This window comes from Aminobacter aganoensis, assembly GCF_014206975.1.
Lineage (GTDB): Bacteria > Pseudomonadota > Alphaproteobacteria > Rhizobiales > Rhizobiaceae > Aminobacter > Aminobacter aganoensis.
Map to the genome: position 1 here is coordinate 110,430 of NZ_JACHOU010000004.1, position 111,279 is coordinate 221,708.

At 64.5% G+C, this 111,279-nt stretch carries 113 protein-coding genes, 3 tRNA genes and 1 pseudogene (2 of these 117 running past the window's edge); 61 read left to right on the forward strand and 56 right to left on the reverse strand.

Annotation, left to right across the window (positions count from 1 at the left end; translation table 11 throughout):
* The 3 genes and pseudogenes from recA to GGR00_RS11360 form a co-directional block, all read left to right on the forward strand.
* A protein-coding gene (recA, locus tag GGR00_RS11350) for a recombinase RecA (protein ID WP_055971237.1) crosses the window boundary here: on the forward strand, positions 1–272 show its 3' portion. It extends 817 nt beyond the left edge of the window; 272 of the gene's 1,089 nt are visible here — the last part of the coding sequence; the start codon falls outside the window, past its left edge; it ends in the stop codon at positions 270–272.
* Between the two features lie 251 nt (positions 273–523).
* Positions 524–3,190 carry an alanine--tRNA ligase gene (gene alaS, locus GGR00_RS11355; protein WP_184699504.1) on the forward strand — a complete coding sequence of 889 codons (2,667 nt, stop codon included), beginning with the start codon at positions 524–526 and terminating at the stop codon, positions 3,188–3,190.
* 139 nt (positions 3,191–3,329) lie between these two features.
* Positions 3,330–4,167, forward strand: a pseudogene (locus GGR00_RS11360) (AraC family transcriptional regulator).
* A 158-nt stretch (positions 4,168–4,325) separates the two neighbouring features.
* Here the strand turns inward: GGR00_RS11360 and GGR00_RS11365 are convergent.
* Positions 4,326–5,537, reverse strand: a complete 1,212-nt coding sequence (locus GGR00_RS11365) for an NADP-dependent isocitrate dehydrogenase (protein WP_055971228.1) — start codon at positions 5,535–5,537, stop codon at positions 4,326–4,328.
* 328 nt (positions 5,538–5,865) lie between these two features.
* Between GGR00_RS11365 and GGR00_RS11370 the strand changes: the two genes are divergently transcribed.
* Genes GGR00_RS11370 through GGR00_RS11380 form a run of 3 tightly spaced genes read left to right on the forward strand, consistent with a single transcriptional unit; the run spans position 5,866 to position 7,766 of the window.
* On the forward strand, positions 5,866–6,741 hold the full coding sequence (locus tag GGR00_RS11370) for an RNA methyltransferase (RefSeq protein ID WP_184699505.1): 876 nt from the start codon (positions 5,866–5,868) through the stop codon (positions 6,739–6,741).
* A complete protein-coding gene (murI, locus tag GGR00_RS11375; protein ID WP_055971672.1) occupies positions 6,734–7,519 on the forward strand; it encodes a glutamate racemase in 786 nt (261 codons plus the stop codon). Before GGR00_RS11370 ends, murI begins: the two co-directional genes overlap by 8 nt.
* 58 nt (positions 7,520–7,577) lie before the next feature.
* The gene (locus GGR00_RS11380) at positions 7,578–7,766 is read left to right on the forward strand and encodes a DUF3008 family protein (RefSeq protein ID WP_055971669.1); all 189 of its coding nucleotides are present in this window, start codon (positions 7,578–7,580) and stop codon (positions 7,764–7,766) included.
* Positions 7,767–7,786: 20 nt separating this feature from the next.
* Here GGR00_RS11380 and GGR00_RS11385 read toward each other — a convergent pair whose 3' ends face one another.
* The gene (locus GGR00_RS11385) at positions 7,787–8,422 is read right to left on the reverse strand and encodes an NAD(P)-dependent oxidoreductase (RefSeq protein WP_184699506.1); all 636 of its coding nucleotides are present in this window, start codon (positions 8,420–8,422) and stop codon (positions 7,787–7,789) included.
* Positions 8,423–8,571: 149 nt separating this feature from the next.
* On the opposite strand from GGR00_RS11385, the gene GGR00_RS11390 reads away from it, so the two are divergent.
* From GGR00_RS11390 to rpsD, 3 genes are all read left to right on the forward strand, one after another.
* A complete protein-coding gene (locus tag GGR00_RS11390) occupies positions 8,572–8,982 on the forward strand; it encodes a winged helix-turn-helix transcriptional regulator (RefSeq protein ID WP_055971219.1) in 411 nt (136 codons plus the stop codon).
* Between the two features lie 75 nt (positions 8,983–9,057).
* Positions 9,058–9,765, forward strand: coding sequence for a 2OG-Fe(II) oxygenase (locus GGR00_RS11395; protein ID WP_184699507.1), 708 nt, complete (start codon positions 9,058–9,060; stop codon positions 9,763–9,765).
* Between the two features lie 214 nt (positions 9,766–9,979).
* Entirely contained in the window at positions 9,980–10,597 is a 618-nt protein-coding gene (gene rpsD, locus GGR00_RS11400; RefSeq protein ID WP_055971213.1) for a 30S ribosomal protein S4, read from the forward strand.
* 198 nt (positions 10,598–10,795) lie between these two features.
* On the opposite strand, the gene purB is transcribed toward rpsD, so the two are convergent.
* The 5 genes from purB to GGR00_RS11425 form a co-directional block, all read right to left on the reverse strand.
* Positions 10,796–12,094: an adenylosuccinate lyase gene (gene purB, locus GGR00_RS11405; RefSeq protein WP_055971210.1), complete on the reverse strand. Its 1,299-nt coding sequence runs from the start codon at positions 12,092–12,094 to the stop codon at positions 10,796–10,798.
* 60 nt (positions 12,095–12,154) lie between these two features.
* A complete protein-coding gene (locus GGR00_RS11410; RefSeq protein WP_055971207.1) occupies positions 12,155–12,649 on the reverse strand; it encodes a hypothetical protein in 495 nt (164 codons plus the stop codon).
* A gap of 53 nt (positions 12,650–12,702) precedes the next feature.
* On the reverse strand, positions 12,703–13,425 hold the full coding sequence (locus GGR00_RS11415; protein ID WP_055971204.1) for a DUF2259 domain-containing protein: 723 nt from the start codon (positions 13,423–13,425) through the stop codon (positions 12,703–12,705).
* Between the two features lie 75 nt (positions 13,426–13,500).
* Positions 13,501–14,511 carry a P1 family peptidase gene (locus GGR00_RS11420; protein WP_184699578.1) on the reverse strand — a complete coding sequence of 337 codons (1,011 nt, stop codon included), beginning with the start codon at positions 14,509–14,511 and terminating at the stop codon, positions 13,501–13,503.
* Positions 14,511–15,584 carry a branched-chain amino acid ABC transporter substrate-binding protein gene (locus tag GGR00_RS11425; protein WP_055971201.1) on the reverse strand — a complete coding sequence of 358 codons (1,074 nt, stop codon included), beginning with the start codon at positions 15,582–15,584 and terminating at the stop codon, positions 14,511–14,513. The genes GGR00_RS11420 and GGR00_RS11425 overlap by 1 nt, the downstream gene beginning before the upstream one ends.
* Before the next feature lie 153 nt (positions 15,585–15,737).
* Between GGR00_RS11425 and GGR00_RS11430 the strand changes: the two genes are divergently transcribed.
* Positions 15,738–16,232 (forward strand): flavin reductase family protein, encoded by a 495-nt coding sequence (locus GGR00_RS11430; protein ID WP_055971198.1) that lies wholly within the window; start codon positions 15,738–15,740, stop codon positions 16,230–16,232.
* A gap of 20 nt (positions 16,233–16,252) precedes the next feature.
* Positions 16,253–17,182: an AAA family ATPase gene (locus tag GGR00_RS11435; protein WP_055971196.1), complete on the forward strand. Its 930-nt coding sequence runs from the start codon at positions 16,253–16,255 to the stop codon at positions 17,180–17,182.
* Positions 17,183–17,278: 96 nt separating this feature from the next.
* Here GGR00_RS11435 and GGR00_RS11440 read toward each other — a convergent pair whose 3' ends face one another.
* Positions 17,279–17,422, reverse strand: coding sequence for a hypothetical protein (locus GGR00_RS11440; RefSeq protein WP_156381111.1), 144 nt, complete (start codon positions 17,420–17,422; stop codon positions 17,279–17,281).
* Between the two features lie 186 nt (positions 17,423–17,608).
* On the opposite strand from GGR00_RS11440, the gene GGR00_RS11445 reads away from it, so the two are divergent.
* From GGR00_RS11445 to GGR00_RS11465, 5 genes are all read left to right on the forward strand, one after another.
* The gene (locus GGR00_RS11445; RefSeq protein WP_055971193.1) at positions 17,609–18,844 is read left to right on the forward strand and encodes a vWA domain-containing protein; all 1,236 of its coding nucleotides are present in this window, start codon (positions 17,609–17,611) and stop codon (positions 18,842–18,844) included.
* An 18-nt stretch (positions 18,845–18,862) separates the two neighbouring features.
* Positions 18,863–19,198: an XdhC family protein gene (locus GGR00_RS11450; protein ID WP_055971191.1), complete on the forward strand. Its 336-nt coding sequence runs from the start codon at positions 18,863–18,865 to the stop codon at positions 19,196–19,198.
* Between the two features lie 4 nt (positions 19,199–19,202).
* On the forward strand, positions 19,203–19,913 hold the full coding sequence (locus GGR00_RS11455; RefSeq protein WP_055971188.1) for an XdhC family protein: 711 nt from the start codon (positions 19,203–19,205) through the stop codon (positions 19,911–19,913).
* Entirely contained in the window at positions 19,910–21,520 is a 1,611-nt protein-coding gene (locus GGR00_RS11460; protein WP_055971184.1) for an NTP transferase domain-containing protein, read from the forward strand. The genes GGR00_RS11455 and GGR00_RS11460 overlap by 4 nt, the downstream gene beginning before the upstream one ends.
* A 269-nt stretch (positions 21,521–21,789) precedes the next feature.
* A complete protein-coding gene (locus tag GGR00_RS11465) occupies positions 21,790–22,632 on the forward strand; it encodes an alpha/beta hydrolase family protein (protein WP_055971180.1) in 843 nt (280 codons plus the stop codon).
* A gap of 1 nt (position 22,633) precedes the next feature.
* On the opposite strand, the gene GGR00_RS11470 is transcribed toward GGR00_RS11465, so the two are convergent.
* Both GGR00_RS11470 and GGR00_RS11475 read right to left on the reverse strand, forming a co-directional pair.
* On the reverse strand, positions 22,634–23,674 hold the full coding sequence (locus GGR00_RS11470; RefSeq protein ID WP_055971177.1) for a DUF1176 domain-containing protein: 1,041 nt from the start codon (positions 23,672–23,674) through the stop codon (positions 22,634–22,636).
* Between the two features lie 66 nt (positions 23,675–23,740).
* Entirely contained in the window at positions 23,741–23,911 is a 171-nt protein-coding gene (locus GGR00_RS11475; RefSeq protein ID WP_156381110.1) for a hypothetical protein, read from the reverse strand.
* A gap of 331 nt (positions 23,912–24,242) precedes the next feature.
* Here GGR00_RS11475 and GGR00_RS11480 point away from each other — a divergent pair, with 331 nt between their 5' ends.
* From GGR00_RS11480 to GGR00_RS11505, 6 genes are all read left to right on the forward strand, one after another.
* Positions 24,243–24,722, forward strand: a complete 480-nt coding sequence (locus GGR00_RS11480; protein ID WP_055971175.1) for a hypothetical protein — start codon at positions 24,243–24,245, stop codon at positions 24,720–24,722.
* 100 nt (positions 24,723–24,822) lie between these two features.
* Positions 24,823–25,071, forward strand: a complete 249-nt coding sequence (locus GGR00_RS11485) for a ParB N-terminal domain-containing protein (protein WP_055971171.1) — start codon at positions 24,823–24,825, stop codon at positions 25,069–25,071.
* Positions 25,072–25,158: 87 nt separating this feature from the next.
* On the forward strand, positions 25,159–25,626 hold the full coding sequence (locus tag GGR00_RS11490) for an SRPBCC family protein (RefSeq protein WP_055971168.1): 468 nt from the start codon (positions 25,159–25,161) through the stop codon (positions 25,624–25,626).
* 1,149 nt (positions 25,627–26,775) lie between these two features.
* Positions 26,776–27,708 carry an alpha/beta fold hydrolase gene (locus GGR00_RS11495; protein WP_184699508.1) on the forward strand — a complete coding sequence of 311 codons (933 nt, stop codon included), beginning with the start codon at positions 26,776–26,778 and terminating at the stop codon, positions 27,706–27,708.
* A gap of 275 nt (positions 27,709–27,983) precedes the next feature.
* On the forward strand, positions 27,984–28,448 hold the full coding sequence (locus GGR00_RS11500; protein WP_055970666.1) for an aminoacyl-tRNA deacylase: 465 nt from the start codon (positions 27,984–27,986) through the stop codon (positions 28,446–28,448).
* Positions 28,449–28,597: 149 nt separating this feature from the next.
* Positions 28,598–28,828 carry a phosphoheptose isomerase family protein gene (locus GGR00_RS11505; RefSeq protein WP_055970667.1) on the forward strand — a complete coding sequence of 77 codons (231 nt, stop codon included), beginning with the start codon at positions 28,598–28,600 and terminating at the stop codon, positions 28,826–28,828.
* A gap of 54 nt (positions 28,829–28,882) precedes the next feature.
* On the opposite strand, the gene GGR00_RS11510 is transcribed toward GGR00_RS11505, so the two are convergent.
* Positions 28,883–29,674: a DeoR/GlpR family DNA-binding transcription regulator gene (locus GGR00_RS11510; RefSeq protein WP_244487748.1), complete on the reverse strand. Its 792-nt coding sequence runs from the start codon at positions 29,672–29,674 to the stop codon at positions 28,883–28,885.
* A 230-nt stretch (positions 29,675–29,904) separates the two neighbouring features.
* Here GGR00_RS11510 and GGR00_RS11515 point away from each other — a divergent pair, with 230 nt between their 5' ends.
* Positions 29,905–33,198: an autotransporter domain-containing protein gene (locus GGR00_RS11515; protein ID WP_184699509.1), complete on the forward strand. Its 3,294-nt coding sequence runs from the start codon at positions 29,905–29,907 to the stop codon at positions 33,196–33,198.
* A 42-nt stretch (positions 33,199–33,240) separates the two neighbouring features.
* Here GGR00_RS11515 and GGR00_RS11520 read toward each other — a convergent pair whose 3' ends face one another.
* The gene (locus GGR00_RS11520; RefSeq protein ID WP_184699510.1) at positions 33,241–34,245 is read right to left on the reverse strand and encodes a L,D-transpeptidase family protein; all 1,005 of its coding nucleotides are present in this window, start codon (positions 34,243–34,245) and stop codon (positions 33,241–33,243) included.
* A gap of 225 nt (positions 34,246–34,470) precedes the next feature.
* Here GGR00_RS11520 and GGR00_RS11525 point away from each other — a divergent pair, with 225 nt between their 5' ends.
* Positions 34,471–34,611 carry a hypothetical protein gene (locus tag GGR00_RS11525; RefSeq protein WP_184699511.1) on the forward strand — a complete coding sequence of 47 codons (141 nt, stop codon included), beginning with the start codon at positions 34,471–34,473 and terminating at the stop codon, positions 34,609–34,611.
* A gap of 27 nt (positions 34,612–34,638) precedes the next feature.
* On the opposite strand, the gene GGR00_RS11530 is transcribed toward GGR00_RS11525, so the two are convergent.
* Positions 34,639–35,532, reverse strand: coding sequence for a LysR family transcriptional regulator (locus tag GGR00_RS11530; protein WP_055970671.1), 894 nt, complete (start codon positions 35,530–35,532; stop codon positions 34,639–34,641).
* Positions 35,533–35,549: 17 nt separating this feature from the next.
* Positions 35,550–36,524: a YeiH family protein gene (locus tag GGR00_RS11535; protein ID WP_055970946.1), complete on the reverse strand. Its 975-nt coding sequence runs from the start codon at positions 36,522–36,524 to the stop codon at positions 35,550–35,552.
* A 296-nt stretch (positions 36,525–36,820) separates the two neighbouring features.
* Between GGR00_RS11535 and GGR00_RS11540 the strand changes: the two genes are divergently transcribed.
* The 4 genes from GGR00_RS11540 (at position 36,821) to GGR00_RS11555 (ending at position 40,019) form a co-directional block, all read left to right on the forward strand.
* Complete coding sequence (locus tag GGR00_RS11540) at positions 36,821–37,714, forward strand: DMT family transporter (protein WP_055970672.1); 894 nt, start codon at positions 36,821–36,823, stop codon at positions 37,712–37,714.
* A 189-nt stretch (positions 37,715–37,903) separates the two neighbouring features.
* Complete coding sequence (locus GGR00_RS11545) at positions 37,904–38,365, forward strand: acyl-CoA thioesterase (RefSeq protein WP_082496392.1); 462 nt, start codon at positions 37,904–37,906, stop codon at positions 38,363–38,365.
* A 110-nt stretch (positions 38,366–38,475) separates the two neighbouring features.
* Entirely contained in the window at positions 38,476–39,222 is a 747-nt protein-coding gene (locus tag GGR00_RS11550; protein WP_156381096.1) for a hypothetical protein, read from the forward strand.
* Between the two features lie 2 nt (positions 39,223–39,224).
* Positions 39,225–40,019 (forward strand): hypothetical protein, encoded by a 795-nt coding sequence (locus GGR00_RS11555; protein ID WP_055970675.1) that lies wholly within the window; start codon positions 39,225–39,227, stop codon positions 40,017–40,019.
* Positions 40,020–40,070: 51 nt separating this feature from the next.
* Here GGR00_RS11555 and GGR00_RS11560 read toward each other — a convergent pair whose 3' ends face one another.
* Complete coding sequence (locus GGR00_RS11560; RefSeq protein WP_055970676.1) at positions 40,071–40,979, reverse strand: LysR family transcriptional regulator; 909 nt, start codon at positions 40,977–40,979, stop codon at positions 40,071–40,073.
* Between the two features lie 134 nt (positions 40,980–41,113).
* On the opposite strand from GGR00_RS11560, the gene GGR00_RS11565 reads away from it, so the two are divergent.
* The 6 genes from GGR00_RS11565 (at position 41,114) to GGR00_RS11590 (ending at position 47,629) form a co-directional block, all read left to right on the forward strand.
* Positions 41,114–42,070, forward strand: coding sequence for an ABC transporter permease (locus GGR00_RS11565; protein ID WP_055970677.1), 957 nt, complete (start codon positions 41,114–41,116; stop codon positions 42,068–42,070).
* Positions 42,067–43,053, forward strand: coding sequence for an ABC transporter permease (locus GGR00_RS11570; protein WP_082496379.1), 987 nt, complete (start codon positions 42,067–42,069; stop codon positions 43,051–43,053). Before GGR00_RS11565 ends, GGR00_RS11570 begins: the two co-directional genes overlap by 4 nt.
* A 32-nt stretch (positions 43,054–43,085) precedes the next feature.
* Positions 43,086–44,078 carry a sugar ABC transporter substrate-binding protein gene (locus tag GGR00_RS11575; protein ID WP_055970678.1) on the forward strand — a complete coding sequence of 331 codons (993 nt, stop codon included), beginning with the start codon at positions 43,086–43,088 and terminating at the stop codon, positions 44,076–44,078.
* Positions 44,079–44,106: 28 nt separating this feature from the next.
* Complete coding sequence (locus GGR00_RS11580) at positions 44,107–45,678, forward strand: sugar ABC transporter ATP-binding protein (protein ID WP_055970679.1); 1,572 nt, start codon at positions 44,107–44,109, stop codon at positions 45,676–45,678.
* Between the two features lie 76 nt (positions 45,679–45,754).
* Complete coding sequence (locus GGR00_RS11585; protein WP_055970950.1) at positions 45,755–46,699, forward strand: ribokinase; 945 nt, start codon at positions 45,755–45,757, stop codon at positions 46,697–46,699.
* A gap of 90 nt (positions 46,700–46,789) precedes the next feature.
* On the forward strand, positions 46,790–47,629 hold the full coding sequence (locus GGR00_RS11590) for a class I fructose-bisphosphate aldolase (RefSeq protein WP_082496382.1): 840 nt from the start codon (positions 46,790–46,792) through the stop codon (positions 47,627–47,629).
* A gap of 84 nt (positions 47,630–47,713) precedes the next feature.
* On the opposite strand, the gene GGR00_RS11595 is transcribed toward GGR00_RS11590, so the two are convergent.
* The gene (locus GGR00_RS11595; RefSeq protein ID WP_055970681.1) at positions 47,714–48,649 is read right to left on the reverse strand and encodes a LysR family transcriptional regulator; all 936 of its coding nucleotides are present in this window, start codon (positions 48,647–48,649) and stop codon (positions 47,714–47,716) included.
* 118 nt (positions 48,650–48,767) lie between these two features.
* On the opposite strand from GGR00_RS11595, the gene GGR00_RS11600 reads away from it, so the two are divergent.
* Positions 48,768–49,688, forward strand: a complete 921-nt coding sequence (locus GGR00_RS11600) for an NAD(P)-dependent oxidoreductase (RefSeq protein ID WP_082496383.1) — start codon at positions 48,768–48,770, stop codon at positions 49,686–49,688.
* Positions 49,689–49,730: 42 nt separating this feature from the next.
* The gene (locus tag GGR00_RS11605; RefSeq protein WP_055970683.1) at positions 49,731–50,738 is read left to right on the forward strand and encodes an NAD(P)-dependent oxidoreductase; all 1,008 of its coding nucleotides are present in this window, start codon (positions 49,731–49,733) and stop codon (positions 50,736–50,738) included.
* 212 nt (positions 50,739–50,950) lie between these two features.
* Here GGR00_RS11605 and GGR00_RS11610 read toward each other — a convergent pair whose 3' ends face one another.
* From GGR00_RS11610 to GGR00_RS11630, 5 genes are all read right to left on the reverse strand, one after another.
* Positions 50,951–54,727: a vitamin B12-dependent ribonucleotide reductase gene (locus GGR00_RS11610; RefSeq protein ID WP_055970684.1), complete on the reverse strand. Its 3,777-nt coding sequence runs from the start codon at positions 54,725–54,727 to the stop codon at positions 50,951–50,953.
* Positions 54,728–55,367: 640 nt separating this feature from the next.
* Positions 55,368–55,862 carry an NUDIX hydrolase gene (locus GGR00_RS11615; RefSeq protein ID WP_184699512.1) on the reverse strand — a complete coding sequence of 165 codons (495 nt, stop codon included), beginning with the start codon at positions 55,860–55,862 and terminating at the stop codon, positions 55,368–55,370.
* Positions 55,863–56,007: 145 nt separating this feature from the next.
* Positions 56,008–56,505 carry a xanthine phosphoribosyltransferase gene (gpt, locus tag GGR00_RS11620; protein ID WP_055970685.1) on the reverse strand — a complete coding sequence of 166 codons (498 nt, stop codon included), beginning with the start codon at positions 56,503–56,505 and terminating at the stop codon, positions 56,008–56,010.
* A gap of 116 nt (positions 56,506–56,621) precedes the next feature.
* Positions 56,622–57,461: a universal stress protein gene (locus tag GGR00_RS11625; RefSeq protein WP_184699513.1), complete on the reverse strand. Its 840-nt coding sequence runs from the start codon at positions 57,459–57,461 to the stop codon at positions 56,622–56,624.
* A gap of 103 nt (positions 57,462–57,564) precedes the next feature.
* Positions 57,565–58,305: a competence/damage-inducible protein A gene (locus tag GGR00_RS11630; protein WP_184699514.1), complete on the reverse strand. Its 741-nt coding sequence runs from the start codon at positions 58,303–58,305 to the stop codon at positions 57,565–57,567.
* Between the two features lie 185 nt (positions 58,306–58,490).
* Here GGR00_RS11630 and wrbA point away from each other — a divergent pair, with 185 nt between their 5' ends.
* Positions 58,491–59,120, forward strand: coding sequence for an NAD(P)H:quinone oxidoreductase type IV (gene wrbA / locus GGR00_RS11635; protein ID WP_055970688.1), 630 nt, complete (start codon positions 58,491–58,493; stop codon positions 59,118–59,120).
* A gap of 121 nt (positions 59,121–59,241) precedes the next feature.
* Positions 59,242–60,234 carry an alpha/beta fold hydrolase gene (locus GGR00_RS11640; protein ID WP_184699515.1) on the forward strand — a complete coding sequence of 331 codons (993 nt, stop codon included), beginning with the start codon at positions 59,242–59,244 and terminating at the stop codon, positions 60,232–60,234.
* A gap of 39 nt (positions 60,235–60,273) precedes the next feature.
* Here the strand turns inward: GGR00_RS11640 and GGR00_RS11645 are convergent, their stop codons facing one another.
* The 3 genes from GGR00_RS11645 to GGR00_RS11655 form a co-directional block, all read right to left on the reverse strand.
* Positions 60,274–60,513: a DUF2188 domain-containing protein gene (locus GGR00_RS11645; protein WP_055970690.1), complete on the reverse strand. Its 240-nt coding sequence runs from the start codon at positions 60,511–60,513 to the stop codon at positions 60,274–60,276.
* Positions 60,513–60,785 (reverse strand): DUF982 domain-containing protein, encoded by a 273-nt coding sequence (locus GGR00_RS11650; RefSeq protein ID WP_184699516.1) that lies wholly within the window; start codon positions 60,783–60,785, stop codon positions 60,513–60,515. Before GGR00_RS11650 ends, GGR00_RS11645 begins: the two co-directional genes overlap by 1 nt.
* 380 nt (positions 60,786–61,165) lie before the next feature.
* Positions 61,166–61,250: transfer RNA gene (locus GGR00_RS11655), tRNA-Leu, on the reverse strand.
* Positions 61,251–61,506: 256 nt separating this feature from the next.
* Here GGR00_RS11655 and GGR00_RS11660 point away from each other — a divergent pair.
* Positions 61,507–61,863, forward strand: coding sequence for a cupin domain-containing protein (locus GGR00_RS11660; protein ID WP_055970692.1), 357 nt, complete (start codon positions 61,507–61,509; stop codon positions 61,861–61,863).
* 52 nt (positions 61,864–61,915) lie between these two features.
* Here the strand turns inward: GGR00_RS11660 and GGR00_RS11665 are convergent, their stop codons facing one another.
* The 7 genes from GGR00_RS11665 to GGR00_RS11695 form a co-directional block, all read right to left on the reverse strand.
* Positions 61,916–62,116, reverse strand: a complete 201-nt coding sequence (locus tag GGR00_RS11665; RefSeq protein WP_156381097.1) for a hypothetical protein — start codon at positions 62,114–62,116, stop codon at positions 61,916–61,918.
* 161 nt (positions 62,117–62,277) lie between these two features.
* The gene (locus GGR00_RS11670) at positions 62,278–63,126 is read right to left on the reverse strand and encodes an alpha/beta fold hydrolase (protein WP_055970693.1); all 849 of its coding nucleotides are present in this window, start codon (positions 63,124–63,126) and stop codon (positions 62,278–62,280) included.
* Between the two features lie 106 nt (positions 63,127–63,232).
* The gene (locus GGR00_RS11675; protein ID WP_055970694.1) at positions 63,233–64,741 is read right to left on the reverse strand and encodes a tripartite tricarboxylate transporter permease; all 1,509 of its coding nucleotides are present in this window, start codon (positions 64,739–64,741) and stop codon (positions 63,233–63,235) included.
* 10 nt (positions 64,742–64,751) lie between these two features.
* A complete protein-coding gene (locus GGR00_RS11680) occupies positions 64,752–65,213 on the reverse strand; it encodes a tripartite tricarboxylate transporter TctB family protein (protein ID WP_055970695.1) in 462 nt (153 codons plus the stop codon).
* Positions 65,214–65,407: 194 nt separating this feature from the next.
* Positions 65,408–66,385 carry a tripartite tricarboxylate transporter substrate-binding protein gene (locus GGR00_RS11685; protein ID WP_055970696.1) on the reverse strand — a complete coding sequence of 326 codons (978 nt, stop codon included), beginning with the start codon at positions 66,383–66,385 and terminating at the stop codon, positions 65,408–65,410.
* A 218-nt stretch (positions 66,386–66,603) separates the two neighbouring features.
* Entirely contained in the window at positions 66,604–67,965 is a 1,362-nt protein-coding gene (locus GGR00_RS11690; RefSeq protein ID WP_055970697.1) for a sigma-54-dependent transcriptional regulator, read from the reverse strand.
* On the reverse strand, positions 67,962–69,806 hold the full coding sequence (locus GGR00_RS11695; RefSeq protein ID WP_082496384.1) for a sensor histidine kinase: 1,845 nt from the start codon (positions 69,804–69,806) through the stop codon (positions 67,962–67,964). Before GGR00_RS11695 ends, GGR00_RS11690 begins: the two co-directional genes overlap by 4 nt.
* 122 nt (positions 69,807–69,928) lie before the next feature.
* On the opposite strand from GGR00_RS11695, the gene ade reads away from it, so the two are divergent.
* On the forward strand, positions 69,929–71,740 hold the full coding sequence (ade, locus tag GGR00_RS11700; protein WP_055970698.1) for an adenine deaminase: 1,812 nt from the start codon (positions 69,929–69,931) through the stop codon (positions 71,738–71,740).
* A gap of 144 nt (positions 71,741–71,884) precedes the next feature.
* On the opposite strand, the gene GGR00_RS11705 is transcribed toward ade, so the two are convergent.
* Together GGR00_RS11705 and GGR00_RS11710 are read right to left on the reverse strand one after the other, a co-directional pair.
* The gene (locus GGR00_RS11705; protein ID WP_055970699.1) at positions 71,885–72,967 is read right to left on the reverse strand and encodes an alpha/beta hydrolase; all 1,083 of its coding nucleotides are present in this window, start codon (positions 72,965–72,967) and stop codon (positions 71,885–71,887) included.
* A gap of 181 nt (positions 72,968–73,148) precedes the next feature.
* Positions 73,149–74,606, reverse strand: a complete 1,458-nt coding sequence (locus GGR00_RS11710) for a TrkH family potassium uptake protein (RefSeq protein WP_055970700.1) — start codon at positions 74,604–74,606, stop codon at positions 73,149–73,151.
* Positions 74,607–74,759: 153 nt separating this feature from the next.
* Between GGR00_RS11710 and ilvA the strand changes: the two genes are divergently transcribed.
* Both ilvA and GGR00_RS11720 read left to right on the forward strand, forming a co-directional pair.
* Entirely contained in the window at positions 74,760–76,016 is a 1,257-nt protein-coding gene (gene ilvA / locus GGR00_RS11715) for a threonine ammonia-lyase IlvA (RefSeq protein ID WP_055970701.1), read from the forward strand.
* Positions 76,013–76,552 carry a DUF1697 domain-containing protein gene (locus GGR00_RS11720; protein ID WP_055970702.1) on the forward strand — a complete coding sequence of 180 codons (540 nt, stop codon included), beginning with the start codon at positions 76,013–76,015 and terminating at the stop codon, positions 76,550–76,552. The genes ilvA and GGR00_RS11720 overlap by 4 nt, the downstream gene beginning before the upstream one ends.
* A gap of 4 nt (positions 76,553–76,556) precedes the next feature.
* Here the strand turns inward: GGR00_RS11720 and gloA are convergent, their stop codons facing one another.
* Positions 76,557–76,997, reverse strand: a complete 441-nt coding sequence (gloA, locus tag GGR00_RS11725) for a lactoylglutathione lyase (protein WP_184699517.1) — start codon at positions 76,995–76,997, stop codon at positions 76,557–76,559.
* Positions 76,998–77,222: 225 nt separating this feature from the next.
* Between gloA and GGR00_RS11730 the strand changes: the two genes are divergently transcribed.
* The 4 genes from GGR00_RS11730 to GGR00_RS11745 all read left to right on the forward strand — a co-directional run bounded on the left by GGR00_RS11730 (position 77,223) and on the right by GGR00_RS11745 (position 79,819).
* Positions 77,223–77,819 (forward strand): cold-shock protein, encoded by a 597-nt coding sequence (locus tag GGR00_RS11730; RefSeq protein WP_055970704.1) that lies wholly within the window; start codon positions 77,223–77,225, stop codon positions 77,817–77,819.
* A 24-nt stretch (positions 77,820–77,843) separates the two neighbouring features.
* A complete protein-coding gene (locus tag GGR00_RS11735) occupies positions 77,844–78,362 on the forward strand; it encodes a DUF192 domain-containing protein (RefSeq protein ID WP_055970705.1) in 519 nt (172 codons plus the stop codon).
* Positions 78,363–78,397: 35 nt separating this feature from the next.
* Positions 78,398–79,171, forward strand: coding sequence for an alpha/beta fold hydrolase (locus tag GGR00_RS11740; protein ID WP_055970706.1), 774 nt, complete (start codon positions 78,398–78,400; stop codon positions 79,169–79,171).
* Between the two features lie 84 nt (positions 79,172–79,255).
* On the forward strand, positions 79,256–79,819 hold the full coding sequence (locus GGR00_RS11745; RefSeq protein WP_184699518.1) for a hypothetical protein: 564 nt from the start codon (positions 79,256–79,258) through the stop codon (positions 79,817–79,819).
* A gap of 27 nt (positions 79,820–79,846) precedes the next feature.
* Here the strand turns inward: GGR00_RS11745 and GGR00_RS11750 are convergent, their stop codons facing one another.
* Positions 79,847–80,434, reverse strand: coding sequence for an HD domain-containing protein (locus GGR00_RS11750; protein ID WP_184699519.1), 588 nt, complete (start codon positions 80,432–80,434; stop codon positions 79,847–79,849).
* A gap of 1 nt (position 80,435) precedes the next feature.
* Positions 80,436–81,218: an enoyl-CoA hydratase-related protein gene (locus GGR00_RS11755; RefSeq protein ID WP_184699520.1), complete on the reverse strand. Its 783-nt coding sequence runs from the start codon at positions 81,216–81,218 to the stop codon at positions 80,436–80,438.
* Positions 81,219–81,347: 129 nt separating this feature from the next.
* Here GGR00_RS11755 and cysE point away from each other — a divergent pair, with 129 nt between their 5' ends.
* Complete coding sequence (cysE, locus tag GGR00_RS11760; protein ID WP_184699521.1) at positions 81,348–82,196, forward strand: serine O-acetyltransferase; 849 nt, start codon at positions 81,348–81,350, stop codon at positions 82,194–82,196.
* A 128-nt stretch (positions 82,197–82,324) separates the two neighbouring features.
* Complete coding sequence (locus tag GGR00_RS11765) at positions 82,325–82,528, forward strand: DUF3126 family protein (protein ID WP_055970710.1); 204 nt, start codon at positions 82,325–82,327, stop codon at positions 82,526–82,528.
* Between the two features lie 40 nt (positions 82,529–82,568).
* Here the strand turns inward: GGR00_RS11765 and GGR00_RS11770 are convergent, their stop codons facing one another.
* Positions 82,569–83,294, reverse strand: a complete 726-nt coding sequence (locus tag GGR00_RS11770; protein WP_184699522.1) for a hypothetical protein — start codon at positions 83,292–83,294, stop codon at positions 82,569–82,571.
* Between the two features lie 204 nt (positions 83,295–83,498).
* Here GGR00_RS11770 and GGR00_RS11775 point away from each other — a divergent pair, with 204 nt between their 5' ends.
* Positions 83,499–84,032, forward strand: coding sequence for a gamma carbonic anhydrase family protein (locus GGR00_RS11775; protein WP_184699523.1), 534 nt, complete (start codon positions 83,499–83,501; stop codon positions 84,030–84,032).
* Between the two features lie 364 nt (positions 84,033–84,396).
* Here the strand turns inward: GGR00_RS11775 and GGR00_RS11780 are convergent, their stop codons facing one another.
* The 3 genes from GGR00_RS11780 to GGR00_RS11790 form a co-directional block, all read right to left on the reverse strand.
* Complete coding sequence (locus GGR00_RS11780; RefSeq protein WP_055970713.1) at positions 84,397–85,002, reverse strand: transglutaminase-like cysteine peptidase; 606 nt, start codon at positions 85,000–85,002, stop codon at positions 84,397–84,399.
* Positions 85,003–85,478: 476 nt separating this feature from the next.
* Positions 85,479–86,096 carry a PilZ domain-containing protein gene (locus tag GGR00_RS11785; protein ID WP_055970715.1) on the reverse strand — a complete coding sequence of 206 codons (618 nt, stop codon included), beginning with the start codon at positions 86,094–86,096 and terminating at the stop codon, positions 85,479–85,481.
* Positions 86,097–86,213: 117 nt separating this feature from the next.
* Positions 86,214–86,852 carry a PAS domain-containing protein gene (locus GGR00_RS11790; protein WP_055970717.1) on the reverse strand — a complete coding sequence of 213 codons (639 nt, stop codon included), beginning with the start codon at positions 86,850–86,852 and terminating at the stop codon, positions 86,214–86,216.
* Positions 86,853–87,230: 378 nt separating this feature from the next.
* Here GGR00_RS11790 and GGR00_RS11795 point away from each other — a divergent pair, with 378 nt between their 5' ends.
* Together GGR00_RS11795 and GGR00_RS11800 are read left to right on the forward strand one after the other, a co-directional pair.
* Positions 87,231–87,965, forward strand: a complete 735-nt coding sequence (locus GGR00_RS11795; RefSeq protein WP_184699524.1) for a rhomboid family intramembrane serine protease — start codon at positions 87,231–87,233, stop codon at positions 87,963–87,965.
* A 101-nt stretch (positions 87,966–88,066) separates the two neighbouring features.
* A complete protein-coding gene (locus GGR00_RS11800) occupies positions 88,067–88,498 on the forward strand; it encodes a CBS domain-containing protein (RefSeq protein WP_055970721.1) in 432 nt (143 codons plus the stop codon).
* A 54-nt stretch (positions 88,499–88,552) separates the two neighbouring features.
* On the opposite strand, the gene GGR00_RS11805 is transcribed toward GGR00_RS11800, so the two are convergent.
* Entirely contained in the window at positions 88,553–88,810 is a 258-nt protein-coding gene (locus GGR00_RS11805; RefSeq protein ID WP_055970724.1) for a YjhX family toxin, read from the reverse strand.
* A 344-nt stretch (positions 88,811–89,154) separates the two neighbouring features.
* Here GGR00_RS11805 and gatB point away from each other — a divergent pair, with 344 nt between their 5' ends.
* Positions 89,155–90,657 carry an Asp-tRNA(Asn)/Glu-tRNA(Gln) amidotransferase subunit GatB gene (gene gatB / locus GGR00_RS11810; protein WP_055970726.1) on the forward strand — a complete coding sequence of 501 codons (1,503 nt, stop codon included), beginning with the start codon at positions 89,155–89,157 and terminating at the stop codon, positions 90,655–90,657.
* 2 nt (positions 90,658–90,659) lie between these two features.
* Complete coding sequence (locus GGR00_RS11815; RefSeq protein ID WP_184699525.1) at positions 90,660–91,151, forward strand: GNAT family N-acetyltransferase; 492 nt, start codon at positions 90,660–90,662, stop codon at positions 91,149–91,151.
* A 169-nt stretch (positions 91,152–91,320) separates the two neighbouring features.
* Here the strand turns inward: GGR00_RS11815 and panC are convergent, their stop codons facing one another.
* From panC to GGR00_RS11830, 3 genes are all read right to left on the reverse strand, one after another.
* Positions 91,321–92,166, reverse strand: a complete 846-nt coding sequence (gene panC / locus GGR00_RS11820; RefSeq protein ID WP_184699526.1) for a pantoate--beta-alanine ligase — start codon at positions 92,164–92,166, stop codon at positions 91,321–91,323.
* Entirely contained in the window at positions 92,163–92,999 is an 837-nt protein-coding gene (gene panB / locus GGR00_RS11825) for a 3-methyl-2-oxobutanoate hydroxymethyltransferase (RefSeq protein ID WP_055970731.1), read from the reverse strand. The genes panC and panB overlap by 4 nt, the downstream gene beginning before the upstream one ends.
* A gap of 134 nt (positions 93,000–93,133) precedes the next feature.
* Complete coding sequence (locus GGR00_RS11830) at positions 93,134–93,616, reverse strand: hypothetical protein (RefSeq protein ID WP_184699527.1); 483 nt, start codon at positions 93,614–93,616, stop codon at positions 93,134–93,136.
* A gap of 157 nt (positions 93,617–93,773) precedes the next feature.
* Here GGR00_RS11830 and GGR00_RS11835 point away from each other — a divergent pair, with 157 nt between their 5' ends.
* The 3 genes from GGR00_RS11835 (at position 93,774) to GGR00_RS11845 (ending at position 95,345) form a co-directional block, all read left to right on the forward strand.
* On the forward strand, positions 93,774–94,172 hold the full coding sequence (locus tag GGR00_RS11835) for an NADH:ubiquinone oxidoreductase subunit NDUFA12 (RefSeq protein WP_055970734.1): 399 nt from the start codon (positions 93,774–93,776) through the stop codon (positions 94,170–94,172).
* A 292-nt stretch (positions 94,173–94,464) separates the two neighbouring features.
* Positions 94,465–94,899 carry a DUF2155 domain-containing protein gene (locus GGR00_RS11840; RefSeq protein ID WP_055970956.1) on the forward strand — a complete coding sequence of 145 codons (435 nt, stop codon included), beginning with the start codon at positions 94,465–94,467 and terminating at the stop codon, positions 94,897–94,899.
* 68 nt (positions 94,900–94,967) lie between these two features.
* On the forward strand, positions 94,968–95,345 hold the full coding sequence (locus GGR00_RS11845) for a hypothetical protein (RefSeq protein WP_184699528.1): 378 nt from the start codon (positions 94,968–94,970) through the stop codon (positions 95,343–95,345).
* 6 nt (positions 95,346–95,351) lie between these two features.
* Here GGR00_RS11845 and aat read toward each other — a convergent pair whose 3' ends face one another.
* From aat to GGR00_RS11875, 6 genes are all read right to left on the reverse strand, one after another.
* On the reverse strand, positions 95,352–95,969 hold the full coding sequence (gene aat / locus GGR00_RS11850; RefSeq protein WP_055970738.1) for a leucyl/phenylalanyl-tRNA--protein transferase: 618 nt from the start codon (positions 95,967–95,969) through the stop codon (positions 95,352–95,354).
* A 12-nt stretch (positions 95,970–95,981) separates the two neighbouring features.
* Positions 95,982–97,325, reverse strand: a complete 1,344-nt coding sequence (accC, locus tag GGR00_RS11855) for an acetyl-CoA carboxylase biotin carboxylase subunit (protein WP_055970741.1) — start codon at positions 97,323–97,325, stop codon at positions 95,982–95,984.
* Positions 97,326–97,342: 17 nt separating this feature from the next.
* Entirely contained in the window at positions 97,343–97,813 is a 471-nt protein-coding gene (gene accB / locus GGR00_RS11860; RefSeq protein ID WP_055970742.1) for an acetyl-CoA carboxylase biotin carboxyl carrier protein, read from the reverse strand.
* Positions 97,814–97,840: 27 nt separating this feature from the next.
* Positions 97,841–98,275 carry a type II 3-dehydroquinate dehydratase gene (gene aroQ / locus GGR00_RS11865; RefSeq protein ID WP_184699529.1) on the reverse strand — a complete coding sequence of 145 codons (435 nt, stop codon included), beginning with the start codon at positions 98,273–98,275 and terminating at the stop codon, positions 97,841–97,843.
* Positions 98,276–98,405: 130 nt separating this feature from the next.
* Positions 98,406–99,218 carry a DsbA family protein gene (locus tag GGR00_RS11870; protein WP_184699530.1) on the reverse strand — a complete coding sequence of 271 codons (813 nt, stop codon included), beginning with the start codon at positions 99,216–99,218 and terminating at the stop codon, positions 98,406–98,408.
* A 53-nt stretch (positions 99,219–99,271) separates the two neighbouring features.
* On the reverse strand, positions 99,272–100,675 hold the full coding sequence (locus GGR00_RS11875; protein ID WP_055970958.1) for a M48 family metalloprotease: 1,404 nt from the start codon (positions 100,673–100,675) through the stop codon (positions 99,272–99,274).
* Between the two features lie 136 nt (positions 100,676–100,811).
* Here GGR00_RS11875 and GGR00_RS11880 point away from each other — a divergent pair, with 136 nt between their 5' ends.
* The gene (locus tag GGR00_RS11880) at positions 100,812–101,960 is read left to right on the forward strand and encodes a pyridoxal phosphate-dependent aminotransferase (RefSeq protein ID WP_184699531.1); all 1,149 of its coding nucleotides are present in this window, start codon (positions 100,812–100,814) and stop codon (positions 101,958–101,960) included.
* A gap of 223 nt (positions 101,961–102,183) precedes the next feature.
* On the opposite strand, the gene GGR00_RS11885 is transcribed toward GGR00_RS11880, so the two are convergent.
* From GGR00_RS11885 to GGR00_RS11910, 6 genes are all read right to left on the reverse strand, one after another.
* Complete coding sequence (locus GGR00_RS11885) at positions 102,184–103,857, reverse strand: S8 family serine peptidase (RefSeq protein ID WP_184699532.1); 1,674 nt, start codon at positions 103,855–103,857, stop codon at positions 102,184–102,186.
* An 11-nt stretch (positions 103,858–103,868) separates the two neighbouring features.
* Complete coding sequence (locus GGR00_RS11890) at positions 103,869–104,840, reverse strand: phosphatase PAP2 family protein (protein ID WP_377865120.1); 972 nt, start codon at positions 104,838–104,840, stop codon at positions 103,869–103,871.
* Between the two features lie 55 nt (positions 104,841–104,895).
* Positions 104,896–106,680, reverse strand: a complete 1,785-nt coding sequence (locus tag GGR00_RS11895; protein ID WP_210314995.1) for an AfsR/SARP family transcriptional regulator — start codon at positions 106,678–106,680, stop codon at positions 104,896–104,898.
* A gap of 435 nt (positions 106,681–107,115) precedes the next feature.
* The gene (locus GGR00_RS11900) at positions 107,116–107,256 is read right to left on the reverse strand and encodes a hypothetical protein (protein WP_244487749.1); all 141 of its coding nucleotides are present in this window, start codon (positions 107,254–107,256) and stop codon (positions 107,116–107,118) included.
* A gap of 270 nt (positions 107,257–107,526) precedes the next feature.
* Positions 107,527–109,131 (reverse strand): amidohydrolase, encoded by a 1,605-nt coding sequence (locus GGR00_RS11905; protein ID WP_246441346.1) that lies wholly within the window; start codon positions 109,129–109,131, stop codon positions 107,527–107,529.
* A 461-nt stretch (positions 109,132–109,592) separates the two neighbouring features.
* A tRNA-Asn gene (locus GGR00_RS11910) sits at positions 109,593–109,667 on the reverse strand.
* 198 nt (positions 109,668–109,865) lie between these two features.
* On the opposite strand from GGR00_RS11910, the gene GGR00_RS11915 reads away from it, so the two are divergent.
* The 4 genes from GGR00_RS11915 to GGR00_RS11930 all read left to right on the forward strand — a co-directional run.
* Positions 109,866–110,129: a hypothetical protein gene (locus GGR00_RS11915; RefSeq protein WP_055970755.1), complete on the forward strand. Its 264-nt coding sequence runs from the start codon at positions 109,866–109,868 to the stop codon at positions 110,127–110,129.
* Positions 110,130–110,276: 147 nt separating this feature from the next.
* Positions 110,277–110,350, forward strand: a tRNA-Cys gene (locus tag GGR00_RS11920).
* Positions 110,351–110,429: 79 nt separating this feature from the next.
* The gene (locus GGR00_RS11925; protein WP_184699533.1) at positions 110,430–111,104 is read left to right on the forward strand and encodes a protein-L-isoaspartate O-methyltransferase family protein; all 675 of its coding nucleotides are present in this window, start codon (positions 110,430–110,432) and stop codon (positions 111,102–111,104) included.
* A 167-nt stretch (positions 111,105–111,271) separates the two neighbouring features.
* On the forward strand, positions 111,272–111,279 hold the beginning of the coding sequence (locus GGR00_RS11930) for a TolC family outer membrane protein (RefSeq protein ID WP_184699534.1). The gene runs 1,375 nt beyond the window's last position; the window shows 8 of its 1,383 coding nt (coding positions 1–8); the start codon lies at positions 111,272–111,274; the stop codon falls past the right edge of the window.

Consider the following 111,279-nt stretch of genomic DNA (forward strand, 5'->3'; position numbering starts at 1 on the left):
TCATGTATGGCGAAGGCGTGTCCAAGACCGGCGAGCTCGTCGACCTCGGCGTCAAGGCCGGCGTGGTCGAGAAGTCCGGTGCCTGGTTCTCCTACAATTCCCAGCGCCTCGGCCAGGGCCGCGAGAACGCAAAGCTGTTCCTGCGCAACAATCCGGACGCGGCGCGTGAGATCGAGACCCTGCTCAGGCAGAATGCCGGCCTGATCGCCGAGAAGTTCCTCGAGAACGGCTCGCGCGAGGAAGACGACGGCGACGAAGCCGGCGCGATGTAAAAGTGCCGGCGGCTGGCCTGCCGGTGTGGCGTGGCCAGCTTTGGGAATGACGATCTGGGCGACCGCCGGCCATTGTGCCGGCGGTTTGCGTTTGCGCTGCCGGCGCCTTTCATCGGAGCGGCGGATTTCCGGGTTTTCGCGCGTCCAGTGTTTCTGGACAGGGGTGGGGCGGACCGCTAAAAGGCCAGTTCCATTCCCGCCCGCATGCGGCGGCGAAACATCTGTTCAGGGCGGCGATCAAAGGCGGCAATATGAGTGGCGTGAACGAGATCCGGTCGACATTTCTCGACTACTTCAAGAAGAACGGACACGAGGTCGTGGCCTCCAGTCCGCTCGTCCCGCGCAATGATCCGACCTTGATGTTCACCAATGCCGGCATGGTGCAATTCAAGAACGTCTTCACCGGCCTTGAGACCCGCCCCTATTCGCGCGCCGCGACCGCGCAGAAGAGCGTGCGCGCCGGCGGCAAGCACAACGACCTCGACAATGTCGGCTACACCGCGCGCCATCTCACCTTTTTCGAGATGCTCGGCAACTTCTCCTTCGGCGACTATTTCAAGGAGCAGGCGATCGAGCTCGCCTGGAACCTGATCACCAAGGAATATGGGCTCAAGAAGGACAAGCTGCTCGTCACCGTCTACCACACCGACGACGAGGCGGCCGAACACTGGAAGAAGATCGCCGGCTTCTCAGACGACCGCATCATCCGCATCGCCACCTCCGATAATTTCTGGGCGATGGGCGACACCGGCCCCTGCGGCCCGTGCTCGGAGATCTTCATCGACCGCGGCGAGCACATCTGGGGCGGCCCTCCCGGCAGCCCGGAGGAGGATGGCGACCGCTTCCTCGAGTTCTGGAATCTCGTCTTCATGCAATACGAGCAGGTGACGAAAGAGGAGCGCATCGACCTGCCGCGCCCGTCCATCGACACCGGCATGGGCCTCGAGCGCATGGCCTCGATCCTGCAAGGCGTCGAGACCGTGTTCGAGACCGACCTGTTCCGCACCTTGATCGACGCGGCGTCATCGGCGATCGGCCGCGGCCCGGATGAGAGCAATGTCGCGTCCTACCGCGTCATGGCTGATCACCTGCGTTCGTCCTGCTTCCTCGTCGCCGATGGCGTGCTGCCCTCCAACGAAGGCCGTGGCTATGTGCTGCGCCGCATCATGCGCCGTGCCATGCGCCACGCGCAGCTTCTCGGCGCGCAGGAGCCGATGATGTGGAAGCTGGTGCCCGCGCTCATCCGCGAGATGGGACAGGCCTATCCCGAGCTCGTCCGTGGCGAAGCGCTCATCACCGAGACGCTCAAGCTGGAAGAGACCCGTTTCCGCAAGACGCTCGCCCGCGGCCTCGGCCTGCTGGCCGATGCGACCGAGACGCTGGGTGCCGGCGACATGCTCGACGGCGAAACCGCCTTCAAGCTCTACGACACCTATGGCTTCCCGCTCGACCTGACGCAGGATGCGCTGCGCCAGCGCAACATTTCGGTCAATCTTGCCGGCTTCACCGAGGCGATGGAGCGCCAGAAGGCCGAGGCGCGCGCCAATTGGGCCGGCTCTGGCGAGGCAGCGACCGAGGTCGTCTGGTTCTCCGTTCGTGAGAAGGCCGGCGCCACCGAGTTCCTTGGTTACGAGACAGAGCAGGCCGAGGGTGTGATCCTTTCCCTGATCAAGGACGGAGCTGTCGTCGATGCTGTGGACGAGGGCGAAACCGTCGCCATCGTCGTCAACCAGACCCCGTTCTACGGCGAGTCGGGCGGCCAGATGGGCGACACCGGCACCATCTCGGGCGAGGGCTTTGCCGTCGAGGTGACCGACACCCAGAAAAAGGCCGACGGCCTGTTCGTCCATTATGGCAAGGTCACCAGGGGCAAGCTCAAGACTGGCGCGGCCGTCGAGCTCAAGGTCGACCACCACAGGCGCACGCGCCTGCGCTCGAACCACTCGGCCACCCACCTGATCCACGAGGCGCTGCGCGAGGTGCTCGGCACCCACGTCGCCCAGAAGGGGTCGCTGGTCGCGCCCGAGCGCCTGCGCTTCGACATCTCGCACAACAAGCCGATCTCTTCGGAAGAGCTTGAGGAAGTCGAGCGCATGTCGAACGAGATCGTGGTGCAGAACAGCCCGGTCTCCACGCGCCTGATGAGCGTCGATGATGCCATTGCCGAGGGTGCGATGGCGCTGTTCGGCGAAAAATACGGCGATGAGGTCCGCGTCGTCTCCATGGGAACCGGCGTTCATGGCGCCAAGGCCAACCGGCCCTATTCGGTCGAGCTTTGCGGCGGTACGCATGTCCGCTCCACCGGCGACATCGGCCTGATCCGCATCGTCTCCGATGGCGCGGTCGCTGCCGGTGTCCGCCGTATCGAGGCGCTGACGGGCGATGCCGCCCGTCGCTATCTCGACGAGCAGGAGCGCCGCCTCAAGTCGGTCGCGGCCACGCTCAAGGTAGCACCCGGCGATGTCCTGGCCCGCGTCGAAGCGCTGGTCGAGGAGCGCAAGAAGCTGGAGCGCGAACTCACTGAGGCGCGCAAGAAGCTCGCGCTTGGCAGCTCCGGCAGTGGCGCCGCCGCCGATGAAGGCGAGACTGTCGCCGGTGTCAGCTTCCTCGGCAAGGTGGTGTCGGGCGTGTCGCCGAAAGATCTCAAGCCGCTCGCCGATTCCGGCAAGGCCTCGCTCGGTTCGGGCGTGGTGGTGTTCGTCGGTGCGGGCGATGATGGCAAGGCGAGCGTCGTCGTCGCGGTCACCGATGACCTGACCAAGCGCTTCAGCGCGGTCGATCTGGTGCGCGTGGCTTCCGCGGCCCTTGGCGGCCAGGGCGGTGGCGGCCGTGCCGACATGGCCCAGGCCGGCGGACCAGATGCCACCAAGGCAGCCGAGGCGGTTGCCGCGGTCAAGGCGGCGATGGCTGCGGCCTGACCGGTACTGTCGAAAGTTGACATGAAAAAGGCCCGCTCCGGCGGGCCTTTTTTGTTGCAGCCACGCGGTCGCAAGTCAGCAGGATTTGTCAAATCCATCTATGGTTCCGTCCAGCCGATCGAATTGCATGAGGCTAGGCATGAACGGTGAAACGGCATGGGCGGTCTATGAAGACCGCCTGAAAAGGGTATCGAACCCTCGACGAGGGGCTGGACATGGAGCGCCTTGCCGAGATCGCCTGCCTGTCGAGCTATCACTGGCATCGGATCTATCGCGCCATCTACGGCGAAACGGCTGCCGCCACGGTCAAGCGCCTCCGGCTGCACCGCGCCGCAGGCGATATCGTGGCGACGGATCTGAGTGTCGGCGAGATTGCAAAGCGATCTGGCTATCCCAACGTCCAGTCGTTCAACCGCATCTTCAAGGCAGCCTATGGCATGCCGCCGGCGCGCTACCGGAAACAGGGAAGCCACACGCACTTTGACCTGCAATCAAACGGAAAGGCTTCCCACATGTTCGACGTGGCAATTCGCAAGATACCTGAGGTTCACCTGGTCGGCGTCGCGCACACCGGCTCCTACATGCAGATCGGCAAGGCGTTCGAGGAGCTGTTCGGCACGCTCTATGCGCGGGGCCGCGCCCGGCCCGAAATGCGCATGATCGGTGTTTATCTCGACGACCCCGACATCGTCGCAGCCGACGAGCTGCGTTCCTATGCCTGCGTCACCGCCGATGCCACCACCCCGGTGGAGACGCCGCTCGAACGCCGGACCGTCGACGGCGGCGACTATGTCGTGCTGCGCCACAAGGGTCCCTATGCCGAGATGCACAAGGCCTACCAGTGGCTCTATGCCGAATGGCTGCCGAAGTCGGGCCGCGAACTGCGCGATGCGGTGATGTTCGAGGAATACGTCAACAACCCGCGCGACGTGGCGCCGGCCGAACTGCTCACCGACATCCATTTGCCGCTGGTCTGAGGGGGCTGGGCCGCCTCTGTCTTCGAAGCAGACGCGCCAGCCTCCCTTACCAGAGGATCTGCGCAACACGCCTCGACGGACGCACCGCAAAGCGCGCGCCCGCAAGAAAAAAGCCCCGGGATCGCTCCGGGGCTTTTTTGGTGGGCCTGGAGTGGGGCTCAGCCCACGGCCTTCTGCAGGTTCTCGTCGATCTTGTCGAGGAAGCCGGTGGTCGACAGCCATGGCTGGTCCGGGCCGATCAGCAGCGAAAGGTCCTTGGTCATGAAGCCGCTCTCCACGGTCTGGATGCAGACGCGCTCCAGCGTCTCGGCGAACTTCTTGAGCTCGGCGTTGTCGTCGAGCTTGGCGCGGTGCGCGAGACCGCGGGTCCAGGCGAAGATCGAGGCGATCGAGTTGGTCGAGGTTTCCTCGCCCTTCTGGTGCTGGCGATAGTGGCGCGTCACGGTGCCGTGGGCGGCTTCCGCTTCCACCGTCTTGCCATCCGGCGTCATCAGCACGGAGGTCATCAGGCCGAGCGAGCCGAAGCCCTGGGCGACCGTATCCGACTGCACGTCGCCGTCATAGTTCTTGCATGCCCAGACATAGCCACCCGACCACTTCAGGCTCGAGGCCACCATGTCGTCGATCAGGCGGTGTTCGTACCACAGCTTGCGTGCCTTGAACTCGGCCTCGAATTCCTTCTCGTAGACGTCCTGGAAGATGTCCTTGAAGCGGCCGTCATAGGCCTTGAGGATGGTGTTTTTGGTCGACAGGTAGACCGGATAGTTGCGCAGCAGGCCGTAGTTCAGCGAGGCGCGGGCAAATTCGCGGATCGACTCGTCGAGGTTGTACATGGCCATCGCCACGCCGGCGCCCGGCGCGTCGAACACGTCGTGCTCGATCACCTGGCCGTCGTCGCCGACGAACTTGATCGACAGCTTGCCCTTGCCGGGGAACTTGAAATCGGTCGCCTTGTACTGGTCGCCGAAGGCGTGGCGGCCGACGATGATCGGCTTGGTCCAGCCCGGCACCAGGCGCGGCACGTTCTTCATGATGATCGGTTCGCGGAAGATAGTGCCGCCCAGGATGTTGCGGATGGTGCCGTTGGGCGACTTCCACATCTTCTTGAGCTTGAATTCCTCGACGCGCTGCTCGTCGGGCGTGATGGTGGCGCACTTCACGCCGACGCCGTGCTTGTTGATGGCGTTGGCGGCGTCGATCGTCACCTGGTCGTTGGTGGCGTCGCGGTGCTCGATGCCGAGGTCGTAATATTCCAGGTCGAGATCGAGATAGGGGTGGATCAGCTTGTCCTTGATGAACTGCCAGATGATGCGGGTCATCTCGTCGCCGTCGAGTTCGACGACGGGCTTGGCCACCTTGATCTTCGCCATTTGGAAAAAGCCTCTTCTTGCCTGGAACCAGCCGGTCCCGGAGGTTCACGATTGGGAGTGCGGCCCCTATACCAAAGCGAATCGGACCGCGCAAATGATTGCGATTGCGACCTTGGGTCTGTCTGCTGACATTGTATGAACTGCACCGCATGCGACCTCCGCGGTCGCAGACGCCATGGTTATTTTCTTGGTGGCGTCAGGCGTCTTCGGCGGCCGCCTCCGGCTGGGCGAAGTCGCCTGCCATGGCCGGCACTTACCGGAACTTCATTTTCACGCGCAAATATGTCAGGGACGCGCAAAAGGCGCAATTCTCGGTTCAATCGCAGCAATGTCAGAAACTCCCATCCAGACCCAGGCACCCGTCATCGTCCTCGTCGAGCCCCAGCTCGGCGAGAACATCGGCATGGTAGCGCGCGCCATGGCCAATTTCGGTCTCGCCGAATTGCGCCTGGTCAATCCGCGCGACGGCTGGCCGAGCGAAAAGGCGAGGGCGGCCGCCAGCAATGCCGATCACGTCATCGACGGCGTCGTGGTCTATCCCGACCTCGCATCGGCCATTGCCGATCTCAATTTCGTCTTCGCCACCACGGCGCGGGAACGCGACGGCTTCAAGCGTGTCGCCGGCCCGGTCGAAGCCGGGCGCACCTTGCGCGGGCACGCCCTGTCGGGGCTTCGCACCGGCATCCTGTTCGGGCGCGAGCGTTTTGGCCTCTACAACGAGGAAGTGAGCCTTGCCGACGAGATCGTCACCTTTCCGGTCGACCCCAAATTCGCCTCGCTCAACATCGCCCAGGCCGTGCTGTTGATGTCTTACGAATGGATGAAATCCGGCCTGGAGGACGAGACCCAGACCAATTTCACCGGCCCCGAAATGGCGCCGGCGACCAAGGACCAGTTGCACGGGCTGCTCAACCACCTGGAAGCTGCCCTCGATGCGCGCGGCTATTTTCGTCCCGCCGCCAAGAAGCCCAAGATGGTCGACAACCTGCGCTCGGTGCTGACGCGGCCCGGCTTCTTCGCCCCCGAGCTCAAGGTTCTGCGTGGCGTCGTCGCATCGCTTGACTATTTCTCGCCGAAGGAACCGCGTGGCGCTGGCTACCCCGATCGCAAGGCCAAGGTCGATCACGCCGCCCACTCAGGCAGAGTGAGCACCGATGAAGACGACACGCCGCCGCTTGGCGGCCGAGGGCTCGACAATGACTGACCGTCCGGTCCTTATGTTCGATTCGGGCATCGGCGGACTGACCGTGCTGCGCGAGGCACGCGTGCTGATGCCCGAGCGCCGCTTCGTCTATGTCGCCGACGACGCCGCCTTTCCCTATGGCGCCTGGGAAGAGCCGGCGCTCAAGGCCCGCATCCTCGATCTGTTCGGCGGCCTGCTGCAGCGCTTCGATCCCGAGATCTCGGTTATCCCGTGCAACACCGCCTCGACGCTGGTCATCGATGCGCTCAGGGAGGCGTTTCCTGGCCATCCGTTCGTCGGCACCGTGCCGGCGATCAAGCCGGCGGCCGAACGCACGCGTTCTGGTCTTGTGTCGGTGCTGGCGACGCCGGGCACGGTCAAGCGGCAATACACCCGCGACCTGATCACCCAGTGGGCGACGAAGTGCCATGTCCGCCTCGTCGGCAGCGACAGGCTGGCGCAGATGGCCGAAACCTACATGCGCGACGGCTTCGTCGACGAGCAGGCGGTGAAGGACGAGATCGCGCCCTGCTTCATCGAGCAGGATGGCCGGCGTACCGACATCGTCGTGCTCGCCTGCACGCATTATCCGTTCCTGGTTAACCGCATGCGCAAGACCGCACCCTGGCCGGTCGACTGGATCGATCCGGCCGAGGCCATCGCGCGCCGGGCGCAGTCACTGCTCGAAGGCTCGCGTGGCAACCGCGACATGGCCGGCCCCGATCTTGCCGTGTTCACCTCGCAGCGGTCGGATTTCGCCACGCGCCGGCTGATGCAGGGCTTCGGGTTGACGGTCTGATTGGAACATCGCCGGGCAGCAGGCGTTTCCCAAACCCGCAATGGTCAGGAGAAACGACATGCCAGCCACATCGAGAGCCCAGCAAAAGGCCGCCGGCGCGGCCCTTGCCGCCAAGCGCGGCGAAATCAAGAAGAGCGAACTCGTCGGCGCATCGAAGGAAATGTACGAATCGATGACCGAGAAGGAACTCGAGGAGTTCGCCGAGACCAAGCACAAGGGCCTGCCGGAGCACAAGACGAAGCACTGAGCCCCGGCAGGGATGCTTGATCAGTATCCGGCGGTAAAGCGTTTGCCGCTATGCTTGGGCGTTGCCGCCTCATCCAGGATGGCCACAGCCAGGTCCTCGACCGATATGCGGCTTTCGCCCTTGGCATCGAACACCGGCTGGTCCGTGCCGAGCCGGAACTTGCCGGTGCGCTCGCCCGGTGCGAGGAGGATCGCAGGCGAGACGAATGACCAGTCGAGCCCGCTTTCCTTGCGCAGCGCGGCAAGTGCGTCCCGCGCCGCCAGCGCCCCGTCCTTGTAGGCCGCCGGGAAGTCGGGAGCATCGACGAGCTGCTTGCCGTCAATTTCCAGGCTGCCGGCGCCGCCGACGATGATCACCCGCTTGCCCGCTGCCTTGGCGGCCGCCGCGATGGCCTTCGAGCCGGCGAGGTGCTTGGCGTAGATGTCGGGGTCGCCCCAGCCGCCGTTGAAGGCAGAGATGACGATGTCGCTGTCCGCGATCGCCGCTTTCAGCGCGCCTGCGTCGGTGACGTCGGCCTTGACCGCTGTGACGCCGTCGAGCGGAGCCACCTTCTCGGGCGAGCGCGCGATGGCCGAAACGGCGTGGCCGCGTGAGGTTGCTTCCTTGAGCACGGCGCCGCCGACGAAGCCCGATGCACCGATGAGAGCGATTTTCATGACTGTTCTCCTTGTTCGGCCTGTTTTGCCAATTCGGGCAAAAGCAGGTATGATCTGTAATCAGGTTACCAACGATAACCATATAGCTCGGCCGGCCGGACGCGAAAAGAACGCATGATTTCGTGCCCAGGTTACTTCAGGAGAACCGCATGAACGCGTCAGCGAAGGCAGCGGCAGTGGCGCCGCTGCTGCACACCACCCCGGGCTTCGAGACCGACGGCCGCGACACCTGTCCCATCCGCGAGGTGCTCGACCGTGTCGGCGATACCTGGAGCATCCTCGTCATCATCAACCTCCAGGAGCAGCCGGTGCGCTTCAACGCGCTGAAGCGGTCGATCGAGGGCATTTCGCAGCGCATGCTGACGGTCACCTTGCGTTCGCTCGAGCGTGACGGGCTGGTCACGCGCACGGTGCGGCCGACCACGCCGCCGGAGGTCGAGTACGGGCTGACCGAACTCGGCCAGTCGATTGCCGTGCCGATCGCCGCTCTCGGCGACTGGGCGGCGGCCAATCGCGATCAGATGCGCTGCGCCCGAGGCACGTTCGACGCCGGATCGTGACCCGCGCAGGAATCGGAATGCGGCACGCCTGGTGACAGCCTAGATTCGGCGCCGAACCCGACACGGAGCGCCGCTATGAATGTCCAGGATGTTGTTTCGAAAGTGAACTGGGAGGCCGTTCTCGGCGAACTCGACGAGTTCGGCATGGCGCCGACCGGCCGGTTACTCGATGGCCAGGCCTGTCTCGAACTGCGCAAGCTCTACGATCAGGAAGCGCATTTCCGCAGCCGCATCGTCATGCAGCGCCACGGCTTCGGAGCGGGTGAGTACAAGTACTTCGCCAACCCGCTTCCCCACATCATTGCCGGCCTTCGCCAGGGCTTCTACCAACGTCTCGCTCCCTTCGCCAATGGCTGGAACGAGCGCATGGGGCTCGACCGGCGCTATCCGCCCGATCTTGATGCCTTCCTTGCCGAGTGCCATGCGGACGGGCAGGCGAAGCCGACGCCGCTTCTGTTGAAGTACGGCCCGGGCGACTACAACTGCCTGCACCAGGACGTCTACGGCGCCCATCTCTTTCCGGTGCAATTGGTGATTCTGCTCAGCGAGCCGGCAAAGGAGTTCGAGGGTGGCGAGTTCGTCATGACCGAGCAGCGGCCGCGCATGCAGTCCCGCGCCGAAGTCGTGCCGTTGGCAATGGGCGAGGGCGCGCTGTTTGCCGTCAGCGACCGGCCAAGGGCGGGAACGCGGGGTGACTACCGGGTCAAGATGCGCCATGGTGTCAGCCGTATCCGCCATGGCGAGCGTTTCACCCTCGGCATCATCTTCCACGATGCCAAATGAGCCGGCCTTGCGTTGACATTCCCCGATGTTTCGCCTAGTTAGCCGCCAACGCCGGGCCGAAACGCCCGGTGTTTCATTTGACGTGTCCCGTGGGTCTTTCCGCAAAGCGTGCGTGGAAGATCCTGTCAGGTCTCGATAACGGAGGCCAGAGGAGGGCGCGTTTCCTTCACTCGAAACGTGAGGTTTCGGGTGTATTGTTTTGAAAGGGAATGCGATGAGCAAGCGCGAATCCGCGAAATACAAGATCGACCGCCGTCTTGGCGAGAACATCTGGGGCCGCCCGAAGTCCCCGGTCAACAAGCGTGAATACGGCCCCGGCCAGCACGGCCAGCGTCGCAAGGGCAAGCTCTCGGACTTCGGTCTGCAGCTGCGCGCCAAGCAGAAGCTGAAGGGTCACTACGGTGACATCTCGGAAAAGCAGTTCCGCAAGACCTACGAAGAGGCCAACCGCCGCAGGGGCGATACGCCGGAGAACCTGATCGGTCTGCTCGAGTCGCGTCTCGACGCGGTCGTCTACCGCGCCAAGTTCGTGCCGACCATTTTCGCGGCCCGTCAGTTCGTCAACCACGGCCACGTCAACGTCAACGGCAAGCGTACCAACATCAGCTCGTACCGCTGCAAGGCCGGCGACGTGATCGAGGTCCGCGAGAAGTCGAAGCAGCTGGTCATCGTGCTTGAGGCCGTTGCCCTCGCCGAGCGCGACGTGCCGGACTACATCGAAGTCGACCACAACAAGATGGTTGCGACCTTCGCTCGCGTTCCCGGCCTGTCGGACGTTCCGTTCGCCGTCCAGATGGAACCGAACCTCGTCGTCGAATTCTACTCGCGCTAATCCCTTCGGATCGGCGCCAGCCGGCTACGGCCGCCAAGCATTGCAAGGACCCCGTCGATTTTCGGCGGGGTTTTTTGTTGTTTGGGTGATGCCGGCCACGAAGCACAAGGGCCTGCACAGCACGGCCCATGAAAAAACCCCGGCTTGCACCGGGGTTCTGCAATCTCAAGGCCCGCGATCCAGCGGGCCTTTATCGTTTCAGAACACGCGCTTGAAGATCGTGTCGACATGCTTGGTGTGATAGCCGAGGTCGAACTTCTCGCGGATCTCGTTCTCGGGCAGGGCGGCCGTCACTTCCTTGTCGGCCAGCAGTTCCTCGAGGAAGTCCTTGCCCTCTTCCCACACCTTCATGGCGTTGCGCTGCACCAGCCGGTAGGCGTCCTCGCGGGAAACGCCTGCCTGCGTCAGCGCCAGCAGCACGCGCTGCGAGTGCACCAGACCGCGGAACTTGTTCATGTTCTTGAGCATGTTGTCGGGATAGACGACCAGCTTGTCGATGACGCCGGTGAGGCGTGCCAGCGCGAAATCGAGCGTCACGGTCGCGTCTGGGCCGATCATGCGCTCGACCGACGAGTGCGAGATGTCGCGCTCGTGCCACAGCGCCACGTTCTCCATTGCCGGCGCCGCATAGGAGCGGACCATGCGGGCGAGGCCGGTCAGGTTTTCGGTCAGCACCGGGTTGCGCTTGTGCGGCATTGCCGACGAGCCTTTCTGGCCCGGCGAGAAATACTCTTCCGCTTCCAGCACCTCGGTGCGTTGCAGATGGCGGATTTCGGTCGCCAGGCGCTCGATCGACGAGGCGATGACGCCGAGCGTCGCGAAGAACATGGCGTGGCGGTCGCGCGGGATGACCTGCGTCGACACCGGCTCCGGCTTGAGGCCGAGCTTGGCTGCGACATGCTCCTCGACGCGCGGGTCGATGTTGGCGAAGGTGCCGACGGCGCCCGAGATGGCGCAGGTGGCGATGTCCTCGCGGGCATGCACCAGACGCTCGCGGCAGCGCGAGAACTCGGCATAGGCCAGCGCCAGCTTGACGCCGAACGTCGTCGGCTCGGCATGGATGCCGTGGCTGCGGCCGATGGTGACGGTGTCCTTGTGCTCGAAGGCGCGGCGCTTCAGCGCCTCGAGCAGGCCGTCGAGATCGGCAAGCAGGATGTCGGTGGCGCGAACGAGCTGCACCGACAGGCAGGTGTCGAGCACGTCCGACGAGGTCATGCCCTGGTGGATGAAGCGCGAATCCGGGCCGACGAACTCGGCCAGATGCGTCAGGAAGGCGATGACGTCATGCTTGGTCACGCGTTCGATCTCGTCGATGCGCTCGACGTCGAATTGTGCGGCGCCGCCCTTTTCCCAGATCGTCCTTGCCGCTTCCTTGGGGATGACGCCGATTTCGGCCAGCGCGTCGCAGGCATGGGCTTCGATCTCGAACCAGATGCGGAAGCGCGTTTCGGGCGACCAGATGGCGACCATCTCGGGCCGCGAATAACGAGGGATCATGGCGGGGCTCTTCCAGCTGAGGTTTCGTCGCCGCTCCCCTAACAGAGGTAGGCCCAATGCTCAACGCGAACGGTAGGCAAACCACGATGCTGTGGCGAAAAGGGCAACAAAACCGCCGGGAAAATAGAGCCTGACGCCCAGGACGGCAAACTGGTAGAGCGCGACCAGCCCCGTGAAGACGACCTGGAACGCCCACGTCAGGGTGAATGGCTCGGCATGCCATTCGGCATAGTAGCTGCGATATTGCAGTGCATAGAACAGCGTCGTCAGGCCGACCGTCGTCGCAGCGAGCGCAACGAAGGCGGCGGCGAACGCCGTCTCGGCGCGACGGCCGTGTGACAGCAATCCTGCCAGCGTCCAGCCGATGGGAAAGGCAACGGCCCCGCCGAGCGCGAAAAGCACCACGACCGCGCGGACCCGGAGCGGCGTCTCCCAATGGTCGAGAAGCAGCGAGAAGAACGCCGTCGCGCCCATCGCAAAGCCCCACAGCGCCGAACCGGCCAGCGCAAGGCGCAGCGACGGCAGGGACTGGCGCAATCTTTGACGTGCGCGCATCGCACCCGGCCCTTCGGTGGGGCTTGGGTCGCCGGCGATAGCGGGGCTGTCGCTCACATCCGTCCCGTCACCGCAAGCCAGCGGTGGTCCGGCCCCTCGAAACCATGGCGGACGACGGTGATCAGCACCGCGTAGGACATCGCGCCGCCTTCGCCGAAAAAGGTCTGCACGCCGCCGATTCGATAGCCCGTCGGGCACCCGCGGCTGAGCGGCACGTCCTTGTCTTCCTGCATGACCGTGGTCTTGCCGCCTTCGCCGACCTGCACCAGCTTGAAGCCCTTGACCGGACCGATGCCGGGGCAGCGTTCGATCTCGCCGAGCGAAATCTCTTCGAGGCGGAATTCGAGCGGCGCATCGATGGGCGGAAACACCGGCCGTGGATTGACCACCATGCGCTGCGCGTCGGCGCTGGTCTCGGTCACGGCATTGAACCCGGCGAGGCGGCCGCGATTGGCGGACAGCACCGCTTCGGCAATGATCTTGTCGCCGCGTTTGCGGGCCTCGTCGCGCGCCACCTGCAGGCCGACGCTCTCGTCCTCCATCTGCACCCGCACCGGCGTGTTGGGCAGGAACTTGTCGGTGGTGGTGTCGATGTAGAAACGGTGGGCATAGGCAAAACCCGAGCCATCCTGGATGCCGTATTCCTCGAACGCGAACACCTTGCCGTCGGCGCTGAAGCCGAGCACGTTGAGTTCGGCGGCGTCGCCGGCCTGGGCAACTTGCGAAACGGCCAGCAGCGACAGGCCTGCGAGGCAAAGAAGCTTCATCATTTTCATGGCAGTGGCCCCCTTTGCGATTGAATCAGTTTTTCAGGCGAATGCGCTAAGATACCGTCAACAAAGGATTTTGGGTCAGCCTTTGCGTGCCGACCACACAGGCATTATGTCGCCGGGCGCAGCCGATGCGGCCTGCACCCCCCGCGCGATCGCCCGGGCCATTGTCGAGGCCGCGGCGGCGTAGAAATCGACGACATCGGCCTGTCCGACCTCGATCCCGCTCGCCCCCGTCGCCAGCGCAAACACCAGGTCGCCGTCGAACGGCGTGTGCACCGGCCAGATGGCGCGGGTGAAGCCGTCATGCGCCGCGATCGCCAGCCGCTTGGCGGCGGCCTTGGTCAACACCGCGTCGGTGGCGACGATAGCGATGGTGGTGTTGGCCATGGCACTGTTTTCTTCCTCGTACTTCTTGAACACGCGGGAAGCGTCGGCAGGCATCGGCGAGGGGTAGCCGAGGCCGCCGAACTCGGCGTCCAGTTCGAAGGGAGCGGCCCAGAAGTGCCTGGAGCGCCCCACCGTCACCGAACCGGTGGCATTGACGGCGACCAGCGCGCCGACCGTCACGCCATTCGGCAGCACGGTCGAGGCCGAACCCAGCCCGCCCTTGAGCCCGGCCGTCAGCGCGCCCGTGCCGGCGCCTATGGTGCCAAGGGCGAATTCGCGGCCGGCAGCCTGCGCGGCGTCATATCCCAGCTCGCGATAGGGCGGGTAACGGCCCCAGTCCTTGTCGCCGCCGTTGAGCATGTCGAACAGGATCGCCGCCGGCACGATCGGGATGATCTGGTCCCGAACGGCAAAGCCGATGCCTCTCTCGCGCAGTGCCGCCTGCACGCCCGAAGCGGCATCGAGGCCGAAGGCCGAGCCGCCGGCAAGCGCTATCGCATTGACGGTCTCGACCGTGTTGTGCGCGTCGAGCAGGTCGGTCTCGCGTGTTCCCGGCGCGCCGCCCAGCACTTGCACGGCGGCCGTCGCCGGTGTGTCGCACAGGACCACCGTCACGCCCGATTTCGCCTTTCCGTCGGCGGCATTGCCGACCCGCAGGCCGGCCACGTCGGTGATCAGGCTGAGCGGCCCGGCTTTCAGCATCATTCGGCCTCTGCGGGCTGGTAGGTTGCGCCGTCGAAGCGGAACAGGCGCAACGGGGTCTCGGCGAGGTCCCCCCTGGCGTCGAAGCGGATTTTTCCGATGGCCGTATCGAATTCGGTACCGGCCAGCACGTCCGCGACTGGCTTGCCGCCCGTTATTGCGAGATCGGCTGCGGCGCGCGCGACTTCCACCGCCGCATAGGCGGGCAGGGCGTAGCCGTCCGTCACCGCCTTTGCCGTCTCGAACGCCGCCAGCACATCGGGGCTCGCCAGGCTCGACCACTCCGGAGCCGCGATCATCAGCGTGCCCTCGGCGGGCGGGACGGTCCGGTCGGCCACGCGAAGCGTATCGCCGCCGGCAAACACGATGCCGACGCCCAGCGATGCCGCGTCGCGGCCCATCACCGCGACATCCTCGCCGTCACCGCCGACGAACACATGCGTGGCGCCGGCCTTGCGCAGCCGGCCGATTAGCGCCACCTGGTTGTCGAGCTGCGGCCTGAACGTGTCCAGGAACACCGGCTTCAACCCGGCTTGTTCCGCGCTCGCCCGGACGCTCTCGGCGAGTTCGCGGCCATAGATCGTGCCGTCGTCGACGATGGCGAACAGCTTGTCGGCCCACAGCCGCGTCAGGATCGAAGCTGCCGCCTCGCGCTCGCCGTCGCCGCGCGGTCCAAGCCTGAACACCTGCCAGCCGGTCTTGTCGCGCCGGTCGGTCAGGCTGTCGGTGCGCACGCCGACCGTGATGACGGGTATTCGTGCATCCTTGAGCACGGGCAGTGCGGCCTCGATCGCTTCGGTGCAGAGAAAGCCGGTGACGACGGCGACCTTGGCATCGACGAAGCGCTTCGCGGCATCGGCCCCGCCCTCGGCCGTGCACTGGTCGTCGGCAATCTCGAGTGCTACGCCGTCACGCGCGGCAGCCAGCGCCGCGCCGGTCCTGATCTGCTCGCCGAGAATGGCCGACGGGCCGGAAAGCGGCGCAGCAACGCCGATCTTCAACGGTTCGGCCTGGGCGGCCAGCGCCACGAGCGATGCGGCCAGGGCAGTGGCGATGGCAGTTGCGGATCGCATTCGGTCCAACAAAATCCTCTGCGCGCACAAGTTTACGCGATGTCTTTGACCTACTGCCTGGCCCATGCAAGCGCAATGTGCTTGTGCCCACTTGCTTGTGAGCCCAATGATGCGGGCATATATAGCGCTCAGGGTTCATTGCAGGAAAATCCGTTGCTGAAGAAGTTTGAAGTCGGGCCGCAGGCCTATCGCGACGCCATGAGCCACTTTGCCGGCGCCGTTCATCTGGTGACGACCGACGGTGCAGCCGGCAGGCGCGGCGCAACCATCATCGCCGCCTGCTCGGTCTCCGACACCCCGCCGATGGTCCTGGTCTGCGTCAATCGCGAGAATCCCAAGAACGACGCCTTCGTCGAAAACGGCAATTTTGCCCTCAACACGCTGGCCGCCAGACACGAGCCGCTCGCCGTCGCCTTTTCCGGCGTCACCGGCCTGCCGCCGGAGGAGCGCTTCGCCCTTGGCGATTGGGAGGTCCTGGCCTCCGGCGCGCCGGCGCTGATCGGCGCGGTCGCGGTGTTCGACTGCGAACTGGTCGACAGCAAGGAACTGGCCACCCATCGCGTCATGTTTGGCAAGGTGACAGGCCTGCGCATCGGCGATAACCTCCGCCCGCTGATCTATCACGGCCGCAGCTACCACGTGCTGTAGGCCGTTTTCCCGGAATCGCCATGACCGACCGCACGCCTCGTCCCATCCCGCAAACGATCGACGAGACGCTCGATCTGCTGACCGGAGCCGACTACGTCGCCGACCGGGCCCTGGCGACGGTGCTGTTTCTGTCCCTGTGCATGAACCGGCCGCTGTTTCTCGAAGGCGAGGCCGGCGTCGGCAAGACCGAGATCGCCAAGGTTCTGGCCAGCGCGCTCGGGCGCCGGCTGATCCGGCTGCAATGCTACGAGGGCCTCGACGTCTCGTCCGCCGTCTACGAATGGAACTATGCGGCGCAGATGATCGAGATCCGCATGGAGGAGGCGACAGGCAAGGTCGACCGCTCCGACATGGAAAAGAACGTCTTCTCCGAGAAATACCTGATCCGACGTCCGGTGCTCGACGCGCTCACCGGCACGCAGGGTGCGGCCCCCGTCTTCCTCATCGACGAACTCGACCGCACCGACGAGGCCTTCGAAGCCTTCCTGCTCGAAATCCTTTCCGACTACCAGGTCACGGTGCCCGAGCTCGGCACGATCAAGGCCGAGGAGCCGCCGATCGTCATCATCACGACCAACCGCACCCGCGAGATCCATGACGCCCTCAAGCGCCGCTGCCTCTATCATTGGGTCGACTATCCCAATGCCGAGCGTGAGCTCGAGATCGTCCGCCGCAAGGTGCCGCAGGCCAACCAGCGTCTTTCCCATGAGGTCGTGCGTTTCATCCAGAGGCTGCGCGAGATCGAATTGTTCAAGGTGCCCGGCGTCGCCGAAACCATCGACTGGGCCAGCGCGCTCACCGAACTCGACAAGGTGGCGCTCGATCCCGAGACGATTTCCGACACGATCGGCGTGCTGCTCAAATACCAGGACGACATTGCGCGCATCGAACAGGGCGAAGGCCGCCGCATCCTCAACGAGGTGAAGGCGGAGCTGGCGGCGGCGGAGTAGGTCTGATGGTGCTCCACTCGCCCGCTTCATCCGGCCGTCAGCTGGTTGAACGCGTTGGCGTGAGCCCCGTCTCGGTTCGCATTCGGTTTGGAAAAGTCAGTCCTGGGCCGGATTCGATGTCTTCGCCGTCACGGCATGGATTCCCGACACTCTCCGCTCGCTTTGCTCGCTCACGAGGTCGGGAATGACGACCTTCATGACCGTCACCGCCATTCGCCGGCGCATGCCCTTGGCAGCCAATCGCAGGCGTCTGCGATTTGCGAAAACGCTTCCTCTCGCTTGTCATTCCCGACCTCGTGAGCGAGCAAAGCGAGCGGAGAGTGTCGGGAATCCATGCCGTGATCTGAATGAAGTCCAGTCGGGTCCAATGATGATCCCATTCAGTGGCTTCGACCAGGCGGCAGCTGCAACCGGGGGCATCGCGACATGACGCCCCGTAGTGCCACCCCCGACGGCCGCATCGCCGACAATATCGTCTATTTCGCCCGCGCCTTGCGCAAGGCCGGCATGCGCGTCGGCCCGGCTTCGGTCAAGGATGCCATCGAGGCGGTGCTGGCGGCAGGCATCGGGTCGCGCGACGATTTTTACTGGACGCTGCATGCCGTTCTGGTCACCCGGCACGAGGATCACCCGACCTTCGACGAGGCCTTCCGCCTGTTCTGGAAATCGCGTGAGCTGATCGAAAAGCTGCTGGCGATGTTTTCGCCTGTCGCGCCCGACCATCGCGAAAGGCAAAAGCCGCGCGCTGCCGAAAACCGCGTTAGCCAGGCAATGTTCGAGGGTCACCAGAAAAACCAGCCGCCACGCGAAATCCCCGAGATCGAGGTCGACGCCCGCTTCACCGTCTCCGGCAACGAAATGTTGCGCGCCAAGGACTTCGCCCAGATGAGCGCCGACGAGATCACGCAGGCGCGGCGCGAGATCGCAGCGCTTCGGCTGCCTTTCGACACCGTGCGCACCCGCCGCTTCAAGCCCGACCCGCATGGCGGCAAGGTCGATCCGCGCGCCATGATGCGTGCCGCCGCCCGCACCGGCGGCCAGTTGATCCTGCCAAGATTCCGGTCGGTGCGCGAAGTGCACCCGCCTCTGGTAGTGCTGGCCGACATCTCCGGTTCGATGAGCCAGTACACACGCATCTTCCTGCATTTCCTGCACGCCCTGACCGAGAAGCGGCGGCGCGTCCACACCTTCGTCTTCGGCACCAGGCTGACCAACCTGACCCGCCAGATGCGCCACCGCGACCCCGATGCGGCGCTTGCCGACTGTTCCGCCGCGGTCAAGGACTGGTCGGGCGGCACCCGCATCGGCGACACGCTCGGCGAGTTCAACCGGCTGTGGTCGCGCCGCGTGCTCGGGCAGGGTGCCGTCGTGCTGCTGATCACCGACGGGCTCGAGCGAGACGATGTGGCCGGCCTTTCCGAGGAGATGGAGCGGCTGAAGAAATCCTGCCGCCGGCTGATCTGGCTCAATCCGCTATTGCGTTTCGACGGCTTCGAGGCGCGCGCCCGCGGCGTTCGCGCCATGCTGCCCTATGTCGACGAGTTCCGCCCGGTGCACAATCTCAATGCGCTCGGCGACCTTTGCGCGTCGCTCGGCGCGCCCGCATCGCGCCAAAGCGACCCCAGATTGTGGATGATCGACGGCCAGCGCCGGGCGGCGTAAGGTCATGAGGGAGGTTCCATGCCAAGCAAGTTTCTCGACGAAGCCCGCGATCCGCTGATCATCGCCGAAGGCTGGATGAAGGACGGCAAGGATGTCGCCATTGCCACCGTGGTCGAGACCTGGGGCTCGGCGCCGCGTCCGGTGGGCAGCCATCTCGTCATCGATGCCGAGGGCACCTTTCACGGCTCCGTTTCCGGCGGCTGTGTCGAGGGCGCGGTCATCTCCGAAGCGCTCGAAGTGATCGGCAGCGGCCAGGCGAAGATGCTTGAGTTCGGCGTTGCCGACGAGACGGCCTGGCAGGTCGGCCTGTCGTGCGGCGGCCGCATCCGCGTTTATGTCGAGCGGTTGGGCTAGAGCGATGGATCCGTTTGCACTGAAGACGCTGAACGCCGAGCGCCGCGCGCGCCGTGCCGCCATCCTGGTCACCGACATCGGGGATGGCCGCGATCGTGTCGTCAAGGAGGGCGATGTTGTCGCCGGCGATCTCGGCGAGGCGATCTCCAGGGCCTTCCGCACCGGCCTTTCCGGCACCGCCGAGGCCGAAGGCCGCCAGTTCTTCCTCAACGTTCACCTGCCGCAGCCCCGGCTGGTGGTGGTCGGCGCCGTCCATATCAGCCAGGCGCTGGCGCCCATGGCCAGGATCGCCGGCTTCCCGCTCCAGATCATCGATCCGCGCACCGCGTTTGCCAGCGACGAGCGCTTTCCCGATGTCGAACTTCGCGCCGAATGGCCCGAGGATGTGCTGACGCACTGCCCGCTCGACCGCTATGCGGCGCTGGCGGCCGTCACCCATGATCCCAAGATCGACGATTTCGCGCTCAAGGCGGCACTCGACGCCGACTGTTTCTATGTCGGCGCGCTCGGCAGCCGCAAGACCCACGCCAAGCGTGTCGAGCGGCTCCTCAGCATGGGCGCGACGGCGGCGCAGATCGAGCGTATCAATGCGCCCATCGGCCTCGACATCGGTGCCGCCAACCCGGCCGAGATCGCGGTCGCGGTCCTGGCTCAGGTCATCGCGGCTTTCCGTTCGCGCGGCCTGGGTGCCAAAACGACAAGCGAGGCGGCGTGAAATTCGGCACGATACCTGTCGGACAGGCAGTCGGCGCGGTGCTGGCGCATTCCACCAGCGCCGACGACCGCCGCTACCGCAAGGCCCATGTCCTTGCTGCCGAAGACATCGCCATCCTTGAGGCCGCCGGCCTGACGGAGATCGTCGTTGCGGTGCTGGACCCGGGCGACCTCGGCGAGGACGAGGCCGCAGAGGCGATCGCGGCGAGCATGCGCCATCGCCACATCGAGGTGAAGCCGGCGGCGACGGGCCGGGTCAATCTGCACGCGCTTGAAGCCGGCGTTTTCACCGTCGATGCCGGCTTGGTCGACGCCATCAACGCCATCGATCCGTCGATCACAATTGCCACGCTTGCCCGGCATGCCACCGTTGAAAAGGGCCAGATGATCGCGACCGTGAAGATCATTCCTTTCGCCGTGTCCGGCGACCTCGTGCGCCAGGCAACGGATATTTGCGCGCGCAGCGAGATCTTCGCCGTCAATCCGTTCGTGCCCAGACGCGTCGGCGTCATCCAGACGGTGCTGCCAAGCGTCAAGCCAAGCGTGCTCGACAAGACGGCGCGGCAGACCGAGCACCGGTTGGCCCGCTCGGGCAGCCGCCTGACGGCCGAGCGCCGTACCCCCCACGAAGCTTCGGCTGTCGCCGAGGCGGCGAGGGCGCTGGCCCGCGAGCACGACATGGTCGTTATCTTCGGCGCCTCGGCCCTTGCCGATTTCGACGATGTGATTCCCGCTGCCATCCGGGCGGCCGGCGGCACGGTTGTCCGTTCGGGCATGCCGGTCGATCCCGGCAATCTGCTGGTGCTCGGTCATATCGGCAACACGGCGGTCATCGGCGCGCCCGGCTGCGCCCGCAGCCCCAGGGAGAACGGCTTCGACTGGGTGCTCGACCGGCTGATTGCCGGGCTGGAGGTCACCGCTGCCGACATTGGCGGCATGGGCGTCGGCGGGCTCTTGATGGAAATCCCGACGCGTCCGCAGCCGCGCGAGGCACCGGCCGTGCCGGTCGCGCCGAAAGTCCATGCCGTGCTGCTCGCCGCCGGCCGCTCCAGCCGCATGGGAGGGCCCAACAAGCTGCTGGCGCTGTTCCAGGGCAAGCCGCTGGTGCGTCGCACTGCCGAGCGGGTGCTTGCCTCCAGGGCCGAAGGCACTGTCGTTGTGACCGGCCACCAGGCCGCTCGCATCCGTGAGGCCATCGCCGGGCTCGACATTCCCATAGCGCACAATGCCGACTTCGCTTCCGGCCTCGCCGGTTCGCTCAAGGCGGGCGTGTCGGCACTTCCCGAGGATGCCGCCGGCGCGCTGGTCGTGCTTGGCGACATGCCCGAAGTGCTGGCGACCGACCTCGACCGGCTGATCGAGGCGTTCGAGCGGGCAGGCGGCCGTGCCGTCGTCCGCGCCACCCACGACGGCAAGCGCGGCAACCCCGTCATCCTGCCGCGGTCGCTGTTCCCTGCCGTCGCCCATCTCGAAGGCGACACCGGCGCGCGGCACCTGATCGAGAGCGAGGGTGTCGATGTCATCGACATCGAGATCGGGGCAGGGGCCGCCGTCGACGTCGACACGCCCGAGGCGCTCGAAGGTGCTGGCGGGGTGCTGCAGGATTGAGGCTGTTGACAAACCGCCTGTCGGCTAGCCAACCCTGCGTCATGTCGATCGATTCAGCCTTGCATTCCTTCGCGCCCCCCTCTGTCCTGCTGGACATCTCCCCCTCAAGGGGGGAGATCAGCAGTTGCGCGGGTGTTGCTTTCCCGACGTTGCCGAAGGGCGCGGATGCCGATGACAGCCAATCTCCCCCCTTGAGGGGGAGATTGCCGGCAGGCCAGAGGGGGGCGTCGGGCGCAAGGCTTCGCCGGCTTGCGTTGGGCGTTATCTCGATGGCGTGCGCAACGCTCGCCTTTCCCGCCTCGGCCCAAACCCTTGCCCCCTACAAGGACGACCTTTTCGCCTATCCCGCGATCCTCTCGTCCGAGGGCGACACCTACCGCGTCGTCGACTACCAGGAGATGCGCGATATCAACGCGCGCGACCAGGTGCCGGAGCGACGGGTCCAGGGCAAGTATGTCTCGACCGGCGTTCGTAAGGTCCAGCAGGATCTGGTGCTGAAGCTTGACGTCGGCGACATCAGGCATTTCGCCGTCGGCAAGGCCGAAGGTGCTTCGGTCATCGTGCTTTATCTCCACGGCCAGGGCGGCAGCCGCAAGCAGGGCGTCGACGACTTCACCTTCGGCGGCAATTTCAACCGCATCAAGAACCTCATGGCCGCCAATGGCGGGCTCTATCTCTCGCCCGATTTTTCAGACTTCGGCGACAAGGGCGTGGCCGAAGTGGCAGCCCTGATCGACCACTACGCTGCGCAATCACCGGGCGCGAAGATCGTCGTCGCCTGCGGTTCGATGGGCGGGGCACTGTGCTGGGGGCTCGCGCGCGATGCCCGGGCTGCCAAGCGGTTGAGCGGGCTGATGTTGCTCGGCTCGCTCTGGGACGACGGCTTTCTCAAGTCACCCGCCTTCAAGGCCGGGGTGCCCGTGTTCTTCGGCCAAGGCAGCAAGGACCCGGTTTTCCCAGTCGACAAGCAGCAGGCGTTCTTCCGCTCGATCCTGGCAAAGAACAAGGGTTACCCCGCGCGCTTCGTCCGCTTCGAGACCGGCACTCATGGCACGCCGATCCGCATGACCGACTGGCGCGACACGCTCAACTGGATGCTTCAGGCGAAATAGCTCATGGCCCGGTGTTGTAGTCGAGCATGCTCTCCGGGTTGATCTCGCCGTCATAGGACGCATCGACGTCGTATTTGACCAGCGTGAAGGCGCCGTCGCGGAAGATCCAGACGCCGTCGGACGAGGCATCGCCGACACCGCGCCACTTGGCATGCGACATCAGCGTCATGGTCTTTTCGTCATAGTCCGAGTTCACCAGCTGCGTCTCGGCGCGGTAGCCGATCACGCTCAGGCTCTCGAGCTTGCCTTCGCTGTCGTCGTTTTCGTAGCGGATGTCGAGTTCGGGCGTGGCGAAATGCTGCTGGTTGAGCCCGTTGAGCTCGTTCCACAGGTAGTAGACGTGGGTCTCGTTGTAGGCGCCCATCGAGCAGAAAAAGCGGAACAGCCTTGCTTCATTCGGCTTGGCGTCGGGCGCATCCGACTTGTTGACGTAGCTGATCTTGTAGCTCCTGGCGGCGCCTTCGCCCTCGCGGCTGGCGTCGCACTGGCCCTTGTAGTCGGCGGCAAACAGCTTCGTCGCCTGGTCGAACAGGGCGTCGGTCTCGGGCGGCGGGGTGTCGCCGCATTGTTTCGGCAGGGCGCCGGCAAGGTCGCCTTCGGCCGGCTTGAGGCTACCCTTTTCGAGAAGGATCGGCTTGAACGGCGGCTCCTGCGCCGCCGCGTTGACCTGGCGGGCGGTGTAGCAGCCGGCAAAGACCTTCTCCGTGCCGTCGCCGGCGACGGCGCGGATCGCCACCGGGATGTTGTAGAAGATGCTGCCTGCAGCACCTTCGGAGCTGACGGTGCCGGTCTCGACATCGACGCGTTCGGTCGTCTCATATCCCTTGGCGAATTCGGCAAAGTCCTTGGCGGGCTTGGTTTCGCCGAAATAGTCCCAGGCGCGGGCATATTCCTTGCGGCTCACCGCATTGTAGAGCGAGCGGACGACGGCGGCCGCGTCGGACCGGTCATCGAGATAGGGCAGTTCGGCTGCGAAGGCCTGGACGGGCCACAGCGCCGAAAGGGCCAGCATGGCGGCGGCTGTCTTGGAAACGGTTTTCATCGCGAATCTCCTGCCTGCCGCAATGATGCATGATCGATTGCGGCAGCGCAGTGACGCGCGGGACCATCAAGCCTGGCGCGTCGACATTTCGCGGGCGATGCGCGGGAAGTCGGCGGGCTTGATGCCGATGTCGGAGCGGTCGGCATTGCTCATCGCATTGAGCAGCGCCAGCGCTGCGCGATAACCTGCCTGTTCCTTGGGGCGCGGGCGGGCGAACAGTTCGGTGTAGAAACCCATCTTTCAGGCTCCTGTTGGTCCTCCCATCGGTACATATAGGCGATTCCATCGCGATTGTGCAGTGCAGCATCGGCATGGCTGCCATGCAACCCGCCAGATTTTTTCCCGGTTGGATGAAACAAGGTCCGGTCCGGCTGCGTAATTGCACATGCCGGCGCTGCCGGCTTTCCTCGCCGTATGGCGTTTCCGGGCCGCCGGTCCTCGAGCGGCCCGGCTTTTTCTCGCAGGGTTGCGTAAGATGCGGACGAAGCATCGAAGCGATTTTTAACCGGCTGCCCTTATGGTCCGGCCAGATATTGCGTATCATTTGCTTTCGCGCGGAGGGCCTCGGATGGGGACCGGGATCAACAGGGACTTCGCATCGTTGCTCGACGACCTGTTCGTCGCGTCCGAGCCCGGCGAAGTCGCGCCCGCGCCGACGATCCCCTTCGACTATCTCGCGGTCGCCGATGAGCTGCATTCGGGCCGTATCCGCGTCGCCGGGGAGACGGTGGCCGCAGAGTACCGCGAAGCAGGGGCCGCCCTTGAGGACGAGTTCGTCTCGCTGCTCGACATGGTCAAGGCCGACGCCAAGGCGGCCGCCGTCCAGGAGCCCGAGCCGCCTTCGATCGACCCCGAGGTGATCGCCGCCGAACTGGGGCTGGCCGATGCCAAGCCCGCCGACCTCGCCAGGATGCGCCGCATCTTCGCGCTGGCCAATCATCCCGACCGGGTGGCGCCGCATCTGCGCCAGCGCGCCATGGTGCGCATGCAACTGGCCAACATGATGATCGACGACGCCAAGCGGCGTGGCGCCAAGAAAAAGAGCTGACGCCGCAGGGCGGCTGGTTGCTGTCGCCGGCGGCTGCCTTGGCCAGCCCGGCAAAACACCCTATCTACGGCTAGCTGTACTTCCACAGCCGGAAGCCACCATGCTCAGAGTCCAGAAGATACCGCTCAACGACATCTATGTGCCTTCCGCGCGCAAGAAGACGCTGCATCCCGAAACCGTGCGGCACCTCGCCGAGGACATAGTCGAGAACGGCATGAAGACGCCGATCCAGGTGCGCCATGACGGCAAGCGCTATGTGCTGGTCGAGGGCCTGCACCGGCTCGAGGCGGCGCGCTGGCTGGGCGAAACGACGATCGATTCCTATCTCGTCCAGGCGCGCAAGCACTAGCTGCGGATTCTTTTGCGCCGGCCTGTCGGATCGTCCCGTCGGGGTTCGTCCTTGCTTCGAAAGCCAAATTCATCAGGAGACGACGACATGACTGCTGCCAACGACCGCGAACTGGTGCTGACCCGGATCATCGATGCGCCGCGCGAGAAGCTCTATCGCTGCTGGACCGATGCCGAACTGCTGCCGAAATGGTTCGCGCCGCTGCCCTGGACGACGGCCAGCGCCAAGCTCGACGTGCGCGCCGGCGGCACCAGCGCCATCACCATGCGCAGCCCCGAGGGCGTCGACTATCCGAGCTCCGGCGTCTATCTCGAAGTGGTGCCCAACGAGAAGCTGGTGTTCACCGATGCCTTCACCGAGGCCTGGCTGCCGTCTGAAAAGCCGTTCATGGCCGCGACCGTGACCTTCGAGGATGCCGGTGGCGGCAAGACCAAGTACACCGCCATTGCCCGGCACTGGTCGGTCGAGGATCGCGAGGCCCATGAGAAGATGGGTTTCCACGAGGGCTGGGGCCAGTGCGCCGACCAGCTCGAGGCCCTGGCCAAGACGATTTGAGGCAGTGAGCCGTGCTTCTCCCTTGTGGGAGAGGGTGCCCAGTTCCTCGACAAGTCCGGGAGGGCGGATGAGGGGGGCTGGGCGGAGTGCGGCGTCTCCGAGTTCCCACCGGCACCATCCATTTCGTCTCATCTTAACGCTGCACCGCTCCAGATCGACGGCAGTTCGTGTTGGCGGCATCACCAGTAGCGCCCGCCATCCCATCCTTCGACAGGCTCAGGATGAGGGCTGCGCAGGGCCGTTGCGCATGCGCGGCCATGCGATGGCCGAACCTCTTTACCGCCACGCTCGCTTTCGCGCCTGGCCATTGTCATCCTTCGACAAGCTCAGGATGAAGAAGGTTCGGGAAGCGGGGCGCGAGGCCGTGCCTTCCGATAATATTTTATGTGGCGCGACGTTCGCGCCCCGCCCGGTGTTCTTGCCCCGCTCTTCGCGGCGGCGGGGTTTCCGCAGGCCGCCAGCAAGGCCCAGGCTTGGGGGCTCATCACCCAGCAGAAGATCCGACCTCCTGCCAGCCCGGCACCGGCGCTTCCCCCCGTTGCCCGGTGCGCACCGGAGTCCCGTGGAAGATCGCGAGAGTGATGATACGGGAGGTTGAGAGGGGGGTGGAGAAACGCGGTCGGCTATCCACGCGGGATGCTGACAGATGGTGACAATGCGCGTGGGGCAATCCAGCTGGCATTGCAAGTACGAATGGCATGGGACCGTAGCGTAAGCTCCAGTGTCGCGGCATGGATCCCCGGGTCTCCGCAGTTCGCTTCGCTCCTGCTCCGCCCGAGGATGACGGAGGCAGGAGACTCGCTGCCAATCGTCAACGGCAGTGGCGGAAGTCGCTGTTTTCGACAGTCATCATGCCAAGATACAGACGAAGGAGATTAGCGGCAAACCTCTTTGCCGTCGTCATCCTCGGGCGGAGCAGGAGCGAAGCGAACTGCGCAGACCCGGGGATCCATGCCGTGACGGCTCCGCAAATCCAACGGTTCCGGCAAGGCTGTGAAGCGCGATCGAGGAGATCTCGCAAGTCTCCGTATGGCCTCAGAAAAAAACGCGAGGCGTGGAAAAATTCTCCACCGGTGTCGGCGTCCCGTCGTTTGGTTCGTCCTAGAGGCAAGAGGGTCGCAAGGCCTGGATCGAGAGAAGGGACGAGGCATGAACAAGCGCAGTTTCATCGCCATGCTGGCGGCGGCGGCATTTGCAGTTGCAACGGGAGGGATGGCCATGGCCGAGACGACGAAATCGAAGCCGGCCGACGTCAGGACCGGCCATGCCGAGGTCAACGGCGTGAGTTATTATTACGAGATCCGCGGCGAGGGCGAGCCGCTGCTGCTGCTGCATGGCGGATTGGGTTCGATCGACATGTTCGGACCCATGCTGCCGGCCCTGTCGAAGGGACGGCAGGTGATTGCGGTCGATCTCTACGGCCATGGCCGCACCGCGCTGACCGAACGCAAGATGAGCCTCGTCGACATGGGCGACGACATGGCCGGGCTGCTGAAGACGCTCGGCTACGAGAAGTTCGACGTGATGGGTTATTCGATGGGCGGCGGCGTCGCCTTCCGGCTGGCCGTGCAGCATCCCGGCATGGTGCGGCGCCTGGTGCTGGTGTCGACTGGCTATGCCCAGGACGGCTTCTATCCCGAGATGCTGCCGATGCAGGCCCAGGTCGGCGCCGGCATGGCCGAGATGATGAAGCCGACGCCGATGTACCAGGCCTATGCGGCAGTGGCGCCGAAGGTCGAGGACTTCCCCAAGCTGCTCGACAGGATGGGCGAGATGATGCGCACCCCCTATGACTGGGCCGATGACGTCAAGACGCTGAAGATGCCGGTCATGCTGGCCTATGGCGACAGCGACATGTACCGGCCCGAGCACATCGTGAAGTTCTACCAGCTGCTCGGCGGCGGCCTGAGGGACGCCGGCTGGATGCGCGAGACGATGTCGCAGAACCGCTTGGCGATCATCCCCAACAGGACCCATTACGACGTCTTCTTCGCGCCCGAACTGGCCGCGATGGCGCTGCCCTTCCTCAACGGCGAGACCAAGGTGAAAACCTGGGACGAGCAGGTCAAGGCAGCGCAATAGGCGCGGGCGCCGCAGGCTTGGCCGGGACAGCCGTCGCGCGCTCCGAAATCGGGCGCGCGGCGGTCTTTTTGTTGCCGTCCGCGGTCGCTCAGTGTATCTTTCCCGCGCGTTCGAAATACCCCAGTTGGGGCCTCGAAACTTCGGCATACCGGCAAACTGGCAATGAGTTGGCCATGGCGGGATCGGACAGTCCGATACCATCGCTTGGGTGCCAGCCGCCTGCTCCGCCTGTTCCGGTCAACAGCGTCCGATGTACGCCCACCGGAGGAACGGTCATGGCTATCTCATTGACGATGCAAGAATATCTAGAGGACAATCACATCCGCTACGACGCCGCAAAACATGCGCGGACCGGCTGCTCGATGATGACGGCCGAGGCGAGCCACGTGCCCGGCAATGCCCTTGCCAAGGGCGTGGTGCTGAGATGGGAGGACGGCTATGTGCTTGCCGTGCTGCCGGCCTCGCGTCATGTCGACCTCGCCAGGATGCGCGAGATCATCGGCGACAAGGTGCGGCTGGCAACCGAAGAGGAGGCAAGCTCGCTGTTTCCCGACTGCGACGAAGGCGCCGTGCCGATCCTCGGCGTGCCCTACAGGGTGGCTTGCGTGGTCGACGAGCAGCTGCGCCGCGGCAGCGACGTCTATTTCGAGGGCGGCGACCACCGCACGCTGGTCCATGTCTCCGGCGACGAGTTTTCGCGCCTGATGTATGGCATGCCGCAGGCCCGTATCAGCTGGTAGCAGCGGCGATACGCAATTTTGGCAAGGCGGCCGAGCGCCAACGGCCGCCAGTCGACGAAAAGCCCGTTTCGTGTCACGCAACCGCCATTTGCCGGTCATGGTTCGGGATTATGTTGTGTCTAGTCTAATGGTCACGAACGGAGGCGACTATGGGCGATCAGCCGGAACTGACGCTTGAGGAACTGTTGCACGACCCGATCATCCTGAAGCTCATGGAGCGCGACGGATACAGCGCCGACGACATCCGCATGCTCGCGCGCCATGCCATGGCAGGTACCCAAGGGTGGGAAAGCGTGTCGTCCAGGGTCAGCGCCCGCCGGCGAAGCAGGCTGTTTCACCCCGTGCCTTCGACCTGCGCCACCCCGACGCTGTGCCCTTAGGGCACAGCAACACTCTCCCGACATTTCTGACGGCAGAAAGCTCCGCCTGAACTTCTAGACGCGGATCTCGACGCCACTGTCGCGCAGCCTGGCGAGCAGACGCTCTTCCGGCGGCGCATCGGTGACGAGCGTGTGGATGTCGCACAACGATCCGAGGCGGACGAGCGCGCGGCGGCCGAACTTCGAGCTGTCGACGGCCATGATGGTGCGCGCGGCCTGGCCCATAGCAGCGGAGACGGCGGCGACCTCGGCATGGTCGTCGTCGCCGATGTCGCCGTCATGGTCAACGCCGCTGACCGAGATGACGGCAATGTCGAACTTGAAGCGCCTGATGTAGTCTGCCGTCTCCTCCCGGAACACGCCGCCGTCGACCTGGCGGACGAAGCCGCCGGGGACGGCAACGGCGAAGTTGGTGCTTTCACTGAGCGTCGTGGCGACCCGCAGCGAGTAGGTGACGACGCGCAGATCGCGGTGCCGGACCAGCGCCCGCGCCACCGCCTCGCAGGTGGTGCCGGTGTCGATGAACACGGCGGCGCCGTCGGGGATGAGTTCGGCGGCGAGGCGGCCGATCTTCTCTTTCTGGGCGGCATTGTCGACGCGGCGCTGGCGCAGCACCGCCGGCTCGACCGGCGTCGATATGGTGGCTCCGCCATGCAGACGGCGCACCTTGCCGTCCTGTTCGAGCGCCATGATGTCGCGACGCGCCGTCTGTGTCGTCACCCCGTAAAGCGTGGTGATCTCCTCGATCGAGACGTAGTGGTTCTTCTCCAGATAGCTCAGGAGCTGCGCCTGGCGCCTCGACTTCTTGTCGTCCTGGTCCATGCCGGGTCCGTGTGTTCTGGGCATCTGCGATCCGGTCTCCACAATCCTAGCTAGCAAATTCCCGTGCCGGGTTCACCCGGCTCCTCCGGCGATGTGCGGAGTTTCGGGATCGTACCCAATAATGTTGTAAAAGTGACATCTAACAAAACTAATGTCCGAATCCGTACTTTTCAGTGACCGCAACATGTCATTCGCACGCCAGCCCTGGCGGTTTTGTGACAATGCGCGGTCGCCTCGCACACAGGAGTTACGCGATGACGACTTTCCAACATGGCGCCGACGACGCGCCTGGCCAGGCCCGCCACAACAGGCGCATGCGCACCGCTGCGGCCGCGCTGCTGTGCGGCACCGCTCTGGCGCTCCAGGCGGTTTCGGCCCAGGCGGCCGAAGATTCGATCCGGATCCTGACGCTCAACACCTGGCTCGACCGGTTCAAGGCCAATCCGAGCGTGATGTCCGAATTCCTCACCAAGGGCAATTACGATGTCCTGACCTTCCAGGAACTGCAGGCCAACAGCACCTACACACGCGACATTCCCGGAATCCTGAGCGGGGCCGGGCTTGGCACGTTCGGCAAGCGGCAGGACGGCGACGTCGGCGTGATCTCGCGCTTGCCTGGGAGCTTCGGCGCCAACAAGCTGGGCGATACCGCCACCTACACATTGCTCGATGCCACTTCGAGCCGGCCGCAGAGCTACGTGGCAACCACCCACCTGAATTATTACGATCCCTCGACCAACCGCATCGGCGAAGCCAAGGGGCTGAACCAGTGGGCGGCCTCGGCAACGGCCCCGATCATCATGACGGGCGACTTCAATGCCGGCGACGTCTCGGAGCGCGGCCTGCACTCGATCAGCCAGCAGGAACGGCTGCTCAGGATCTACACCAAGGCGCCGACCAACGCCTTCTATCTCAGCCTGCTCAAGCAATATGCCAAGGACCAGGCGCAGCTCGACGCCTTCATCGCCCAGTGGAAGGGCAAGGGCAATGCGGCGATCGATGCGGCTCCGATCCCTCCGGATCTGTTCGCCGACGAGATGTATCCGGTCGCCGGCAATCTGCCGCAGACCATGAACATCCTGAAGAAGCAGTATCAGGTGCTGCAACTGCCGGAGGAGCGCGAGCAGTTCTCGCCGCATTCGCTGAACGACGGTTCGGTGACCTGGCCCTCGCATGGCGAGGACGCGACCAACACCTGGGGCAGCTGGCACCGCGTCAAGATCGACCACTTCCTGGCCTCGCGGCCCTTCGGCAAGTGGTGGCAGATCGACGACGACAAGGACGATCCCTATCTCGGCGTCATCACCGACGTAAGCTATGTGACCAACGCCAACGGTACGAAGACGCCGCTCTCCGACCATGAGCCCGTGGCGCACAATGTGCGCTGGGTCGGGCCGCAGCTCGAAACCTATGATGACAATGGCACGCAGAAGACCCGCGTCGTCTGGGGCAAGGATGCCTCGACCTTCGCCGAGCGCGGCAAGGAGTTTTTCCTCACCCGCAACAACATGCGCGACGACGTCTATCTCGGCCAGATCTCGGACGAAAACGGCCTGCCGATCCTGGCCGGCCTGACGGAGGCCGAGAAGAAGACTTTGCTTGACTGCAAGAGCACCGATGCGCGCTTCCAGCAGGCGATCGCCGACTATTGCATCGACGATCACAGCTTCATCGGCGAGCTCAAGGTGGCCGATGGCGGCACCGTCGTCGTCGAGGAGGATGCGGCGCTCGGCACGGACCAGGCCAGGCTCCGGCTCGATGGCGGCAGCCTCAAGGTTGTCGGCACCGGCATGAACGTGCTTGCCCGCAACCTCGTGCTGGAGGCAGGCGGTGGGGCGCTCGACATCGCCGACGCCGGCAATGTGCTCGGCATCGCCAAGGAGATCTCCGGCGAAGGCAGCCTGACCAAGCTCGGCCTCGGCGGGCTCGTGCTCGATGGCGCTCACAGCTACACCGGCGAGACCATCGTCAAGGCCGGCGCGCTCTCGCTTCAGGGCTCGATTGCCTCCTCGGCGCTGACGACGGTCGGCGCCGGCGGCACGCTGGGCGGCATCGGCACGCTCGGCAACACCGTGGTTGCCGCGGGCGGCGTGCTCGCACCGGGCAATTCGATCGGCACCATTCATGTCGCGGGCGACATCACCTTCGAGGCGGGTTCGGTCTTCGAGGTCGAAGCCAACGACAGGGGCGAGAGCGACAAGGTCGCGGCGTCGGGCAAGGCGGTGCTTCAGGGCGGTTCGGTGCTGACGCTAGCCTCGGGCAACAACTATGCGCCGCAGACCCGCTACACGATCGTCACCGCCGCCGGTGGCCTGACCGGCACTTTCGCCGATGTCAGCTCGAACCTCGTCTTCCTCGACCCGACGCTGGCCTATGGCGCCAACGATGTGACGCTGACGCTGAACCGCAATGACATCAGCTTTGCCGACGTCGGCGCCAACGGCAACCAGAAGGCGACAGCCGCCGCCCTTGAAAGCCTCGGCTTCGGCAATGCCGCCTATGCTGCCGTCGCCAATCTCGACGAGGCCGGCGCGCAGGATGCGTTCGAGCAGATGTCGGGCGAGGTGCATTCCTCGGCCAGGGGCATGATGATGCAGGACGGCGGCGTCATGCTCGACGCCGCCACCAGCCGCATCGACCAGGCCTTCGGCGAGGTGCCTGCCGCGAGCATGCCGGTCATGGCCTATGGCGACGACGGCCTCGAACTGGTGGCGGCCGACACCGACCGTTTCGCGTTGTGGACGCGCGCGTTCGGTTCGTGGGGCGACAGCAAGGCGGATGCCGCCAATGTCGGCTTCGACCGCAGCACCGGCGGCCTGCTGGCCGGCGGCGACGCGCTGGTGGGCGATGCCTGGCGCGCCGGCGTCATTGCCGGCTACAGCCGCTCGTCGTTCGACACCGCCAATGGCGGCTCGAGCGGCAGCAGCGACAACTACCATCTCGGCGTCAACGCCGGCACGCGGGCGGGGCCGTTCGGCCTGACCGTCGGCGCCGGCTACACCTGGCACCGCTTCGATACCGCACGCCAGGTTGCCTTCGCCGGCTTTGCCGACGCGCTGTCGGCGAGCTACAGCGGCGGCACGGCACAGGTGTTCGGCGAGGCGAGCTACAAGGTCGATGCTGGGCGCTTCACGGTCGAGGGCTTCTCCAACCTGACCTATGTCAACCTGCGGACGGACGCCTTCACCGAGAAGGGCGGGGCGGCGGCACTGTCGAGCGCGGCATCGAGCAGCGACGTGACCTTCACCACGCTTGGCGTGCGCGGCTCGACAGACGTTTCGCTGGGCGCGAGCGAGGCCACGCTCCACGGCACGCTGGGCTGGCGCCATGCCTTCGGCGACGTCGCGCCGACCTCGTCCTTCGCCTTCGACGGCAGCGGCGGCTTCGACGTCAGCGGTGCGGCCATCGCCAGGGATGCGGCCGTGCTCGGCGCCGGCATCGACTTCGCCATCACGCCGAAGACCAGGCTCGGCATCAGCTACACCGGCCAGGTCAGCAGCAAGGCTTCCGACCATGGCATCGATGCCAAGCTGGCGGTCAGCTTCTAGGCATCGGACAGCATCGGCGGCCATGGTCGCCGATGCACCGGCTCATTCGTCCGGGGAGTGCGGGTCGGCCAGGGCGGCATCAGGCCGGCTGATCGGAACCGAAGTCATTGACGTCCTCTTGGCCAGGTCGGCCTGGCCGTCGCGCTTGAGCAGCTTGCGGAAGCTGGGGTGCATGCCACCATCGGCATAGGCATGGGCCGAGAGCGCGGTCCCGGTCGAGATGAGGTTGCCTGCCGTAACTGTATCTGCCTGCGTCTTGGCGGCAATCTTCGGATCGTCGCCATTCAGGGCTGGCGGGCAGGCTGCAAGCACGTCGCGCGGTTCACCGCCCTCGAACTCCCTGTCGAAGACATAACGCCCGCCGCAGGCGGACACCTTGGGCTGCCGGCGGGTTACCTCGAAAATATCGTAGCCTCGCTTCAGGTCGGACCAGAACGCGAAATTGGGATCGGAACCGTTTTTCGCCATGTTTCCGGGTGTCATGCGAAACGGAAATGCCTGGACCTGGAACGAGCCCTGGCCGCCGGCAAGCGCCTCGCGCGCCACCGCATAGATTTCGGCGACGCCTTGATCCGTGAGGGCGAAACAGCCGGACGACGAGCATGCGCCATGCACCATGAGGGCTTCGCCGGTATAGCCGAGAGCCGACTCGAGCCTGTTTGGGTAGCCCAGGTTGAACGACAGGTAGTATTGCGAGTTGGGGTTCAGCATCCCGGCGGAGACATGGTAGAAACCTTCGGGCGCCTGCCTGTCGCCGGTGCGTGTCTTGGGCCCGAGCTTGCCTGACCATCGGCACATCGGATAGGTCTTGAGCAGCGCGAACTTGCCGCTCCGGTCACGCTTCCAGACCTCGAGTTCGCTTTCCTGCTTGAAGATCCGGATGAGAATGGGCGCCGCCGGCGACATCGCCTTGCGCGACATTTCCGCCTTGAGGGCGGCCGGCACTGGCCGGGTCGCCTTGCCATCCACCTCGAGCACGCTCGAGACGCAACTGCTCAGCAAGACTGCAAGGGCTGCAACCGCAGCCGTTCTCAGCGCATTTCGCATTCGTAGATACCATGTTGTGCCGGCCGAATTGCCCGGCGTGGTCGACACAGTTTCGACCCATCATGGTTAAGGCAATGTTTCCGCCGGCGTGAGCGGCAATGTGGCGCAGCCACCGGCAGCATCCAGTCGCCACTCCTTGGGTTAGAAAAGGCGAAGCGACACCGAGGCATCCCCATGCAAGCTGCACCTGGCACGATGAGACACCTGAGCGCCGAAGAAAGCCAGATGATCCAGCGCCGAAGAGCACGTTCGAACTGGATCATTCTGACGATCCTTGCGCTATTCGCCGGCGGTGTGTTCGCGCTCAGCTTCTTCCACCTTGCTGCCGAGGCGCGCCCGCCTCAGGAAACAGTGTCGCCCAACTGATCGCCACCGGCGAGATTTGTCGTTCCGTCAGGCGCGTCGCGGACCGGCGCCGACAAGTCCGAGGAATTCGCGTGCCGCCCGCGTCGCATAACGCTCCTTGTGGCGGAGCGAGAAGAAGCGGCGCCTGGGCAGTTCGAAATCGATGGCAACGAGCGTGCCGGCCTTGAGCGAGGCTTCGGCGACGAGCCGCGACATGACCGCGACGCCGGCGCCGGCCTCGACCGCGGCCCGGACGGCCTCGTTCGACGGCAGTTCCAGAGCGATGTCGAGGCTGCCCTGTTCGAGGCCGCGGGCGGTGCGGACGGCCTCGAAATGCGCCCGCGTGCCCGAACCCGGTTCGCGCAGGACCCAGCGCGCGGCCTGGAGGTCGCGCTGGCTGCCGGGGGCATTGCCGGTCCAGGGATGGCCGGGAGCTGCGACGAGAACCAGTTCGTCTTCATCGACCGGCTCGATGGCCAGGGCCGGATCGTCGACTTCGCCCTCGACGAAGCCGAGATCGGCAACGCCGTCGCGGACCAGTGCTGCGACCGTTTCTGTGTTGCCGATGGTGACGTCGAGGTCGATGCCGGGATAGCTGGACCGGAAACGATGGGCGATGCGTGGCAGCCAGTAGTTGGCGACCGTCTGGCTACCGGCGAGCTTGAGCGCGCCGCGCTTGAGGCCGGCGAGGTCGGCAAGTACGATCTCCGCCGACTGGGCGCGGGCGAGCACCGCACGCGCCTCCGACAGGAAGATGCGGCCCGCATCGGTCAGAACGATGCGGCGGCCGACGCGGTCGAAGAGCTGGGTCTGGTAGCGCGCTTCGAGCACCGACACCGCGGCACTGGTCGCCGACTGCGTCAGGTTGAGCGCTTCGGCGGCACGGGTGACGTGCTCGCGCTCGGCCACCGCCACGAAGATCCTGAGCTGTTCGAGGGTCACGGCATTCCTTTCAGTCGTCAGCCGGCAAGCTTGACCAGCATTAGACTGAAAAGCGCAATGAAAAGGAATGCGCCAAGACCAAGCAGCAGTGGACGGGCGCCACGGGCGCGGAGCTTGGCGACGTCGGTTTCGAGGCCCATGGCGGCAAGCGCGGTGGCCAGAAGGAACGTGGTCAGCGTGACGATCCACGTCTTTGCCTCGGCAGGGATCTCGACCAGGCTGTTGAAGCCGACCATGGCGATGAAGCCGAGCACGAACCACGGCATCGGGGCAGGGGCGCCGTCCCGGGCCGAGCCTGCCGACCTGGCGTGGCTCCTGGCAAGGACACCGAGCGCGATCACCACAGGCGCCAGCATCATGACGCGGGTGAGCTTTGCCACCGTGCCGAACTCGCCGGCCTGCTGGCCAGCCTGGAAGCTTGCCGCGACCACCTGGGCGATCTCGTGGATGGAGGCGCCGGCCCACAGGCCATAGGCATGGGCGTCGAGGTGGAGCAGACCGGGCAGCAGCGGATAGGCGAACATCGCCACCGAGCCGAAGACGGTGACGCAGGCGACCGCATAGGCAACGTCCTCGTCCGGCGCGCGGGTCACCGTATTGGTGGCGATGACCGCCGAGGCGCCGCAGATCGAGGTGCCGGCGGCGATCAGTTCGGCCAGCTTGCGGTCGACGCCGATCGCCTTTCCCAGCCACAGCGTGAAGCTGAAGGTGCCGACGAGCGTCGCAGCAATGATGGCGATGCCGGTGGCACCCACCTCGGCGACCTGGCTCGCTGTCAGTTGCAGGCCGAGCAGGATGATGGCGAAGCGCAGCAGCTTGCGCATGGAAAAGGCCACGCCCGCCTTGGCTGCAACCGGAGTGCCCCACAGATTGTGCACCGCCATGCCGATGACGATGGCGATGATCATCGGGCTGAAGCTCGATATGCCAGGAACCAGCCGCAGCGCAAACGCGATGCCGGCGATGGCTACCGTCAGCGCAACGCCGGCCAGGAGGCCGGAACGGCTTTGGTGGCGCGCCTGTTGTGGGCTGACGGTGACGGTGTTCGGGTCGAATCGACTGTGGGCATTCATGGCTTGGTCCTTTCGGGCACAAGCTATGGTCGCGCTTTTGATCAATCCAACGCGTAATAACGCTTGAATCGTTCGAGACAGTCGATTGGTTTCGCGGTGGCCCTGTCGCCGCGGTGCCGTGCCACTCGACGAAACATCGGGCGCATCTATAGCGGTGAATCAGAAGATGCGAATGTACCGCCTCTTCGTACGTACTCTTGCCAGTTGGAACATCGATGCCTGTTCACGAGATCGCAGCAATCGGGGCCGCGACATGCTGGGCCGTAACGGGATTGATCTCGGCCGGCCCCGCCGGCTATCTCGGCGCGCCGGCATTCAACCGCCTGCGGCAGATCTTCGTGACGGGGCTGCTGGCAATCTATGTCGTGTTCACCGGCACATGGCGCGAACTCGACGCCGGCAGTGCGGGACCGCTGCTGCTGTCCGGCCTGATCGGCATATTCGCCGGCGACACGCTGCTGTTTGCGGCGTTGAACCGGCTCGGACCCCGGCGCTCCGGCATCCTGTTTGCGTTGAACGCACCGATTGCCGCCGTGCTCGGCTGGCTGTTGCTGGGCGAGGATCTTGCGCCAATGGCTGCCGCGGGCATCGGCCTGACGGTTGCCGGCGTGTTGCTGGCAATCCTGTTTGGCAAGCGCCGGGCGCAATTGCATGCGTGGGAAACGGTGAAGGGGCCGTTGTGGATCGGTGTGGCGCTTGGACTGGGGGCGGCTGCCGGCCAGGCCATCGGCTCCATCATCGCGCGCCCGGTGATGGCGACGGGCATCGACCCGTTCGTCGCCTCGATGCTGCGCGTCGGCGTCGCAGCCCTGTGCCTGAGCGTGCTGATCCAGTTGCCGATACCGGCGGTCAAGCCGAGGGCGCCGCTGACATGGAAGATCGCCGCGTTGACGGCACTGACCGGCATCATCGCGCTCGCCATCGGCATGACGCTGCTGCTGTTTGCGCTTTCGGGCGGCAAGGTGGGCATCGTCTCGACGCTTTCGGCAACCTCGCCGGTGATCATCCTGCCGATGCTGTGGGCGCGGACCGGCGAACGCCCGGCCGGCGGCGCCTGGGTCGGGGCAGCGCTGGTGGTCGCGGGCATGGCGCTGATCTTCATGCGCTGACGAGGGCCGCGGCTGCGTGGCGGGCTTGAATTCTCTCGCGCCACAAGGGCACCGAGCCGGTTTGTTTTCCGCACCCGGACCGGGCTGAAACTGGTATTTCAGCCGCATCTTGGATAGCGTCGAATCGTTAGGGTGCGACGTGCAGGGAAAGGGTCATACGTGGAAGACAGGGATACGCGCCGGCTGGAAATGGTCGTGCTGATGACGCCCGAAATGGCGAATTTCAGCGGCAAGGTGCATGGCGGTGCCTTGCTCAACCTGCTCGACCGCGTCGCCTTTTCATGCGCCTCGCGCTATTCCAACAAATACGCCGTCACGCTGTCGGTCGACCAGGTGGTGTTCCGGGAGCCGATCAATGTCGGCGAGCTGGTCACCTTCCGGGCGTCGGTCAATTTCGCCGGCCGCACCTCGATGGAAATCGGCATCCACGTCGAGGCCGAGAACATCCGCTCCGGCCAGCGGCGCCACACCAACTCGTGCTATTTCACCATGGTGGCGGTCGATGATGACGGCCGCCCCACCGAAATCCCGCCTTTCGTGCCGTCGACCGACATCGACCGCCGCCGCCACCGCGCCGCCGAACTGCGCCGCGAACTGCGGCGGGAGTTCGAAGCGCGCTTCCGCGCCGCGGCGAATGCGGAAGAGGGATAGGGGAGCGGGCATTCCTCCCAAGTGCTGTCGGCGCGAACGCCCAGACAACCACGGAAATGGCGATCTTTTCAGGTTGTTCTGATCTTTTCAGGCTATTCTGATATGATGCCGTGACCGAAGAGACGACATGCAGCCAAGTCTCCCAGGCAGCTAGTACTGGCATTGAAGTCTGTTCGGATGTGGGAGGGGGTTCCACCATGCGATACTGGTTCATGGCTTGCGCTTTCCTGTTGTCTTCAGGGGCTCACGTCGGCGCAGAAGAGCTGATTTGCGACGACCCCGTGACCAATTCAGCCATCATTGGTTTTCCGCCGGGTGCCACTGTGGTGATGTATGAGGACCCCGGAGCGCATACGTGCCGCTTCTCGGTCGACGGCTGGAGCGCAGGCAGCCCGCCACGCGACGCCTTGCAGGCGGCACAACGACATATCGCTTCCAATCTGGCCGACTTCATCAACACGCGCGGTGCCAAGGACAATGGCCTTGCCCCGGCGATCGGCTTCCTGTTGGCGGCGGCCTCTCCCTTCGACAGCGGCGATCCGCGCCTTCAGCAGCCGCCTTACTCCGATGCCATCGGCGCCTGCCTGGCCAACTATCCCGACGCCGACAGGCGTCCGGTGCGGGCCTACAGCGATGCCAATGCGACCCTCGACGGCTTTTGGTGCGCAGTCGCGGATCCACGTCTGGCGACCGGCGCCGAAGGCCGGACAGGGATGCTTTCGGAGCTCAAGGATCTGTTTTCGCGGGAGGTCGAAAGCGGCATCACCTTCGTCGAGCTCACCTCGCCCTACCTCATCATCCGCAACGATCGCGAAGGCGGGCGGGAGTATCTGTTCATGGCGCTGCCAGGGGTCTGACCGTGGCCAGGGACGGCAAGCAGGACAGCAGGAAGCCGCGCGCCGCCAAAAAGCTGGGCGGCACGAAAGCGCCTCAGCCGGCGATTCCGAAGCAGGGCAAACCGGCCGTCGACGGCAAGCCGACGGCGGAAATGGCCCCGGACCAGGATCAGGGCAAGCCGGCTGCCGGCGACAGGGTGGCCGACGAGAAGACCACGGTCGCCACCCCTGCAGGCAATGTACAGCCAGGGCAGGGCCTGAAACCTGCGCGCAAGGGTATCGTTGCGGGTTTCATCGAATGGGTGAAGGAAAGGGTGGCCGGGGCGTTCAATTCGACAATTGAAGGGCTCATCGCAGTGGGTGCCGCAGGTCTGTTGCTCGCTGTGGTCACCTATTTCGGCTGGTCGTTCATCGCGGGATACTTCGGCGTGGAGCCGGAATATCCGCCGGCATATGACGAGAATGCAGCCAAGAACCCCAACGGTCCCTATCATTTCATGCCGATGGTCGACTATGCGCGGAATGCCCTGGGCATGGAGGTCAACTGGGACCCGCCGATTGTCAAGGACAGCACCGCCATTCTCTATCCGAAGGCCCTGTCGGTGCAAAAGCTGAGGGGAAACGTGCTCGAACAGTTCGAGCAGGCGTATCCGCACTGCCTGGACATGACATGGAGCGAGGTGCGGGCCGACCAGGGCGGCGAACCCAGACAGGTCGTGACACTGCGGCTCGGACGCGTTGAAGGTCCGGGCAAGCGAGCCGGGGACCCGCGAAAATTCTATGCCTGCAAGCTGGAGAGCAAGCCCGCGTCCCCGTGACGCCTCGAGCGATCCCTTGAGATGCCGCGATGGCTGCGCTCCATCGGCGCCTTAACTGGCGATCCGGCGCAGCAGTTCGCTGACGAACCTTTCCGCCTGGTTGGACAGGCTCGGCCGGCGCCTTTGGATGATGACGTTGCCGCGTACCGTGTCCAGCGCCGGCGAGTTGAGCCGCACGAGCCCGGCGTCCTGCAGCGACGACAGGGGAAAGCGTTCCGGAAGGATGGTGATGCCGAGGCCGCGGGCTGTGGCATCGAGCAGGTAGCGCACCGAGTTGGTTTCGATGCGTATCGGGATCCCGTAGCGGCGGTTGTGGTTCTGGACCAGCCGGCCCAAGGCGGACGTGACATCGAACGAAATGAGCGAAACGTCCTTGTCGAGGTCGGGGTACCTTGCGATGGCCTCGTCGTCGAAATGCTTGCGCGAGTAGACGATCGAAAGCCGTTCGCGAACGAGCTGGGTCTTGATCATGTCGCCTGGAAACAGCGAATTGTCATGCACGATCCCGAAGTCGAATTCGCCCGTCGAGACCTGCCTGACGATCTCGGCGCTGTTGTATGTGCGGATGTTGACCGACAGCTCCGGGTTCTCCAGCGAGAACGTGCCGACGAGATCCCACAGCGTGTCGATGAAACTGCAGGTCTCGATCGCGCCGAAGACGATCTGGCCCTTCAGCTTTGGCGAGCGGCTGTCCAGCTCCATGATCGAGGCATCGATGTCGTCAAAATGCGACTGGACGCGGTTGAGCAGGAATTCGCCGTGGGCGGTGAGCGTCACGCCGCGCGTCGTCCGTCGGAACAGGCTGACGCCAAGCGTTTCCTCGAGTGAATTCATCTGCTTGCTGAGTGCCGGCTGCGAAATGCCGACGATGGCTGCGGCCTTGTGAAGGCTGCCGGCGCGCGCGATCCGGATGAAGGAGCGCAGGTAGTGGTCGGTCACATGCTGCGTGGTCTTTTTCATCTCAGCTCCTTGCCGGAAACGACGCAAGCTATCAGTACCAGTGATAACTTGAAGTTATTGCGGCGACAAGCGTGCAAGCCTTCGCAAGCCTGAAGGCACTAGGCATACTCCTTCTGCACTAAGGGAGGAGTGACATGCCAGCTATGATCATGACCAGCGGCGCGCGGCATGCGCCGGTTATCGCCGCAGCGCTGACATTGTTGGCGGCATGGCTTTTCATCCCGCAACTTCTCGACCTGCAGAACGTCAACCAGGTCCTGCGCCAGATGGCTGTGCCCGCGATCATGGCGCTGGGGGTGACCTTCGTCGTCATCGCCGGCCGCCTCGATCTGTCGGTCGGCTCGGTGTTGTCGTGCTCCGCGATCGCCACGATCACGCTGCTCAACGAGGTCGGGCCTGTTGCGGCCATAGCTGTCGCCCTGGCGATCGGCGTGCTCGTCGGCTGTCTCAACGGTTTCCTGGTCGCTTACCTCCGCCTCAATTCGCTGATCGCAACGCTCGGAACGCTCTCCATCGTCCAAGGCATGGCGCTGATCTACACCGGGGGCGCCAATGTCGTGATGAGCGACCTCGAAGCGTCGACCTGGTTCACTTCGATCAGCCGGGGCTACGTTCTCGGCATTCCGTCGCCCGTCGTCCTGACGCTGGTTCTTGCGGTGTTGTGCGGCGTGCTGCTGCATGCCAGCACCTTTGGGCGCAAGGTCTTCGCCGTCGGCGGAAACTCCATCGCCAGCGCCTATTCGTCGATCGATGTCCGCCGGACGCTGTTTGCCACCTATGTCATCGCCGACGGTTTTGCCGCCATCGCCGGGGTTGTCTACGCATCCAGGGTCATGACCGCCCGCCACGACTCCGGCGTCGGCCTGGAACTCCTGGTGCTGTCGGCGGTGATCCTGGGCGGCACGAGCCTCATCGGCGGATCGGGCAGCGTGCTGCGCTCGATCCTCGGCATCGTCGTCATCGGCGCGATGCAGAGCGCGCTGCTGCTTCTCGGCTTCCCCTTCTACATGCAGTGGATCGCGGTCGCCGTGGTGCTGATCGCCGCTGCCTGGATGAACGTCATTTCTCGCACGGGGAGGGAGGTCGCATGAGCCTTGCCACCGATCGCCTCCAGCCGTCCGCCACGTCGTTCGACGGCCTGAAGACCTTCATCCGCAGCAATTCGGTCTGGCTGCTTGCGCTTGCACTCGCAGTCTTCTTCAGCCTGCAGAGCGCGTTCTTTTTGACGCCGTTCAACATCTCGAACGTGCTGACGCAATGCGTCTTCGTCGGCCTGCTGGCCATCGGCATGACGCCCGTGGTGATCAGCGGCAACATCGATCTCTCGGTGGGCGCCGTCGTCGGCCTGACCGCTTGCATCGTCGTCGCGCTTCAGCCTTACGGGCTAGGCGTGGCGGTGCTCGCAGCCCTTGCCGCCGGCGTGCTCGTCGGGCTGGTCAACGGCCTGATCGTCGAGAAGATGGGGATCAGCTCCTTCATCGTCACACTGGCGATGATGAGCGGGATCAGGGGGCTCACCTTCCTGGCCATCGGCGACATTTCGCTGTCGTCGACCGACGATCGGCTGAACGCCTTCGCCATGCTGGCCATTGGCCCGATCTCGATCGTCGTCGTCCTGTTCGCCGGCCTGGCTGCAGTCGTCGGCTTCGTGCTTCGCTTCACGCCGCATGGTCGCAACACCTTTGCCATCGGCGGCAACAGGAGTGCGGCGGTCGACGCCGGCATCGCGGTCTCGCGCCATGTCATCGCGAATTTTGCCCTGTGCGGGCTGATGGCCGCCATCTGCGGCATCGCCATGGCCGCCAATCTCGGCGCCGCAGCCCCGTCGTTCGGCCGCGACTACGAACTGCTCGCCATCACCGCGGTCGTGCTCGGCGGCACGCGGCTGCAAGGCGGCAAGGGCGGCGTGACCGGCACGCTGGGCGCCGTTCTCGCGCTGGCCATCCTGCGCAACGGCCTCAACCTGCTTCGGGTCTCGCCCTTCTACATCCCCGTCATCGTCGGCGTGGTGCTGATCATAGCTCTCGTCCTCGACCGCCAGGTCAACGGCCAGGCGATGCGCCACGGCGAATGAAGCGCACAAAAGTTCAACAAAGGGAGGAATACATGTCGTTCAAAACATTGATAGCGAGTGCTGCGATTGGCCTTGCGCTCATCGGCAACGCCGTGGCGGCGCCGCCGGACTGGTTTCCCAAGGAGAGCAAGAAGCCGTTCGAGGAGATCGTCGTCGGCTTCGCCAATCTCGGGCCCAGCCTCAACGGCTATGCGGCAGCCTACTTCAAGGCATTCAACGAATATGCGGCGGAACTGGGCGTCAAGCCGATCATGACCGACGCCGCCCTTGATCCGGCCCGCCAGGCCGACCAGGTCCGCGACCTGATCGCCCAGCAGGTCGACGTCATGATCGTCTGGCCGGTCAACGGCAAGGCCATCGTGCCGGCGGCGCGGCAGGTGGCGCAGGCAGGCATCCCGCTGATCATCTCCAATTCGATGATCGACGAGTCGGGCATGGAGGCGATGACCAGCTACACCGGTCCCGACGACTATGCCGAGGCCCAGGAGGCGGGCAAGATCATGGCGGCTGCGTTGAACGGCAAGGGCAACATCGTCCTGCTCAACGGCACGCCCGGCTATCGCATGGCGCAACTGCGCTACGACGGCTTCATGGAGGTCATCTCGAAGTATCCCGACATCAAGGTGCTGGATTCGCAGCCCGCAGACATGTCGCAGGCCAAGGGCCAGACCTTGATGGAGAACTTCATCACCCGCTTCGGCAAGCAGATCGACGGCGTCTATTCGGTCGATTCCGGCGTCGGCTTCGGCGCCCTGACGGCGGCGCGCGCCGCCATCCAGGAAGGCACGCTCGAGGCCGGCAAGATCAAGTTCGTCGATGCCACCATGTATGGTTTCGTCTGGGACCTGATCAAGACCGGTGAATATTACGGGTCGGTCTACCAGTCGCCGGAGGAAGATGCCCGCCTTGCCTTGCGCAGCGCCCTCAAGCTGGCGGCCGGCGAGAAGCTCAAGCAGTTCGAGTACCTCGAGACGCCTGGCGTCACCAAGGCGAATGTGGACACCATCTCGCGGCCCAACTTCTGAACCGGTAGGCCTCTTCAGGGAGTGAGCAATGCTTGACCGCAAGGTTGATGAAGATCGCAGCCGCGAGGGTTTCGCGGCTGCAGGTGAACCCCTGATGCGCATCAGGGGTATCGCCAAGGCTTTCCCGGGCGTTCGCGCGCTGGCCGGAGTGAATCTCGACGTCTTCGCCGGCGAAGTCCATGCGCTGTGCGGCGAAAATGGCGCCGGCAAGTCGACCCTGATGAAGATCCTGGCTGGCGGCATCCGGCCGGATGCGGGCGAGATCCTGCACTCGGGCGCAGCCTACGAGCCGAAGAATCCCCGCGACGCGCGCAACGGCGGTGTCGTGCTGATCCACCAGGAGATGTCGCTGGCCCCGGATCTGTCGGTGGCCGAAAACATCTTCCTCGGCAGCCTTCCGTGCAAATGGAACGGCATGATCGACCGGCGGAAGCTGAACGACGATGCCGAGCGCGCGCTCAAGGCGTGCGGCTATGACATCGATCCGGCGGCACGGGTCGGCGACCTGCCGATCGCCCGCCAGCAGATGGTCGAGATCGCGCGCGCGGCGGCATTTCCGTGCTCGGTCGTGATCTTCGACGAACCGACGGCGACCTTGACCGAAGCCGAGGCGGAATCACTTTTCCGCACCATCGAACGGCTGCGCAAGAACAACGTCGCCATCATCTACATCTCGCACAAGATGAAGGAGATCTTCCGCCTGTCGGACCGGATTTCGGTGCTTCGCGACGGCGAGACGCAGGCGACGCTGCGCACGGCGGATGCGGACGAGGCTCAGGTCATGAGCCTGATGATCGGCCGGACGCTGGATCGCCGGCAGGCGTCGACGTGGAAATTTGCCGGAAACGAGGTGCTGACGGTGTCGGGACTGTCGTCGCCGGGGGCATTCGAGGATGTCGGCTTCAGCATCTCCGAAGGCGAAATCCTCGGCCTCTACGGCCTCGTCGGCGCCGGCCGTTCGGAACTCGCCGAAGCCATCTTCGGCCTGCGCCCGGCCAGTGGGACCTTGCTTTGGCGGGGCCGTCCGGTCACCGTCAGGCATCCGCGAGACGCCGTGGCGCTGGGCATCGGCCTGGTGCCGGAGGACCGCAAGAAGCAGGGGCTCGTGCTCGGGGCCGGGGGGCGCGAAAACGTCATCCTTGCCAATTTGGCCAGGCTTTCGGCCTGGGGCCTGCTGCGCAGGACCAGGGCGGCGGCGCTCTATTCGGAATTTACCGAGCGGCTCCGCCTGCGCAGCCCGTCGCCGACGACTGCGGTGGTCACGCTGAGCGGCGGCAACCAGCAGAAGGTCGTGCTGGCGAAATGGCTGGCCACCGACCCGAGGTTGCTTATCCTCGACGAGCCGACACGTGGCATCGACGTCGGCGCCAAGGACGAGGTCTACAAGATCATCCGGGAACTGGCGGCAAATGGAATGGCGGTACTGTTGATCTCGTCCGAAATGCCCGAGGTGCTGGGGCTCAGCGACCGCATCGTCACCATGCACCACGGCCGGCTGACCGGCGAGTTCAAGGGCGGCGAGGTTGGGGAAGAAGATCTCATCCGCGCGGTGATGAGCACGGACCACAACCGGCCGGCAAAGCCGCCCGCGGCGGCCTGAACTCCGCCGCGAACCGAAACATGACGACCGGCGCGGACCGGTCCACGAAGAATTCAACGAATCCAGGATGATGGACATGGCAATGAGTGGGAACTGCAGGATTACCGTCGTCGGCTCGAACATGATCGACCTCGTGAGCTATCTGGACCGGGTCCCCGAACGCGGCGAGACGGTCTTTGGACGGTCGTTCGACCAGGGCTTCGGCGGCAAGGGCGCCAACCAGGCGGTGATGGCGGCCCTTCTCGGCGGTCAGGTAGACATCGTGACATGTGTCGGCGACGACCTGTTCGGGCCGAAATGGTTCGACCATTTCAAGGCCTGCGGCGTCGGCACCGGCCACATCTCGACCATCGCCGGCATCTACAGCGGCGTTGCCGCGATCTGGGTCGAGCCGGCGGGAGACAACAGGATCGTGCTGAGTGGCGGCGCCAACGATCATGTCTCGCCGGGCCTTGTGGACAAGGCGTTCGACGACATCGACGCAACCAACGTCGTGCTGTCGCAGCTGGAGATCCCGCAGCCGGCGATCGTGCGGGGCTTTGTCCATGCGCGTGCTCGCGGCGCGGCAACCGTTCTCAATCCGGGGCCGGCGTCGGCGCTTGGCCAGGACCTTTTGGGGCTGACCGATTGGCTGCTGCCGAACGAGACCGAGCTGCGCCTGCTTGCCCGCGAGATGTTTGGCCTGGAGCATGACGACGACGTGGCCCTGGCCAAGGCGTTCGCCCGCAAGAGCGGCATCAGGCTGGTCGTCACCCTTGGCGACCGCGGGGCGGCCTATGTCGACCCCGCCGCCGCCGATGACGCCGTCTTGTTTGCCGCCCCGAAGGTGAGCGTCGCCGACACCACCGGCGCGGGCGATGCGTTTGCCGGTGCCTTCGCCTATGGCCTCGCCGCCAAGATGGGAACCGCGGCCAGCGTCCGGCTGGCCATCGCCGTTTCAGCCGACAGCGTCACCCGGCGCGGCACCTCGGTTTCTTATGCCCGGGGCCAGGCGCTGGAGGCGATCCGGCACGCGCTCTAGCCAGCGGCCCCGGTCTGCCCTGGATGATGAATTCGAACGAGCAGCCCAGCGACTGGCGCTGCAACCAAACTGTAAAGCAAAGGACGAGACATGAACGCTCTATCGCGAGAGGATTCCGGGCGGCAGCGACCATCGGTGGCGGGCGGCAACCGAGGGCCTGGATTTGAGCTCAGGATGGAGCGCCTGTTTTCGCATGCCGACGGCCGGAGCCTCATTCTCGGCGTCGACCATCCCTTGTTCGAGGGCCATGTGTCGGGCCTGGAGAACATTCCCCGGCTGCTGTCGACCCTGCCGGAGAACGCCCTGGACGGGCTGCTGGTCAGCCCGGCGACGATGCAGGCGATGTCCTCGATGAAGCGGCTGGCGACATGCCACGCCATGCGCCTCGACACCACCGGCGCCTTTCGCCAGCACGGCGGCTCGGACATCGAGGCGACGTTGGTCGCTTCGGCCGACGACATCGCCCGCTCCGGTGCCGATGTCGTGGCCTGTTTCTTCCTCGTCAACGCCCAGGGCCACCGGCGGGTCGCCGACCACCGCGGCCACCTGGCCGGAATCGCCGCCATGTGTCGCCGCATCGGCCATCCGGTGATGGTGGAGGCGCTAGCGGTGGACGATGACGGCAACACGGTGCGCGAGACATCGCAGATCCTGCATGCGGCGCGGCTGGCGGCCGAACTGGGCGCCGACCTGCTGAAGATCGACGCCCCTCACGATGTCGCCGATCTCGGCGACATCGTCGATGCGGTCGGCCGGCCGGTCTTCATCCGCGGCGGCACCCCCAGGGACAAGGTCACCGACACGCTCCGCGATGTCGAGGCCTACGTCGCCCGTGGCGCCACCGGCCTCGTCATCGGCCGCAGCATCTTCCAGGCGGCGCAACCGGCCGAACTGCTGAAGAGCCTCCACCGCGTGGTGCATGGCGGCTGATCTGCGGCGCCGCGGCGGCAGTCGAAAGGGGCCGGGCCCGAGCCGTCAGCTCGGGCTTCGGCCACAGGAACGCCTGCGGTCTTGTCATCGTGCAAAGGCGTTCTGGCTGTGGGCAGCCGCCACCAAGAAGTCCGCCAGCCTTTGAGCCTCGCCAGCCAGTGGCGCGCTTTCGCTGTGGCAGAGATAGTAGCCCCTGTCGGTGCGCAGGACGTCCTGGGTAAGAGGCACCAGTCGCCCGGCCGCCAGTTCCGACTGCAGCAAGGCTACGCTGCCCAGTGCAATGCCATTGCCGCGGATCGCCTCGCCGATGGTCTGGGAATAGGTGCTCATGGTCTTGACGTGCCAGCCCTCGGGCCCCTCAAGCGACAGGCCGTCGAACCACACGCGCCAGTCGACCCAGTCGGGTGCCGAACGCAGATAATTGAGCAGCGGCGGACCGTCGGTTCGACGGCAATGCTGGAACGGGCCGCTGCCGTCGGCGCCCAAGGCGGCGGCCAGCGCAGGCGACGCCATCGGCACCATTTCCTCGTCGAGCAGCCGTGTCGTGCGGCACCCCGGAACCAGGCCGTTGCTGTAGACCACCAGCAGGTCGCTCTTGCCGGAGAGAAGGTCGCCCGTGTTGTCGGAGGTGACCAGCCGAGTCGGGCAGGCATCGCCGGACAGCCCGAAGGCCTGCAGCTGGGCTGTCAGCCAGAACATGCCCACGACGGTGTGGGCGCCGATGGAGAGCGGCCGCATGGCATGCTCGCGCAATGTGCCCAGCCCCTGTCGGAGGAATTCGAGCGCCATCCCGACGGTGTGATAGAGGCGTTCGCCGCTCTCGGTAGGTGCCAGTCGCTTGCCGTTGCGCATGAAGAGCGGTTCGCCGATCCATTCCTCGAGTTGATGGATGCGCTTGCTGACCGCGGCCTGCGAGACATGGAGTTCGCTGGCGCAGCCGGTGAAGCTTCCCACGCGATGGGCGGCCTCGAAGAAGATCAGGAGGTCCAGCGGCGGCAGCGCAGTCCGATATTTCCTCATAACCACTGGTTATTAGGATTGCGGAGTTTTTTCAACGTTTGTCAGCCGGGGAGGCGGGTGCATTGTCCCGTCTAGGCGCCCCTGTCGGAGGCGCTCCATTGCCACCGGAGACTGCAAGATGACCTCTTTGCCGCGGATTGGTTTTGTCGGACTGGGCAACATGGGCGGCCCCATGTGCCAGCGGCTTGTGGGAGCCGGATATCCGGTGAGCGCCTTCGATCTCAATCCGGATGCCCTCGAAAGGGTCGTGGCTGTCGGTGCTGTGGCGGCCACTTCCGCAGCAGCCTGCGCGGCCCAAGCCGATATCTTCCTCACATCCCTTCCGAGGCCGGATCATGTGGAAGCCGTCATGGCCGGGGACAATGGAGCCTTGGCGCATCTGAAGTCGGGAAGCCTTTGGGTCGATCTCACCACGAACCGCAACGAACTCGTGTTCCGCCTCGCGTCGCAAGCGCCGCAAGGTGTGGCGGTGGTCGACTCTCCCGTAACGGGGGCAGTGGATGGAGCGAGGAACGGCAAGCTTACCCTGTTCGCCGGCGGCGACCAGGTGTCGTTTGACCGCGCCGCCGAGGTCCTCGGCCATCTCGGGCTGGTCATTCATTGCGGTGCCCTCGGCACTGGTAACGTCGTCAAGCTGGTGACCAATCAGCTGTGGTTCATTGGTGCTGCAGCCATCGGCGAAGGCTTCGCCACGGGCATGGCGAACGGTGTGGAGTTGGGCACATTGTGGCACGCGATCCGCAGCAGCGTCGGCGACAGCTTCGTCGCGCAGCATGACGCTCCCTCGATCTTCGCCGGGCATTACGACCCTTCCTTCTCGCTCGACCTCTGTCTCAAGGACCTGCGTCTCATCCAGGAGCTGAACCGCAACGTACGTGCCGCACTGCCGATGACGACAGCGGCCGAAGGCGCGTTCGCCCTTGCCGCCAGCCGCTACGGTGCGCAGGCGGCGGAACTGCATGTCGCCAGGCGCATCGAGGACGACGCTGGCATTTCCATGCGGCTTGAAGGTGATTGGGTGCCGCCGTGGGAACAGTGAGGCGGCAGCAGCCAGGGTCAGGAAATCCAAGGGAGTGTTGAGATGAAGGTCGGTTTCATTGGACTCGGCACGATGGGCAGGAACGCCGCGCTGAACGTGCTCAGGAAAGGCTACGAAATGGTCGTCTTCGACGTCCGGCCTGAAGCCTTGGGGCCCCTGGTCGAAAAGGGCGCAAGGGCTGCCAGCAGTCCGGCAGACTTGCTCGACCAGGTTGAAGTCGTGGTGACCATGGTGTTCGGCCCAAAGGAAATCGAGGCCGTCGTTCGCGGCAAGGATGGTTTCTTGACGACCGACTGTGACGGCAAATACTGGATTGACCTCACCACCAGCAGCCCTCAGCTGATGCGCGACCTCGGCGCCGAATTCCGGAAAAGAGGCGGCGCAGCCGTCGACGCGCCCGTCACCGGTTCCGTGGACTCGGCCATTCGCGGCGACATGATCATGTTCGTCGGCGGCGAGGATGCCGACATCGAGCGGGTTCGTCCGGTGATCGAGGCGATGGGCGAGATCCGCAAGGTCGGCAGGCATGGCAACGGCTATGTCGCCAAGCTCGTCAACAACCAGCTCTGGAAGATCCATGCCGCGGCCATTGGCGAGGCGATGGTGACGGCCAAGGTTGCAGGTCTCGAGCCTGACGTCTGGTGGGCTGCCATGAAGGGCGGCGCGGCTGACAGCTTCGTCATGCAGCATGACGTTCCCTCCATCTTCGCCGGACACTACGATCCCTCCTTTCCCCTGGCGCTCTGTCTCAAGGATCTGGGCCTGATCGCGGAGCTGATGAACGAGACCGGTACGCGCAGCGAACTCACCCGCGCAACGCACGACCGCTTCAGGGAAGCCGCCTCGCGCTATGGCAAGGATGCGGGCGAGATGACCGTGTGCAAGGTGATCGAGGACGACGCCAAGGTGGAGTTGAGGGTCGCCGGAGATTGGATCGCCCCCTGGGAGATCAAGCATCCGGCGCTTCCTGAGCGTGCTGTCGGCGCAGTGAGCCCGATTGCTGCGAGCGGCCTCTCCGCTTCGTCATCCTCGAGCTTGATCCGAGGATGACGAAGCAGAGAGGCTGAAGCATCCGTTCGAATGGAGAAGCGGCGGCCGCTCTGTGCGTTGGAACACAGCCGCGATGTCGCTACGCTCCTGCTTCCCTGAGATGACGAAGCGCTGAGGTGCGCCGCTCAAAACAATAGGCCGCACTGAGGCGGCCTATCTGTTGTTTCATTGGGCTGGGAGGCTGGCAGCGCTTCTTACGCCCCCCCTTTACCTCAGCTACAGCCGCTCGTCGCCCCGCAGGTGTCGCACTTCTCGCAGGTGCCGTTGCGGACCATGGTGAAGTTCTGGCACTCCGAGCAGGAATTGCCGGTGTAGCCCTGCAGCATCGACTTGGCGCGGCGGTCGGCGGCGAGCTTCTTGGCGTCCGCCGCTTCCTGGGCCGCGGCGTCGGTGAACAGCGCGTTCGCGGCCGAAGCTTCCTCTTCCTCGAAGGCGGCGTCGTCGGCCAGTTCCTTGGCGCGCTCCTCGTAGTCACGCTTGTAGGCGGTGGATTCCTCCGCCGAGATCGCGGCCTTGGGGGCGAGCGCCAGCACGTTGGAGCCGGAGAAGGCGGTCACGGGCGTGGTACGCGCCGGGCTTGCGGCCGCCGAACCCTTGGGGTCGGAACCGGCGACGCCGGAGACGACCTTGAGCGGGGCGCCGCGGGTCAGGCCCTTGGAGAAGGGCAGGGCTTTGCCTTCGGTGATGCCCTTGCCGAGCGCGGTCTTGTCGAAATCCGACTGGTCGACATGGGCGAGGTCGTGGCGGCCAAGATAGCTGACGGCGAGCTCGCGGAAGACGTAGTCGAGGATCGAGGTGGCGTTCTTGATGGCGTCGTTGCCGACGACCATGCCGGCCGGCTCGAACTTGGTGAAGGTGAAGGCCTCGACATATTCGTCGAGCGGCACGCCGTATTGCAGGCCGAGCGAGATCGAGATGGCGAAGTTGTTCATCATCGCGCGGAAGGCAGCGCCTTCCTTGTGCATGTCGATGAAGATTTCGCCGAGGCGGCCGTCGTCGAACTCGCCGGTGCGCAGATAGACCTTGTGGCCGCCGACGACGGCCTTCTGGGTGTAGCCCTTGCGGCGGTTCGGCAGCTTTTCGCGCTCGCGGTAGAGCCGCTCGATGACGCGCTCGACGATCTTTTCGGTGACCTGCACCGCCTTGGCGGCGGCGGGTGCTGCGATCAGCGCCTCGACGGCGTCGTCCTCGTCCTCGTCCTCGTCGGCGATGAGCGAGGCGTTCAGCGGCTGCGACAGCTTGGAGCCGTCGCGGTAGAGCGCATTGGCCTTGAGCGCCAGCTTCCACGACAGCATGTAGGCGCTCTTGCAGTCCTCGACCGTCGCCTCGTTGGGCATGTTGATGGTCTTGGAGATGGCGCCCGAGATGAAGGGCTGGGCGGCGGCCATCATGCGGATGTGGCTCTCGACCGAGAGATAGCGCTTGCCGATCTTGCCGCAGGGGTTGGCGCAGTCGAAGACGGGCAGGTGCTCTTCTTTCAGGAATGGTGCACCCTCGAGGGTCATCGCACCGCAGACATGGATGTTGGCGGCTTCGATGTCGCGCTTGGAGAAGCCAAGTGCGGGCAGCATCTCGAACGAGAAGTCGTTGAGCTGCGCGTCGGTGAGGCCGAGCACGTTCTTGCAGAAGTCTTCGCCCAGCGTCCACTTGTTGAACACGAACTTGATGTCGAAGGCGCTCTTGAGGGCTGCGTTCAGCGCCTCGATCTTCTCGTCGCTGAAACCCTTCGCCCGGAGCGAACCGGGGTTGATGCCCGGCGCCTGGTTGAGATTGCCGTGGCCGACGGCATAGGCCTCGATCTCGGCGATCTGGCTTTCCGAGTAACCGAGCGTGCGCAGGGCTTCGGGCACGGCGCGGTTGATGATCTTGAAGTAGCCGCCGCCGGCGAGCTTCTTGAACTTGACCAGCGCGAAGTCGGGCTCGATGCCGGTGGTGTCGCAATCCATCACCAGGCCGATCGTGCCGGTGGGAGCGATCACGGTTGCCTGGGCGTTGCGGTAGCCATGCTCCTCGCCGAGCTCGATGGCGCGGTCCCAGGCGGCGCGGGCGTGGCTCACCAGTTCGGGCTGCTTGAGGTCGGACGCGACCAGCGGCACCGGATGCACCGACAGCTTCTCGTAGCCGTCCTTGTCGCCATAGGCGGCGCGGCGGTGGTTGCGCATGACGCGCAGCATGTTTTGGGCGTTGCGGTCGTAGTCGGGGAAGGCGCCGAGCTCGGAGGCCATTTCGGCCGAGGTGGCGTAGGCGATGCCGGTCATGATCGCCGTCAGCGCGCCGCCGATGGCGCGGCCTTCGTCGGAGTCATAGGGAATGCCGGACGTCATCAGCAGGCCGCCGATATTGGCGTAGCCGAGGCCGAGCGTGCGGTACTCGTAGGACAGCTTGGCGATTTCCTTGGACGGGAACTGCGCCATCATGACCGAGATTTCGAGCACGACGGTCCACAGGCGCACGGTGTGTTCGTAGGCCGCGATGTCGATCTCGCCGTTCTCCATGCGGTAGGGCAGGAGGTTGATCGAGGCGAGGTTGCAGGCCGTGTCGTCGAGGAACATGTATTCCGAGCACGGGTTCGACGCACGGATGGCGCCCGCGGAAGCGCAGGTGTGCCAGTCGTTCATCGTGGTGTTGAAGTGCAGGCCCGGATCGGCCGAGGCCCAGGCTGCGTAGCCGATCTTTTCCCACAGGTCGCGGGCCTTGAGCGTCTTCAGCACCTTGCCGTCCTTGCGGGCGGTCAGGTGCCACTCGCCGTCACCTTCGACGGCGCGCAGGAAGTCGTCCTTGAGCGAGACCGAATTGTTGGAGTTCTGGCCGGAAACGGTGAGGTAGGCTTCCGAATCCCAGTCGGTGTCGTAGGTCTTGAATTCGATCGAGCTGTAGCCCTGCTTGGCGAACTGGATGACGCGGTAGATGTAGTTCTCCGGCACCGCGTTCTTCTTGGCGGCCTTGATCTCGCGCTTGAGCGCGGTGTTGACGGCCGGGTCGAAGCAGTCGTCATCCTGGCCTTCGCAGTTGACGCAGGCCGCCATGATCTTGCTGAGGTGCTGGCGCACGATCTTGGAGCCGGTGACGAGCGCCGCCACCTTCTGCTCTTCCTTCACCTTCCAGTCGATATAGGCCTCGATGTCGGGGTGGTCGGCGTCGACGACGACCATCTTGGCGGCGCGGCGCGTGGTGCCGCCCGACTTGATGGCACCGGCGGCACGGTCGCCGATCTTGAGGAAGCTCATCAGGCCGGACGAACGGCCGCCGCCCGACAGCTTTTCGCCTTCGCCGCGCAAATGCGAGAAGTTCGAGCCGGTGCCCGAGCCATATTTGAACAGGCGCGCCTCGCGCACCCACAGGTCCATGATGCCGCCCTCGTTGACGAGGTCGTCGGCGACCGACTGGATGAAGCAGGCATGCGGCTGCGGGTGCTCATAGGCCGACTTCGACTTGGTCAGCTTGCCGGTGAAGGGGTCGACATAGAAGTGGCCCTGGCCGGGGCCGTCGATGCCATAGGCCCAATGCAGGCCGGTGTTGAACCACTGCGGCGAGTTCGGCGCCACGCGCTGGGTGGCGAGCATGTAGGACAGCTCGTCCTTGAAGGCGCGGGCGTCGTCTTCGCTCTTGAAGTAGCCGCCCTTCCAGCCCCAGTAGGTCCAGGTGCCGGCGAGGCGGTCGAAGACCTGTCGAGCATCGGTCTCGGAGCCGTAGCGTTCGTTTTCGGGCAGCGTGGCCAGTTCGGTCTCGTCGGGAACCGAGCGCCACAGGAAGGAGGGAACGTCGTTCTCCTCGACCTTCTTCAGGCGGGCGGGCACGCCGGCCTTGCGGAAATACTTCTGCGCCAGGATGTCGGCGGCCACCTGGGAAAACTGCGCCGGCACATCGATGTCGTCGAGGCGGAACACCACCGAACCGTCCGGATTCTTGATCTCGGAGAGCGCCTTGCGGAATTCGATCTCCGCATAGGCCGATTGTCCATCCTTGGTGAAACGCCGCTCGATGCGCATCGGTCGATTTCCTTTTGTCTATATATAGCGTCTTTCGCGGGAAATTTCCCCTTGCGATACGAAAGACGCAAAGCCGATCTTGCCGGCCGCCCGAACGACCGGTCACCATTTCCCGAACGGGCCGCCGCCAGACCGGAAATCCTCCTTGCGGAGCGCCTTCCCGCCAGCCTGCGGACCGCCTCGGGTCCTTGAAACTGAAACTTTGTTGCGATTCCCTCGTTGAGGGAGAACTCACACTATCTAGCGTCCAGGCTGCCTGCAAACACTAAATATAGTGTTAACAGAAGATTTCTGCCAGTCCCCAATTTTTACCCGTTGACCCCTCGGACATACCGAAACCGCGCGCGACAGCGCCCCGCCTGTGCGGGTGCAAATGCGAGCGGGAACTCACTAAATCTGGAGAAAGGACCGGGCTCTGAACTTTCCGGTCACGCACTCAACAAGCGCGCTTGAGTCATAAAAAGCGACTCGGGCGGCAACGTCAAGAATTCGTTTATGCAGTTTTTGTGACCCCAACATCTTGTGTGTCACTTGTGTGGATAACGGGGAGAACCGGCTCCATCAGCGAAGCCGGCATCCTTGCTCGCGAAGACCCCGCGAAGGCTGCGGCCGATGCCTCGCAGCAGCAGAATCTTGCGCCTCAGGCGGCGACTTTTCCGTGCGCCGCGCCGAAGGACGAGATCAGCCGGCACAGGTCGGGTTCGTTGACCATGCGTGCGGCTTCGGCGGGCGAGACCCATTTGCGCGTGCGCTGGCGCCGTTCCTTCCACTTCTCGGCGACCTTGCGCACCTCGAGCGGGTAGACCAGCACTTCGCAGGCGACCCGTTCGCCGCTCCCGAGCTCCTTGGTGTAGAAATAGCGGCCGGCTTCGTGGGTATCGACCGAGCCGCTGAGGCCGGCCTCCTCGCTCGCTTCGCGCGCGGCGGTCTCGCACAGCCGCTCGGAATCTTCCGGCCAGCCCTTGGGCAGGACCCAGCGCCCGGTGTCGCGACTGGTGATCAGCATGATCTCGATGGCGCCGGAGGCGGTGCGATGCCAGGGCAGGGCGGCGACCTGAAGCCGGCATGCGGGAGCGCCGAACAGCCGGCGTATGCGCTCGACGAGGTGGCTGTGATAGACAGGCTTCATCAGCATCGGCAGTCCCACCCAGAAGCAGACTCAGTTGCCGTGTTACGAATTGTACGGTTAATCCTCCGTAACAAAAGTAAATAGATTGATAATGAAAACGCCCGGCGCGGGGGCCGGGCGCTCAACAGGTCGAGTCGGTTGGAGGCTGCGATCAGCCCATGTGATCTTCGGCGATCGGCTTCTGGTAGGTGAAGCCGAGGTCCCAGGGGAAATAGATCCAGGTGTCCTGCGACACTTCGGTGACGAAGGTGTCGACCAGCGGCCGGCCCTTGGGCTTGGCGTAGACCGTGGCGAAATGCGCCTTCGGCATCATGGCGCGCACGATGGCTGCGGTCTTGCCGGTGTCGGTGAGGTCGTCGACGATCAGCACGTTTTCGCCTTCGCCTTCGAGCAGCGACGGCGTGATCTCCTTCAGCACCTGCAACTGACCCTGCGAGGTGTAGTCGTGGTAGGAGGCGATGCAGATCGTCTCGATCAGGCGAATGCCGAGTTCGCGCGAAATGATGGCGGCAGGAACCAGGCCGCCGCGGGTGATGCAGACGATCGCCTTCCACTGCGGATTGACGCCGGCGAGGCGCCAGGCGAGCGCGCGCGCATCGCGGTGGAACTGATCCCAGGATACGGGAAAGGCTTTTTCGGGAAGGGACATTCGACGCGCACTCCGGCTCGGCGCGCCAACTGGCGCGAGAATAGGGGAATGCAGGCGGAATTAGCCGGAAAGCCCCGCTCTTGGCAAGGGCGGGGCTGCACAGTCGTGCGGTAATCTTACCGCGACAGCAAGATCGCCGTGTCGCCGGATTGCAGGACGCTGCGCGTGACCCCGCCAAACAGGAATTCGCGCAGCCACGAATGGCTGTAGGCGCCCATCACCAGCAGGTCGGCGCCGGTCTGCACGACCTTGTTGTGGATGACGGCGTCGATGGTGTGGCCGCGTGACGCCTCGATGCTGACCGAAACCTTGGCGCCGTGGCGGGCGAAGGCAGAGGCGATTTCCGCGCCGGCGGCGTCGATGCTCTGGGCTGCCGTCTCGATGGGGTCGACGACCAGGATTTCGGTCTGGTCAGCCTCTAGGATGAAGGGCAGGGCGTCGAATGCGGCACGCGCCGCTTCGCGGCTGCCGTTCCAGGCCACCAGGACGCGCCGGAAGGTCGAGATCAATGGCGCCGAATGCGGCACCACCAGCACCGGCCGGCCCGCCTCGTAGATCAGGGAATCGATGTCTGCGGCAACCGAGTCCTTGGCCTCGGGCGTGCTCTGCGCGACGATGACCAGATCGGCGCAGCGCGCGCTTTCGACCCCCGAAAGGGCGCTGTCGCCCGAAAAACTCTCGAAGCTGCGCCACTCGAACGAGACACCGGCAGTTTCGATCCGGCCGAGGAACGCCTTCTGAACCTTTTCGGCGCGCTCCTTGCAGAGATCGGAATTGGCCTGGATGAACTCGGTGTCGGGAAAACCGACGGCCGTGGTGTAGGGCATGGCCAGCGCTTCGGCATGAACCCCGATGAGATGGCTTTCATGCCGGTCGGCAAACGGAATGGCCACGTCGAGGACGCGGGCGGCGTCGCGCTCGCTCTGGATGATGGCAACGATTGTCTTGAACGGCATGGCACCCTCCTTTGCACGGGCAGAAATCTGCTCAGCAAAGAAACACTATCATGCCGGTACTTGTTCCAATGTGACTTGGATCAAGTGTTCGGCATCAAGTCGTTCAGGCCGCTTTTGCTATGCCCTCAAGCATGGCCTCGATGGCATCGCGGGCGTGAAGCATCGCTTCCTCGGAGCGCGAGCGGACGACGAGCTCGGTCCAGAATTTGCCGTCGAGATATTTCGGGTAAGAGCCGATGATGGTGTCGGGGTGCGCCTTCTGGATCTCGCCGAGCGGGCCGCCGATCGTGCCTTCGCCATAGGGGCACTGAACCGTGGTCGACAGAAGCTTTGCCCCGGTCTTGAGCGTCGGCATGACGTTGTCGAGCATGGCCTGGAAGATCGAGGGCACGCCGGCCATGACATGGACGTTGCCGATGCGAAAGCCGGGCGCCACCGAGACCGGGTTCTCGATCAGCGCGGCGCCGCGCGGCATGCGCGCCATGCGCTTGCGCGCTTCGGAGAATTCCAGGCCGCGCGAGGCATAGTTGGCCTCCAGCAGGGCATAGGCGCGGGGCTCGTATTCGCACGGCAGGCCAAAGGCCCTGGAGATCGAGTCGGCGGTGATGTCGTCATGCGTCGGGCCGATGCCGCCTGTCGTGAAGACATAATCGTAGCGCGCGCGCACGGCATTGACGGCCGCGACGATCTCGTCCTCGTCGTCAGCTACGATGCGGACTTCCCGCAGGTCGATGCCGACTGCCGTCATCATGTCGGCGAGATGGCCGATGTTCTTGTCCTTGGTGCGGCCGGACAAGATCTCGTCGCCGATGACGACCATTGCTGCGGTGACGATGTCGGCCATTTCAGGGGCTCCTTTTGGACCGATCTCAGATACAGCCGCTCGCGCAAGCGGGCAATAGTCGCCATTTTGTGAACGATGCGTCACGCATTGGCCTGCTTTCATTGAACGGGCTTTGCATTACATCTCTCCCCAGACGCCAACCCAAGTGGCGCCGCGAGATTTTCCCGAGATTTTGGAGCGATGAAATGGCTAAGATTCTTGTTCTCTATTATTCGAGCTGGGGCCACATGGAGCAGATGGCCAAGGCCGCTGCCGAAGGCGCGCGTGCTGCCGGCGCCGACGTGACCATCAAGCGCGTTCCCGAACTGGTTCCCGAGGCCGTGGCCAAGGCTGCCTACTACAAGCTCGACCAGGAAGCCGCGATCGCCGATCCGCTCGAACTGGCCGACTATGACGGCATCATCATCGGCACCGCTACCCGCTACGGCACCATGGCCTCGCAGATGAAGAACTTCCTCGACCAGACCGGCCCGCTCTGGGCCAAGGGCGCGCTGCTCGACAAGGTCGGCTCGGTGATGGTTTCGACCGCGACCCAGCATGGCGGCGCGGAACTCGCGCTGATCAACGCCCAGATCCACCTGCAGCACCACGGCATGGTCATCGTGCCGCTGTCCTATGCCTACCAGGGCCAGATGGGCAACGACGTGGTCCGTGGCGGCGCGCCTTACGGCATGACCACCACCTCCGATGGCGACGGCTCGCGCCAGCCTTCGGCGCAGGAGCTCGAAGGCGCCCACTTCCAGGGCAAGCGCGTGGCCGAGATCGCCATCCGCCTGCACGGCAAGGGCTCGAATGCTGTCAAGGAAGTTGCCTAACAGCTTCGAATTGCACTGATTTTTGTGAACGGGCGGTTGCAAGGCCGCCCGTTTTGCATGTCACGGGCTTGAGCCTGCCTCGCGCGCCGCTAAGTTGCGGGCATTGCCTGCAGGAGGTTCGATGGCGACCGTGACGACGATTTTCGGCTGGATCGCCAGCCTCGCCTTCCTGGCGGTGGCCCTTGTCGGTGGCTATTTCGTGCTGGCGACGCGCAAGATCTCCACCCAGGCCGCGCGCGCAGTGCCGGCTATCGGCAAGTTTCTGCCGCTTGGCGCTCACCGCATCCATTATGTCGAGCAGGGCGAGGGCAGGCCGATCCTGTTCGTCCACGGGCTCGGCGCCCAGCTGCACCACTTCCGCCAGCCGCTGTTTCCGGAACTGGCCGGTTTCCGGCTGATCGCGCTCGACCGGCCGGGTTCGGGTTACTCCTCGCGTCCTAGCGGATTTTCGGGCCGCCTGACCGAGCAGGCCGCGCTGATCGCGCGCTTCATCGCCGAACTCGGGCTGGAGCAGCCACTGGTCGTCGGCCATTCGCTCGGCGGTGCCGTGGCACTGGCACTGGCGGAGAACCACTCCGAGTCAGTTTCCGGACTGGTGCTGCTGTCACCGCTGACGCATCTCGAAGATGAGCTGCGGCCTGAATTCAGGTCGCTCTACATCAAGTCGGCACTGCGGCGCCGGATCATTGCCGAGACCGTGGCGATACCGGCGAGCCTGAAATATGCGTCGCAGACGCTGGCCTTCCTGTTTTCGCCGCAGGCGGCGCCAAAGGACTACGGCACGGCAGGCGGTGGTTTTGCCGGGCTCAGGCCGAGCCATTTCTACGCCACGTCGGCCGACATGGTGGCGATCGAGAGCGATCTCGGCGCGGTCGAGGCCAGATATGCCGAACTGAAGCTGCCCGTCGGCGTGATGTTCGGCACCGCCGACCGCGTGCTCGACCACCGGCTTCATGGCGCGCCGCTGGCCGAGCGCATCGACAACCTCGAACTCGACCTGGTCGAGGGCATGGGGCACATGCCGCAATTCGTCGAGCCGAAGCGGGTCGCGGGGCTGATCCGGCGCATCGCGGCCAAGGCGTTTGCCGCTCCGGTCGACAAAGCTACGGGATAGTGCTGCTCATTGGGGGCACGCCAGCGATGGTGCTGGCAGCTAGTCGGAAACCTCGGTGTCCGGCCTGTCGTCGCCCTTGGCGAGCTCGTCATGCCAGCGGCCGTCCCGGTCCTCGTACTGGATGCCGTCCGTGGAGCCGGCGACACGCTGCTCTGCCGCCGCCGTCTCTGCGGCGCGGAGGGCGTGTTCGTGCGTCGGGAAGGTTTCCGAAAAGGTGTCGCCGACCTTGTAGGCCCAGCCACCGTCGTGCTGGACGACTTCATAGACGAGCTTTGCCATTATTGTTCCTCGCTGCATGACGATGCCGCTATCGGCACCTCTGCTTCCATCGCCACCTCGACGAAGGCCCGCCGCGCATCCTCGGACGGGCGTTGCCCCTCGAGCACCTTCAGGCATGTCAGGACGGCGTTGCGGTGACGCGGGCCCCGGCTCAGCGGCCAGGCAGTCACCAGGCATTCGGCCGCGTCGCGCGCACCCGTGATGTGGCGGTAGTTTCCGGCGCGGCCGAGTTCAACGACGATCGGGCGCGCAAAGGATGTCGAGGCGGCCATGCCGGCTCAAACGTTGGCCATCGCATTTGGTTGCATGCCGCGTTGCGGCTTGTGGCTCTGCCGGCGATTTAGGCTGTCAGAGCGGCACGATCGCCAGTATCACCCAGGCGCCGCAGATGGCGGCTGCAAGGCCGAAACAGGCGTTACGATGCTTTTCCCAAAAGTATGGTGCGCGTTCCCAATTGTAGTGCATTACGCAACTCCCCACTCACTCCCACCCGGTGAAGTTGTATTTCAGTGTGAAATATTCTGCAATTTTTCGGTGTGGTGTTGACGTTACGAAAGCACGTGGCCGTGGCAATTATGTCACGGAACCTCGGCTGCCAGTCGCGCCGGCGCCGGATGCACGCCTGGAAAGGTGAAATTGCGGGGCATTTTGCTGGTGCGGACGGCGGGGATCGAACCCGCATAGCCTAGGCTGAGGGATTTTAAGTCCCTTGCGTCTACCAGTTCCGCCACGTCCGCTTGCTAGTCGTTTCAACTACTTAGGCGATTTCGTCAACTGGCGTTGTGCGGGCCCGAAAATCGGTTGTGCAAATCGCGGTCCGTTGTCATTCGCAGCAGCCGGAGGGAACACTCACTCAACTGAAGATCAGCTTGGCCGTTTCAGTGGTCGAGCGGGAAAAAAATCCGGCAAAAATTTAGTATCAGGAAACTAAGTTGCCTCTTGTTGATCTGTCGGCTATTCAGAACTGTCTGATTAGAACGGGAGACCTTTACCATGACACGCAAGACTGTCCTGAAGTTCGGCAAAGTGGAAAATGCCGATGCCAATGATCTGCCGGGTTGGGTGGTGGTCGAAGGAAAGCCGACGATGAAGACCGCCGTCCAGCACAAGACCCAGGACGGCAAGGTCCTGTCGGGAACATGGCAGGCGACCCCAGGCACCTACCATGCCAGCTACACGGACTATGAGTTCGTCCACATGATCTCGGGCCGCATCATTATCACGCCGGACGGCGGCGAGCCGGTCGAGGTCGGTCCGGGCGACGCATTCGTCGTCGAAGCGGATTTCAAGGGCACCTGGAAGATCATCGAGCCGGTGACGAAGCACTTCGTGGTCACCGTCGGATCGTAACGACGCGCAGTCGCGAGCCGGGCGATCTTGCAAGCCCGGCAAGCGCTTGCGGTTATTTTGTATCGTTGAAATCGAGCGGCGGCGATTGCGTCGCCGCTTTTGTTTTCGGCGCCTTGCGGGCCGGTTTCCTGGTGGCTTTTGGCGCGGCGGCTTCCCCTGCTTCCTGCGCTGCCAAAGGGGCTGACGGTGCTGCCTTGGCAGGCGCAGGTTTCGCCGCGACCGGGGCCGCCTTTGCCGTGAACTTGATTGCCATGCTGGATATCCGCCGTTGCCTGGCCGCGCGAGTCGGCGGCTTCGGCTCTCCATACACCATTTGACGGCCTGGGGGCGGGAAGCGCGCTGGTGATGCCGACGCACGGCAGCAAGCCGCACGCTGCTGGTGCGTGAGACTTGCCGGCGAGCCGTGCGGAAATCCTATTTCTGGTCGATGAAGGCCAGCACCGACTTGTTGTACTCGTCAGGCGCCTGCAGCATGGCGAAATGGCTGGCATCCGGCAGGATGATCAGCTTGGCGCCGGGTATGGCGGATGCCATGTCGTCGGTGTGCTGGCGCTTGATCGCCTCGTCATGATCGCCGGTGACAATGGCCGTTGGCACGGTGATCTTGCCGAGTTGTTCCTTGGTCCAGTTGGGCTGCGTTTTCCACATCTCGCTGATCTGCGCGACGAATGCGTCGTACTGGTCCGGCGTCTTCGACAAGCGGCGATAGTCATTGCCGGAGCGCTCGATATAGGCGCCGAAGGTCTTGTTGGTTTCGACGCCTGGGTCGACACCGTCGGTGGTGACGTTTGCCGCGTGGGCATAGAGCCTGGTCAGTCGTTCCGGGTGCTTCATGGCGATGTCGAGGCCGATGATGCCGCCGTCGCTCCAGCCAACGAGTGCCGTCTTGTCGATCTTGAGGTGGTCGAGCAGGGCCAGATAGTCGGAGGCCATCAGTTCGTAGCCGAAGGGTTGGGCGTCGCGTGTCGAGCGGCCATGGCCGCGGCTGTCGGCGACGATCACCTTGTGGCTCTTGGCAAGTTCCGCGACCTGGCTCGACCAGATGTCGGCATGGCCGAGGCCGCCATGGATGAGCAGGACTGGATCGCCGGCGCCATACACGGCGTAGTACATCTCGATGCCGTTGACCTTGGCATAGCCGCTTTCGTCGGCCTTTGGCATCGGAGCCGGGTCCGGCAAGGCCAGCCATCGTTCTTCTGCGCCGGCAGGCCAGGCTGACAGGGCGAAAAAGGCAACAATCAATGCAGACCACAAAGTACGCATCACCGCCTCCGTTGGACGAGCGCGCCAAGTCACTGCCTTTGCTCCGAAAAAGTCAACGGGCGGAAAGTCCGCCCGTTGTTCTTTCGCGAAAGTATGCGTGGAGCGCCTATTCCTCTTCGACGAAGACTTCGTCGCGCTTCTTGCGCACCGCCGGCAACAGCACGACGATCAGCACGGCGGCTGCGAGCGCCAGCAGGATGGCGCTGATCGGGCGGGTGACGAAGGTGGTCGGATCGCCACGCGACAGGATCATGGCGCGGCGCAGGTTCTCCTCAAGCAGCGGGCCGAGCACGAAGCCGAGCAGCAGTGGCGCGGGCTCGCAGCGCAGCTTGACCAGCGCGTAGCCGATCAGGCCGAAGAAGGCGACGGCATAGAGGTCGAAGACGTTGGAGTTGACGCTGTAGACGCCGATGGCACAGAACGCCATGATGATCGGGAACAGCACGTAGTAGGGCACGGTCAGAAGCTTCACCCACAGCCCGATCAGCGGCAGGTTGAGCACGATCAGCATCAAATTGCCGATCCACATCGAGGCGATGATGCCCCAGAACAGCGCCGGCTGTTCGGTCGCGACGTTGGGGCCGGGCACGATGCCCTGGATGATCATCGCGCCGATCATCAGCGCCATGACCGGGTTGGCCGGGATGCCGAGCGTCAGCATCGGGATGAACGACGTTTGCGCACCGGCATTGTTGGCCGATTCCGGACCGGCAACACCGGCGACTGCACCCTTGCCGAACTCTTCGGGGTGCTTGGAAACGCGCTTTTCCACGGTGTAGGAGGCGAAGGCCGCGAGGATCGCGCCGCCGCCCGGCAGGATGCCCAGCGCCGAGCCGATGGCCGTGCCGCGCAGGATGGGCGCTGCCATTTCGCGGAAATCCTGGCGCGTCGGCATCAGGCCCGAGACCTTGGCCATCAGCACTTCGCGGGTCTTTTCGCTTTCGAGGTTGCGCAGGATTTCGGCGACGCCGAAGACGCCGACCGCGACCGCGACGAAGTTGAGCCCGTCGGCATATTCGCGGATGCCGAGCGTGAAGCGCGGCGTGCCGGTGTAGATGTCGGTGCCGACGAGGCCGAGCAGCAGGCCCAGAACCACCATGGCCAGGGCCTTGATGACCGAGCCATGGGCGAGTGCGATCGACGATACGAGGCCGACGACCATCAGCGAGAAATATTCGGCCGCTCCGAACTGCAGGGCGATGGCCGTCAGCGGCGGGGCGAAGATCGCGACGAGGAAGGTCGAGACCGTGCCGGCGAAGAAGGAGCCGATGGCCGCGATGGCAAGTGCTGCCCCGGCGCGGCCCTTTCGGGCCATCTGGTAGCCGTCGATGGCGGTCACTGCGGACGAGGATTCGCCCGGCATGTTGATCAGGATGGCGGTGGTCGAACCGCCATATTGCGCGCCGTAGTAGATGCCGGCGAGCATGATCAGCGACGAGACCGGATCGCCGATCTGGAAGGTGATCGGCAACAGCATGGCGATCGTTGCCGTGGCGCCGATGCCGGGCAGCACGCCGATGAGCGTCCCGAGCAGCACGCCGATCAGGCAGAAGCCGAGATTGTAAAGCGTCGAGGCGGTCGAGAAGCCGAGCGCGAGATTGTCGAAGAGTTCCATCTCATCCCCCTCAGAACGGCAGCCAGGGGCCGAAGCGCTGGAACGGCAGGCCGAGCGCGTAGCTGAATACGACGACCGAAAACAGCGTCACGCCGGCGGCAAGCAGCACGGCGGCGAGCGGCTTCATCCGGGTCGAGGCGAAGGCGGCGATCAGGCAGGTGAGGAAGATCGACGGCACGAAGCCGAGGCCGCGTACGGTGAGGCCGAAGAAGACCGGCGCCGGCAGGATGAAGGCCATGCCGCGCCAGGCGATCGGGCCGATCGGCTCGCCGGCGACGCGGGTGGCCTGGACGACGACGATGAGCCCGAGCAGGATCAGCACCAGCGCGAGCACGAGCGGGAAGTAGCCCGGTCCCATGCGGAAGGTGGTGCCGAGCTCGAGGCCCAGCGCCTGGATGGCGAAGAAGGCACCGGTGGCGACGAAAATCGCACCGCAGGCGCCGTTGGTGGGATCGATGGAAAGCTTGTTCATGGTTGCCCTCTCTGGGGATCCATCAGGAAGCGCCCCCACGGTTGGCCGCTTTGCGGCCACTTTCTCCCACTTGAGGAGAAGAGGAAGGCGCCTGCGCCGACAGTCTCCTCTCCCAACGGGGAGAGGCGGCCGAGCGTAGCGGAGGCCGGGTGAGGGGCCGGGTCTCTCAACCCAGCCCCGTTGGACCCTTCAGCTTAGTCGGCGAACTGGCCGGCGGCCTCGATGATCGGCTTCCAGCGCGCGATCTCGCCTTCGAGCTTTGCCTTCAGCGCTGCCGGGGTGGCGTCGGCATCCGACGACGGCGCAGTGCCGAGCTCGGCGAAGCGGGCAACGACGTTCGGATCCTTGAGCGCCTTCTGCAGCGACTGCGACAGGCGCTCGGTCACTTCGGCAGGGGTGCCCTTGGGGGCGTAGACGCCGTGCCAGATGCCGACTTCCATGCCGTCGAGACCGCCTTCCTTGGTGGTGGGAACATCCTTCAGGACGTCGAGGCGGGCAGGCGAGGTCACGGCATAGGCCTTGATCGTGCCGGCCTGGATCTGCTTGGTGGTGTTGGTGGTCTGGTCGCACATGATGTCGACCTGGCCGCCGAGCAGGTCGGTCATGGCCGGGCCGGTGCCCTTGTAGGGAACGGTGACCAGCGGCGTGCCGATGGCGCTCATGAACAACATGCCGCACAGGTGCGAGGCAGCACCGATGCCGGCATTGGCGACGGTGACGGTGTCCTTGTTGGCCTTGGCATATTCGACCAGGCCCTTGAGGTCGGTCGGCGCCAGATCCTTCTTGGCGACGATGGTCATCGGCACCTCGGTGACCAGGCCGACATATTCGAAGGCGTTCAGCGTGTCATAGGCGAGCTTGCGGTAAAGCGTGGCGCTGGTGGCCATGCCGATGTGGTGGAGCAGCAGCGTGTAGCCATCCGGATCGGCCGAAGCGACGCGGCCGGCACCGAGCGTGCCACCAGCACCGCCGACGTTTTCGACGATGACCTGCTGGCCGAGATCCTTGGACATCGATTCGGCGACAAGGCGCGTCACCGTATCGGTCGGGCCGCCGGCCGAGAACGGCACAACGACGGTGATGGTGCGTTCGGGATAGGTCTGCGCATTGGCGGCGAGCGGGAACACGGCAAGGGTTGCGGCGGCCGTGAGCGAGGCGAGCAGTCTCTTCATGAAATCCTCCCGGGATATTTTCTGGTCTGTGGTTCCACCCGCGCCTGGTGCCTCCCTGCGCCGGCGGTGGATGGGCAATTAGGACCGCTGGCGCGGACGCACTGCAATGCATGCAGTGGATTCCAGCCGGCAATAATCATCAAACATCGTGCGAATGGGTGGAAAGGGTAACAATCGCTGCGCTTACGTGTGTGCGTTTCCACACATCGGAAGCGCGTTCACTCGTCCAGACCATCCGCAGCGCCCAGGCGATTCTTGTCGAGGCCGTAGCGTTGCATCTTTTCGTAGAGCGTCTTGCGCGAGATTCCGAGCTGCTCGTAGACCGGCTTGAGGCTGCCGCCATGGGCGGTCAGCGCGGCCGAGATCGCGTTCTTCTCGAAGTCGGCAACACGGTCGGCAAGGCGGTCGCCGTTGCCATTGGCCTCGGCCGGGCCGTCGGGCAGCTGCAGCCCGAGGCCGAGCACGAAGCGGTCGGCGGCGTTGCGCAGTTCGCGCACATTGCCCGGCCAGTCGCGCCGGGCGACTTCGGCGATGGCCCGGGGCGGCACGTCGACGTCGTCGCGGCGGTAGCGCGCCGCTGCCTCGCGCGCCAATTGCAGGAACAACAGCGGCACGTCCTCGCGCCGCGACGACAATGCCGGCATGCGCAGCGTCACCACGTTGAGCCGGTAGAGCAGGTCGGCGCGGAAGCGGCCGGCAGCGACCTCGGCGTCGAGGTCGACCTTGCTGGTGGCGATGAAGCGGACGTCGAGCGCGATCGGCTCGTTTGAGCCGAGGCGGGTGATGACGCGCTCCTGGATGACGCGCAGCAGCTTGACCTGGAGGTCGGCGGGCATCGAGCCGATCTCGTCGAGAAGCACCGTCCCGCCGCGGGCGTGCTCGAATTTGCCGAAGCGCGGGCGCAGCGCGCCGGGAAAGGCGCCGGCCTCGTGGCCGAACAGTTCGCTCTCGATCAGCGTTTCGGGCAGCGCGGCGCAATTGATGGCGACGAACGGCTTCGTCGCCCGGGCACTGATGTCGTGCAGGGCGCGTGCGGTCACCTCCTTGCCGGTGCCGGTGTCGCCGATGATCAGCACGTCGGCGTCGGTGGCGGCAATGGCGCGGAGCCTGTAGCGCAGGTCGACCATGGCCTGGCTGCGCCCCGGCAGGCGCGCCTCGATGTCGTCGCGCTTTCCCGCCACTGCGCGCAACTCGCGGTTTTCCAGCACGAGGCTGCGCCTGTCGATGGCGCGCGCCGCCATCTCTGTGAGGTGCTGGGTGACGAAGGGCTTTTCCAGAAAATCATAAGCGCCTTCGCGCATGGCGCGCACGGCGAGCTGCACGTCGCCGTGGCCGGTGACCAGTATGACCGGGATGTCGGCGTCGATCTCGCGGATGCGGCCCATCAGCGTCATGCCGTCCATGGCCGGCATGCGCACGTCGGTGATGACGACGCCGTTGAACCCTTGCGTGATGAAGTCGAGCGCGCGTTCGGCCGACGAGACGTCCTGGACGGTGAAGCCGGCGAGGTCGAGCGACTGGGCCGTCGAGCGGCGCAACTCGTCCTCGTCGTCGACCAGCAGGACGATGGGCGGTTTCATTCGGCTGCCTCACGCACCGCAGCGCGTGCCGCGTCGAGCTCGATGGTGAACAAGGCGCCCCCCTCAGGATGATTCAAAACCGCAAGGGTTCCGCCGAAGTCTTTGACTATATTGTAGGAAATGGAAAGTCCCAGTCCGAGGCCCTTGCCCACGCCCTTGGTCGAGAAGAACGGGTCGAAGATGCGTTCGGCAATCGCTGCCGGCACGCCGGGCCCGTGGTCGCGGATGGTGATGGCGACCCTTGAGCCCTTGCGCCGCGCGGCAAGCTCGATGCGCCGGTCGGCAAGGCCTTCGATGGCATCGGCGGCGTTGGTGATGATGTTGACCAGCACCTGCTGCAGCCGGACGGAGCCGGCCTTGACGGCGAGCGGCGCCGGTCCGAGATCCACCGTCAGCGCCGCATCGGCGGCCTTGAGGCGCCAGGCCACGATCTCGCCGGTGTCGCGCACCACCTCGTCGAGCGCGACCGGGCCGAGCTTCTGGTTGGGCTTGCGGGCGAAATTCCTGAGGTGCCGGCTGATCGAGGCCATCCGGTCGGCGAGGCTCGAAATGCGCGAGACATTGTCGCGGGCCTCGTCGATGCGCGCGCGGTCGATCAGCGTGGCGGCATTGTCGGCGTAGGTTTTCACCGCCGCCAGCGGCTGGTTGAACTCGTGCGAAAGGGCCGCCGACATCTGGCCGAGCGCGGCGAGCTTACCGGCCTGGATCAGGTCGGCTTGCGTCTGCCTGAGCTGCTGTTCGGCGGTGCGGCGCTCGGCGACTTCCGTCTCCAGCCGGCTGTTGACCTGGGCGAGGTCGGCGGTGCGTTCCTCGACCCGTCGTTCGAGCTCGACTTGGGCGCTTTGCTGGAGCTGCATGCGCTCGGCGAGGCGGGCGCGGCGCTGCAGGATGATGGCGCCACCCAGGCCCGCGAGGCTGAGCGCGAGCAGCGCCGAGACCACGGCCGTCAGCGCCTGCGCATGGGCGGAGGCGGTGTCGGCCAGCACGCGCACTGTCCAGCGCGCCTCGGGCATTTCCTCGGCCAGTTCGAGGAATTCACGCGACTTGCCGTCCTCGGTGATGCGAAGGAGGGCACGGCCGTCTTCGGCCGTATTTCGTGCCACCGGCAGGTCGCGCAGCATGGCATCGGCATAGCGGCGCGACGCCTCGGTTCGGGCGCGCCGCTCGTCGGTCAGCGGATTGAGGCTGGCATAGAGCCAGTTGGGCCGCCCGCTCATGAAGATGATGCCTTCGGGGTCGGTGACGATGATCTCGTGGTCGCCGCCCTTCCACGACGCCTCGATGGCGTCGATGTCGACCTTGAAGACCACGACGCCGCGGATCTCCATGCCGATGCGGACAGGCGAGGAGAAATAGTAGCCGCGCTTGAGGGAGGTGGTGCCGAGCGCGAAGAAACGCCCGAGATTGCCGCGAATGGCATCCTGGTAGTAGGGCCGGTAGGAGAAGTTCTCACCGACGAAGCTGAGCGGCAGGTCGTAGTTGCTCGCCGCGATCGTCTCGCCTCCGGGGATCAACACATAGATGTCAGAGGACTTGAGTAGCGCGTTGATTTCCTTGAGGTAATCGTTGGCGCGCGCGCGCAGGACGGGGTTGTCGGGGTCGCTGACCAGCTCCTTGATGTCGTCGTGGTCGGCGATCAGTTCGGGCAATGGCTCGAAGCGGTTCATCTGGCCGGACAGCGCCGCCACCGCCAGGCGCAGCGTGGTCTCGCCGCGCGACGCCGCTTCGTCGAGGTAGATCCGGTTGGCGAAGGCGCCGCCGAAAAACACGATCGCCGCCGCCAGCACCGCCGCGGCGAGTCCCGGCCACAACCAGCGGCGTGATTTGAGAAATGGCGGCATCGAAGCTGACCGGACCTGTTTGGCGTGACGAGTATAGCGGGCGGGCGTGGCCAAACAACCAAGGCCCTGTTTTCCGCCGTGGCTTTCGTTACAGTCGGGCAAAGCAGTCAGGAATCCCAGCAATGCCCAACAAATCCGCCTTCGCCAAGCCGCGCCCCTGGACCGAGACCGCTCCGGTGCTGGTCGACGTCGCCATGGGCCGTCTGCCGGCCGATCTCGTCATCCGCAACGGCCGCTGGGTGAATGTGCATTCGGGCGAGATCATTGCCGGCACCGACATTGCCATCGTCGCCGGCCGCTTCGCCTATTGCGGACCCAACGCCAGCCACGCCATCGGCCAGGGCACCAAGGTGGTCGATGCCGGCGGCCGCTATCTGGTGCCCGGCCTGTGCGACGCGCACATGCATGTCGAAAGCGGCATGGTGACGGTGACCGAGTTCTGCCGCGCGGTGATCCCGCACGGCACGACCTCGATGTTCATCGACCCGCACGAGATCGCCAACGTGCTCGGCCTGCCGGGCGTCAGGCTGATGCATGACGAGGCACTCGCCATGCCGATCAACGTGCATGTGCAGATGCCGTCCTGCGTGCCGTCCGCACCGGGGCTGGAGAATGCGGGTGCTGCGCTGACTGTCGCGGACGTTGCCGAGGCGATGACCTGGGAGAACATCATCGGCCTGGGCGAGGTGATGAACTTCCCTGGCGTTGCCGCCAACAACCCGGTCATGTCGGGCGAGATCGCCGAGACGGTCAAGGCTGGCAAGACGGTCGGCGGCCACTATGCCTCGCGTGACCTCGGTCTGGCGTTCCACGGCTACGTCGCCGGCGGCCCCGAGGACGACCACGAAGGCACGCGCGCCGAGGACGCGATTGCCCGCGTCCGCCAGGGCATGAAGGCGATGCTGCGGCTGGGCTCGGCCTGGTATGATGTCGCCAGCCAGATCAAGGCCGTGACCGAGATGGGCATCGACCCGCGCAGCTTCATCCTGTGCACCGACGACAGCCATTCCGGCACGCTGGTGCATGAGGGGCACATGGACCGCGTCGTGCGCCACGCCATCCAGCAGGGGCTGAAGCCGGTGACGGCAATCCAGATGGCGACGATCAACACCGCCCAGCATTTCCGCCTCGAGCGCGAGATGGGCTCGATCACGCCGGGCCGGCTCGCCGACCTGCTGATCGTCTCCGACCTCGCCGAAGTCAAGATCGACGAGGTCTATGCCCGCGGCGTGCGTGTCGCCAGGGCCGGCAAGCTGGAGATCGACATTCCCGCCTACGCCTACCCGGCCGAGGCCAAGAAGACGGTCAAGCTGGGCAAGAAGCTCGGGGCCGCCGATTTCGACATCAAGGCACCGGAAGGCGCCAACGAGGTGCGCGTGCGTGTCATCGGCGTGATCGAGAACCAGGCGCCGACGCGTGCGCTGGAGGCCGACCTCGCCGTCGAGGACGGGCTGGTAGCCATGGACCGCCGCAACGACGTCTGCCAGATCGCGCTCGTCGAGCGCCACCGCGCCACCGGGCAGGTGACCAACGCCTTCGTTTCCGGCTTCGGCTACATGAAGGACTGCGCGCTGGCTTCGACGGTTGCCCATGACAGCCACCACATGATCGTTGTCGGCACCAACAAGGCCGACATGGCTTTGGCCGCCAACCGGCTCGGGCAGGTCGGCGGCGGCGTGGTGCTGTTCTCGGAGGGCAAGGAACTGGCGCTGGTCGAAATGCCTATCGCCGGCCTGATGTCGGACGAACGCGCCGAGATCGTCGCCGCCAAGGCCGACAGGCTGGTCCAGGCGATGCGCGACATGGGCTGCAGCCTCAACAACGCCTACATGCAGCACTCGCTGCTGGCGCTGGTGGTGATCCCCGAGTTGCGTATCTCGGATGTCGGGCTGGTCGACGTCACGACCTTCGAGAAGGTCGATCTGTTCATCTGAGCGGGGCTTCAGAATTTCCTTCCCCTTGTGGGGAGTGGCAAAGGGTGGGGGCGAGTTGCCTGCACCCGATGTGATGTTCTGAGCTCGCGAGGCACCCCCGCCCTTACCCTCCCCACAGGGGAAAGGAGACGTCGGCGAAGCGTGCTACTGCAGCCCGCCGCCCAGCATGTTGATGCGGTCGGTGACCTCGCGGTCGCTGGCAAAGCCGTCGTCGGCGCGCAGGCGCTGGCCGAGCAGCTTCACCATTTGCGGGTTGTCGGCGAACTTGGTGTGGTTGAAGCTGTCGCCGCCCTTGGCGTCGGACAGGTCGACGACGATGACGCCATATTCGGCGAGGTCGGCGGCATTCTTGTAGTCGCCGAGGCGCGGCTTGGAGCCAGCGATCAGCCCCGACAGCTTGAGTGCGCGGTCGTCGCCAGAGGTCATCAGGAAAAACGGCTTGGTCGGCTTGCCGTAGCGGCGCATCTGGGCCTTGAACACGTCGACGTCGATGTCGGGCGAGGCCAGCACCACGTCGCCGAGCTTGCCGCCGAGGTCGCGGTCGCCGGTCAAAGCCAGCTGGCGCAGCGCTTCCATGGTGACCCAGGTGCCCATCGAATGCGCGACGATGTCGATGCGGCGCGCGCCCGACTGAGCAAGCATTCGCAGCGTCACTTCCAGCTGGTCGCGGGCCGCCGCGGCACTTTCCTTGTCGTAGACATAGTCGGTCGTGCTGCCGCCCGAAGCCCAGGAGAACAGCACCGGCGTGCCGGTATAGCCAGAGTCGTGCGCGATCTGCGTGGCGCGGTAGACGCCGGCGTCGAACGAGGTGTTGTAGCCATGCACGAACAGCATGGCGCGGCCGCCGCGGGCGGCGATGTCGGCGCTCAGCGCCTTGGAGAATTCCGGCTGCGTCTCGTAGCCGACGGCGTCGGTGGCGGTGAAGTATTTGGTCGGGTCGGCATCCTTGCCGCTCTTGCGGCGCTCGATCTGGCCGACCTGGTGGATCTTCGGCACGGTGACGTTGACGCGTGCGAAGTTGAGCGTCGCCGAGCGGCCGCGATCGAACACCTGCTTGTCGTCGCTCGCGCGTTCGCGCGTCGATGCGACGAAGATCGCATGGTTGCCGGCGATCTCCGAAACCGGGACGTTGACGACAGCGCCCGTCAAAAGCTCGCCGGACGGCTGGTTGATGCAACCGGACAGAAACAGGGCGGCAAGGGCTATGCAGAACTTCGACGGTGACACTTTTGATGATCTCTCTGACGGGCAAGGCGTGCAGCGTGCCTTCCTCGGGACCGCCTGATAGTGGCGGAAGTAAGTCGGGTCCAGTCGAAAAGGACCGCCCGGGGGGAAGTCGCTCGCCGACTGTTGCCCGATTGCCGAAATTGTGGCGGAAACAAGGGCTTCCGCATTCCAGTTCACGGATCTAGCGACCCCAGAAAGTCGGCGTGAAGATGACCAGCACGGCGAGGATTTCGAGACGCCCGAGCAGCATCGCCGCCGAGCAGATCCACTTGGCAGTGTCGGGCAGCGACGAGAAATTGCCGACCGGGCCGATGATCGGGCCGAGGCCCGGTCCGACATTGGTGAGCGAGGTCAGCGAGCCGGTGACCGCGGTGATGAAATCGAGCCCTGTGGCGCTGAGCAGCACGATGGTGATGGCCCACAGCACCATGAACGAGGCGATGAACAGCACCACCGCACTTTGCATCTCGGGGGGCACGGTTCGGTCGCCGTAGCGCACGGGGATTACCGTGTTGGGGTAGATCAGGCGGCGCAAGCCGTTGGACAGGAGTTCGAACAGGACAAGGAAGCGATAGGCCTTGATGCCGCCGGTGGTCGAGCCGGAGCAGCCGCCGAGGAAGGTGGCGACGAAGATGCAGCCGATGGCGAATGGCCCCCACAGGCTGTAGTCGTCGCTGGCAAATCCCGCCGTGGTGATGATCGACATCAGGTTGAAAGTCGAATGGGTCAGCGCCGTGAAGAACGGCATGCCCATGTTGATGCGCAGGTAGATTGCGACCGCCACGGCGAAGACGATGCAATAGCCGGCATAGACCCGGATCTGCGGATCGCGCAGCGCATCGAGACGGCCGCGCACCGCAAACAGGATCATGATCGAGAAGGGCAGGCCGCCGATGAACATGAAGACGATGCCGGTCCACAGGATCGCGGGATTGTCGGCATAACGCACGAACGAGGTGTCGTGGGTCGAGAAGCCGCCGGTCGCCACCGTCGACATGGCATGGTTGATGGCGTGGAAGCCGTCCATGCCGGCGGCCACGTAGGAGATGGTGCAGGCGACAACCAGCACCGTGTAGATGCCGATCAGGCTGACAGTGAAGGTCTGGAAGCGTTCGAACGGCCGGTCCTCGATGTCGGAGGATTCGATCTTGAAGTAGGACACGCCGCCGATGTTGAGGAACGGCAGCAGGAATAGGCCGAGCGCGATGACGCCGAGGCCACCCATGAAGCTCAGCAGCGAGCGCCAGATGAGGACGCCGGGCGGAGCGCTGTCCAGGCCGTTGATCACGGTCGAGCCGGTGGTGGTGACCCCCGAGACAGACTCGAAGAACGCATCGGTGACGCTGAGATCCAGCGACGAGGTCATGAACGGCACCGCGCCGGCGATCGCCAGCGTGATCCAGAGGAAATTGACCAGCAGGAAGCCGAAGCGGGTGTTGGCAGGCGGGGTGCGTCCCTGCGTGGCGAGTGCGACCGCCAGCGCCAAGCCTCCCATGAACATGGCAGTGAAGGCGAAGGACTGCCAGTCGTCATTGTCGTAATAGAGGTCGACGGCTGCCGGGATCAGCATTGCGACGGACAGGTAGATGGCAAAGACCGCCGCAATGTGGATCGCGGCGCGGACGGCTATTCTGTTCACCGAGACGTGTCCCCAAATGTATCGCGGCGAGCCAATGAGCCGGTTCGAACCTGACGGCAGGAGCCGAACTGTGGCTTCGCCGTGCCGAATATGCAATAGCGCATCGAGACGGGCCACAGCATTTGCCCCGCGTGTTTCAGGAGTGCCGTTGCCATGACCAGTTTTGCCGAAAAGGTTTCGCTGGCGGCGGAGGGGGTGAGGCAGCTCTTTCCAGAAACGCCGCTGCAGGAGAACGACTATCTATCGCGCAAGACTGGCGCGCGCGTGCTGCTCAAGCGCGAAGACCTGACGCCGGTCCGCTCCTACAAGATTCGCGGCGCGCTCAACTTCTTCCGCAAGGCGCTTGCCGCCGGCAACCAGGCCGAGCTGTTTGTCTGCGCCTCGGCCGGCAATCACGCCCAGGGTTTTGCCTTCGTCTGCCGCCACTTCGGCAAGAAGGGCGTGGTGTTCATGCCGGTGACGACGCCGCAGCAGAAGATCGACAAGACCAAGCTGTTCGGCGGCGAATTCGTCGAGATCAGGCTGGTCGGCGATTTCTTCGACGAGTGCTATCGCGCCGCGATCGAGTTTGCCGAGGGTTCGGGCGGCCACATGGTGCCGCCCTTCGACCACAAGGACATCATCGAGGGGCAGGCGACGGTGGCGCTCGAGATTGCTGCCCAGATGCCTGGCGGCAAGCTTCCCGACATCGTGCTGCTGCCGGTCGGCGGCGGCGGATTGTCGGCGGGGGTGACGCGCTATTTCGCCGAGACCGGCGCTGCGCCGCGCTTCGTCTTCTGCGAGCCGGCGGGTGCGCCAAGCCTGCGCGACAGCCTCGCCACCGGCAAGCGGGTGAAGCTGGCCAAGGTCGACAATTTCGTCGATGGCGCAGCCGTCGCCGAAATCGGGCGCGAACCTCTGCGCCTGCTCAAGGAATTCCCCGCCGAGGCGGTCAAGCTGGTGCCGGAGAACCGGCTCTGCGCGACGATGATCGAGATGCTCAATGTCGAGGGTGTGGTTCTCGAGCCGGCGGGCGCCCTGGCGATCGACGTGCTCAAGGATTTTTCGAAGAAGGAACTGAAGGGAAAGACCGTTGTGGCGGTGGTCTCGGGCGGCAATTTCGATTTCGAGCGCCTGCCCGACGTCAAGGAGCGCGCACTGCGCTTCGAGGGGCTGAAGAAATACTTCATCATCCGCTTTCCCCAGCGCCCCGGCGCCCTGCGCGACTTTCTCGAGATCATGGGGCCCCAAGACGACATCACCCGCTTCGAATATCTCAAGAAGTCCGCGCGCAACTTCGGCTCGGTGCTGATCGGCATCGAGACCAAGGACCGGCGCAATTTCGACCTGCTGCGAGCGCGCTTCGACGTCGAGGGCGTGCAGTATCAGGACATCACCGACAACGAGACCCTCGGCGGCTTCATCATATGAGCGTGTTCGTTGCGCTGTTTTCCGGCATCAATGTCGGCGGCAACCGCATCGTCAGGATGGCCGAGCTGAAGGCGTTCTTCGAGGAGCTCGGCTTCACCGGTGTCGCGACCTATATTCAGAGCGGCAACGTCGTCTTCAAGGCCGGCGATCGCGCTGCGGCCGGATTGACCGCGCAACTGGAAAAGGCCTTCGAGGAGCGCTGGGGCTTTCGTTCCCGCCTCATGGTGCGCGATGCCGCCTGGTATGAGCGGTTGGTGGCGGAAAACCCGTATCCGGAGGCGGCGCAAGACCACACCAAACTGCACGCCTATGCGCTGGAGCGCGCGCCGACGCCTGAGGAAATTGCGCCGCTGGCCGAGCGCTGCACCGGGCCGGAGCGCTTCCTGGTCAAGGGAGACGTGCTTTACCTGCACGCCCCTGACGGGCTCGGAAAGTCGAAGTTTGCCGAAGTCCTGCCGCGGGTGCTCAAGGTGCCGGGCACGGCGCGCAACTGGCGCACCGTGCTGACCTTGCTCGACATGGTCGGAAAGGCCTGAACCTCTACCAGAAACCGGTGTTCGGCATCGACAGCCACGGCTCTGCCGGAGTCTGCCGCTCGCCCTTCTGCAGCAGTTCGATGGAGATGCCGTCGGGCGACTTGATGAAGGCCATGTTGCCGTCGCGCGGCGGGCGGTTGATGGTGACGCCCTTGTTCATCAGGTCCTGGCAGGTGGCGTAGATGTCGTCGACTTCGTAGGCGAGATGGCCGAAGTTGCGGCCGCCCTGATAGTCTTCCGGATCCCAGTTGTAGGTGAGCTCCAGCAGCGGCGCCTGGCGGGAGGCGCCGGCGCTTTCGTCATCGGATCCGGCGAGGAAGATCAGCGTATAGCGGCCCTTCTCGTTGGTGGAGCGTCGGATCTCCTTCATGCCGAACTTGTTGCAGTAGAAGTCCAGCGAGGCGTCGATGTCTTTGACGCGGACCATGGTGTGCAGATAGCGCATCTCGGTTCCTCAGAAGTTCAGGGGATGTCGGGCCGATACATAGGGCGGGTGCTGCGCACTCGGCAACCGCCGCGGCAACTTTTCCGCGGAACTGGCGCGAAGCTTGTGTCTATCTGGTGGGCAAGTCGAAAAAGGGCAGAACGGCCCTTGCGTAAGTCCAAAGTGAAAGTGTTAATCTTATTTCAAGAATCAGTAGTGGCGTTTGCAAGGAAAGGGGGCGTTCTGATGGGGGAAAAGGCCTCTCTCTTGGTGCGGAGCGGCGAAGGCCGCGAAGCTTTCGAGCATGATGACATCGCTGATGGCGCCGGCCTCGTCGAGGTTTCCGGCGCCATAAAATGGTTTGACGTGGCCAAGGGCTACGGCTTCATTCTTCCCGATGGCGGCGGTGCTACCGATGTGCTGCTGCACGTCACCTGCCTGCGCCGCGACGGGTTCCAGACCGCTCTCGAAGGCGCCCGCGTGGTTTGCCTGGTCAAGCAGGGCGACCGCGGCCTGCAGGCCTTCCGCGTGCTTTCCATCGACAATTCGACCGCCGTGCACCCTGCCGAGATGCAGGAGCAGCGCACCCACGTCGCCGTGACCGCCGAGAGCGGGCTGGAGCGCGCGCTGGTCAAGTGGTTCAACCGCACCAAGGGGTTCGGCTTCCTGACGCGCGGCGAGGGCACCGAGGACATCTTCGTCCACATGGAGACGCTGCGCCGCTTTGGCGTGACCGAGCTCCGCCCGGGGCAGGTTGTCCTGGTCCGTTTCGGCAAGGGCGACAAAGGCCTTATGGCTGCCGAAATTCACCCCGATCTAGGAACCTTGCCGGTCTCGCACTAGGCTGAGACCGCCGCAGGGGAATGTATGACCAGACGTAAATCGCTTTTGGCTGGCATGACCGGCGCCGCATGGCTTGCGGCAGCCGTTTTTGTCGTTTCGCTCTCCTCGACCCCGCCGGTCCTTGCCCAGCAGGCGATGGCGTTGCCGGCCGATCCCGAGCCGCTGGTCGCGGTCACCGCCAAGGGCGAGGTTTCCTTCCGCATCGAAGTTGCCGACGAACCGGGCGAACGCGCCATGGGGCTGATGCACCGCAAGGACCTTGCCGACGACCAGGGCATGCTGTTCGTCTTCGAGCAGACCCAGCCGGTCGGCTTCTGGATGAAGAACACGCCGCTGCCGCTCGACCTCGTTTTCGTCGGCCCGGACGGCAAGGTGCTCGACATCCAGCAGGGCACGCCGTTTTCGGAAGCCGTCATCGCGCCCGACGAACCGGCGCGCTTCGTGCTTGAACTCAAGGCCGGAACGGCGGCAAGGACCGGCATCGCCGACGGTATCGTGCTGAAGCATCGGGCGATCACCGCCGCGGCTGGCAATCCCGGCTGAGGCGAGATCCCGGCCAAAGACCATTCGGAGCAACGATGGCAATCGATCACTTTTCCCACGAAGGTTTCGACCTGGCGTTTCTCGACCAGGCACCGGCGAACGGTCGCGGCGACCCGGTGCTGATGATCCACGGATTTGCTTCCAGTCATTACGTCAACTGGGTGTCGCCCGGCTGGTTCAAGACGCTGACCGAGGCCGGCTACCGCGCCATCGCCTTCGACAATCGCGGCCATGGCGGCTCGTCGAAGAGCTATGACGAGGCCGACTACACACCGGGCAAGATGGCCGGCGACGCGCTGGCGCTGCTCGACCATCTCGGCATCGAGCGCGCCCATGTCATGGGTTATTCGATGGGTGCCCGCATCTCCGCCTTCCTGGCGCTCGAGGCACCGGAGCGGGTGGCGACACTGGTGTTCGGCGGGCTTGGCATCGGCATGGTCGACGGCGTCGGCGACTGGGACCCGATCGCCTCGGCGCTGCTGGCACAGGATCCGGAGACGATCACCCATCGTCGCGGCAAGTCGTTTCGTGCCTTCGCCGACCAGACGCGCAGCGACAAGCGGGCGCTTGCCGCCTGCATCGCCACCTCGCGCGAGTTGCTGACGGAAGCCGACATGTCCCGCATCACCCAGCCGACGCTGGTGGCGGTGGGCACCACCGACGACATCGGCGGCTCGGCAGCCGAACTCGCCGCGCTGATGCCCAAGGCGGTCGCGTTCGACATAGAGGGCCGCGACCACATGCTGGCCGTCGGCGACAAGGCGTTCAAGAAGCGCGTGCTGGAATTCCTGGCCGAAAACCCGGTCTGAGGCGGACAGCGACCATAGCTCTGTACCACCTGGGCTTTGCTTGACAATGTCAGATAATGGTCTTGTCGCAGTGGAGTCGAACCTATGGTCAGCCACCGTCTTCGGTGCACAAGTGCACAACTTCGACAAATTGCCCACGATATTGTTGGCTATCAACTGGCGCCATACCCGCAGCTTCCATCGTTTGCGCGTTGTCGGCTTCTCCACCGAAATGGTGGGATTACAGAAGTTCGTGCTACCGACCTCGATGTTGCAGACAAGTTCGAGGTGTGGACGTTGGCGCTGAGCGAGATGGCCGTGCCTGCGGAGCTTGATTTTGTTCCGTGGCCCTTCGAAACTTGGAGCGTCCAGGTGCTCGTCAGTGATCAATATGTCGTTCGTGATCGTGATCCGCACCCTGAACTGGTGGGCACCGAGCCGTTTGTGCATTTCGCAACGAGGCCAGGTACGGTACCCGCCGGTGCGATCTCCCGATGCCGAGTAGATCGAGGCCTCCTCTTTGAAGGTGCCAGCGGCAAGCACTTGGCAATCGCAGCTGATTGGTTTCCGATGAACCTGTTCGTTTCAGAAGACGAGAAGGCTATCGAAGAATATGTCGCGGATTCTTTGCACCTCGATCTCGAAGCCTATTTGAGGTCGCGAGGCTAAATTGACGCCGGCATGGCGGTCGACGGTTTATGCCAGGTGGGCTATCGACCGTTCCATGTTTTCCCGTGCCTGCGCCTCGAAGCGCGCCACGAAAAGGTTGGTGTGGAAGATGCGTGGCCGGGCCAGGAAATTGCGCAGCACTGCAGCGCGGCCGGCGCGCCAGTCGGCCTCGCTGACCCAGCCATACTCGCGCCTTACGTCCGCCTCGTAGGCGTCGAACGTTGCCGGCGGTGCGCCGAGGATCGACAGGTCCATGTCGAGCAGCAGGGCGGCATCGTTTCTTGCGGGAGCATCTTCGAAGGTCGGCACCTCATGCGTTGCGGTCGCTTCGATCATCGCGACGATGCGGGCGAGGCGAGGCGCGTCGACCTGCTCTTTCAGCTTGTCGGCGGCGAGGGCGGCGCTCAATGCCTCGTTGTCCTTGCGGCGGCTGTCGTAGATCGCATCGTGGAACCAGATGGCTGCCTCGACTGCGTCGGGGTCGGCGAACGCGGTACGATGCGCCTCAAGCAGCGCGAGCAGCGCCTCGATGTGGCGGATGCCGTGATAGTGGCGATCCATGGCCTCGTAGAGCCTGATCAGTTCGGCCTTCGTGCCCTCGTCGATCAGTGACATGTCATCGCCCTCTGAACACAGGCGTGCGACGGGCGTGGAAGGCCGCGCGGCCCTCGGCATAGTCGGTGCTGACGAAGGTGGTGTCGCCGACGGCCTGGGCAAGGGCGGCTTCGTCGGCATCGTGGCTGAGTGCGGCGCGGATGGCAGCCTTGGAGGCCCGTACCGACAGCGGCGCGTTTTCGGAAATGGTGCGGGCGATCTCGCTGATGCGCGTGTCGAACCGGTCGGCTTCGACGATTTCAAGAAGGAAACCCGCGCCAAGCGCCGCCCGCGCGTCGATGCGCCCGGCGGTGTAGGTGAGGTAGCGGGCCATTTGCGGGCCCGCGGCCCAGACGATGTCGCCCATGGCATCCTGCGGATAAGCGAGGCCGAGGCGCGCCGCCGGCACCGCGAACTGCGCGTCAGCCGTGGCGATGCGCAGGTCGCAGGCGGCCGCAAGGCCGAAACCGCCGCCGAAGCAGATGCCGCGGATCGCGGCGATGACTGGAATGGCGCAGTTGCGCAGGGCGGCGAAGGCTGCAGAATTGGTCGCCTCGTAGGCGCGCGCGCTTTCGGCGGTGCCGCGCAGCGTGTCGAATTCGCCGATGTCGGCGCCGGCGGAAAAATCGTCGCCGGCACCGCGCAGAACGATGACCCTGGCGTCGGGATCGGCCGAAAATGCGTTCACGCGAGCGGCCAGATCGACCCACATCGCCTGGGTTACGGCATTCTTGCGCGCGGAGCGGTTGATGACGATGGTCGCTACGCCATCGTTCGTTGTGACCAGCAAGGGTTCAGTTTCCATGGCGCCTTGAATATCCGTGAACCAAATCCATCTGAACGAGCACTAAGGAAAATTGAGTTCAATCGTGCTAGCATGTGGCTTATATGTCCGACGCGGCATTGCACAAGCCGGCAGTGAACGGAGACGTCGATGAACACCATATCCGCAGCGCGCCCGAGCTCGGTGAAGCCGGTTGACCCGATCTGGAAGTCGGTGCGCGACGAGGCGACGGACGCGGTGGCGGGCGATCCGCTGCTGGCGGCGTTCCTCTATGCCACGATCCTCAACCAGGACACGCTGGAGGAGGCGGTGATCCATCGCCTGGCCGAGCGGCTGGCGCATCAGGACCTCGGCGCCGATCTCATTCGCCAGACATTCTATGCCATGCTCGAGGATAGCCCGGACTGGAGCGACACCGTTCGCACCGACATCCAGGCCTATTACGACCGCGACCCGGCCTGCGACCGCTATCTGATGCCGGTGCTGTATTTCAAGGGTTTCCACGCCATCCAGACGCATCGCCTGGCGCACTGGCTGTGGAACCGCGGCCGCAAGGATTTTGCGCTCTACCTCCAGAGCCGCTCGTCTTCGGTGTTCCAGACCGACATCAACCCGGCGGCGCGCATGGGCAAGGGCATCTTCATCGACCATGCCACCGGGCTGGTCGTCGGCGAGACCGCCGTCATCGAGGACGATGTCTCGATCCTGCACGGCGTGACGCTGGGCGGCACCGGCAAGGCCGGCGGCGATCGCCATCCCAAGATCCGCTATGGCGTGCTGATTGGCGCCGGCGCCAAGATCCTCGGCAATATCGAGGTCGGCCATTGCTCGAAGATCGCGGCCGGCTCGGTGGTGCTGTCGCCGGTTCCGCACAACAAGACGGTGGCAGGCGTTCCCGCGCGCGTCGTCGGCGAAACCGGCTGCGACCGGCCGTCGAGCCAGATGGACCAGCTGTTGCCGTCGCAGACCATGGATCACGTCGTCAGCTTCGACATTTGAGATCGCACGGCGGCGCCCATGACGGGCGCTGGACGCGATTTGCGCGGGAGTAAGCCAAGCCTTGCCTTTACAGGGCCATGCTTGGCGTGTCAGAAGCGCGTCTCTTAACGACAAGCCGGAGAAGCCAGTTGAAGCCGGAAGAAATCCGAAAACTCGACGCCTATTTCAAGCGCCAGTTCCAGAACCCCACGCTTCAGGTCAAGGCGCGTCCGCGCAAGGACGACTCGGCCGAAGTCTATATTGGTGACGAATTCCTCGGCATCGTCTTCAAGGACGAAGACGATGGCGACTACAATTTCTCGATGGCGATCCTCGACATCGACCTGGCCTGATCGTTGATCAAGCCTGACGCCGCGCGCTTGGCGCGTGGCGTCATTCGACGTGCAGCATGGCATTGGCCTTGGCGACGATTGCCGCATCCAGCGCACGCCAGTCTCCCAAAAGCTCCCGCGGAAACCGGTAGGTCATGCTCAGGCCGTTGCCGACGAAGACGTCGCGTTCGCAAGGTGCCAGGGATTCGTCAGCTTCGGTGCCATTGAGGCAACGGGCGACAAAGGCCGGTTCGCCGCTGCGCGCTGCAACCGCCAGCACCTCGTTGAGATAGCCGGACGTCTCGCTGAAGCCGAACAACGTCATGCCCTCGGGGCCGGGCACGCCTGGCTTGACGGTGAGCGCGTTGTAGATCGGCGCAAGCCGCCCGCTCATGTCGCGCGTCATCACGCGTGGCTCGAGGCTCACGAAGATGATGCGCTTGTTGCCATCGAGATTGTTGAAGGCCGGACGCGCAGCTTCGCTGTAGCCGTCCAGTTCGGGCCAGCGCAGATAGAGGTCGAGACGGCTGGCCACGCCGTCGCGACGGGCTTTTTCGAAGCGGATCGTATTGGCGGGAGCCGCAATGACGTCGTTGCCGATGACGATCTCGCGCGTCGTCATGTCGTCGGTGTAACCGGCCATGGCGATGGTGTGACCGAACCAGCGTCCGCCGAAGCTGATCGCCAGCGACAGCGCAGCCAGGACGGCCAAGCCGCAGAAGACCTTCATCATCAGCGCCGAATCGACGATTTCGAAACCGGAGCTTTCAGCTGCCTCTTGTTTCATTCGTCGTCTCCAGGGTGCCGGCCATCCGGATCTGCGCGGTTGGATGTCGCTGCGACCAGGTCGCAAGTCTTGCCATCCATGGGCCTGATATTCATCCGACATTGCGCGAGCATGGTTAACGGCGCGTTAAGCGCATGTCGCGCGCTTGCCTTGCAAGCGGTCCCTAAATAGGTTGCGCGCCACCAACGGATGAGGATTTTGACGATGCCGCTTTACGCACTCGACGGGGTCGAACCGCAGTTCGAGGATCGCTCCAGCAACTGGATTGCGCCGGATGCTGCGGTTGTCGGCGATGTCAGGATCGGGCGCGATGTCGGCATCTGGTTCGGCGCGGCCATTCGCGGCGACCGCGAGACGATCACCATCGGTGCGCGCTCCAACGTCCAGGAGCATACGGTGATGCACACCGACCCAGGTTTCCCGCTGACCATCGGCGAGGGATGCACCATCGGCCACTGCGCCATCCTGCACGGCTGCACCATCGGCGACAATTCGCTGATCGGCATGGGCGCGATCGTGCTCAATGGCGCGAAGATCGGCAAAAACTGCCTGGTGGGGGCCGGTGCGCTGGTGACCGAAGGCAAGGAATTTCCGGACAATTCGCTGATCGTCGGCTCCCCCGCCAAGGTCATTCGTACACTCGACGATGCCGCTGCGGAGCGCCTCGGGAAATCCGCCACCGACTACGTTGCCAACCAGCGCCGCTTCGATGCCGGGCTCAAGAAGATCGCGGATTAGGCCAGGTAGCCGGCGGCGAAGGACATTGCGAGCAGCAGGCCTACCAAGATCACGATCTTCCACGGTTTGCGGCGATGGATCTTGCCAAGCCGGTCCTCGGCTCGGAATTCATCGAGGGATCGAAGTCGTTTCCTGAGCTCTACGCGGTCGCCTGAGCCATGTGACTATCCGTTTCAGCCGGAAAAGGCGGAGCCGGCCCGGGGACTTGGGCCGGCTCCTAGACCCGGTCGTTGGGGACGGGGAGGGTGGGGACGCGACCGGGTTTCTCGCCTGCGCATGATTCCGAAACATCGGAACCGATCATGCGCCGTTTCAAAGTGCCGCGACGTCCTATGTGCCCCAGGGACGCGCGGCGCTGCAGAACCTAGCGAACCGACGCGACCGCGTCGGCGCGGCCATCGTTGATGGCAATCCAGACGCCCGAATTCCGTTCGGACTGGCGCTTGAGATAGGTGTAAGGCGTCTCGTTCCAGGCCATGACCTGGGTGTCGAGATTGTCGAGCACGAACTCGCCGAGGTTGGTGCGCACGGTCAGCACGGCGTGGCCCTCGCCGTTCGGTTGGCGTGCGACGGTGATGAGCAGGTTGCCGGCCGGAACGCCCAGGGACATCAGGCGGCGGCGCTTCTCCAAGACATAGTCTTCGCAGTCGCCGGCGCCCGTGGTCGGGTAGGACCAGACTTCCTCCTGGCCCCACATCTCCATGTCGGTGCGTGGAGCGACCGCGGTGTTGACCTCGTCGTTGATCGCGACGATCTCTTTCCACAGGCTGCGGGTCAGTTCGACGGGGGCGCTACTGGCGGTCTTTTCGCTGCATTCGATCGGCGAGCGCTTGCACAGCTCATAATGGCCGACGGGCTGCGTGGTGCGGCCGTTGGTCTGCATGGCCACCGGCGCGGCAAGCGCGCCGCCAATGGCGCCGGCCTGAAGTGTCGCGGCCAGAAGAAGAAGCCATCCCCGACGCTTGAACATTTTGTAGTCTCCCCGTTTGAGGAGACAATGACAGGCGCGGATTTATTTCACGCAAAACAGCGAAGTAGATGTTGAGTAAAAACCGGAGAGAACTCTCATAAACAAAGAATAGAATAATAATAAAACTTGCAGAAAATTTGATTACAATTTTATCGAGTTGGCGCGGCTGTCGAGTTTGGAGCGGGATGTTTGCGTGTGGATGACGTGGCGGAGCTCCGAGGATTCATGCCGCAGTCGAGCTATAGGCACCGCGGTCCAACGTTCAGTTGTCCTGGCGTGGAACAGCCACGCAGTCGCGCCTTTGCATTCAGTCTCGTGGAACTGCCTTGTTCGCGGAACTGCCATGCAAGCGCCGGAGCAAGGCATCGGGATGCATGTTGCCCGGTTTCGGTTCGGGCCAAGCGCAATAGCTCGGCCTGCCGGGGCAGTCCGGGCGATATCCTGTTGTGTGGAAAGCCTTGGTCGGCGGCCGGCCGTCAGGTGCGCGGCCGGTTAAATTCCGAATCCAGCGATTCCGGGCGCTGGACGACGGCGAACTCGATGGCGACGCCGTCCTCGAAATGGCGGACGATCTGGCCGCGCATGGTGCCGAGCGTCACCTGGACGCCGATCGCCGGCTTGACCTCGATCTCGACGGCTGCGCCTGAAAGCGAAAGGTCGATGATGCGGCAGGGATATTGCCGGCCGTCGATGAGCTGCAGCACGCTGACCGGGTTGCGCGGCGCCACGCGTTCGTGGCGGCGGTCCTCGGGCAGGTCGAGCTCATGCTTGTTGGCGAGCCAGGTGAGCTGTGCCGCCAGCTTGTCCTTCTTGCGGTCCGACGCGATAACGGTCATGGCAAAACCGTCCGACAAGGTGCGGGTGACGACGCCTTCGACGCGGCCGATGTGGTCGATATAGGCGATCACCTTTTCGCCCGGCATGCCCGAGCGGTCGGAGCGGAAGGCGACGTTGCCGGGCGACATGTCGACCACCTGGCCGGCATGCTCGGTGCGATCCTCGAGCATGAAGCGGCCATAGATCTTCACGCGGACGCGCTGGAAATTCCGCCGCTCCGCCCGTGACGGCGCGTAGTCCATCGCCGCTGGCCTCATGCTAACCTCATATCCGCAGGCTCCCATCGAACAGCTTCGGGGAGCTATTCTGGAAAAATACCGCCGGAGAGGTTAACAAAACGCGTAGTTTTCTACCGTTGCGTGAGGTTGCTGACGCTATTCCTCGCGTCCGCCTTCGAGAACGAACAGATGGCGGATGCGGCGGGCACCGTCGAGCGGGTTCTGCTCGCCTTCCAGGGCAGAATCGCTCGGCGCGAGCGACGGCACGGTGACGGCCGGGCGGTTCTTGAGGAACATCGGCTCGAGGTCCGGATCGACGACGCGCACGCTTTCGATCGAGGCGTCGGTGAGCGGGTCGGAACCGAGCCAGAACGGCCGCTCGACGCTGGACAGCACGCCCAGGCTGCGCGGGTTCTCTATGCCGCCGTCGAGCGGCAAAAGCAGCATCTCGAAGGTCGTGGCGCGCCGGTTCGAGGTGAAGCCCTCGAACGTGATGACGACCACCGATTTCTGCTGGAACACGCCATAGGCGAGGCGGGCCATCAGCCGCTGGTCCTTTTGGCGCCACAGCGAGGGGAACGAAAAGCCCTTGAGCTCGCGGCCGAAGGTGGCGCAGAGCCTTGTACCGGCGAGGCGGAAGACCGCTTCGCCGCGGGCGTCGCGCTCGAGGATGAAAGTGTCGGCAAGCAGGCCCTTGATGTCGGCCGGTTCGACCTCCGTGCGTTTGGGTGCGGGTCTGCCGTCGCGAAGGCGGTTCCAGTATTGGAACAGTGCCAGCGATCCTTTCTGTTTCATATTGCTCCGCTCCGAGCGCTTCCGTGCCTGATGTGCCATCCGAGGACAGAATCGCTTCAATCTTGAGGACTACATGAGGCGCGGAGCAGGACGCGTGCCAGTCACAGTAACAGTTGTTAACGCTTGGGGGTCGGTAAGGTTAACAAAGGGTTTACGTTGCCGGCCGGGACCATCCGTGAGATGTTCAAGTCACTCCATGAAGTGGCCGCTTAGCCGCGGCCGGCAGCACTTCAGTCAAAGGTTTATTGGGGACGGGCAGGGGGGCTCGACCAGCCGTCCAGGGGAAACCCTGGGCGGCTTTCTTTTTTGCGCTTTCAGCTCGGCTGTTCTAGATGGGGTCCGGGCCCACCCGCCCGAAGAGACCCGGATCAGAGGCGCATGAGCGAACAGCCAAGTCCCATCGACAATACCCGCGACATGGACGAGCAACTGCCTTCGCGGCGCGAACCGGTGTTCAACCTGCCGCCGGTTGTCGTGGCCGTCATCGGCATCTGCGTCGCCATCCACCTGGTGCGTGTCTACCTGCTCAGCCTCGACCAGGATCTCTGGCTGCTGATCCGCGCGGCCTTCATCCCGATCCGCTATTCCGGCCAGTTCGATATCGATGTCTATGCCTTCACCACGCCGCTGACATACGCCTTCTTGCATGGCGGCTTTGCTCATCTGATCATCAACATGGTCTGGCTCGCGGCCTTTGGCTCGCCTTTGGCGAACCGGCTCGGCGTCCTGCAGTTCTGCATCTTCTTTGCGGTGACCACGCTCGCTGCGGTGGCGCTGCACTACGTGCTCCACCCCCTCGACCAGGCGCCGCTGGTCGGTGCGTCGGGTGCCATTTCGGGCATGATGGGTGCCGCCGCGCGCTTCAGCTTCCAGATCGACCGATCGCACGGCAAGCCGGCCTTCGCCGGTGCGCCGCTGCCGATCCGCGATGTGTTCCGGTCGCGCGCGACGGTGACGTTCCTGGCGGTCTGGATGGTGGTCAACCTCGTCACCGGCCTGGTCGGTCTTGCCCCCGGCGACGATAGCCAGATCGCCTGGGAGGCGCATATCGGCGGGTTCCTGGCGGGGTTCCTGGGCATCCGGTTTTTTGACCGCGGACCAAAATACGCCTGAGTGCGTTGTACTTGAAATGCTGACTAATGCAGAGCACCATGCACTTGGCTCCATGGGCCGCATGGAGTGTTTACGCAGACCGACAGCAGCAGGAGGACCCGATGACAGTGAAGGCTATTCTTGAGCGGAAGGGCCATGACGTTTTTACCATTGGGCCCAACGTGCAGTTGTCGGAGGCGGTCAGTATCCTTGCCGAACATCGTATCGGCGCTCTTGTCGTCACCAATGGCGACCGCAAGATCGTCGGCATCCTTTCGGAGCGCGACGTCGTCCGCATCATCGGCAAGGAAGGCGGTGCCGCCCTTGAAAAGACGGTGCGCGAAGTGATGACCCCCAAGGTCAAGATCTGCAACGAAAACCACACGGTCAACCAGGTGATGGAGATCATGACCGTTGGCCGCTTCCGCCATCTGCCCGTCGAGCGCGACGGCTATCTCTACGGCATCGTCTCCATCGGCGACGTCGTCAAGCGCCGCATCGAGGATGTCGAGCGCGAGGCGGAGGAGATCAAGGCCTACATCGCCACCGCCTGAAGGCGGCGAAAATAGCGCCGGACCCGCTTTTGACGCGGATCCGGCGACTTTGCGCTACCTGTTGTCGAGCTCGGGGCGCACCAGTTTCAGGCCGACCCTGGTGATGCGGTACGGCCCGCCTTGCGACGAGGCGACAGCCTTCCTTCGCTTCAGCTTCCTGAAGAGATCGAGATCGAAGTCCGGATATTGCCAGCCATCGCGGGTGAGGCACATCACCGCTTCGATCTTGTTGTTGTCGTCTTTTTCGATTTCGATCCGCCCGCCCTGGGCGAGCAGGTGCAGGATGCGCTGCTCTATGCGCGATATGTTCATGTCTGGATGAGTCCTGGAAAACCTGGCCAGACAGCCAACTGAGCTGAACGGCCAAAACAAAAAGCCGCAGCCGCGATCGCTCACGGCACGGGGTTTCTGGTTTTCACGCCCCGCCTTCAGGAGAAGGTCGGGGCCTTAGCGGGACTCAGACGAGGTGAACATCCAAACTCCATCGGGATGGCACTGATATAGCCAGATTGCGCCCAGGATGCCAGCCGGGGCGCGGCTTTGTCGTCTTATGGGCAGGCGACAGTTGCAACGGGGCAACGATTGATCTAGCGAAACGGGACGATTTGTCGTTCGCCGACAGGCGACAAAACAGACACGGACGTATTCGGATTACCATGAGCATCATCGACACCCGCACGCCCGACGCCAAGCGTCTCATTCCCGGTGCCACCGGTGACTGGGAAGTCATCATCGGCCTGGAGGTCCATGCCCAGGTGACGTCGGAGGCAAAGCTGTTCTCAGGCGCTTCGACGGCTTTCGGCGCCGAACCCAACGCCAATGTCAGTCTTGTCGATGCGGCGATGCCCGGCATGCTGCCCGTCATCAACGAGGAATGCGTGCGCCAGGCGATCCGCACCGGCCTTGGCCTGAAGGCGCAGATCAACCTCAAGTCGGTCTTTGACCGCAAGAACTATTTCTATCCCGACCTGCCGCAGGGCTACCAGATCTCGCAGTTCAAGCAGCCGATCGTCGGCGAGGGCACGATGACCATTTCGGTCGGTCCCGACCGCAAGGGCGAGTTCGAGGACATCGAGATCGGCATCGAGCGCCTGCATCTGGAGCAGGATGCCGGCAAGTCGATCCACGACCAGCACCCGACGATGTCCTACGTCGACCTCAACCGCTCTGGCGTGGCGCTGATGGAGATCGTTTCCAAGCCCGACATGCGCTCGGCCGACGAGGCCAAGGCCTATGTCACCAAGCTGCGCACCATCGTGCGCTATCTCGGCACCTGCGACGGCAACATGGACGAAGGCTCGATGCGCGCCGACGTCAACGTCTCGGTGCGCCGTCCCGGCAGCGAGTTTGGCACTCGCTGCGAGATCAAGAACGTCAACTCGATCCGCTTCGTCGGCCAGGCCATCGAATACGAGGCGCGTCGCCAGATCGCCATTATCGAGGACGGCGGCAAGATCGACCAGGAGACCCGCCTGTTCGACCCCAACAAGGGCGAGACGCGCTCGATGCGCTCCAAGGAAGAGGCGCACGACTACCGCTACTTCCCCGATCCGGACCTTCTGCCGCTCGAATTCGACCAGGCCTATGTCGACGAACTCGCCAAGGACCTCGTCGAACTGCCCGACGATAAGAAGGACCGCCTGGTCAAGGCGCTCGGCCTGTCGGTCTATGACGCCTCGATCCTGGTCTCGGAAAAGTCGATTGCCGACTATTTCGAGAAGGTGGCAGCCGGCCGCGACGGCAAGCTTGCCGCCAACTGGGTCATCAACGACCTGCTGGGTGCCTTGAACAAGGCCGGCAAGGACATCGAGAACGCCCCTGTTACGCCGGACCAGCTCGGCGCCGTCATCGACCTGATCAAGGAAGGCACGATTTCCGGCAAGATCGCCAAGGACCTGTTCGAGATCGTCTGGAACGAGGGCGGCGATCCGCGCGAGCTGGTCGAAAGCCGCGGCATGAAGCAGGTCACCGACACCGGCGCCATCGAGAAGGCTGTCGACGACGTCATTGCCGCCAACCCCGACAAGGCCGATCAGGCTCGCGCCAAGCCGACCATGGCCGGCTGGTTCGTCGGCCAGGTGATGAAGGCGACAGGCGGCAAGGCCAATCCGCAGGCCGTCAACGACCTCGTCAAGGCCAAGCTCGGCATCGAGGAATAGAGATGTTCGTACGCACGGCGAGCGAGCGCGACCTTGAGACGATCAAGGCGCTGCTCGCCGAGACGTGGCATGCGACCTATGACGCGATCTACGGCGCCCAGCGTGTCGACGAGATCACCACGGAATGGCACTCGCTGGCCTCGCTCAAGGCGCGGCTGACCAAGCCGAATTCCGAGTTCCTGGTTGCCGACGACGGCAAGAAGATCGCCGGCATGGCATATGCTGCGGCAACAAGCGACGCCAAGGTGGTGATGCTGCACCAGCTTCACGTGCGCCCTGCCAATCAGCGCGCCGGTATCGGCAGGATGCTGCTCGACGAGGTCGAGCAATGCTTTCCCGAGGCCCGGACCTTGCGCCTTGAAGTGGAACAGGCGAATGCCGGCGCTGTCGCCTTCTACAAGGCGAATGGCTTCGAGCGCGTCGGCGACACCGATAACTGCGGAACCGGACAGTCCGGCATTCCGGCGCTGATCTTCGAGAAGGTGCTTGGCTGAGACAGCTTTAACCTTCCCCTTGTGGGGAGGGTCGATCCGCGAAGCGGAGCGGGGTGGGGTCGAAAATCCCTGCCAGCTGTCGCGTGTGAGTACACCCACCCCGCGTCACGCGAGCTGCTGCGCAGCTCCCGTTCCGCGACCCTCCCCTCAAGGGGGAGGGTGGAAGCGCCTACCGCGCTGCGACCTCGACATTGTCGATCAGCCGTGTCTTGCCGAGCCGCGCCGCGACCAGTACGCGGCCGTCGCGGTCCTTGCGCCATGGTGCCAGCGTCACGCTTTCCCGTGCCTCGACATAGTCGACGACGTCGAACCCGGCAGCAAGGATCGCCTGACGGGCGCTGGCCATCGTCGACGCCTCGTCTGCACCGTCTTCGAGGGCGGTCGCAGCCTTGCGCAGCACCTTGTTGAGCTGGCGCGCCATGTCGAGTTCGGCTGCGCTGAGATAGGCGTTGCGCGACGACATCGCGAGGCCTTCGGCATCGCGGATCGTCGGTGAACCGAGCACCTCGACCGGCAGGTCGAGATCGCGGCACAGCTTCTTGACCACGCAAAGCTGCTGGTAGTCCTTCTCGCCGAAGACGGCGAGATCGGGCGCCGCCTGGATGAACAGCTTGCCGACGACGGTGGCGACGCCGTCGAAGAAGGCCGGGCGGAAGTCGGTTTCGAGCCCGGCAGAGGGGCCGCCGACCGAGATCGCCGTGGCGAAGCCTTGCGGATAGACCTCGTCGACGCCCGGCGTGAAGGCGAGGTGGACTCCCGCGTGGTCGAGCTTTTCGAGGTCGAGCGCCAGCTGGCGCGGATATTTGTCGAGGTCTTCGGTCGGTGCGAACTGGCGCGGATTGACGAAGATCGAGACGATGCAGCGGTCGGCGCGCTCAAGCGCCGCGCGCATCAGCGAGACGTGGCCGTCATGCAGGGCACCCATGGTCGGCACCAGCGCGACCTTGAGACCCTCGGCACGCCAGGCCTGCACCTGGGCGCGGAGGGCGGCGATGGTTTCGACGACGGAAGTCATGCCTTGTCCTTGCTCAGTGAAAACAGGTGTTCCGGCCCGGGAAAGGCGCGGCTGCGGACATCCCTCGCATAGTCTGCCGCGGCCTTGGATACCGTGTCGCGCAAAAGGGCATATTCCTTGACGAACTTGGGCACCCGGTCGACGGTGAGGCCGATGGCGTCGTCGATGACCAGGACCTGGCCGTCGCACTTGTCGCTGGCGCCGATGCCGATGGTCGGGATCGAGATGCGCCGGGTGATCTCCGTGGCCACCGGCTCCACCGTGCCCTCGATGACCACCGAAAACGCGCCGGCGGCTTCGACAGCCCTGGCATCGGCATAGAGCAGTTCGGCATTGGCCTCCGAGCGGCCCTTGATCTTGTAGCCGCCTTCTTTTTCGACCGACTGCGGCAGCAGCCCGATATGGCCCATCACCGGGATGCCGGCGGCGACGATGGCCGCGATCTGCGCGGCAATGGCCACGCCGCCTTCCAGCTTGACCGCATCGCAGCCGGTCTCGTCGACCAGGCGCCGGGCGCAGGCGACGGCGTTTTCGACGGTGTCCTCGTAGCTGCCGGCCGGCATGTCGACGACGACGCAGGCGCGGCTCGAACCGCGCATCACCGCCTGGCCGTGGGCGACCATCATGTCCATCGTCGCCCCAAGCGTGTTCGGATGGCCGTGCAGGACCATGGCGACGCTGTCGCCGATGAGCAGCAGGTCGACATGCGGGTCGAGCAGGCGGGCGATGGGATAGGTATAGGCGGTGAGGCAGACGATGGGGTCGCCACCCTTGCGGGCCGACAACTCGGCGGGCGTGATGCGGCGGCCAGCCACAGGCGCGTCAGAAGCCATGTCTTTTCCTCCCTCGGCCGGCACCGGCCTAAGCCAGTCCGTGAGCCCGCATTGGGCCAGAGTCCATTACGGACCGGCTAATATTTTTGCAAGTGCGAGATCAAGGTGTGAGCACGTGCGAGATGAAGCCGCCGTCACGCCAGGTTGCGAGCCGCTTCTTCGTGGGCCAACCTGCGGATGTAGACGGCGAATTCCGGGTCTTCGCCGGGCAGCAACTGGGGCAGGGCGTTGCGAAAATCCTCGCGCCGGCACCATTCGCGCATGAAGTCCTCCCACGAGCTCCAGCGGCGCCTCCGGCGCTCCGGCATGTCGGGTTCGTAGGCAACCAGATAGGCGCGCTCGAACAATGCGATGAGAATGGCGAACATCGCCAGCAAGCGGTCGCGCTGCTCGTCGTCAAGGTCGAGCGTGGCCTTTTCGGACTGCAGCCTGAGGTCGGAATGCTGGAGCGACAGGGTGAGGAAGCTGGTGTAGCCGTCGGAGAGCATCTGGTAGATCTCTTCCTCCTCGTTGACCCGCTGCTTGCGCTGTTCGTAGACGAATATGAAGATGGCGAGCGGCAGGCCGAAGATCGTCACCAGCATGCTTAGCAATTCAACGATTTGCATGAAGGGCATGTGTCGCCGTCCCAACTGACGCCTGAGACGACAGTAGGTTGTGATTGATCGCCTGCCAATCGTCGCAGGAGGCAAGTTGCACGTTCTATACACTTGCCTTCGCGCGAGCCTGACGCCATAAGCAGGAGACTTTCGACGCGCCTGCCGCGAGGATCCGATGAAGAAATTCCTTGTCCAGTTTTTCACCTGGTGGAACGGCCAGACCCTTGGCACGCGCCTGCATACCTGGCGCAAAGGCACCAAGGTGGGCCAGGACGAATTCGGCAACGTCTACTACGAAGGCGGCAAGGATTCCGAGGGCCGCACGCGCCGCTGGGTGATCTACAACGGCGTTTCGGAAGCGTCGATGATTCCGCCCGGCTGGCACGGCTGGATGCATCACCGCGTCGACGTGGCGCCGTCGCAGGACAAGTACATTCCACGCGAGTGGCAGAAGGGGCACCAGCCCAATCTCACCGGCACCTCCGGCGCCTACCGTCCCAAGGGCTCGGTGCTCGGCAACACGCATCGCCCGCAGGTTACCGGCGACTACGACGCCTGGACCCCCGGCTCGTAAGGCGACAGCTCTTCGGCGCGGACATTTGTCGCCACAATTGGCGGCTAACTGCTTGCCCATGGGTGTCAGGCGTTTAGCCTTGGCGCATTGGGAATCACCGAGTGCACAACACTCCGGGCGCAACGGCGGTAACGACTGTATGACACTTCCTGGCCGGGTTCCGTCGAGCGGACGATCGAAGGCGAAAGCCCTGCTTGCTGCTGTGGCCCTGTGCGCCGGCCTTGGTCAGGCAACGGCCCAGGACAGCATCGAGCGCCTGCCACTCGACCAGCAGGTCGAGCAGGGCGACGACTTGCCGGCAATCGACATCGAGCCCTTGCCCGGCGAAGGCCAGCCGGCCCCGAGCCAGGCTCAGCCGGCGCCGCAGGCCGCAGCGCAGCCGCAACGCATCAAGAACCCGATCGCCGAGTTCGCCGGCATCGACAAGATCACCGGCCGCATCATCACCTTCGACGTCTATGTCGACGAGACCGTGCAGTTCGGTGCGCTGCAGGTGACGCCGCGCGTCTGCTACTCCAGACCGGAGAACGAGGAGCCGAAGACGGACTCCTTCGTCGAGGTCGACGAGATCACGCTCGACCGCAAGATCAGGCGCATCTTCACCGGCTGGATGTTCGCCGAGAGCCCGGGCCTCAACGCCGTCGAGCACGCTGTCTATGACGTCTGGCTGAAGGCCTGCAAGCAGAAGTCGGACGTGCCGGCGCCGGAAGCCGCCAAGACCAACTGATCTTTGTCGGAACCGCATCCGCTGCCTGACGTTTGTCGTGACGAGCAACGACAGCGGAGGATGATGCCGTGACCGCCAACCGTGACGAACTCCTCGAACTCGAGCGCGAATTCTGGACCGGCGATCAGGAGTTCTTTGCCGAGAACGCCGACAGGGAGTGTCTTGTGGCATTCCCCGAGATGGCATGCGTGATGAGCAATGCCGAACTGGCGGCCACCGCGACGAAGCCCCATCGCTGGCGCAATCTGGAAATGCAGGTTGAAGGCATCGTCGAGCCGGGCAGCGACATCGTCATGCTGACCTATCACGCCAAGGCGATACGCGAGAATGGCGAGCCCTATTCGGCGCTTGTCAGCACCGGCTACGTCCACCGCCTCCAGGGCTGGAAGATGATGTTCCACGCCCATACGCCGACCGAACCGCAGGACGGAAAGGCTGCAAAATAACGGCTTTCAGGGGGCGAAAGAGGCCTCGCCGACCAGCGCCTTGGCCAGCATCTTTTCATATTTGTCGCGCGGCACGTCGACCGCGCCGAAACGCTTGAGATGGTCGGTCGTGAACTGCGTGTCGAGCAGCAGGAAACCGCGTGCCTGGAGCCGCTCGACCAGGCGCACGAGACAGACCTTCGACGCATCCTTCTCGCGCGAGAACATGCTTTCGCCGAAGAAGGCACGGCCCAGCGACACGCCATAGAGGCCGCCGACAAGCTCGCCATCGCGCCAGGCTTCCACCGAGTGCGCGTGGCCGATGCGGTGGAGATGGGTGTAGGCCTCGCGGATCGGCGCGTTGATCCAGGTCGACAGGCGCCCGGCGCGCCGTTCGGCGCAGGCATCGATCGTCGCCTCGAAGTCGCTGTCGAAACGCACCTCGAAATGGCCTTGCCGGATCGTCTTGGCGAGGCTGTGCGGCACGTGGAAGCCATCGAAGGGAATGATGCCGCGCGTCTCGGGCCGGACCCAGAAGACCTCCGGATCCGACGCGCTTTCGGCCATGGGAAAGACGCCCGACGCATAGGCCTTCAGCAGAAGGTCCGTGGGTATGCTGTAGCCGGGCGCATAGGGGCGCGTCATTCGCCCCCCTGTCTACTCGCCTTTCGCGAGGTGCTTTTCCAACCAGTGGATGTCGTAGTCGCCATTTGCAATATCAGGGTTGCCAACGAGTTCACGGAACAGAGGCAACGTCGTCTTGATACCATCTACCACGAATTCGTCGAGCGCGCGCCTGAGACGCATCATGCATTCGACGCGGTTGCGGCCGTGCACGATCAGCTTGCCGATCAGGCTGTCGTAGTAGGGCGGGATCCGGTAGCCGGAATAGACGCCCGAATCGACGCGGATGCCGAGGCCGCCGGGGGTGTGGAAATGCGTGATCGTGCCGGGCGACGGCACGAAGGTGCGCGGATCCTCGGCGTTGATGCGGCATTCGATGGCATGGCCGTGGAAACGGATGTCGTTCTGCGTGACCGACAGGCCGCCGCCCGAGGCGACGCGGATCTGCTCGTGCACGAGGTCGATGCCGGTGATCGCCTCGGTGATCGTGTGTTCCACCTGCAGGCGGGTGTTCATCTCGATGAAATAGAACTCGCCGTTCTCGTAGAGAAACTCGATCGTGCCGGCGCCGGAATAGCCGAGATTGGCCACCGCATTGGCGCAGATGTCGCCGATGCGCGAACGCTCTTCGCTATTGAGGGCGGGCGAATTGGCTTCTTCCCAGACCTTCTGGTGGCGGCGCTGCAGCGAGCAGTCGCGTTCGCCGAGATGCACGCCCTTGCCGGCGCCGTCGCCAAAGATCTGGACTTCGATGTGGCGCGGCTTCTGCAGGTACTTTTCGATGTAGACGGCGTCGTCGCCGAAGGCGGCACCGGCTTCGGAGCGCGCCGTCGCCAGCGCGATCTCAAGATCGGCCTCGGTGAGCGCGACCTTCATGCCGCGGCCACCGCCGCCGGCCGAGGCCTTGATGATGACCGGATAGCCGATCTCGGCGGCTACGCGCTTGGCTTCCTTCTCGTCGCTGACCGCACCTTCCGAACCCGGCACGACCGGGATGCCGAGGCGCTTGGCGGTGCGCTTGGCTTCGATCTTGTCGCCCATGATGCGGATGTGGTCGCCCGAGGGACCGATGAAGGTGATGTTGTGGGCCGCCAGGATGTCGGCGAACTTGGCGTTTTCCGACAGGAAGCCGTAGCCGGGATGCACGGCGTCAGCGCCGGTGATCTCGCAGGCAGCCACGATCTGGTGGATGTTGAGATAGCTGTCGCGCGACGGCGGCGGGCCGATGCAGACGCTCTCGTCGGCGAGGCGCACATGCATGGCGTCGGCGTCTGCGGTGGAGTGGACGGCAACCGTCTGGATGCCGAGCTCCTTGGCCGCGCGCAGCACTCTGAGGGCGATTTCGCCGCGATTGGCGATCAGGATTTTCTGGAACATGCGCGCAGCCTTCCGGCTTACTCGACGACGACGAGCGGCATGCCGTATTCGACAGGCTGCGCGTCTTCGATGAGGATCGCCTTGACGGTACCGGAACGCGGCGACGGAATCTGGTTCATCGTCTTCATCGCTTCGATGATCAGCAGCGTCTGGCCTTCCTTGACCACGGTGCCGATTTCGACGAACGGCTTGGCATCCGGCGACGGCGCGAGATAGGCAGTGCCGACCATTGGCGAGGGGACGGCGTTCTTGGCGACATCGACGACCGCAGGTGCGGCGACCGCGGCCACCGGCGTCGAATTGACCGCCACGGGTGCCGCCATCATCGGGGCCGCGACCGCATGCACGGCCTGCGCTGCCTGGCGCGAGACGCGCACCTTGAGGTCGCCGAGCTCGACTTCGATCTCGGTCAGGTTGGTGTCGTTCAGGATTCCTGCGAGGTCGCGGACGAGCTGCTGGTCAACACCATCGGTCTTCTTCGTCGCCATGTTCAAACCTTTTCTGTCTGTTGCCGGTCAGAGCCGGGCTGCCAGCGCCTGCAGCGCCAGCGTGTATCCGAGCGGCCCGAAGCCGCAGATCATGCCCACGGCCACCGGCGCCACCATTGATTTGTGGCGGAAAGCTTCGCGGGCGTGGATGTTGGAAAGATGTACCTCGGCGACCGGCAGCGGCGAGACGGCACGGATTGCGTCCTGCAATGCGATCGAGGTGTGGGTGTAGGCGCCTGCATTGAGCACGATGCCGACGGCTTTTTCGCCCGCCTCGTGAATCCAGTCGACCAGGACGCCTTCATGGTTCGTCTGGCGGAATTCGACCGCAAGGCGGAGCGAAGCTGCTGCCGCCTGGCAGTCGGCTTCGATGTCGGCCAGGGTCTTGCCGCCATAGATGCCGGGCTCGCGCTTGCCCAGCATGTTAAGGTTCGGACCGTTGAGGACGTAAACCGTTTTCAAATTACAGACCTTTCCACCCGCCAGATCCTCTCTGGCGCGGCGGACCCTCTATAATCGGCATAAGCCGTCGCGGAAAGAGCGCAAGCAACTTCTTGCGCTGTCCACAACGGCTCATGCCCAAATGACGGGCTCAGCAGGTTGAATCGGCCTGGCAAGCCGCGGCGGCGGCGATCTTCTCGGCCAGAACTTCCTGGCCGAGCGCACCGAAGACGACCTCGTTGCCGACGACATAGGACGGCGTGCCGCTGATCTGCAGCTTGTTGGCGAGTTCGTAGGTGCGGTTGAAGGCCTCGCCGATGGCCGGATCCTTCATCGCTTCGCGCAGCTTGGCCTCGTCGGCGCCGAGCTCCAGCGCGACCTTGATGGCATGTTCCTCGCCGGCGCGGCCTTCGCCGCCGAGCAGCTTGTCGTGGAACTCGCCGTATTTCTCGGGCATCAGCTTGCGGAAGGCCATCGAAACGACGTGGGCCTTCTGGGAATCCGGTCCGAGGATCGGGAACTCCTTGAGCACGAAGCGCAGGTCCGGATTGGCCTTGGTCAGCGCGTGCATGTCGGCCTGGGCGCGTTTGCAGTAGCCGCAATTGTAGTCGTAGAACTCGACGATGGTGGTCTTGCCGTCGGGGTTGCCGACGATGCCGTCGAATGGCGAGTTGAAGAGCTCGTCCTTACTCTGCTTGATGACCTCGAGGCTGGCGACGCGCTGCTCTTCCTTCTGCCTGGCTTCGAGCGCGCCCTGCATCTCGAGCAGCAGTTCGGGATTGTCGAGCAGGTATTCGCGAACGATCTTCTCGACCTGCTTCTTGTCGAGGTTGCCGGCTGCGGTTGCCGCCGGCTGCGATGCGTCCTGGGCATGCGCGGTGCCGGGATTGCCGGCCAGGCCGAAAGCCAGCATGGCAAAGGCGACGGCGATGCCGGCCGTGCCGAGAAGAAGTGATTTTTTCATGGTCCCTGAGTCTCCAGCCGTTTCGGCTCTGTCGCCACCTGACGAAAGAAGGTTCACTTCTTTTTCTTGCTCGGCGCCTTGTAGTTGATGATGTCCTGGGCGCGAACCCAGCCTGGCGAGCCGCGCGGCATCTTCATCTGCGCGCGCATCGCAAAGATTTTGGCATCCTGGTAGGCACCGCTGTAGTAGTGTCCGTCGGCGGTGGCAAGGTCGGCGTCGGCGACATCGCCGAGCATGCCGTAGGCCTGGGCGAGGTAGCGATAGCCGGCGGCGTTCTCGCGGTCGCGGTCGAGGCCCTTGCGCACCTCGGCGACCGCCTTTTTCAAGGCCTCGGGCGTGCCAACGGCGAGATAGGCCTGGCCGAGCTGGATCGGCAGGATGCCCGATTTGGCCGGATCGAGCCGAACCGCGGTGGCATAGGATTCGGCTGCCGCCGCTGCCTTGTTCGACTTCATCAGGATGTCGCCGCGCAACTCGTGGAAATAGGCGTTCTTGGGCTGCGACTTGATCAGCGCGTCGGTCTTGCTGAGTGCCGAGCGCAGGTCGCCGAACAGATAAGTCGCCTGTGCGTCGCCATAGCGGGCGGCGAGGCCGCCGGCATTGTTGCGCAGCAGCCGAGAGGCGGCAGCCTGGCCCTGCGTGTAGACGGCGATCTTCACCCGCATCATGTCGTGGCGCAGTTGCAGCGCCTCGGAATCGGTCTTGCCGAAATTGGGGCTCTGCTGGGCCAGCGTTTCGAGATTGGCGATACGCTCGCGCGGCATCGGATGGCTGACCTGGTAGGGGTCGACCCGGGCGCCCGACAGCGACAACGCGCTCTGGAAGCGCTGGAAGGTCTTCAGCATGCCCTGCGCCGACTGGCCGGTGGCATTGAGATAGGTGATGGCCGAGCGGTCGGCGGTGGCTTCTTCCGAGCGCTGGTAGCCGAGCAGGCTGCGGCGGGCCATTTCCGAGCCGCCGGTCATGATGCCGGCGCCCGCGGCACCGAGGCCGTTGGTGTCGGACGCAGCCCCAGCGACCATAGCGCCAGCGCCGAGCAGGGCCGCCACGATCGCCATGGTCTGGGCGCGCGCCAACTGGTCGCGCAGGCGTTCCTGGTGGCCGCCGGCGATGTGGCCGGCCTCATGGGCGATGACGCCGATGATCTCGTTCGGCGTCTCGGCCGTCATCAGCGCGCCGGTGTTGATGAACATGCGCCGGCCGGCAACGAAGGCGTTGAAAGCCGGATCGTTGACGAGCACGATGCCGATGTTCGAATTGGCCAGGCCCGCGGCCTTGAGGATCGGCCGGGCGTAGTCGCGGACCAGCGCTTCGATCTCGGCGTCGCGGACGATGGGCACCCGCTGTGCATGCGCTGCGCCCGTCGAACCCAGCGCGACGCCAGCCGACAATGCAAACGCGGCAAAGGCGCGCGTTGATCTTGCGAGGAAGCGCGAAAGACTATTGTTGCTCTGCATGGCGGGAAACACTCGTAAACGAGCCGTCGGGCTGTGAAAAGGCTGGTCCAAGAAACTCATCAACTTGTGATCCCCATATCAATCAGGCATTTGTGCGGCGCATTGCCCCGACGACGGCAAGGGAAAGTGGACGAACATGGCGGTAGCGATTTCACGGCGCGGCGAGGTGGAGCCCTTCCACGCGATGGACATCCTGGCCGAGGCCAACAGGCTCAAGGCCTTGGGAACGCCCGTCATTTCGATGGCGGTCGGCCAGCCTTCCGATCCCGCCCCCCAGCGGGTGCGCGATGCGGCGGCAGCGGCGCTCAAGATCGGGCGCATAGGCTATACCGACGCGCTCGGCCTGGCCGAGCTGCGCCAGGCGATTTCGGCTCATTACACCGAACATTACCGCATCGAGGTGCCGGTTTCGCGAATCGCCGTCACCACCGGATCGTCGGCAGCCTTTAATCTCGCCTTCCTCGCCATGTTCGATCCGGGCGACCGCGTGGCGATCGCCGCACCCGGTTATCCCGCCTACCGCAACATCATGGGGGCGCTAGGCCTGGACGTCGTCGAGATCGAGTTGGACGGGGCCGCCTATCTCCATGCCGAGCATCTGCGCGAGGCGCATCGCCAGCGGCCGCTGAAAGGCGTGCTGTTTGCGAGCCCTGCCAACCCGACCGGCGCCGTCGTGCCGCCGGGCGATCTCAAGGCGCTGGTCGACGCGGCCCGCGAGCTCGGCATCGCGGTGATCTCGGACGAGATCTATCACCGGCTCGCCTATGGCGCGCCCGACGTCACCGCGCTCGCCTATGACGACGACGTCACCGTCATCAACTCGTTCTCGAAATTCTACTGCATGACCGGCTGGCGCATCGGCTGGATGGTACTGCCGGAGCGGCTGGTGCGGCCGGTCGAGCGCATCGCGCAATCGCTCTACATCTCGGCCCCCGAGCTGTCGCAGGTCGCCGCCATCGAGGCCTTCAACGTCACTGACGAGCTCGAGGTCATCAAGGCGCGCTACGCCTGGAATCGCGAGTTGCTGGCCAAGCGGCTGCCGGAGCTGGGTTTCAGCTTCGCCGCCCCGATGGACGGGGCGTTCTACGCCTTCTGCGACGTCTCGCGCCTGACCAACGACAGCATGGAATTTGCCCGTCGGATGCTGGCCGAAGCGCACGTCGCGGCCACACCCGGCAGGGACTTCGATACGCTCGCCGGCCATCGCACCATGCGCTTTTCCTACGCCGGCAGCCATGACGACATGATCGAGGCGATGGATCGCATCGAACGCTGGCTGCGCTGAGCGCCTTTCTTTCAAATCCAACCGCCCCGTCGTCGAGCCGACGGGGCGGGGCAGGGGGCAAGGGGAGGATGATCTCGGCCCCTGATCGCCAGGATGCTACAACCCCCGCGGACAGCATCCTGACAAACTGTGAATCTGCGCACACGTCTGCCGCTGGCGGACAGGCTGCTCTCGCGCATCCGCCTCAGGTATTCGGTGTCTCTATGTCTTCTCCTGTAGCCTCCTAGGGGCCAAGCACTGCGGCGACCGCCTTGCCCGCATCGAGCAATCCCGCGCCGAAGAAGTAGCCCTTGCCCTTTGTTGGCTCGTTGTCGGCGTTCATCGGATCGGGCGTCAGCGGTGTCGTGCCCGGCTTGACGATGGCATTCTGGTCGCAGGCGGCGACCAGGATCGACTTCGATGACAGGCCATCGAGTTTTGCCGCCGGGCCCTGCTTGGCCTTGTTGGCGCGCGCCAGCAGGGCTGCCACGCCGGCGACAAGCGCGGCGGCACCCGACGTCCCGCCGAACGCCGTGTAGTAGCCGCCGCCAATGCCGGGGTTGTCGTGCGGCGGCAGGATCGACGAGTAGGGATCCGAGCCGCCGGCATAACCGAACGTGCCGGGCAGGTCGGTCGTCAGCAGCGAGAAATGGCTGTGCGGAATGACCTTGCCGGTGCCCGGATGGTAGAAGTGCTGCTCGACCATCGGGTCGGTGCGGTCCACCCGCAATTGGTGGCGTGTGTAGATCTCGAAATCGTCGGAAGGTGCGACCAGCGTCAGCTTCGTCCCGTAGTTGCTGTAGCCGGAGCGATAGCCGTTGGGCGTCACCGCGCCGACGGCGACGATGCCATTGTTGGCGGCGGCGAGGCTGGCCGGGTAGATGAGCTGGCTTTCACCGTCGTTTCCCGCCGCGCAGACGACCGGCACCTTGCGGCTGATCGCCACGATCAGCTTGGCGAGGATGTTCCAGGCCAGGTCGCGATTTGCCGTCTTGCCGACCGCATGGGGGCGGATCTCGCTGGCCGGCGGGGTTGCCTCCTCGAGCCGGGCAAACAGATCGGCCCGCTCCCAATTCTGGCGCTCATCGAGGTCTTGCGAGAGTTCGGGCTTGGGGTTCAGCGCGCCACGGTTCGGGTCGGGGAGGCCGCGCGGCAGCAGGATCACGTCGGCACCGCTGGCGAAGGCATAGAGGAAAGCCGTGATGAACTGGTCGGGCTGCTGTTCGAAGCCGGTGCGGATCGAGATCAGCCGCGAGAACGGATCGACGCCGAAATAGGGCAATGTGTTGCGGTTCGGATTGGGCACGACGCTGCCGTCGTCACCGTTCAGCACGTCGGGAAGGACGATCGCCGGATCGGGAGCGACGGTGGCGGCCGGTTCGCCGACGGCCAGGCCGGCGACAGCCGTGCCGTGGCTGCCAAAGGTCTCGTCGCCCTCGATGAGGGTGTGGACGACGCCTTCCGATGCCGCCAGTTCGGCGATCAGGCTGTTGAAATAGCCCGTCTCGGGCCCGGTCAGGTTCAGCGCGCCCAGGCCGGCGGTCGAGAGACCGGCAAAGAATGCCGCCTTGACCTCGGGGTCATAGGGACTTGCGGCAGGCGCGGCCACATATTTGGCGCCATGTGGGTGGCTGACGAGGTCGATCGACTTGACCGTGTCGAGCCGGCTCTTGAGGTTCGGGTGGCTGCGGCTGACGCCGACGTCGATCAGTGCGATCGTCGCCGGCGTGTTGGCCGCCGGAAAGGCCTGCGCGATCGTATCCCAGACCGAGCCGTTGATGTCGGGCGATGAAAAATCGATGTCCCCGCCCGGGCTGAGCGGCCCGAAAGTCGCATCGACCACGCCGAGGGCGGCGAGGTGCCACAGATAGTAGTAGGACTGAGGTGCCTGGAAGGAGAATTGGTTGCCGTTTGCCATTTTCGTCTCCTTCAAAGCCATTCGCGCTGTGCGGCGAGATAGTTCGCCATGAAGGCGTCCCGGAGATAGGGCTGGAAACGCTGCGCCAGGGCGCGTCCGCCATTGGTGTCGCTGGGATAGTGGAGGCCCGCCCATTCGCGGTTCTCGGCGACCTTGCGGGCGATGCGCGACAATTCCTCCGTCGCCGGGTGCTCGGGCAGGATCGAGTTAAAGGCGAATGCGATCGTGTGGCACTGGAACGAGTGGTTGCTGGGATAGGCCTGGTGCGCCGGATTGGGCAGCATCAGCCGCAGCCTGGGCTCGATCTGGTTGGGCCGGGTGCGGTTGAACTTGGCCTTGTAGATCAGCCCGACATATTCGCAGGCCGTCAGGATGGCCTGGAACAGGCCCTCGGTCTGATCGAAGCCGCTGATGCCGTCGATGCCCAGTGGCTTGGTGAAATCCGAGACGTCGAGGCTGGCCTCGCGCTCGATGTCCTCCTTGCGTCGGGAGCGTTCGCGGTCACGCGCCTGAAGTGACAGCATCACCGACGTTTCCAGCCGGGTGACGTCGGGGCCGGGTGGTAGCGGGATGTCGAGTTGTTCCCAGGTGAACTTGCGCGCCGCGGTAAATGCGTGCGGCGAGGGCGAAGTGTGGAGCCGCCGAAGCTCGAAGGCCGGGATGAGGCTGCTCTGTGAACCGCCTCCGGAGCCGGATTGCAGCGCGCTGCCCTTGTTCTTGTTCTTGTTTTTATTCTTGTTTTTGTTCTTGTTTTTGTTGAGCGATGCCTTGTTCTGCACGCCGGCGCTCAACACGGCGCCGGCCACGCTTGCGGCCATCACCATTTGCGGGCCTGCCGCCAGGGACTTCGTCTCCAAGGCAACCTGCGGCCGGTCGGAAGCCGCGCAAGGCACCACGTCGTCGCCGGCGATCTTGAAGCGGTATTGATCCAGGAAGTGCGATAAGCCGCCTTCATGCGGCGCAAAACTGTCGTTGCCAGCCACTTTATTCCCCATTGATTTTGATCGAACGTTGCGGCGCTCGGTGCGCCGGTCAGGCTTATTTCTTGACGCCGGCCTTGATGAGGCCCGAAATCAGGTTGGCGCCGCCTTCGGTACGCATGATCGGGTAGCGCGCATCGATCAGCGAACTGATCGAGAAATTGGGTTCGACCGTATTGAGCCGGTCGAGAAGCGAGCGTGCGGCGCGGATGTCGCCCAGCTGGGCGTGGCTCGCCACGAGATAGCGCAGCAGGGAATTGAAGTCCGGTCGTTCGCGCAGTGCCTGTTCGCCGGCTTCGATGGCCACGCGGTGATTGCCGGCGAGGGTGGCGTTGATCAGCCGCGAGGTGTCGAAATAATAGCGGTACGGACTGTAGGCGCCGAGGTGGCGCGCCCAGTTGGCAAGGCTCAAGCCCTTGTCCGGCTGCCCGGCATAGGCATGGAGCATCGAATACAGGTCCCAGCCCAGGACCTGGGTCGGGTTGGCCCGGATCGCCCGCTCGAACAGTCCCGATGCATAGTCGTATTCGCCGAACAGGAACGAATGGACGTGGCCGACCAGCGCCAGGGTGACCGAGTTGCCCGGGTCGAGTTCCAGCGCCTTGCGCGCGTATTGCTGTGCCTGCTCGGTCACATTGGCCGAATCGGAAAAACGCTGGCCGACCTGGAAGGTCATCAGGAAGGCGAGCCAGGCATAGGCCTGCGATGAGGGCCGCTGGGCGATGATGCGCCGGAGCGAGGCCTCCGACATCACGAGGTCGTTGCGCGACAGGCGGAACATGGCGTTGACGGCGGCAAACAGGCTTTCGCCTTCCGCGGCGTCGTCGGACTGTTCGGAGCGCGCGATGAAATAGCGCCGCAGCTCGTCCATGGCCTCGTTGATGAGCTGGTGCGAGGCCGATGTGTCGCCCGTCTCGATGGCGCGGCGTTCGAGTGTGGCACCGCCCATCCACAGCAGGCTGCGGTCGGCGGTGCGATGGACGCTGACGCTGATATGCGCCTGGTGGGCCGAAAACCGGTAGCCGACCTGGATGGCGAGGGCCACAGCGTCGAATTCGGCTCCGACCGGCGATGCAGCCGATAGATCCGGTCTAGAGAGGTCGCAGACGGCCAGTTCGCCGTCTTCCAGCAGCGAACGGACCAGCGATTCCGTGAACATGTCCGGCAGCGATGCCGCATTGAACGCATCGCCAGTGATGGACGGCGGCAGCAACGCGACGGACCAGCCGGTGAGGCTGCCGCGATGCGGCGACGTTCTGCGCTCCCCGCCGTCGGGCGAATCCGGGCCGGATCGACTTTTCTCGGCCGGGATGAAGCCGTTGGCACGGCGGTCCTTCGGGCTGAGGTCGCGTTGGCCGAGCGCGGTTTCGAGTCGGCCATGCCAGACCTGTCGCTCGAGCATCAGCCATTCCTCGAATTCGGGGTCGCCGATGTCGAGCCCTTCGAGCAGTTCCGGCCAGGTTTCGAGTTGCACGTCGTCAGGCGAGGACTGGCGTGCCGGGTCGAGAAGCTGCAAAGCGTCGACCGACACGCGGTTGAGGTCGAGCGAGATCGTGTGGTTGTCGGAAATGATGATTCGTTCGGCCATCGGGCCGAGCGACTTGCGCACGTCGACGAGCGCTTGTCTCAGGCTTGCTGCCGCCTGTTCTTCGCCGCGGTCGCTCCACAGCTTGTCGCGAAGCCAGATGCGCGAACGGGCGCCGCGGGGGGCGAGCGCCAGCATGGCGACCAAAGCACGGGATTTCTGGGCTTTTGGCGTGCACGAGATGCCGTCTGCGTCGGTGACGGCTAGCGTCCCGAACAGATAGATATGCCCCAGCGTACTGGCGTCGTCACCAGCCATCGTGCGGACCTTTGCGGCAGGCCGTTCCTTCCCGCGGCGAGGGTAGCACAACTCGACTCGCCTTGGGCGTGGATACCTTAGGTTGGAATCATACAACGACAACCCAGCCAGCGCGCCTATTTGTGTGCTTTCGCAACCGGACAAGACCTGTAGCATTCCAGCGTCCCTCACCAATGTTTGCCGGAGGCGATTCCAGCCTGTTTTGGGAAACGATAGAGGGGTGGGGTGATTGCGGCGTGAGCGAAACGTCAAAGCAGCCGAAAAACACGGGCCGTTCTTGGCTGAATCGCGGTGACGCACGCAGGCGCGGACGAGTGACCCGTCGGTTGAGTGACGTTCTTTAGGGGGCAAGTGGGGCTGATGCCGGCAATCCGGAAACCCCACCGCGCGGCGAACGGTGATGCCCGAACGCCGCCAGGAAATCGGCCGTTTCCGTTACCTGCTGGCGCCGGCCCGCCGCGGCCCAGCAATCTCCCTGCCCAGCGCCAGCGCGTCCTGGAGGTCGGTGGTGTATTTCGCCGTGTCTTCGAGCCCGCCGAAATGGTTGAGGCGGATGGTCTCGCCACGCTTGCTCATGACCACTCCGATGGAGCGAAGGGTCTCACGTACATCCGAAAAACGCATGGTCGCCTCTCCTTGGCCGGTGGTTGGTGAATATTAGCGACCGCTTGTAACAGCGCCGTGTTGCACGCAACGTGATGGATACGTGAAACGGGGCGTGAAAAGTTTCGCCGCCGAGCGTGAATTTGCAATGCGGGCAGGGCTTCCAGACAAAAAACGGCTGCAGCGGTCAAGCGCCGCTGCAGCCGTGCGCCCCACCGCCAGGCCGGTGGCGCCGTGCCGAGCCTACTTCTTTTCGAGGACCGGGAACTTGATTCCCAGCTGATCGAGATAGGTCGGGTACTTCGACGGGTCGTAGTAGAATTTCTGCATTTCCGGCCGGTAGGTCGCCATGATCTCCACGTTCTTCTGGATCTGCGGCTTGTCGTCCGCGCTCAGCATGGGCACGTATTTCTGGCCCTTCTGCTGCTCGTTCTGGAAGTAGTCGGTCGCCTTGGCCAGCAGTTCGGGGTTGGTCAGGAGGTCGATCGACGTCATGGCGACGACCTTCGACCCGGCGACCACGCCCTTGTGGGCGATCGGCGTCGCCATCGCCATGGCGTTCGACCAGTGATGGCCGGGCAGGCCGGGGATGTTCGACGGGTAGTTCACGGTAATCGTCGGCACGACCCACGAGATGTCGCCGATGTCATCCGAGCCGCCGCTCTCCGGCTTCTCCAGCGGTGGTTGCAGTTCCTTGAGCTTGACCGCCAGGCCTTCCTCCTTGGCTTTCACGGTCTTCTGCACGGCCTTGGCGAAGGCCTGCTCATCCTCGTTCCAGGTCGGCAGGCCGACCTTCTGGATGTTGGCGTAGGCGGCTTCGGCCATCGGCCTGTTGAAGTGACGCGGTGCCGCCGTGCCGACGATCTGGCGCGACACGGTGGTGCTGGACATCTTCGCCGCCGCTTCCGCGATCGTGTTGGCGGTGTCGAAGTTCTTGGAAATGTTGTCGAAGTCCTGTTCGCGAATGAAGTACCAGACCGTTGCCGCCGAAGGCACGACGTTGGGCTGGTCGCCGCCGTCGGGAATGACGTAGTGCGACCGCTGCTCGGGGCGCAGGTGCTCGCGCTTCATGTTCCAGGCGATGTTCATCAGTTCGACGCCGTCGAGCGCGCTGCGGCCACGCCACGGTGCACCGGCCGAATGGGCCGATTCGCCGCTGAAGGTGTATTCGACCGAAACCATGCCGGTGCCGTTGGGCTGGCCCCATGTGGTCTGCAGATTGTTGCCGACATGGGTGAACAGCACGGCGTCGACATCCTTGAATACCCCGTCGCGCACCATGTAGGCCTTGCCGGCCAGCAACTCCTCGGCGACCCCCGGCCACAGCATGATCGTGCCTGGGATCTTGTCCTTCTCCATGATGTCCTTGAGGGCCAGCGCCGCAACCACGTTCACTGCCTGGCCGGAATTATGGCCTTCGCCATGCCCGGGCGCACCGGCGATCATCGGGTCGTGATAGGCGACGCCCGGCTTTTGCGAGGTCTTGGGCAGGCCGTCGATGTCGCTGCCCAGGGCGATGACCGGTTCGCCCGATCCCCATTTGGCAACCCAGCCGGTGGGCAGGCCGGCGACGCCACGCTCGACGGTGAAGCCGCTCTCTTCGAGAATGTCCGTGATGTATTTCGAGGTTTCGACCTCCTGGAAGGCCAGTTCGCCGAAGCTGAAGATCGAATCCGTCATCTCCTGCGCCAGCTTGGCCCGCGATTCGATGCCCGCTATCGCACGGGTCTTGAGGTTCGCGACCTGCTCGGCAGTCATCGGCTTCTGTTCGTTCGCCAATGCATAGGTCGAGGTGGACGCCGCCAGGAAGGCAGCCAGGGCTATTCGTGAAATCCGCATCCGCTTCATGAAAATCTCCCATTGATCGACAACTCGCCGCCGGGCCAAGGGCTGCAATCCGCAGGACTTGACGTTACGGCAGCTGGAATGATGGCGCCGGCTCGGGAGGGGCGGCAAGAATATTCTTCCACTCTGCGGAATTTAGGAAAATATGTGCTCTGAATCGCTGGTATTGGGACGGAATATCTGTCGATTACCTAATATATGTGTCGAAAACAGACTGCCGCGGCGGTACCTGCTCAACTCAAGGTCAACGATTGGCCCAATCGGCAAATCTTCTGGACTACTAAGGAGCGAGGGCCTTGAGCCGGAAGAACTTCGGCATCGACGGTGCATTGCATGGGGAACCAGCGTTGGCGCTCGCCGCCGGCAACCGTATTGCCAATTTGTGATCCACTGCGCTGCAGTTACAGCGACGATCCAGCGGCACGTTTGCGCCCTGATGTAAAAACTGCACTTTGTGGAAAAAGTGGCTCCCCGGGCCGGATTCGAACCAGCGACCAACCGGTTAACAGCCGGTTGCTCTACCACTGAGCTACCGGGGAACAGGGCTCATGTGAACGAGGCGGCGTATAGCAAACGGTTTTGCGATTTGCAAAGCGCTAATCGAACTTTTTGCGAGTTTTTCCCAGATGCCTTTCTGGTAATCACCCCCGGGCAGCCTCATATCTCGGCTTCGCCCGCATTTTTGCCGGCTTGGCGCGGCATTCGGGCGCAGACCGATGACCATTCAAGCGGGAACGATGACCGAGAAGAAGCCCCATCAGCCGCCGAGGCGCAAGATTTCGATCCTGGGGCGCGAGTTCCGCATGCCGCAATCGCGGGGTGTCCGCATCGGACTTGGCATCGCCCTTTGCTTCCTGGGCCTGCTCGGATTCTTGCCGGTGCTCGGTTTCTGGATGATTCCGCTCGGCCTGCTGATTCTCTCTCACGAGTTCCACGTCGTGCGGCGCGTGCGCCGCCGGCTGATCGTCTGGTGGGAGCGGCGCCGGCGTCCGGCTGAATGAGGCAGATGGAGGCGGCAGGCGCGTCCTGGCTGCCCAACGGCATCGATCGAGGGCGCCTTCTCCAAAACCGATGGGGAAACAAGCTTCCCCGCTTGACGCCGGAATCCTGGCAACCTATTGGAGCCGTGTAGACGCCCGAAGCGGCGAGGCCTCGTGGCGGAGTGGTTACGCAGAGGACTGCAAATCCTTGCACCCCGGTTCGATTCCGGGCGAGGCCTCCAGCTTCCTCGGCAACCGCCGCCGAGGACCGAATTCGGGCACAGTTTTGCGCGTCATGCGCCGAAGGCGGGCCTGTTGAATATGAACGCTGATTTTTCCGAACGTCGCGTGAAGATGGTGGACGGCCAGGTCCGCACCACCGACGTGACCGACGCTGCCATCCTGTCCGCCATGCTTTCGGTGCCGCGCGAGGCATTCGTCGACAGCGCCCAGCGCGAGCTTGCCTATATCGACGAGGATCTGCGCTACGGCGCGACCGCCGACAGCGACCAGCCGCGCTACCTGATGGAGCCGTCGCCTTTCGCCAAGCTCGCGCAACTGGCCGAGATCGGCCCGCGCGACTTCGTGCTCGATGTCGGCAGCGGCACTGGCTATTCCTCGGCCGTGCTGTCGCAGCTCGCCAGCTCGGTGATCGCGCTCGAAAGCGATCCGACGCTCGCGGCAACCGCCACCTCGACGCTTTCCTCGCTCGGCTGCGACAACGTGGTGGTGGTCTCCGGGCCGCTTGCCGCAGGCTATGCCTCGCAGGCCCCCTATGACGTCATTTTCGTCGGCGGCAGCGTCGAGCAGGTGCCTGATGCGCTGCTTGCCCAGCTCAAGGAGGGCGGCCGCCTGGTCGCCGTCGAAGGGCGCGGAAACGCCGGCGTGGCCAGCATTTTCCTCAAGACAGGCGGCAATGTGACGGCCCGCCGGGCCTTCAATGCGGCAGTTAAGCCACTACCTGGCTTCAATCGCACACGCGAATTTGAGTTCTGACCGCCTTTTTCTTGCGGTGCGCAACGCGTCGTGATGTTCTAAGAACCGGACGAGGGTGATTTGATTCTGGACTGTTTTGGTCTGGAATCAGCGCTTTAGGCCGGATCCGGCGAGGGGCATTATGGCTGCCTCAGGGCAGTTCGCCGCAGAATGAATGAGGGACGCGCGTGTCGTT

Coding starts and splice junctions, on each gene's coding strand:
- alaS (WP_184699504.1), top strand. CDS start 524: ATGAGTGGCGTGAACGAGATCCGGTCGACATTTCTCGACTACTTCAAG.
- GGR00_RS11365 (WP_055971228.1), bottom strand. CDS start 5,537: ATGGCGAAGATCAAGGTGGCCAAGCCCGTCGTCGAACTCGACGGCGAC.
- GGR00_RS11370 (WP_184699505.1), top strand. CDS start 5,866: ATGTCAGAAACTCCCATCCAGACCCAGGCACCCGTCATCGTCCTCGTC.
- murI (WP_055971672.1), top strand. CDS start 6,734: ATGACTGACCGTCCGGTCCTTATGTTCGATTCGGGCATCGGCGGACTG.
- GGR00_RS11380 (WP_055971669.1), top strand. CDS start 7,578: ATGCCAGCCACATCGAGAGCCCAGCAAAAGGCCGCCGGCGCGGCCCTT.
- GGR00_RS11385 (WP_184699506.1), bottom strand. CDS start 8,422: ATGAAAATCGCTCTCATCGGTGCATCGGGCTTCGTCGGCGGCGCCGTG.
- GGR00_RS11390 (WP_055971219.1), top strand. CDS start 8,572: ATGAACGCGTCAGCGAAGGCAGCGGCAGTGGCGCCGCTGCTGCACACC.
- GGR00_RS11395 (WP_184699507.1), top strand. CDS start 9,058: ATGAATGTCCAGGATGTTGTTTCGAAAGTGAACTGGGAGGCCGTTCTC.
- rpsD (WP_055971213.1), top strand. CDS start 9,980: ATGAGCAAGCGCGAATCCGCGAAATACAAGATCGACCGCCGTCTTGGC.
- purB (WP_055971210.1), bottom strand. CDS start 12,094: ATGATCCCTCGTTATTCGCGGCCCGAGATGGTCGCCATCTGGTCGCCC.
- GGR00_RS11410 (WP_055971207.1), bottom strand. CDS start 12,649: ATGCGCGCACGTCAAAGATTGCGCCAGTCCCTGCCGTCGCTGCGCCTT.
- GGR00_RS11415 (WP_055971204.1), bottom strand. CDS start 13,425: ATGAAAATGATGAAGCTTCTTTGCCTCGCAGGCCTGTCGCTGCTGGCC.
- GGR00_RS11420 (WP_184699578.1), bottom strand. CDS start 14,511: ATGCTGAAAGCCGGGCCGCTCAGCCTGATCACCGACGTGGCCGGCCTG.
- GGR00_RS11425 (WP_055971201.1), bottom strand. CDS start 15,584: ATGCGATCCGCAACTGCCATCGCCACTGCCCTGGCCGCATCGCTCGTG.
- GGR00_RS11435 (WP_055971196.1), top strand. CDS start 16,253: ATGACCGACCGCACGCCTCGTCCCATCCCGCAAACGATCGACGAGACG.
- GGR00_RS11445 (WP_055971193.1), top strand. CDS start 17,609: ATGACGCCCCGTAGTGCCACCCCCGACGGCCGCATCGCCGACAATATC.
- GGR00_RS11450 (WP_055971191.1), top strand. CDS start 18,863: ATGCCAAGCAAGTTTCTCGACGAAGCCCGCGATCCGCTGATCATCGCC.
- GGR00_RS11455 (WP_055971188.1), top strand. CDS start 19,203: ATGGATCCGTTTGCACTGAAGACGCTGAACGCCGAGCGCCGCGCGCGC.
- GGR00_RS11465 (WP_055971180.1), top strand. CDS start 21,790: ATGGCGTGCGCAACGCTCGCCTTTCCCGCCTCGGCCCAAACCCTTGCC.
- GGR00_RS11470 (WP_055971177.1), bottom strand. CDS start 23,674: ATGAAAACCGTTTCCAAGACAGCCGCCGCCATGCTGGCCCTTTCGGCG.
- GGR00_RS11475 (WP_156381110.1), bottom strand. CDS start 23,911: ATGGGTTTCTACACCGAACTGTTCGCCCGCCCGCGCCCCAAGGAACAG.
- GGR00_RS11480 (WP_055971175.1), top strand. CDS start 24,243: ATGGGGACCGGGATCAACAGGGACTTCGCATCGTTGCTCGACGACCTG.
- GGR00_RS11485 (WP_055971171.1), top strand. CDS start 24,823: ATGCTCAGAGTCCAGAAGATACCGCTCAACGACATCTATGTGCCTTCC.
- GGR00_RS11490 (WP_055971168.1), top strand. CDS start 25,159: ATGACTGCTGCCAACGACCGCGAACTGGTGCTGACCCGGATCATCGAT.
- GGR00_RS11495 (WP_184699508.1), top strand. CDS start 26,776: ATGAACAAGCGCAGTTTCATCGCCATGCTGGCGGCGGCGGCATTTGCA.
- GGR00_RS11500 (WP_055970666.1), top strand. CDS start 27,984: ATGGCTATCTCATTGACGATGCAAGAATATCTAGAGGACAATCACATC.
- GGR00_RS11505 (WP_055970667.1), top strand. CDS start 28,598: ATGGGCGATCAGCCGGAACTGACGCTTGAGGAACTGTTGCACGACCCG.
- GGR00_RS11510 (WP_244487748.1), bottom strand. CDS start 29,674: ATGCCCAGAACACACGGACCCGGCATGGACCAGGACGACAAGAAGTCG.
- GGR00_RS11515 (WP_184699509.1), top strand. CDS start 29,905: ATGACGACTTTCCAACATGGCGCCGACGACGCGCCTGGCCAGGCCCGC.
- GGR00_RS11520 (WP_184699510.1), bottom strand. CDS start 34,245: ATGCGAAATGCGCTGAGAACGGCTGCGGTTGCAGCCCTTGCAGTCTTG.
- GGR00_RS11525 (WP_184699511.1), top strand. CDS start 34,471: ATGATCCAGCGCCGAAGAGCACGTTCGAACTGGATCATTCTGACGATC.
- GGR00_RS11540 (WP_055970672.1), top strand. CDS start 36,821: ATGCCTGTTCACGAGATCGCAGCAATCGGGGCCGCGACATGCTGGGCC.
- GGR00_RS11545 (WP_082496392.1), top strand. CDS start 37,904: ATGGTCGTGCTGATGACGCCCGAAATGGCGAATTTCAGCGGCAAGGTG.
- GGR00_RS11560 (WP_055970676.1), bottom strand. CDS start 40,979: ATGAAAAAGACCACGCAGCATGTGACCGACCACTACCTGCGCTCCTTC.
- GGR00_RS11565 (WP_055970677.1), top strand. CDS start 41,114: ATGCCAGCTATGATCATGACCAGCGGCGCGCGGCATGCGCCGGTTATC.
- GGR00_RS11570 (WP_082496379.1), top strand. CDS start 42,067: ATGAGCCTTGCCACCGATCGCCTCCAGCCGTCCGCCACGTCGTTCGAC.
- GGR00_RS11575 (WP_055970678.1), top strand. CDS start 43,086: ATGTCGTTCAAAACATTGATAGCGAGTGCTGCGATTGGCCTTGCGCTC.
- GGR00_RS11580 (WP_055970679.1), top strand. CDS start 44,107: ATGCTTGACCGCAAGGTTGATGAAGATCGCAGCCGCGAGGGTTTCGCG.
- GGR00_RS11585 (WP_055970950.1), top strand. CDS start 45,755: ATGGCAATGAGTGGGAACTGCAGGATTACCGTCGTCGGCTCGAACATG.
- GGR00_RS11590 (WP_082496382.1), top strand. CDS start 46,790: ATGAACGCTCTATCGCGAGAGGATTCCGGGCGGCAGCGACCATCGGTG.
- GGR00_RS11595 (WP_055970681.1), bottom strand. CDS start 48,649: ATGAGGAAATATCGGACTGCGCTGCCGCCGCTGGACCTCCTGATCTTC.
- GGR00_RS11600 (WP_082496383.1), top strand. CDS start 48,768: ATGACCTCTTTGCCGCGGATTGGTTTTGTCGGACTGGGCAACATGGGC.
- GGR00_RS11605 (WP_055970683.1), top strand. CDS start 49,731: ATGAAGGTCGGTTTCATTGGACTCGGCACGATGGGCAGGAACGCCGCG.
- GGR00_RS11610 (WP_055970684.1), bottom strand. CDS start 54,727: ATGCGCATCGAGCGGCGTTTCACCAAGGATGGACAATCGGCCTATGCG.
- GGR00_RS11615 (WP_184699512.1), bottom strand. CDS start 55,862: ATGCTGATGAAGCCTGTCTATCACAGCCACCTCGTCGAGCGCATACGC.
- gpt (WP_055970685.1), bottom strand. CDS start 56,505: ATGTCCCTTCCCGAAAAAGCCTTTCCCGTATCCTGGGATCAGTTCCAC.
- GGR00_RS11625 (WP_184699513.1), bottom strand. CDS start 57,461: ATGCCGTTCAAGACAATCGTTGCCATCATCCAGAGCGAGCGCGACGCC.
- GGR00_RS11630 (WP_184699514.1), bottom strand. CDS start 58,305: ATGGCCGACATCGTCACCGCAGCAATGGTCGTCATCGGCGACGAGATC.
- wrbA (WP_055970688.1), top strand. CDS start 58,491: ATGGCTAAGATTCTTGTTCTCTATTATTCGAGCTGGGGCCACATGGAG.
- GGR00_RS11640 (WP_184699515.1), top strand. CDS start 59,242: ATGGCGACCGTGACGACGATTTTCGGCTGGATCGCCAGCCTCGCCTTC.
- GGR00_RS11645 (WP_055970690.1), bottom strand. CDS start 60,513: ATGGCAAAGCTCGTCTATGAAGTCGTCCAGCACGACGGTGGCTGGGCC.
- GGR00_RS11650 (WP_184699516.1), bottom strand. CDS start 60,785: ATGGCCGCCTCGACATCCTTTGCGCGCCCGATCGTCGTTGAACTCGGC.
- GGR00_RS11660 (WP_055970692.1), top strand. CDS start 61,507: ATGACACGCAAGACTGTCCTGAAGTTCGGCAAAGTGGAAAATGCCGAT.
- GGR00_RS11665 (WP_156381097.1), bottom strand. CDS start 62,116: ATGGCAATCAAGTTCACGGCAAAGGCGGCCCCGGTCGCGGCGAAACCT.
- GGR00_RS11670 (WP_055970693.1), bottom strand. CDS start 63,126: ATGCGTACTTTGTGGTCTGCATTGATTGTTGCCTTTTTCGCCCTGTCA.
- GGR00_RS11675 (WP_055970694.1), bottom strand. CDS start 64,741: ATGGAACTCTTCGACAATCTCGCGCTCGGCTTCTCGACCGCCTCGACG.
- GGR00_RS11680 (WP_055970695.1), bottom strand. CDS start 65,213: ATGAACAAGCTTTCCATCGATCCCACCAACGGCGCCTGCGGTGCGATT.
- GGR00_RS11685 (WP_055970696.1), bottom strand. CDS start 66,385: ATGAAGAGACTGCTCGCCTCGCTCACGGCCGCCGCAACCCTTGCCGTG.
- GGR00_RS11690 (WP_055970697.1), bottom strand. CDS start 67,965: ATGAAACCGCCCATCGTCCTGCTGGTCGACGACGAGGACGAGTTGCGC.
- GGR00_RS11695 (WP_082496384.1), bottom strand. CDS start 69,806: ATGCCGCCATTTCTCAAATCACGCCGCTGGTTGTGGCCGGGACTCGCC.
- ade (WP_055970698.1), top strand. CDS start 69,929: ATGCCCAACAAATCCGCCTTCGCCAAGCCGCGCCCCTGGACCGAGACC.
- ilvA (WP_055970701.1), top strand. CDS start 74,760: ATGACCAGTTTTGCCGAAAAGGTTTCGCTGGCGGCGGAGGGGGTGAGG.
- GGR00_RS11720 (WP_055970702.1), top strand. CDS start 76,013: ATGAGCGTGTTCGTTGCGCTGTTTTCCGGCATCAATGTCGGCGGCAAC.
- gloA (WP_184699517.1), bottom strand. CDS start 76,997: ATGCGCTATCTGCACACCATGGTCCGCGTCAAAGACATCGACGCCTCG.
- GGR00_RS11730 (WP_055970704.1), top strand. CDS start 77,223: ATGGGGGAAAAGGCCTCTCTCTTGGTGCGGAGCGGCGAAGGCCGCGAA.
- GGR00_RS11735 (WP_055970705.1), top strand. CDS start 77,844: ATGACCAGACGTAAATCGCTTTTGGCTGGCATGACCGGCGCCGCATGG.
- GGR00_RS11740 (WP_055970706.1), top strand. CDS start 78,398: ATGGCAATCGATCACTTTTCCCACGAAGGTTTCGACCTGGCGTTTCTC.
- GGR00_RS11745 (WP_184699518.1), top strand. CDS start 79,256: ATGGTCAGCCACCGTCTTCGGTGCACAAGTGCACAACTTCGACAAATT.
- GGR00_RS11750 (WP_184699519.1), bottom strand. CDS start 80,434: ATGTCACTGATCGACGAGGGCACGAAGGCCGAACTGATCAGGCTCTAC.
- GGR00_RS11755 (WP_184699520.1), bottom strand. CDS start 81,218: ATGGAAACTGAACCCTTGCTGGTCACAACGAACGATGGCGTAGCGACC.
- cysE (WP_184699521.1), top strand. CDS start 81,348: ATGAACACCATATCCGCAGCGCGCCCGAGCTCGGTGAAGCCGGTTGAC.
- GGR00_RS11770 (WP_184699522.1), bottom strand. CDS start 83,294: ATGAAACAAGAGGCAGCTGAAAGCTCCGGTTTCGAAATCGTCGATTCG.
- GGR00_RS11775 (WP_184699523.1), top strand. CDS start 83,499: ATGCCGCTTTACGCACTCGACGGGGTCGAACCGCAGTTCGAGGATCGC.
- GGR00_RS11780 (WP_055970713.1), bottom strand. CDS start 85,002: ATGTTCAAGCGTCGGGGATGGCTTCTTCTTCTGGCCGCGACACTTCAG.
- GGR00_RS11785 (WP_055970715.1), bottom strand. CDS start 86,096: ATGAGGCCAGCGGCGATGGACTACGCGCCGTCACGGGCGGAGCGGCGG.
- GGR00_RS11790 (WP_055970717.1), bottom strand. CDS start 86,852: ATGAAACAGAAAGGATCGCTGGCACTGTTCCAATACTGGAACCGCCTT.
- GGR00_RS11795 (WP_184699524.1), top strand. CDS start 87,231: ATGAGCGAACAGCCAAGTCCCATCGACAATACCCGCGACATGGACGAG.
- GGR00_RS11800 (WP_055970721.1), top strand. CDS start 88,067: ATGACAGTGAAGGCTATTCTTGAGCGGAAGGGCCATGACGTTTTTACC.
- GGR00_RS11805 (WP_055970724.1), bottom strand. CDS start 88,810: ATGAACATATCGCGCATAGAGCAGCGCATCCTGCACCTGCTCGCCCAG.
- gatB (WP_055970726.1), top strand. CDS start 89,155: ATGAGCATCATCGACACCCGCACGCCCGACGCCAAGCGTCTCATTCCC.
- GGR00_RS11815 (WP_184699525.1), top strand. CDS start 90,660: ATGTTCGTACGCACGGCGAGCGAGCGCGACCTTGAGACGATCAAGGCG.
- panC (WP_184699526.1), bottom strand. CDS start 92,166: ATGACTTCCGTCGTCGAAACCATCGCCGCCCTCCGCGCCCAGGTGCAG.
- panB (WP_055970731.1), bottom strand. CDS start 92,999: ATGGCTTCTGACGCGCCTGTGGCTGGCCGCCGCATCACGCCCGCCGAG.
- GGR00_RS11830 (WP_184699527.1), bottom strand. CDS start 93,616: ATGCCCTTCATGCAAATCGTTGAATTGCTAAGCATGCTGGTGACGATC.
- GGR00_RS11835 (WP_055970734.1), top strand. CDS start 93,774: ATGAAGAAATTCCTTGTCCAGTTTTTCACCTGGTGGAACGGCCAGACC.
- aat (WP_055970738.1), bottom strand. CDS start 95,969: ATGACGCGCCCCTATGCGCCCGGCTACAGCATACCCACGGACCTTCTG.
- accC (WP_055970741.1), bottom strand. CDS start 97,325: ATGTTCCAGAAAATCCTGATCGCCAATCGCGGCGAAATCGCCCTCAGA.
- accB (WP_055970742.1), bottom strand. CDS start 97,813: ATGGCGACGAAGAAGACCGATGGTGTTGACCAGCAGCTCGTCCGCGAC.
- GGR00_RS11870 (WP_184699530.1), bottom strand. CDS start 99,218: ATGAAAAAATCACTTCTTCTCGGCACGGCCGGCATCGCCGTCGCCTTT.
- GGR00_RS11875 (WP_055970958.1), bottom strand. CDS start 100,675: ATGCAGAGCAACAATAGTCTTTCGCGCTTCCTCGCAAGATCAACGCGC.
- GGR00_RS11880 (WP_184699531.1), top strand. CDS start 100,812: ATGGCGGTAGCGATTTCACGGCGCGGCGAGGTGGAGCCCTTCCACGCG.
- GGR00_RS11885 (WP_184699532.1), bottom strand. CDS start 103,857: ATGGCAAACGGCAACCAATTCTCCTTCCAGGCACCTCAGTCCTACTAC.
- GGR00_RS11895 (WP_210314995.1), bottom strand. CDS start 106,680: ATGGCTGGTGACGACGCCAGTACGCTGGGGCATATCTATCTGTTCGGG.
- GGR00_RS11900 (WP_244487749.1), bottom strand. CDS start 107,256: ATGAGCAAGCGTGGCGAGACCATCCGCCTCAACCATTTCGGCGGGCTC.
- GGR00_RS11905 (WP_246441346.1), bottom strand. CDS start 109,131: ATGAAGCGGATGCGGATTTCACGAATAGCCCTGGCTGCCTTCCTGGCG.
- GGR00_RS11915 (WP_055970755.1), top strand. CDS start 109,866: ATGACCGAGAAGAAGCCCCATCAGCCGCCGAGGCGCAAGATTTCGATC.
- GGR00_RS11925 (WP_184699533.1), top strand. CDS start 110,430: ATGAACGCTGATTTTTCCGAACGTCGCGTGAAGATGGTGGACGGCCAG.